98 protein-coding genes, 1 tRNA gene and 1 riboswitch (2 of these 100 cut by a window edge) are annotated in these 115343 nt (G+C 59.8%); of the genes, 64 read left to right on the forward strand and 35 right to left on the reverse strand.

The annotated features are described in order from the left end of the window. The 11 genes from mfd to MRX98_RS05310 all read left to right on the forward strand — a co-directional run. Nucleotides 1-1979, forward strand: partial view of a transcription-repair coupling factor gene (gene mfd, locus MRX98_RS05260; protein ID WP_246903679.1) — the 3' portion only. 1534 nt of this gene lie to the left of the window's left edge; 1979 of the gene's 3513 nt are visible here — the last part of the coding sequence; its start codon lies beyond the left edge, outside the window; its stop codon occupies nucleotides 1977-1979. A gap of 43 nt (nucleotides 1980-2022) precedes the next feature. Then, on the forward strand, nucleotides 2023-2727 hold the full coding sequence (locus MRX98_RS05265; protein ID WP_246903681.1) for a SurA N-terminal domain-containing protein: 705 nt from the start codon (nucleotides 2023-2025) through the stop codon (nucleotides 2725-2727). 63 nt (nucleotides 2728-2790) lie between these two features. Next, entirely contained in the window at nucleotides 2791-3786 is a 996-nt protein-coding gene (locus tag MRX98_RS05270; protein WP_246903683.1) for a SurA N-terminal domain-containing protein, read from the forward strand. Nucleotides 3787-3806: 20 nt separating this feature from the next. Further along, nucleotides 3807-4811, forward strand: coding sequence for a helix-turn-helix domain-containing protein (locus MRX98_RS05275; protein WP_246903685.1), 1005 nt, complete (start codon nucleotides 3807-3809; stop codon nucleotides 4809-4811). A gap of 119 nt (nucleotides 4812-4930) precedes the next feature. Continuing rightward, nucleotides 4931-5698 (forward strand): DNA repair protein RecO, encoded by a 768-nt coding sequence (recO, locus tag MRX98_RS05280; RefSeq protein ID WP_246903687.1) that lies wholly within the window; start codon nucleotides 4931-4933, stop codon nucleotides 5696-5698. 58 nt (nucleotides 5699-5756) lie between these two features. Beyond that, the gene (locus MRX98_RS05285) at nucleotides 5757-6803 is read left to right on the forward strand and encodes a GHMP family kinase ATP-binding protein (protein WP_246903689.1); all 1047 of its coding nucleotides are present in this window, start codon (nucleotides 5757-5759) and stop codon (nucleotides 6801-6803) included. Nucleotides 6804-6931: 128 nt separating this feature from the next. Further along, a complete protein-coding gene (gene glyQ, locus MRX98_RS05290; RefSeq protein WP_246903691.1) occupies nucleotides 6932-7804 on the forward strand; it encodes a glycine--tRNA ligase subunit alpha in 873 nt (290 codons plus the stop codon). A gap of 130 nt (nucleotides 7805-7934) precedes the next feature. After that, nucleotides 7935-10007 (forward strand): glycine--tRNA ligase subunit beta, encoded by a 2073-nt coding sequence (gene glyS / locus MRX98_RS05295; protein ID WP_246903693.1) that lies wholly within the window; start codon nucleotides 7935-7937, stop codon nucleotides 10005-10007. Nucleotides 10008-10075: 68 nt separating this feature from the next. Next, on the forward strand, nucleotides 10076-10330 hold the full coding sequence (locus MRX98_RS05300; protein WP_246903695.1) for a hypothetical protein: 255 nt from the start codon (nucleotides 10076-10078) through the stop codon (nucleotides 10328-10330). A gap of 5 nt (nucleotides 10331-10335) precedes the next feature. Beyond that, on the forward strand, nucleotides 10336-12210 hold the full coding sequence (locus tag MRX98_RS05305; protein WP_246903696.1) for a helix-hairpin-helix domain-containing protein: 1875 nt from the start codon (nucleotides 10336-10338) through the stop codon (nucleotides 12208-12210). Nucleotides 12211-12251: 41 nt separating this feature from the next. Then, nucleotides 12252-12536: an acylphosphatase gene (locus MRX98_RS05310; protein ID WP_246903697.1), complete on the forward strand. Its 285-nt coding sequence runs from the start codon at nucleotides 12252-12254 to the stop codon at nucleotides 12534-12536. A 75-nt stretch (nucleotides 12537-12611) separates the two neighbouring features. Here MRX98_RS05310 and MRX98_RS05315 read toward each other — a convergent pair whose 3' ends face one another. The 3 genes from MRX98_RS05315 to smc all read right to left on the reverse strand — a co-directional run bounded on the left by MRX98_RS05315 (nucleotide 12612) and on the right by smc (nucleotide 17741). Then, complete coding sequence (locus MRX98_RS05315) at nucleotides 12612-12884, reverse strand: HU family DNA-binding protein (RefSeq protein WP_246903938.1); 273 nt, start codon at nucleotides 12882-12884, stop codon at nucleotides 12612-12614. 122 nt (nucleotides 12885-13006) lie between these two features. Beyond that, nucleotides 13007-14125 (reverse strand): signal recognition particle-docking protein FtsY, encoded by a 1119-nt coding sequence (gene ftsY, locus MRX98_RS05320; protein WP_246903698.1) that lies wholly within the window; start codon nucleotides 14123-14125, stop codon nucleotides 13007-13009. 19 nt (nucleotides 14126-14144) lie between these two features. Then, complete coding sequence (smc, locus tag MRX98_RS05325; RefSeq protein ID WP_246903699.1) at nucleotides 14145-17741, reverse strand: chromosome segregation protein SMC; 3597 nt, start codon at nucleotides 17739-17741, stop codon at nucleotides 14145-14147. Nucleotides 17742-18166: 425 nt separating this feature from the next. Between smc and MRX98_RS05330 the strand changes: the two genes are divergently transcribed. From MRX98_RS05330 to MRX98_RS05395, 14 genes are all read left to right on the forward strand, one after another. Next, nucleotides 18167-20257: a 6-phosphofructokinase gene (locus tag MRX98_RS05330; RefSeq protein WP_246903700.1), complete on the forward strand. Its 2091-nt coding sequence runs from the start codon at nucleotides 18167-18169 to the stop codon at nucleotides 20255-20257. 173 nt (nucleotides 20258-20430) lie between these two features. Next, the gene (locus MRX98_RS05335) at nucleotides 20431-21519 is read left to right on the forward strand and encodes a DUF4388 domain-containing protein (RefSeq protein WP_246903701.1); all 1089 of its coding nucleotides are present in this window, start codon (nucleotides 20431-20433) and stop codon (nucleotides 21517-21519) included. Between the two features lie 303 nt (nucleotides 21520-21822). Continuing rightward, a complete protein-coding gene (locus MRX98_RS05340) occupies nucleotides 21823-23064 on the forward strand; it encodes a chemotaxis protein CheB (RefSeq protein ID WP_246903702.1) in 1242 nt (413 codons plus the stop codon). 65 nt (nucleotides 23065-23129) lie between these two features. After that, on the forward strand, nucleotides 23130-23684 hold the full coding sequence (locus MRX98_RS05345) for a chemotaxis protein CheW (RefSeq protein ID WP_246903704.1): 555 nt from the start codon (nucleotides 23130-23132) through the stop codon (nucleotides 23682-23684). Between the two features lie 63 nt (nucleotides 23685-23747). Further along, nucleotides 23748-24101, forward strand: coding sequence for a response regulator (locus MRX98_RS05350; RefSeq protein ID WP_246903706.1), 354 nt, complete (start codon nucleotides 23748-23750; stop codon nucleotides 24099-24101). An 11-nt stretch (nucleotides 24102-24112) separates the two neighbouring features. Beyond that, complete coding sequence (locus MRX98_RS05355) at nucleotides 24113-28765, forward strand: chemotaxis protein CheA (protein WP_246903708.1); 4653 nt, start codon at nucleotides 24113-24115, stop codon at nucleotides 28763-28765. After that, nucleotides 28762-30201, forward strand: a complete 1440-nt coding sequence (locus MRX98_RS05360) for a response regulator (protein ID WP_246903710.1) — start codon at nucleotides 28762-28764, stop codon at nucleotides 30199-30201. Before MRX98_RS05355 ends, MRX98_RS05360 begins: the two co-directional genes overlap by 4 nt. Nucleotides 30202-30238: 37 nt before the next feature. Then, the gene (locus tag MRX98_RS05365) at nucleotides 30239-31276 is read left to right on the forward strand and encodes a chemotaxis protein CheB (RefSeq protein ID WP_246903711.1); all 1038 of its coding nucleotides are present in this window, start codon (nucleotides 30239-30241) and stop codon (nucleotides 31274-31276) included. 25 nt (nucleotides 31277-31301) lie between these two features. Continuing rightward, nucleotides 31302-32267: an AAA family ATPase gene (locus MRX98_RS05370; RefSeq protein ID WP_246903712.1), complete on the forward strand. Its 966-nt coding sequence runs from the start codon at nucleotides 31302-31304 to the stop codon at nucleotides 32265-32267. After that, nucleotides 32264-32896, forward strand: a complete 633-nt coding sequence (locus MRX98_RS05375; protein WP_246903713.1) for a HAMP domain-containing protein — start codon at nucleotides 32264-32266, stop codon at nucleotides 32894-32896. Before MRX98_RS05370 ends, MRX98_RS05375 begins: the two co-directional genes overlap by 4 nt. Then, a complete protein-coding gene (locus MRX98_RS05380; protein ID WP_246903715.1) occupies nucleotides 32883-33644 on the forward strand; it encodes a sulfite exporter TauE/SafE family protein in 762 nt (253 codons plus the stop codon). The genes MRX98_RS05375 and MRX98_RS05380 overlap by 14 nt, the downstream gene beginning before the upstream one ends. Before the next feature lie 10 nt (nucleotides 33645-33654). Beyond that, complete coding sequence (locus MRX98_RS05385) at nucleotides 33655-34470, forward strand: ABC transporter permease (protein WP_246903717.1); 816 nt, start codon at nucleotides 33655-33657, stop codon at nucleotides 34468-34470. Between the two features lie 10 nt (nucleotides 34471-34480). Beyond that, nucleotides 34481-35278, forward strand: coding sequence for an ABC transporter ATP-binding protein (locus MRX98_RS05390; RefSeq protein WP_246903719.1), 798 nt, complete (start codon nucleotides 34481-34483; stop codon nucleotides 35276-35278). Next, nucleotides 35268-36314 (forward strand): ABC transporter substrate-binding protein, encoded by a 1047-nt coding sequence (locus MRX98_RS05395; protein ID WP_246903721.1) that lies wholly within the window; start codon nucleotides 35268-35270, stop codon nucleotides 36312-36314. Before MRX98_RS05390 ends, MRX98_RS05395 begins: the two co-directional genes overlap by 11 nt. Nucleotides 36315-36338: 24 nt before the next feature. Here the strand turns inward: MRX98_RS05395 and MRX98_RS05400 are convergent, their stop codons facing one another. From MRX98_RS05400 to MRX98_RS05410, 3 genes are all read right to left on the reverse strand, one after another. Then, on the reverse strand, nucleotides 36339-36971 hold the full coding sequence (locus tag MRX98_RS05400) for a hypothetical protein (RefSeq protein ID WP_246903723.1): 633 nt from the start codon (nucleotides 36969-36971) through the stop codon (nucleotides 36339-36341). Between the two features lie 10 nt (nucleotides 36972-36981). Beyond that, nucleotides 36982-37590 (reverse strand): GTP-binding protein, encoded by a 609-nt coding sequence (locus tag MRX98_RS05405; RefSeq protein ID WP_246903725.1) that lies wholly within the window; start codon nucleotides 37588-37590, stop codon nucleotides 36982-36984. 65 nt (nucleotides 37591-37655) lie between these two features. Continuing rightward, on the reverse strand, nucleotides 37656-38060 hold the full coding sequence (locus MRX98_RS05410) for a roadblock/LC7 domain-containing protein (RefSeq protein ID WP_246903727.1): 405 nt from the start codon (nucleotides 38058-38060) through the stop codon (nucleotides 37656-37658). Between the two features lie 402 nt (nucleotides 38061-38462). Between MRX98_RS05410 and MRX98_RS05415 the strand changes: the two genes are divergently transcribed. Further along, complete coding sequence (locus tag MRX98_RS05415; RefSeq protein ID WP_246903729.1) at nucleotides 38463-39056, forward strand: PilZ domain-containing protein; 594 nt, start codon at nucleotides 38463-38465, stop codon at nucleotides 39054-39056. Between the two features lie 59 nt (nucleotides 39057-39115). Here MRX98_RS05415 and MRX98_RS05420 read toward each other — a convergent pair whose 3' ends face one another. The 9 genes from MRX98_RS05420 to rpsU form a co-directional block, all read right to left on the reverse strand. Continuing rightward, a complete protein-coding gene (locus tag MRX98_RS05420; RefSeq protein ID WP_246903731.1) occupies nucleotides 39116-40255 on the reverse strand; it encodes a PilZ domain-containing protein in 1140 nt (379 codons plus the stop codon). A 31-nt stretch (nucleotides 40256-40286) separates the two neighbouring features. Further along, entirely contained in the window at nucleotides 40287-40889 is a 603-nt protein-coding gene (locus tag MRX98_RS05425; protein WP_246903733.1) for a CBS domain-containing protein, read from the reverse strand. Between the two features lie 106 nt (nucleotides 40890-40995). Further along, a complete protein-coding gene (ahbD, locus tag MRX98_RS05430) occupies nucleotides 40996-42093 on the reverse strand; it encodes a heme b synthase (protein WP_246903735.1) in 1098 nt (365 codons plus the stop codon). A 19-nt stretch (nucleotides 42094-42112) separates the two neighbouring features. After that, nucleotides 42113-43090 (reverse strand): porphobilinogen synthase, encoded by a 978-nt coding sequence (gene hemB, locus MRX98_RS05435; protein WP_246903736.1) that lies wholly within the window; start codon nucleotides 43088-43090, stop codon nucleotides 42113-42115. A 110-nt stretch (nucleotides 43091-43200) separates the two neighbouring features. Then, on the reverse strand, nucleotides 43201-44388 hold the full coding sequence (ahbC, locus tag MRX98_RS05440) for a 12,18-didecarboxysiroheme deacetylase (RefSeq protein WP_246903737.1): 1188 nt from the start codon (nucleotides 44386-44388) through the stop codon (nucleotides 43201-43203). After that, nucleotides 44385-46190 carry an AAA family ATPase gene (locus tag MRX98_RS05445; protein WP_246903738.1) on the reverse strand — a complete coding sequence of 602 codons (1806 nt, stop codon included), beginning with the start codon at nucleotides 46188-46190 and terminating at the stop codon, nucleotides 44385-44387. The genes ahbC and MRX98_RS05445 overlap by 4 nt, the downstream gene beginning before the upstream one ends. 135 nt (nucleotides 46191-46325) lie before the next feature. Continuing rightward, a tRNA-Arg gene (locus MRX98_RS05450) sits at nucleotides 46326-46401 on the reverse strand. Nucleotides 46402-46884: 483 nt separating this feature from the next. Continuing rightward, on the reverse strand, nucleotides 46885-48171 hold the full coding sequence (locus tag MRX98_RS05455) for a bifunctional folylpolyglutamate synthase/dihydrofolate synthase (protein WP_246903739.1): 1287 nt from the start codon (nucleotides 48169-48171) through the stop codon (nucleotides 46885-46887). A gap of 157 nt (nucleotides 48172-48328) precedes the next feature. After that, nucleotides 48329-48535, reverse strand: coding sequence for a 30S ribosomal protein S21 (gene rpsU / locus MRX98_RS05460; protein ID WP_246903740.1), 207 nt, complete (start codon nucleotides 48533-48535; stop codon nucleotides 48329-48331). Between the two features lie 435 nt (nucleotides 48536-48970). On the opposite strand from rpsU, the gene adk reads away from it, so the two are divergent. Next, on the forward strand, nucleotides 48971-49633 hold the full coding sequence (adk, locus tag MRX98_RS05465; protein WP_246903741.1) for an adenylate kinase: 663 nt from the start codon (nucleotides 48971-48973) through the stop codon (nucleotides 49631-49633). Nucleotides 49634-49820: 187 nt separating this feature from the next. On the opposite strand, the gene MRX98_RS05470 is transcribed toward adk, so the two are convergent. Continuing rightward, complete coding sequence (locus MRX98_RS05470; protein WP_246903743.1) at nucleotides 49821-51209, reverse strand: CCA tRNA nucleotidyltransferase; 1389 nt, start codon at nucleotides 51207-51209, stop codon at nucleotides 49821-49823. An 861-nt stretch (nucleotides 51210-52070) separates the two neighbouring features. Here MRX98_RS05470 and rho point away from each other — a divergent pair. The 18 genes from rho to MRX98_RS05560 all read left to right on the forward strand — a co-directional run bounded on the left by rho (nucleotide 52071) and on the right by MRX98_RS05560 (nucleotide 70666). Further along, nucleotides 52071-53318 (forward strand): transcription termination factor Rho, encoded by a 1248-nt coding sequence (gene rho, locus MRX98_RS05475; protein ID WP_246903744.1) that lies wholly within the window; start codon nucleotides 52071-52073, stop codon nucleotides 53316-53318. Nucleotides 53319-53341: 23 nt separating this feature from the next. Continuing rightward, complete coding sequence (gene rpmE / locus MRX98_RS05480) at nucleotides 53342-53557, forward strand: 50S ribosomal protein L31 (protein ID WP_246903745.1); 216 nt, start codon at nucleotides 53342-53344, stop codon at nucleotides 53555-53557. A gap of 173 nt (nucleotides 53558-53730) precedes the next feature. Then, on the forward strand, nucleotides 53731-54795 hold the full coding sequence (gene prfA / locus MRX98_RS05485; protein WP_246903746.1) for a peptide chain release factor 1: 1065 nt from the start codon (nucleotides 53731-53733) through the stop codon (nucleotides 54793-54795). Further along, nucleotides 54785-55684 (forward strand): peptide chain release factor N(5)-glutamine methyltransferase, encoded by a 900-nt coding sequence (prmC, locus tag MRX98_RS05490; RefSeq protein WP_246903747.1) that lies wholly within the window; start codon nucleotides 54785-54787, stop codon nucleotides 55682-55684. The genes prfA and prmC overlap by 11 nt, the downstream gene beginning before the upstream one ends. Nucleotides 55685-56066: 382 nt before the next feature. Further along, nucleotides 56067-56960, forward strand: a complete 894-nt coding sequence (rpsB, locus tag MRX98_RS05495) for a 30S ribosomal protein S2 (protein WP_246903748.1) — start codon at nucleotides 56067-56069, stop codon at nucleotides 56958-56960. 18 nt (nucleotides 56961-56978) lie between these two features. Then, complete coding sequence (gene tsf / locus MRX98_RS05500) at nucleotides 56979-57578, forward strand: translation elongation factor Ts (RefSeq protein ID WP_246903749.1); 600 nt, start codon at nucleotides 56979-56981, stop codon at nucleotides 57576-57578. Between the two features lies 1 nt (nucleotide 57579). Then, nucleotides 57580-58302 carry a UMP kinase gene (pyrH, locus tag MRX98_RS05505; RefSeq protein ID WP_281432208.1) on the forward strand — a complete coding sequence of 241 codons (723 nt, stop codon included), beginning with the start codon at nucleotides 57580-57582 and terminating at the stop codon, nucleotides 58300-58302. Between the two features lie 46 nt (nucleotides 58303-58348). Beyond that, entirely contained in the window at nucleotides 58349-58906 is a 558-nt protein-coding gene (gene frr / locus MRX98_RS05510; protein WP_246903751.1) for a ribosome recycling factor, read from the forward strand. Beyond that, nucleotides 58896-59651 carry an undecaprenyl pyrophosphate synthase gene (gene uppS, locus MRX98_RS05515; RefSeq protein ID WP_281432209.1) on the forward strand — a complete coding sequence of 252 codons (756 nt, stop codon included), beginning with the start codon at nucleotides 58896-58898 and terminating at the stop codon, nucleotides 59649-59651. Before frr ends, uppS begins: the two co-directional genes overlap by 11 nt. A gap of 76 nt (nucleotides 59652-59727) precedes the next feature. Continuing rightward, on the forward strand, nucleotides 59728-60540 hold the full coding sequence (locus tag MRX98_RS05520; protein WP_246903752.1) for a phosphatidate cytidylyltransferase: 813 nt from the start codon (nucleotides 59728-59730) through the stop codon (nucleotides 60538-60540). Continuing rightward, on the forward strand, nucleotides 60537-61691 hold the full coding sequence (locus MRX98_RS05525) for a 1-deoxy-D-xylulose-5-phosphate reductoisomerase (protein WP_281432210.1): 1155 nt from the start codon (nucleotides 60537-60539) through the stop codon (nucleotides 61689-61691). The genes MRX98_RS05520 and MRX98_RS05525 overlap by 4 nt, the downstream gene beginning before the upstream one ends. A 160-nt stretch (nucleotides 61692-61851) precedes the next feature. Next, the gene (gene rseP / locus MRX98_RS05530; protein WP_246903754.1) at nucleotides 61852-63213 is read left to right on the forward strand and encodes an RIP metalloprotease RseP; all 1362 of its coding nucleotides are present in this window, start codon (nucleotides 61852-61854) and stop codon (nucleotides 63211-63213) included. Between the two features lie 68 nt (nucleotides 63214-63281). Continuing rightward, nucleotides 63282-66281, forward strand: a complete 3000-nt coding sequence (locus MRX98_RS05535; protein WP_246903756.1) for an AIR synthase-related protein — start codon at nucleotides 63282-63284, stop codon at nucleotides 66279-66281. Continuing rightward, nucleotides 66278-67096, forward strand: coding sequence for a phosphoribosylformylglycinamidine synthase subunit PurQ (locus MRX98_RS05540; RefSeq protein ID WP_246903758.1), 819 nt, complete (start codon nucleotides 66278-66280; stop codon nucleotides 67094-67096). Before MRX98_RS05535 ends, MRX98_RS05540 begins: the two co-directional genes overlap by 4 nt. A gap of 306 nt (nucleotides 67097-67402) precedes the next feature. Next, entirely contained in the window at nucleotides 67403-68221 is an 819-nt protein-coding gene (locus MRX98_RS05545; protein WP_246903760.1) for an SDR family NAD(P)-dependent oxidoreductase, read from the forward strand. A 153-nt stretch (nucleotides 68222-68374) separates the two neighbouring features. Continuing rightward, a complete protein-coding gene (locus MRX98_RS05550) occupies nucleotides 68375-69004 on the forward strand; it encodes a DUF3786 domain-containing protein (protein ID WP_246903762.1) in 630 nt (209 codons plus the stop codon). Between the two features lie 90 nt (nucleotides 69005-69094). Next, the gene (locus MRX98_RS05555) at nucleotides 69095-69634 is read left to right on the forward strand and encodes a YtfJ family protein (RefSeq protein ID WP_246903764.1); all 540 of its coding nucleotides are present in this window, start codon (nucleotides 69095-69097) and stop codon (nucleotides 69632-69634) included. A gap of 63 nt (nucleotides 69635-69697) precedes the next feature. Continuing rightward, nucleotides 69698-70666, forward strand: a complete 969-nt coding sequence (locus MRX98_RS05560; protein WP_246903766.1) for an MBL fold metallo-hydrolase — start codon at nucleotides 69698-69700, stop codon at nucleotides 70664-70666. 82 nt (nucleotides 70667-70748) lie between these two features. Here MRX98_RS05560 and MRX98_RS05565 read toward each other — a convergent pair whose 3' ends face one another. The 4 genes from MRX98_RS05565 to MRX98_RS05580 all read right to left on the reverse strand — a co-directional run bounded on the left by MRX98_RS05565 (nucleotide 70749) and on the right by MRX98_RS05580 (nucleotide 74772). After that, complete coding sequence (locus MRX98_RS05565; RefSeq protein ID WP_246903768.1) at nucleotides 70749-71078, reverse strand: hypothetical protein; 330 nt, start codon at nucleotides 71076-71078, stop codon at nucleotides 70749-70751. Between the two features lie 112 nt (nucleotides 71079-71190). After that, the gene (locus MRX98_RS05570; RefSeq protein WP_246903770.1) at nucleotides 71191-72408 is read right to left on the reverse strand and encodes a DUF4382 domain-containing protein; all 1218 of its coding nucleotides are present in this window, start codon (nucleotides 72406-72408) and stop codon (nucleotides 71191-71193) included. A gap of 74 nt (nucleotides 72409-72482) precedes the next feature. Continuing rightward, nucleotides 72483-73964, reverse strand: a complete 1482-nt coding sequence (locus MRX98_RS05575) for a DUF5666 domain-containing protein (protein WP_246903772.1) — start codon at nucleotides 73962-73964, stop codon at nucleotides 72483-72485. Continuing rightward, on the reverse strand, nucleotides 73954-74772 hold the full coding sequence (locus MRX98_RS05580) for a DUF6502 family protein (RefSeq protein WP_246903774.1): 819 nt from the start codon (nucleotides 74770-74772) through the stop codon (nucleotides 73954-73956). The genes MRX98_RS05575 and MRX98_RS05580 overlap by 11 nt, the downstream gene beginning before the upstream one ends. A 791-nt stretch (nucleotides 74773-75563) precedes the next feature. Between MRX98_RS05580 and MRX98_RS05585 the strand changes: the two genes are divergently transcribed. Next, entirely contained in the window at nucleotides 75564-75770 is a 207-nt protein-coding gene (locus tag MRX98_RS05585; RefSeq protein WP_246903776.1) for a heavy-metal-associated domain-containing protein, read from the forward strand. A gap of 9 nt (nucleotides 75771-75779) precedes the next feature. Here the strand turns inward: MRX98_RS05585 and uvsE are convergent, their stop codons facing one another. From uvsE to MRX98_RS05600, 3 genes are read right to left on the reverse strand one after another with little or no spacing between them, the layout of a single operon-like run. Beyond that, on the reverse strand, nucleotides 75780-76694 hold the full coding sequence (uvsE, locus tag MRX98_RS05590) for a UV DNA damage repair endonuclease UvsE (RefSeq protein WP_246903778.1): 915 nt from the start codon (nucleotides 76692-76694) through the stop codon (nucleotides 75780-75782). 45 nt (nucleotides 76695-76739) lie between these two features. Next, nucleotides 76740-77807, reverse strand: coding sequence for a magnesium/cobalt transporter CorA (gene corA / locus MRX98_RS05595; RefSeq protein ID WP_246903780.1), 1068 nt, complete (start codon nucleotides 77805-77807; stop codon nucleotides 76740-76742). Nucleotides 77808-77818: 11 nt separating this feature from the next. Then, nucleotides 77819-78769 carry a YbgA family protein gene (locus MRX98_RS05600; RefSeq protein WP_246903782.1) on the reverse strand — a complete coding sequence of 317 codons (951 nt, stop codon included), beginning with the start codon at nucleotides 78767-78769 and terminating at the stop codon, nucleotides 77819-77821. A 263-nt stretch (nucleotides 78770-79032) separates the two neighbouring features. Here MRX98_RS05600 and MRX98_RS05605 point away from each other — a divergent pair, with 263 nt between their 5' ends. Then, nucleotides 79033-79470: a pyridoxamine 5'-phosphate oxidase family protein gene (locus MRX98_RS05605; protein WP_246903783.1), complete on the forward strand. Its 438-nt coding sequence runs from the start codon at nucleotides 79033-79035 to the stop codon at nucleotides 79468-79470. A gap of 71 nt (nucleotides 79471-79541) precedes the next feature. Here the strand turns inward: MRX98_RS05605 and MRX98_RS05610 are convergent, their stop codons facing one another. Both MRX98_RS05610 and MRX98_RS05615 read right to left on the reverse strand, forming a co-directional pair. Next, nucleotides 79542-79931: a pyridoxamine 5'-phosphate oxidase family protein gene (locus MRX98_RS05610; RefSeq protein WP_246903785.1), complete on the reverse strand. Its 390-nt coding sequence runs from the start codon at nucleotides 79929-79931 to the stop codon at nucleotides 79542-79544. Between the two features lie 38 nt (nucleotides 79932-79969). Continuing rightward, complete coding sequence (locus MRX98_RS05615; protein ID WP_246903787.1) at nucleotides 79970-81550, reverse strand: SDR family oxidoreductase; 1581 nt, start codon at nucleotides 81548-81550, stop codon at nucleotides 79970-79972. A gap of 172 nt (nucleotides 81551-81722) precedes the next feature. Between MRX98_RS05615 and ftsH the strand changes: the two genes are divergently transcribed. Next, nucleotides 81723-83537, forward strand: a complete 1815-nt coding sequence (gene ftsH / locus MRX98_RS05620; protein ID WP_246903789.1) for an ATP-dependent zinc metalloprotease FtsH — start codon at nucleotides 81723-81725, stop codon at nucleotides 83535-83537. A gap of 13 nt (nucleotides 83538-83550) precedes the next feature. On the opposite strand, the gene MRX98_RS05625 is transcribed toward ftsH, so the two are convergent. Next, nucleotides 83551-84756: a methyltransferase domain-containing protein gene (locus MRX98_RS05625; RefSeq protein ID WP_246903790.1), complete on the reverse strand. Its 1206-nt coding sequence runs from the start codon at nucleotides 84754-84756 to the stop codon at nucleotides 83551-83553. Between the two features lie 118 nt (nucleotides 84757-84874). Further along, nucleotides 84875-85786: a helix-turn-helix domain-containing protein gene (locus MRX98_RS05630; RefSeq protein WP_246903792.1), complete on the reverse strand. Its 912-nt coding sequence runs from the start codon at nucleotides 85784-85786 to the stop codon at nucleotides 84875-84877. A gap of 199 nt (nucleotides 85787-85985) precedes the next feature. Here MRX98_RS05630 and MRX98_RS05635 point away from each other — a divergent pair, with 199 nt between their 5' ends. After that, nucleotides 85986-86498 (forward strand): gamma carbonic anhydrase family protein, encoded by a 513-nt coding sequence (locus MRX98_RS05635; protein ID WP_246903794.1) that lies wholly within the window; start codon nucleotides 85986-85988, stop codon nucleotides 86496-86498. Nucleotides 86499-86531: 33 nt separating this feature from the next. On the opposite strand, the gene MRX98_RS05640 is transcribed toward MRX98_RS05635, so the two are convergent. The 6 genes from MRX98_RS05640 to MRX98_RS05665 all read right to left on the reverse strand — a co-directional run bounded on the left by MRX98_RS05640 (nucleotide 86532) and on the right by MRX98_RS05665 (nucleotide 93189). Then, nucleotides 86532-87338, reverse strand: coding sequence for an alpha/beta hydrolase (locus MRX98_RS05640; RefSeq protein ID WP_246903796.1), 807 nt, complete (start codon nucleotides 87336-87338; stop codon nucleotides 86532-86534). Between the two features lie 146 nt (nucleotides 87339-87484). Continuing rightward, complete coding sequence (locus tag MRX98_RS05645; RefSeq protein ID WP_246903797.1) at nucleotides 87485-88957, reverse strand: dynamin family protein; 1473 nt, start codon at nucleotides 88955-88957, stop codon at nucleotides 87485-87487. Nucleotides 88958-89019: 62 nt separating this feature from the next. Continuing rightward, complete coding sequence (locus tag MRX98_RS05650; protein ID WP_246903798.1) at nucleotides 89020-89409, reverse strand: peptidylprolyl isomerase; 390 nt, start codon at nucleotides 89407-89409, stop codon at nucleotides 89020-89022. A gap of 37 nt (nucleotides 89410-89446) precedes the next feature. Continuing rightward, a complete protein-coding gene (locus tag MRX98_RS05655; protein WP_246903799.1) occupies nucleotides 89447-90163 on the reverse strand; it encodes an AAA family ATPase in 717 nt (238 codons plus the stop codon). A gap of 141 nt (nucleotides 90164-90304) precedes the next feature. Further along, nucleotides 90305-92392 carry an elongation factor G gene (gene fusA, locus MRX98_RS05660; RefSeq protein WP_246903800.1) on the reverse strand — a complete coding sequence of 696 codons (2088 nt, stop codon included), beginning with the start codon at nucleotides 92390-92392 and terminating at the stop codon, nucleotides 90305-90307. A gap of 368 nt (nucleotides 92393-92760) precedes the next feature. Further along, nucleotides 92761-93189, reverse strand: coding sequence for an NUDIX domain-containing protein (locus MRX98_RS05665; RefSeq protein ID WP_246903801.1), 429 nt, complete (start codon nucleotides 93187-93189; stop codon nucleotides 92761-92763). 194 nt (nucleotides 93190-93383) lie between these two features. On the opposite strand from MRX98_RS05665, the gene MRX98_RS05670 reads away from it, so the two are divergent. The 13 genes from MRX98_RS05670 to argC all read left to right on the forward strand — a co-directional run bounded on the left by MRX98_RS05670 (nucleotide 93384) and on the right by argC (nucleotide 112771). Next, nucleotides 93384-95288 carry a bifunctional acetyl-CoA hydrolase/transferase family protein/GNAT family N-acetyltransferase gene (locus MRX98_RS05670; protein ID WP_246903802.1) on the forward strand — a complete coding sequence of 635 codons (1905 nt, stop codon included), beginning with the start codon at nucleotides 93384-93386 and terminating at the stop codon, nucleotides 95286-95288. Nucleotides 95289-95301: 13 nt separating this feature from the next. Continuing rightward, entirely contained in the window at nucleotides 95302-95997 is a 696-nt protein-coding gene (rsmG, locus tag MRX98_RS05675) for a 16S rRNA (guanine(527)-N(7))-methyltransferase RsmG (protein WP_246903803.1), read from the forward strand. 242 nt (nucleotides 95998-96239) lie between these two features. Further along, a riboswitch (cyclic di-GMP riboswitch) is annotated at nucleotides 96240-96332 on the forward strand. 69 nt (nucleotides 96333-96401) lie between these two features. Further along, nucleotides 96402-99374 (forward strand): PKD domain-containing protein, encoded by a 2973-nt coding sequence (locus MRX98_RS05680; protein WP_246903804.1) that lies wholly within the window; start codon nucleotides 96402-96404, stop codon nucleotides 99372-99374. Nucleotides 99375-100227: 853 nt separating this feature from the next. Next, a complete protein-coding gene (gene ileS / locus MRX98_RS05685; protein ID WP_246903806.1) occupies nucleotides 100228-103032 on the forward strand; it encodes an isoleucine--tRNA ligase in 2805 nt (934 codons plus the stop codon). 37 nt (nucleotides 103033-103069) lie between these two features. Further along, on the forward strand, nucleotides 103070-103552 hold the full coding sequence (lspA, locus tag MRX98_RS05690; protein ID WP_246903808.1) for a signal peptidase II: 483 nt from the start codon (nucleotides 103070-103072) through the stop codon (nucleotides 103550-103552). Between the two features lie 181 nt (nucleotides 103553-103733). Continuing rightward, nucleotides 103734-104978, forward strand: coding sequence for a DNA polymerase III subunit delta (gene holA, locus MRX98_RS05695; RefSeq protein WP_246903809.1), 1245 nt, complete (start codon nucleotides 103734-103736; stop codon nucleotides 104976-104978). Continuing rightward, nucleotides 104975-106384 carry a pyruvate kinase gene (gene pyk / locus MRX98_RS05700; RefSeq protein WP_246903811.1) on the forward strand — a complete coding sequence of 470 codons (1410 nt, stop codon included), beginning with the start codon at nucleotides 104975-104977 and terminating at the stop codon, nucleotides 106382-106384. The genes holA and pyk overlap by 4 nt, the downstream gene beginning before the upstream one ends. 69 nt (nucleotides 106385-106453) lie before the next feature. Next, a complete protein-coding gene (locus MRX98_RS05705; RefSeq protein ID WP_246903813.1) occupies nucleotides 106454-107632 on the forward strand; it encodes an ABC transporter substrate-binding protein in 1179 nt (392 codons plus the stop codon). 166 nt (nucleotides 107633-107798) lie between these two features. Continuing rightward, nucleotides 107799-108728 carry a branched-chain amino acid ABC transporter permease gene (locus MRX98_RS05710; RefSeq protein ID WP_246903815.1) on the forward strand — a complete coding sequence of 310 codons (930 nt, stop codon included), beginning with the start codon at nucleotides 107799-107801 and terminating at the stop codon, nucleotides 108726-108728. A gap of 128 nt (nucleotides 108729-108856) precedes the next feature. Then, nucleotides 108857-110176, forward strand: coding sequence for a branched-chain amino acid ABC transporter permease (locus MRX98_RS05715; protein WP_246903816.1), 1320 nt, complete (start codon nucleotides 108857-108859; stop codon nucleotides 110174-110176). A gap of 1 nt (nucleotide 110177) precedes the next feature. After that, the gene (locus tag MRX98_RS05720; RefSeq protein WP_246903817.1) at nucleotides 110178-110948 is read left to right on the forward strand and encodes an ABC transporter ATP-binding protein; all 771 of its coding nucleotides are present in this window, start codon (nucleotides 110178-110180) and stop codon (nucleotides 110946-110948) included. After that, on the forward strand, nucleotides 110948-111661 hold the full coding sequence (locus MRX98_RS05725) for an ABC transporter ATP-binding protein (RefSeq protein WP_246903819.1): 714 nt from the start codon (nucleotides 110948-110950) through the stop codon (nucleotides 111659-111661). The genes MRX98_RS05720 and MRX98_RS05725 overlap by 1 nt, the downstream gene beginning before the upstream one ends. A 75-nt stretch (nucleotides 111662-111736) precedes the next feature. Then, nucleotides 111737-112771 (forward strand): N-acetyl-gamma-glutamyl-phosphate reductase, encoded by a 1035-nt coding sequence (gene argC, locus MRX98_RS05730; RefSeq protein WP_246903821.1) that lies wholly within the window; start codon nucleotides 111737-111739, stop codon nucleotides 112769-112771. A gap of 25 nt (nucleotides 112772-112796) precedes the next feature. Here argC and MRX98_RS05735 read toward each other — a convergent pair whose 3' ends face one another. Then, nucleotides 112797-113261: a hypothetical protein gene (locus MRX98_RS05735; protein ID WP_246903823.1), complete on the reverse strand. Its 465-nt coding sequence runs from the start codon at nucleotides 113259-113261 to the stop codon at nucleotides 112797-112799. 404 nt (nucleotides 113262-113665) lie between these two features. Between MRX98_RS05735 and MRX98_RS05740 the strand changes: the two genes are divergently transcribed. Together MRX98_RS05740 and mazG are read left to right on the forward strand one after the other, a co-directional pair. Continuing rightward, nucleotides 113666-114199 (forward strand): CvpA family protein, encoded by a 534-nt coding sequence (locus tag MRX98_RS05740; protein ID WP_246903825.1) that lies wholly within the window; start codon nucleotides 113666-113668, stop codon nucleotides 114197-114199. Next, entirely contained in the window at nucleotides 114175-115053 is an 879-nt protein-coding gene (gene mazG / locus MRX98_RS05745) for a nucleoside triphosphate pyrophosphohydrolase (protein WP_246903827.1), read from the forward strand. The genes MRX98_RS05740 and mazG overlap by 25 nt, the downstream gene beginning before the upstream one ends. A gap of 112 nt (nucleotides 115054-115165) precedes the next feature. Here mazG and MRX98_RS05750 read toward each other — a convergent pair whose 3' ends face one another. Beyond that, nucleotides 115166-115343, reverse strand: partial view of a hypothetical protein gene (locus MRX98_RS05750; protein WP_246903829.1) — the 3' portion only. The gene runs 113 nt beyond the window's last position; only the last 178 of its 291 coding nucleotides appear in the window; its start codon lies off the right edge, out of view; the stop codon is at nucleotides 115166-115168.

A 115343-nucleotide genomic window follows, 5' to 3' on the forward strand; every position in this document is an offset into this window, starting at 1 on the left:
ACAGCGAGCACGGCATCGGGCGGTATGAGGGGTTGGTCAAGCTGGCCGTCGATCGTTCGGTCAACGACTACCTGCTGTTGGTCTACCGTGACGGCGACAAGCTTTATCTGCCAGTGGAGCGTATGGGGCTGGTACAAAAATACATGGGGGTCGACGAGGTTGCCCCGGTGCTGGACAAGATGGGCGGGGTGACCTGGGAGCGGGTCAAGGACAAGGTCAAACGTTCCACGGAGAAGATCGCCGGCGAGCTGCTGAAACTGTATGCGGAACGCAAGGTGCAGAAGGGGCATGCTTTCGGCGAGGTGGATACCTATTTTCGGGATTTTGAAGAGGGGTTTCCCTACGAGGAGACGGCCGATCAGCGTAAAACCATCGAGGATGTGCTCAACGACATGCGACAGCCCATGCCCATGGATCGACTGGTGTGCGGCGATGTGGGCTATGGCAAGACCGAGGTGGGCTTGCGGGCCGCCTTTCTGGCGGTCAGTGATGCCAAGCAGGTGGCGGTGCTGGTGCCCACCACCGTGCTGGCCGAACAGCACTATGCCACCTTCAGTCAGCGTTTCAAGCGCTACCCGGTGCGCGTCGCTTCCTTGAGCCGTTTCCGCTCCGCCAAGGAGCAGCGCCAAATCGTCGAGGGCATCCGCGAGGGCACCATCGACATCGTCATCGGCACCCATCGGCTGTTGCAAAAGGATGTGGTCTTCAAATCATTGGGGCTGCTGATCCTGGACGAGGAGCAGCGGTTCGGGGTGCGGCACAAGGAGAAGATCAAAAGCCTGCGCGCTTCGGTGGATGTGCTGACCCTGACCGCCACCCCCATTCCCCGTACATTGCACTTTTCATTGCTGGGTCTGCGGGACATCAGTTTGATCGCCACGCCGCCGGAGCAGCGTCGGGCCATCGTCACCTATGTGTGTGAATTCGACGAGGCCTTGGTGGCCGATGCAATCCGCAAGGAGCTGGCCCGCGACGGTCAGATTTTTTTCGTGCACAACCATATCGCCGGCCTGGAGCGTTTGGCCGATCATCTGCAGCGGCTGGTGCCCGAAGTGCGACTGGCGGTGGCCCATGGTCGGATGCCCGAAGACCAATTGGAAAAGGTGATGCTGGATTTCATGCAACACCGAATCCAGATGCTGGTGTGCACCACCATCATCGAATCGGGGTTGGACGTTTCCGGGGCCAACACCATTTTCATCAACCGTGCCGACTACTTCGGCCTGGCCCAGATTTACCAGCTGCGCGGGCGGGTGGGCAGGGGCGACGAGCAGGCCTACGCCTACCTTTTCATCCCGCCGGAAACCACGCTGACCAAGGATGCCCAGAAACGGCTCAAGGTGCTCATGGAGCACAGCGATCTGGGATCGGGCTTTCAGATCGCCATGAGCGATTTGAAGATCCGGGGCGGCGGCACCATCCTGGGGGCTTCCCAATCGGGCCATATCGCCGCCGTGGGGTACGACATGTTTTTGCGGCTCATGGAAAGCTCCATCGCCGAGCTCAAGGGCGAGCCGGTCCAGGAAAGCCTGGAGCCGGAAATCAATCTGCCTCTGGCCGCCTTTTTGCCCGAACACTATATCGCCGACATCGATCAGCGCCTCTCCATCTACCGCCGGCTGGCACGCATGACCGAAGTGAAGGCCGTCAGTGCCCTGAAAGCCGAAATGGAGGACCGTTTCGGTCGCCTGCCCGATGAGGCGGGCAACCTGCTGCTCAAGATCATGTTGAAAATTCTGGCGGTGCGGGCTGGATGCAAACGTTTGGATTTACAAGATCATCATCTGCAGCTGCAATTTTCCGAACTGCATCAGCAAAAACCGTTCGGGATCGTGGAGATGGTTGCAGCGGCCGGTCAACAGTACCGGATCACCCCCGACCACATCTTCAAAGCCACCCTGTCCCCCGGCCCACCCAAGGCCTTGGTGGCCCGCACGAAAAACCTCTTGATCGAAATCGCCCGCCATGTTAACGAATAAATTCCTAAATAATTAGATGGTTTGAGTGGTATGGAGGCAGAGTTTGAACCTCTTGTGCAAGACACTGTTCGAAACGGCCGGGCGGGCGTTGTGCCCGCTCGTCATTTTTGGGCTGATCCTCCTCGGCGGGTGTGCGCGGGAGCGGACACCGGAGGATGTGCTGCTCCAGGTCGGTGACCAGACCATCACCTTGAGTGAATACGACCAGTCGGTGCGGATGGCCAAGGAAGAGGCCTTTCCCGGAGAGCGACAGGTCGATCCCGAGATGTTGGCCGATTTGCATTTGCGGGTGTTCAACCAGTTGAGCGAAGAGCTGGTGCTGGCCTCCTACGCGGCGGATCGGGGCATCATGGTGAGCCCCGCCGAGCTGGAGGCGGCCGTGGACGCCATCAAGGCCGATTACCCGGACGATACCTTCGAGGAGACCTTGCTGGAGAACGCCGTCTCTTTTCCACTCTGGAAGCGGCGCCTGCAAGCGCGCCTGTTGGCGGAAAAGGTGATCCGAGAGACCCTCGTGGATGAGATGCGCATCACCCCGGAAGATGTGGCCGAATACCATGCCACCTACTACCCCCAAGGTGTGCCGGAAACAGAGGATCGAGACGCGGTCCACCAAAGGATTGTCACCCATCTGCGGCGCAACAAGGGCGAGGCGGGTTACGAGGCATGGATCGCCGATCTGGAAAAAAACTATCCGGTGGCGATCAATCAAACGGTATGGGAAAGCTATATGCAAGACACGCCCTGAGGAAATCGCAAAAGCGATGCTATTGTGCATTCAGGTGGATGCCTGGATTAAAGGAGAAGAGAAGTGTTGAAGCCAATGGACCAGATCCGCCGAATTTTGGCGGTGGTAATATTGACAGGGCTCCTGTCGGCCTTGTTCGTCGGCGGCCCGGTGCATGCCGAACTGGTGGACCGCATCGTGGCCGTTGTCAACGATGATATCATTTTACAGAGCGATTTGGAAAAGGCCATGGCCCCCATGCGCGCGCGACTCAAGCAGCAAGGCTATTCCGATGCGAGGGTCGACCTGGTGCTGCATTCGGAACGAGATGCCATTCTGGAACAAATGATCACCGACACTTTGACCGATCAACAGGCCCGGCGACATGGGATCACGGTCAGCGATGCCGAGGTGGACGAAACCATTGCCCGCATTCGGCAAATGAACAATGTGTCCGAAGAAGACATGACCCGCATGCTGCAATTGGAGGGCATGACCTATGAGATGTACCGCGACCATCTGAAAGAGCAACTGCTGCGGTCGCGCATCGTCAACCGGGAGGTCAAGTCCCGTATCGTGATCACCGATGAAGCGGTGCGGGCCTATTACGAAGCCAACCGGGACCGGTATGCCGGACAGACCGAATACCACTTGCGGCACATTCTGATGCGGGTGACCTCCCCCTCTCCGACCGAGCGGGAACAGGTGCGCCAGGAGATGGCGCGCCTCCATGAGCGTTTGCAGCAGGGCGAGGCCTTCGAGCGTTTGGCGCGACGCTACTCCCAGGCGGCCACGGCCCGCGAGGGCGGCGACTTGGGATTGTACGCCGGTCGCCTGTTGGCCGAGCCGGTGCGCGAAGCCTTGCAAGGGCTGCAGGCAGGACAGTTTACGCCGGTGGTGGAAACCGAGCAAGGCTACCAATTGTTCTACATTGAGGAAGTGGTTCATTCGGGCGGTAGAGATTTGGAGGAGATGAAACCGGAGATTCAAGAGAAACTCTACGCCGAACAGGTGGATGAACGTTTCGATGCCTGGCTGGCGGCTTTGCGCCGCAGGGCCCACATCCAGGTCGTCCAGTAGCGCATCGAAGAGGGACTTGCATGACTGAAAAAACCGACCAACCCATCGATTTCGGGCAATATTTGCAGAGCCGTCGGCGTGCCGAAGGGATCTCTCTGGAGGAGGTGGCGCGCCGGACCAAGGTCAGCATGACCTGTCTGCGGCAGATCGAAAGCGAAGATTGGGCCAACTTGCCTTCCCCCACCTTCGTCAAGGGGTTTGTCAAGGCCTATGCCGATGCGGTGGGCGCCGATCCCGGGGAAGCCTTGGATCGTTATGCAGCCTATTGCGCCGTGCAACAGGAACTGAGCGCACCGCAACCGCCCGTTACGGGAAGTACGGGGTTCGGCAAACGTCTGGCCCTGGCGCTGGTTTTATTGGTTCTGCTGATCGGCGGCACCATTCTCATCATGCAGCGCATTTCAACGGAGGCGGAGCCGGTAAATGCCGAGGATGCCCTCCCGGCTGCGCAAAGGTCCGCTTCGGATGGGGAGCGGGCGGCAGCAACGGCGACCGACGCGCCTTCGGCGCCAAAGCCGGCAGCGGAACCGCCACCGCCCGCAGCGGCGGGGGAAACGCCCGCGGCGCCCGAACCACCGGCGGTTGTTGCGCCACCGGCCACCGTCGCAACACCGCCCGATCCGGTGCAGCCGGTGTCCGAGGCGCCGCCCGCGACAACCGGATCGGCTGCCGAAACGTTGCCGTCGGCAGCGGCACCGGCCGCCGAAACAGTAGCGCCCCCTGCACCTGCGGCCGATATGCCTGCCGAACCAGAGGCCGCGGCAGCGGCGGCAGAGACGCCTTCGCCGACGAAGGTGCTGCGGATCAGCGTCGTGGAGACCAGCTGGCTCAGCGTCGCCGGCGACGGAAACCCGCCGCGGGAAGCGATCCTCGCACCGGGTGACAGCATCACCGTGGAAGCCCGCAACCATTTTGCGCTGGTCATCGGCAACGCCGGCGGCGTGCGCCTGGAACTGGACGGTCAACCGGTGCCGCTGTCCGGCCGCAGCGGTCAGGTGGTCCGACTGCGGTTGCCGCGGGAATAAATCGGCCTCGCGCCTCGCGCACGGATGATTTGCGGTGCATGCCGCCGGCCATCCGAAACGCTTCCGTCCTTCCGGCCGCACGCCTTGCTTTGAACCTTGGACGCCGAACTGATTTTTGCATGCCCCACATCCAGAACCCCGCCATTGTACTGCGCCGGCGCGACTACGGTGATTTCGACCTGATCCTGACGGTTTTGACCGAGGATCACGGCGTTTGCACCCTGATCGCCAAAGCGGCCAAAAAGAGCACCAAGCGGTTTCCCGGGATTTTGGAGCCTTTCGCGGGGTTGCGGATCGTCTACCGTCGAGGGCGCGGCAACGGTATGGCGGTGCTGGAGGAGGCCACTCTCGATCGCGCGTTGGGCGGTGTGCGCTCCGATGTGGTCAAGGCGGCCTATGCCGGCTACTGGTCGGAACTTGTCGCCCTGTGGTTGGAAGAGGGACAAGCGCGACCGGACATCTATCGGTTGTTGGCCTATGCCTTGGCCGCTTTGGGCGAAGGCCGCTTGCCCGATGCGGTGTTGAGCCTCCTGTTTCAGATGCGTTTCATCGGCCAGGAAGGCTTGCAGCCGGTCCTCGAGCGCTGTGCCTGCTGTCAAACCGCCGTGGCGGAGATATCCCAGCAACGCTTTTGTGTCGATTTGCGCAGGGGCGGCGTGGTGTGCGCGCATTGCCCCACCGAGCGCGAGCACCATCTGCAGGTGACCAAAGGCACCTTGAAGCAGTTGCTCTGGCTCGCCGGTGGCGATTTGCAACAGGCGGTTCGCTTGCGCTTCGCCCCGGGCGTGCTGGCGGAAGCCACCACCTTTTTGGAGGCTTTCGTGCCGTACCACATCGGTCGGATACCTAAAAGTTTGGCATTCTTGCGCCAGGTACGCGATCATTGACGGCTGTCCGGGGGCAACCGGCGGGCCTTGACCGGATGGCGCTGCAGGAGAGCACCATATGACATCGATTCACTCGTTGTTGGCCGCGGGGCCGGTTTCCGCCTCGGCGCCGTGCCGCATCGACATGGGCGGCACCCTGGATTTGAGCACCTTTCACTTGCCGCTGCAACCCCTGGGGCCTTGCACCTTCAACGCAGCCCTGAATCTGCGTACTACGGTGACATTGCGGCCCCACACCGCCGGTAAAATTCGACTGACAGCCACCGGGTTCGCGCCCATGGAGCTGGACGGCGACAAGGCCTCCTTCGATCATCCCCTGGGATTGATGGCCGCCGTGGCCGCTTTTTTCGGCGCCGACGGGGTCCATATCGACATCGACTCCGCATCCCCGCCGCGCAGCGCCTTGGGCGGCTCCTCGGTGGCCGCCGTGGCCCTCATCTGGGCTTTCAGCAAATTATGGGCCCGCCAAGGGCAGCCGATGCCCGACAAGCGATCCGTTGCTTTGCTGGCCCATGCCATCGAGCAGGGTGTGGCCGGATCGGTATGCGGGTTGCAGGATCAGCTGGCTGCCGTATACGGCGGCGTCAACGGCTGGTATTGGTCCGGCATGCTGACCGGCGAAGGGTTTCGACGCCGCGCGATATTGGCGCCCGGCCAGGAGAAGGCGTTTGCGCAGCAAGTGATGGTGGCCTATTGCGGCGTGCCCCATGTGTCCGCCGATGTGAACGGCACTTGGGTGCGCGATTTTCTGGCCGGCCGGCATCGCGACCTGTGGCGGGAGATCGTGGCTTGCAGCCGGACGTTCATCGATGCGTTGGCCGATGCACGCTTGGAAGCGGCCTGCGCGCAGATGAATCGAGAAACCGACCTGCGCTGTCGCATGACCCCCGAGGTGCTGGACGATATCGGTCGGATGTTGGTGGAAGAGGGGCGTCGGGCCGGATGCGGCGTCCGCTTCACCGGAGCCGGCGCCGGTGGCTGCATATGGGCCCTGGGCGCTGCGGAACGAATTCAGACCCTGCGGCCCGAATGGGAGCGGATCACGAGCCGCCGGGAGGGCGCAGCCATCCTGGAAGCCGCGGTGGATCCCGAAGGTCTCTTGTGATTCAGAGGCGATGATGGTAATAGGCCCGAGCAATCATGGACGGATGACCGCCCTTGCGTCGATCGCCGCCCTAGGGCCGGCCGAACGCCATGCCGGGCAACGGTCTAACAGCGTGTGAGGAAGCAAAGATGTACTTTCAGGATGTGATATTGGCGTTACACCATTTCTGGGCCCGCAAAGGGTGTGTCCTGGTGCAGCCCTACGACATGGAAGTGGGGGCCGGCACCTTTCACCCCACCACCTTGTTGCGGGCCTTGGGACCCGAGCCTTGGCGGGTGGCATATGTACAGCCCTCCCGCCGGCCCACCGACGGCCGCTACGGGGAAAACCCCAATCGGCTGCAGCACTACTACCAATACCAAGTGATTCTCAAGCCCTCGCCGCGCAATGTGCAGCAGCTCTATCTGGACAGCCTCAAGGCGCTGGGCATCGATCCGCTGGAGCACGACATCCGTTTCGTGGAGGATGACTGGGAATCCCCCACCCTGGGCGCTTCCGGCCTGGGCTGGGAGGTGTGGCTGGACGGCATGGAGATCACCCAGTTCACCTATTTTCAACACGCCGGCAGCATCGAGCTCTCTCCGGTCACGGCGGAGCTCACCTATGGCCTGGAGCGCATCACCATGTATCTGCAGGGCGTGGACAACGTGTATGACCTGCAATGGAACGAGCGCATCACCTACGGCATGGTGCACCATCAGCAGGAGGTGGAGCAGTCCACCTACAACTTCGAGCTGGCCGATGTGCCCATGCTGCTGGAGCTGTTCAACCGCTTCGAGGCGGAATCGCAACGTGTCGTGGCCGAAGGCATGGTACTGCCGGCCTACGAGTACTGCTTGAAGTGCTCCCATGCCTTCAACCTGCTGGATGCACGGGGGGCCATCAGCGTTACCGAGCGCACCGGCTACATCGGCCGCATCCGCAATCTGGCGCGGGCCTGTGCCGAAGCCTATTGCCGGCAGCGTGAAGCGATGGGGCATCCCTTGCTCGATCGTCCCTGATGAAAATCGCAACCGGCCCTCGAAAGCGGCGAACCCTATGCGTTTTCCGCTTCGTTGCTGCCATAGGCGCAGGTCGTTCGGCGGCAGTTGCCGTCCCCCGGCCGGGCGCCCCTTCTGTATAGAGGTGGTTATGCAATCCTTACTGCTTGAGATCGGCACCGAAGAGATTCCCGCCGGCTACATCGAACCGGCCCTGACGGCCCTGGCGGCCGATCTGGTCCGGAAACTGGGTCATGCGCGCATCGAACACGGCGCCGTGACCACTTGCGGCACACCGCGGCGTTTGGCGGTGATCATCGCCGATGTGGCGCCCCGTCAACGGTCCCTCACCGAGACGGTGACCGGCCCACCGGAACGGGTGGCGCTGGACGATCAAGGCAATTGGACCATGGCGGCGCGCAAGTTTGCCGAGAAGGTGGGGATGCCCGTCGAACGGCTGACAGTGGCCGATACCCCCAAGGGGCGCTACCTATGCGGCCGTTTGGTGGACAAAGGCACCACCACGGCCAGTGTGCTGCGTCAATTACTGCCCGATGCGATTTTCAACACCCCCTTTCCCAAAACCATGCGCTGGTCCGATCTGTCCATCGCCTTCGCCCGCCCCATTCAGTCGGTGGTGGCCCTCCTGGGCCAGAGGGTGATCGGCTTCACGCTGGGTGGCGCCATTAAATGCGGTCGCCACACCCGGGGGCACCTGTTCATGCATCCCAAACGGGTTAAAATCAATGATGCGACCAGCTACCACGAGACCCTGCGCGGGGCCTCCGTCATCGTGGATATCGCCGAGCGACGCCACATGGTGCAGGTGCGGATCGATCAGGCGGCCGCCGAGCTGGGCGGCACCATCGTCGCGGATGAGGCGCTGGTGGACACGGTGACCCACCTTGTGGAAGCGCCCTTTGCAACCGGCGGTCGGTTCGACGATGTGTTTCTCGAGTTGCCGCGGGAGATTTTGATTACTTCCATGCGGGAGCACCAGAAGTATTTTGCCGTCACCGATGCCGATGGTCGCCTGATGCCGTGCTTCGTGGCGGTCAATAATACCGCCACCAAGGACATGGCCCTGGTGGCCCGGGGCCACGAGCGGGTGCTGCGGGCACGGTTGTCCGATGCCCGGTTTTTCTACCGCAGCGATTTGCAGCAGCCCATGGAGAACTGGAACGAAAAGCTCAAAGGGGTGCTGTTCCAGGCCAAACTGGGCACCATGCACGCCAAAAGCCAACGCATCGAAGAGATGGCCGGCTGGCTGGCCGACGTCGCCGGGCCGGAATTTAAAACGGACCTGCTGCAGGCCGCCCGCTTGTGCAAGGCCGATCTGGTCAGCCAGGTGGTGTACGAGTTTCCCAACCTGCAGGGCATCATGGGGCGGGTCTACGCCGCGGCGGCCGGCGCACCCGAAGCGGTGGCGGCGGCCATCGAAGAGCATTACCGGCCCACATACTCGGGCGGCCCGCTGCCGCAACACCGCACCGGCGCCCTGCTGGCCGTTGCCGACAAGCTGGATACCATTTGCGGCTGCTTTTCCGTCGGCCTGACGCCCACCGGGGCTTCCGATCCCTATGCCTTGCGTCGCCTGGGTATCGGCATCGTGCAGATCATGCTGGCGCAACAATTGACCTTTTCGCTGCGGGCGGCCATCGAACAAGCCATGCAGCCCTTTGCCGGCGATACGACGGGTACGGCCGCCGCCGAGGCGGTGTACGGTTTTCTCCAACAGCGGATCGCCCATCTGCTGGCCGAGCAGGGGCATTACGACAAGGATTTGGTGGCGGCGGTGGTCACCGTTTCCGTAGATCATATCCCCAATGTGTGGCAACGGGCCGCCGCTTTGCAGGCCTTGAAGGGCGCCCCGGACTTCGAACCGCTGGCCGTGGCCTTCAAGCGGGCGGTCAATATTCTGCGCAAGGCCGAATCCTTGCCGGATCGGTCACCCGCGCCGACCTTGTTTACCGAATCGGCCGAACAGGCCTTGTACGATGCCTGCGGGCAGGTCAAAGGCCAAGTGGAAGCGCATCTGGCGGCCGGACGGCCGGACGATGCCCTGCGCATCATCGCCACCTTGCGCGAACCGGTGGATCGGTTTTTCGACGAAGTGATGGTCATGGATGAAGATCCGCGCCTGCGGGACAACCGACTCGCACTGTTGCAGGCCATCGCCGATCTGTTCGGACGCATCGCCGATTTCTCCAAAATCGCTACATGAGGAGAGGGGCGTTTGGCCGCGCCCCTTTCAACGGCAGCTACAAAGAACAAAGAGAGGGAGGGACTTGCATGCCTTACGATCCCAATAAAGACGAGATCCTGAAGCAGTGGCACTGCGAAGAGACCGGTCTGGCGGTGTCCATTCAACGTTATGACGGTGGCGAGGCCAAAGTGCAGATCGGCCCCCGCCTTTTGCGGCGCAAGGACGGCGGCCAGAGAGCGCCGGCCAAGGCCGGCCGTTTGACCATCGAGGATCTGCTGTGGTTGTATGAGATCATCGACGAAGTGAAAGATGAGTTGAGCCGCTTGTCCGGCCCGCAATAATCGCCATGGTCGACGTGGATATCGATCAGCTGGTCTCGCAACTGGAGGCTTGGAACGCCGCATACCGCGGTGGTGCGCCGCTGGTGGATGACGCCACCTATGATCGTATGGTGGAAACCCTGCGCGAGCTGGACCCGCAACATCCCTTCCTGCAGGGGGTGGAGCCGGAGAAATTCTCCGGCCGGACCCAAGTGCGCCATCCCCTGCCCATGCTTTCCATCGAAAAGGCCTATACCGGCGAACAATTGACCCGTTTCGTCCAGCGCGTCGCGAAAGAGGCGCAGAGCATGGGGATGGCCGAGGTGCGCTACGAGGTGACGCCCAAGCTCGATGGCCTGGCCGGTCGTGACGATGGAACGCTGTTGGCCAGTCGCGGCAACGGCCTGATGGGCTACGACATCAGCAGCGCCTGGGATAAGGGCGTGACACCGGTGGGCGGGCGCGGCCAGGGCCTGGGCGAAATCACCGTGGTGCACTCCTACTTCGACCAACATCTGGCCGGCATTTTCGAACACCCGCGCAACATGGTGGTCGGCATTGTCTCCTCGGACACCTTGAATGCGCATGCGCGCCAAGCCCTGGAGGCGGGCATGGTCCATTTCGTGCCTTACAGCCGGCTGCCCCACTGGGAAGGCACCGGCGATCAACTGCTTGACCGCATCGATCAGATCGTCCAGTCGTTGGCTGAGCAGACGGACTACCCAATGGACGGCGTGGTGGTGTCGGTATGCGATCATGCACTTCGGGCCCGGATGGGGGCCACCACCCACCACTACCGATGGCAGATTGCCGTCAAACGCAAAGGCGAGACCGCCGTCACCATCGTCGAAAACATCCAGTGGCAGGTGGGCCGTACCGGCAATGTGACGCCGGTGCTGGAGGTGACGCCGGTGGCCTTGTCCGGCGCCACCATACGGCGGGTCACCGCCCACCATGCGGGCATGGTGGAAAAGCTGGGCATCGGCCCAGGTGCGCGCATCGAAGTGATTCGCAGTGGTGAAGTCATTCCCAAGCTGGAGAAGGTGCTGATGCCGGTACCGCAGGTGAACCTGCCCGGGCAGTGTCCCTCCTGCGGTAGCGATCTGACCTACCTGAATACGGACGACAACGGCAAGGAACTGTTTCTCAACTGCAGTAATCCCGCCTGCCCCGCCCAGATCGAGCAGCGCATCAGTCACTGGTTCCGTGTGTTGGGCAATGCCGACTGGTTCGGCATCAAGACCATCCAGCGCCTGGTGGCGGCTGGGTTCGATACCCTGGAGAAAATCTATGCCATGAACGAGGCCGATTTCAACGAGCTCGGTTTCGGCCCCGTACAATCGCGCAATCTGGCCGATGCCTTGATGCTCAGCCGCACCCAGACGGTGGAGGATTGGCGTTTTCTGGCCGCCCTGGGGGTGCCCGACCTGGGGGTGGGCGACAGCCGCAAACTGCTGCAACACCATCGCCTTGAAGCACTCCCGGCGCTGGACGCGCAAACCATCGCGGCCATCCATGGCTTCGGCGCCAAGACCAGTCAACGCATTGTGGACGGTATCACCCGGATCGGCGAGACCCTTGCCCACCTGCTCGCATTGGGATTTGAAATGGAGCGCACGCCACTGCTTTCCGAGAAGACCGCGGCGCACAGCCCCATTGCCGGCAAACGCATTGTCTTCACCGGCAAGATGCAGCGCGGCAGCCGCGAGGAAATGCAAGCCGAGGCGCGTCGCCTGGGTGCCGATGTGCAGACCGCCGTCAATCGCAGCACCGACATGCTGGTGTGCGGTGACAAGGTGGGCGCCGCCAAGCGCAGCAAAGCCGAGGCCCTCGGGGTGACTTTGTTGAGCGAGGCGGATTACCTGCGATTGATCGATGGGGGCGGGCAGGATGCAACTTGACCCATTGGTGAAACTGCGACGACCGAAAGGAGGGTGGACCGATGGCGGATGTGAGTGCACACGTCATTGTCAGCGGCCGGGTGCAGGGCGTTTTCTTCCGTGAAGAGACCCGTCGCGCTGCTGAACGGCTGGGGGTATCGGGATGGGTCCGTAACCGCAGCGACGGCACGGTGGAAGCGGTATTTGAAGGTCCCCGGGCGACGGTGGAGGCGGCCATCGACTGGTGCCGCCAAGGCTCTCCCATGTCCCGGGTGGCCGACGTGCGGGTAACCTGGCAGGTCGAGGCCGGCGAGCCGCCGGGCTTCGTCATCCGGCCAAGCGCGTAAACGAAAAAACAATGGCGGTTCGACGACATTCGCCGCAACCGCCTTTGCTTTGGTGCCTTTCGAAACCGATACCGGCTAGATCGAATCCTTGAGTTTTTTGCCCGGACGGAACTTGACCACGTTGCCGGCCTTGATCTTGATGGCTTCACCGGTTTGCGGATTACGACCCTTCCGGGCTTTGCGGCGCAGCTTGGCGAAGGTGCCGAAACCCACCAGCGTAACCTTGCCGTCCTTTTTCTTCAAAGCTTTGGTCACTGAATCCACAAAGGAGTTCAGTGCGGCCGCGGCTGCGGTTTTGGAGATGCCCGCATCGGTTGCCATCTTTTCTACCAGTTCTGCTTTCGTCATTGACCCGTTCCCCCCTCGGTTTGTGTGGTTGCCAACCATTCGTCTCTCTTTTGGCACATACAGCAGGCTTGCGGGGTGTGTCAATACAAAAAAATCCTTGCGGGACAAAGGTTTCGGGAAGCTCAAAAGAGCGCATCGACGAACCGGGCGGCATCGAAGGGTTGTAGATCGTCAACGCCTTCACCGACACCGATGAAATGGAGCGGAAGCTGCAGCTGCTGACAAATGCTGATGACGATCCCGCCCTTGGCCGTGCCGTCCAGCTTGGTCAACACCAGGCCGGTGACGCCCAGTGATTCGTTGAACATCTTGGCCTGGGCGAGGGCGTTCTGACCGGTGGTGGCATCCAACACCAGCAGGATCTCATGGGGTGCGCCGGGCATCTTCTTGGTGATGGTGCGTTGGATCTTCTTGATCTCTTCCATCAGGTTGACTTTGGTGTGCAAGCGGCCGGCGGTGTCGACGTAGACCGTATCCATTCCCCTGGCCAAGGCGGCCTCTATGCCGTCATAGGCCACGGCAGCGGGATCGGCCTGCTCTTTGTGACGCACCAATTCCGCTCCGGCGCGCTCCGCCCAAATCGTCAACTGTTCCACGGCGGCCGCCCGGAAAGTGTCGGCGGCGGCGATCAACACTTTGCGGCCTTGATGGATCTCGCGGGCCGCCAGTTTGCCGATGGTGGTGGTTTTGCCGACGCCATTGACGCCGACCACCATGACCACATGGGGTTTTTCCTGCAAAGCGTCTGTCGGCGGTGCGGCATTCGCCAGCAGTGTTTGCAACTCCTGCTTGAGCAGTTGTTTCAGCGCATCGGGGGTTTGAATGCGGGACGCTTTGCGCGCAATGCCGTCCATCAGATCCATGGCCGTTTGGACGCCGATATCGGCGGTGATCAGCAATTCTTCGATCTCTTCGAGCATCTCGTCGTCGATTTGACGTTTGCCGCTGAACAACTGGTCGATGTCGGTGGTCAGAATGGTCCGGGTCTTGGTAAGGCCGCGCTTCAAACGGGCGAACAGCCCCTTACCGGTTGATGCCGGAGCGCTATCGCCGGGAGCGGGCGCGGACGCTGTTTGGGCGGGGAGGGGCTCGGGGACCGGGGGCTGGGGGGCGGTCGTGTCGTTCGGGGTCGCGGGCTGCGGCGCGCCGTCATCCTTTGCCGGGGCTTGCTCCTCCTGCTCTTCGGGAGTGGGCGTTGCCACTTCGGACTTTTTTTTGCCTTTAAACCATTTCAGTGCCATGGGAGGGGTGTCCTGTTTGTCAGGCGGCTTGGGCCTGAAGGTTGACCGATACGACTTTGGAAATACCTTTGTGCTCCATGGTGACGCCGAAGAGCGTTTCGGCGAACTCCATGCTCTTTTTGTTGTGAGTGATCATGATGATCTGGGATCTTTCGCCGATCATGCGCATCAGGTTGTTGAAACGGATCACGTTGGCTTCGTCCAAGGGTGCGTCGATTTCGTCCAGCAGACAGAAGGAGGTGGGTCGGATCAGAAAGATGGCGAAGATGAAGGCAATGGCCGACAGCGCCTTCTCGCCGCCGGAGAGCAGGCTCATGCGGGTCAATTTCTTGCCCGGCGGGTGCACCATGTATTCGACGCCGGTTTCCAAGGGCTTGCCGGGCTCGGTCAACTCCAGACGGGCCGAGCCGCCCTCGAACAACTTGGGAAAGACCTCCATCAGTTTGGCGTTGACCTGCTCGAAGGTGTCCATGAAGCGTTCCTGGGTGATGCGGTTGATTTTGCGGATCACCTTGTGCAGATCTTCGATGGCTTTGACCAGATCGTCCCGCTGGGTGCCGAGGAAATCGAATCGCTCTTTAAGCACTTCGTACTCCTTGATGGCGCCCAGGTTCACATCGCCGATGTTGGCGATCTTGGTGCGCAACCGGTCCAGCTCGTCGGACATTTCCGCGTCGCTCATTTGAGCGGTGTCGCTTGCGCTCTGTTGCGCTCTCAGAACGGCAATGGTGGCATGGTAGCGTTCCTGCGCCTTGCCGGCGATGTTGTCCCGTTTGATGCGCTTTTCCGAGAGGTCCACTTCCATGAAGCGCATTTTTTCGACTGTCTTTTCCCGCTCGGATTGGATGGCCGCCTGCTGTTCATCGCTTTCCCGGATGGTTTCGTCGATGGCGCTGTATTCGGTTTCGTTACCGGCCAGGGTCTGCTCCAGTTCCCGGAGGGTGGCGTACAGTTGTTGTAGTTTTGTCTCCTGGCTTTCCAGTTTGGCGGCCGTTGCGATGCGTTTCTCTTTTTTCTGATGGATTTCCAATCGCAACTGTTCCAACCGGGTTTGGCTGTCCCGTTCGAAGGCCTTGAGCCGCTGCAATGTGTTGCTGCCGTTTTCCAGTTTCGCCTGCAGGGAGGTGAGCTCCAGCTTCAGATCGACGACTTTCTGGTTGTGGGCTTCCAGTTGCGCCGTGAGGCGGTTGATTTCCTGGTTGGTATCCGTGGTGTGCTGCTGCACCTGTTGCACTTCCACGGCGATCTTTTCCAGGGCTTGGTTGTACTTGCCCATCTCTTCATCCAGGTCGCTTTCTTCACCCAGCATCTGTTCCTGTTCGAGGCGGTTGATTTCAAGCCGGCGGCGGGCATTCTTGAGATCCTCGCCCAGGCGGTACAGATTCTTCTCCACATCCAGGGCTTCATCGGCGGCACCGTTTTTTTCGGCAATGGCCGTTTGCAGGGCCGTCTCGATCCGCCGTACCTCGGCTTCGAGGTCCTGTTGCCGGTGTTGGGCTTCGGCCAACTCGCCTTCAATCGCTTCGTCGCGGGCCGCCAACTGTTTCAACTCCTGCTTTTTGGCCAAAATGCCGCTGAGCTGTTCCCGGCTGCCGCCGATGAGAACCCCTTGATGGGAGACCACGTCTCCTTGCCGGGTAACGATGGTTTGCACCCGCCCGTTGCGGTTGAAAAGCTGCAGCGCATCGTCCAGGGTGGTCACCACCGCGACATGGCCCAGCAGTGCTTCGGCGATGGTTTGACCCTCCGGCCGCACAACGACATGGTTCAGCAGGCGCAAGGACGGGTCCACCGTCGGTGCGTTGCCGTTGGCCAACGGCTTCAGTCCGGCCACCGGGAGAAAACCGCCCCGGCCGGCACCGCTGCTTTGCAGATAATCGATGGCGGCCGCCCCGGACTGCTGGTCCTGCACTATCACATATTGCAGGGCTTCACCCAATACCGCCTCCACGGCATTCTCGTAGCCGGGGGAGGGCTCTACCAGGTCGGCCATCAGGCCCAGGATGCCTTCCAAAGCCCCGCCGGGGGCATCGGCGGCCGCTTCATCGTCGCCGCGGCGGGCCTGCATGATCGCTTTGACGCCGTCGCGGTACCAGTCGAAGTTGGCTGCCATTTTCTTCAACGTAGCCAATTGGGAGCGCACCTTGTTGCGTTCCAGATCAAGGGTCTGGGTCTTCTTGACCTGCGCGCCCAGTTCGGTGGACGCTTGCGCCAGCGCCTCCTTCAGTTCCCGGATGCGCGTTTCGCAGCGGCCCATGGTCACCCGGATCTCTTCCATGGCGTTTTGTTCTTCGGCGCGGTTTTTCTCCAGATCGGCGACCTGCTTGTCGGCCAGGACCAACTCTTCATCGATTCGCTTGAGCCGCCGTTTCAGGCTTTCCTTGTTGTTGGTGGCGTTGAGGTAGGTGTTTTTGTAACGGGCCTCTTCGGCCACCAGGTGCATGAGGTCGTTTTTATGGGTTTCGGCGGCTTGATGGAGCCGTTGCATCCGCTCCTGCAAGCCCTGGGCGCTGCCCCGGTCCTGATCGAGGGTTTCCTTGGCGCAGGCGATCTCTTCCCGGACCTGTTGGTTGCGAGCGGTCACCTGCTCGACCTCCGATCCCATGGTGACCGTCTTGGCACGCAAATCGGCGTGGGCTTGTTCGAGGGCCGTGATTTCGCCGCCCAGGCGTTCCGCATCGCCATTTAAATGGCCCCGTTCGGTTTCGATGCGGTCAATGTTGCGTTGCAACTCGAAATGCTGCGATTTTTGAGTGGCGATCTCCTGATTCTTCTGCCACCGTTGCAACTTGATCGCCTCCACGGCGGCATCGATCTTCTTCAATTGGGTGACATGGGCCAGATCCGCATCCTTGAGCTCGGCCAGAAGGCTTTCGGCCTCGGCGATTTGACGGCTGTAATCGTCGTAGCTGTGGATCAACAGGCGGGTGTCGATGGCCTTGAAACGCTCTTGATACTGCTTGTAGCGTTCGGCGGTCTTGGCCTGGCGGCGCAGTCCGGCCATCTGGCGATTGACCTCGGCGACGATATCGTTTATGCGCAGCAGGTTCTGCTCCGTGGCTTTGACTTTGCGCAGCGCTTCGGTTTTGCGGAACTTGTAGCGTGTGACCCCGGCCGCCTCTTCAATGAACAGGCGCCGTTCATCGGGGCCGGCATCCACGATGGCCCCGATATTGCCTTGTTGAATGATGGCAAAGGTGCGGGTGCCGACTCCGCTGCCCATGAACAGATTGTAGATGTCCTTGAGACGGCAAGGCTGCTTGTTGATCAGGTAGGCGCTTTCGCCCGAGCGATACAAGCGCCGCGTCACGCTGATTTCGCTGTAATCGCGGAAGGCTTCCGGGGCGTGGCCGTTGTCGTTGGTCATGGTGAGGGTCACTTCGGCCATGTTCAACGGCGGACGCCCGTTGGCGCCGGCAAAGATGATGTCTTCCATGCTCTTGCCGCGCAACTGCTTCACGCTTTGCTCACCCATCACCCAGCGCAGCGCGTCGATCACATTGCTCTTGCCGCACCCATTGGGGCCAACGATGGCCGAGATGCCTTCGGGGAACTGAATGCTGGCTTTGTCCAAAAACGATTTGAAACCGACAATTTCCAGCTTTTTGATTTTCATGCCGACGGCCTCCGAACGGAACGTTGAACGGATTTGCACACAATTGGCTTCGCCTCGGTAACGGAACACAAGCAGCGCCCGGGATGGCCAAGGTGAATGATGGTCCAACTACCGGGGGCGCTGCCGAAAGGCCGGGGTGTGCCAAACTCAATGGCCTTTTCATATCAAGCCGGTTCCCGATTGTAAAGGGCAAAGCCCAAGGGAGGGTATAAAAATCAGTATAGGGATACAATATATGGTGTTGGATCGTGGTGGTTGCCACCTTTTCGCCCCACAGAAAACCGTGGGTCTCCAAAAATTCCGCTTTCCCCAAATCGCTTGACTTTCCTTTTGCAGAACTGGTATTAAAAACAAATTCTTATGCGTACAGCCCGTCGGTGTTGGGCGCCTTTTCGAACCGCCAAGCCATAAAGGGGGAGGTCGCCGTGTCGCAATCCACTCCGGATGATATTCGCCTGCTCTTGGAGAATGCCGAGGTACAACACGCCACATCGCCGATCAGCGAATCGGTCAAGGAACGGTTGGCATACCGCCCACCGACTTGCGGGGTTTTTCAGAACGACTGGACCGGGGTCGAGCCGGCGCAAGCGTATCGTTTCGAGATCGATGTGCAAGCGCGTCGGGAACTGCCGGACATTATCGGCAATCCGGTGCAGCGCATCGTCCCGCCAGACCAGGCCGTTGAAGATGGGCGGAAGGCATTTCAACGGGCACGCCGCATCGGCATCGTTTTTTCCGGAGGGCCCGCCCCCGGTGGGCACAATGTGATTGCAGGGCTTTACGATGCCGCCAAGCGGGCCAACCCCGACAGTCGCATTTTCGGTTTTCTGGTGGGGCCCGACGGCATCATCGAAGGGGATTATGTGGAATTGGACGACGCCCTGGTGGATGCATACCGCAACCTGGGGGGCTTCACCATGATCAGAACCGGCCGCACCAAGATCGATACGCCCAAAAAGATGGCATTGGCCAAGGATACGATTTTGGGATTGGGTCTGGATGCCGTGGTGGTGGTGGGCGGTGACGATTCCAATACCAATGCCGCTTTTCTGGCCCAGGAGCTGTTTGAAAGCAAGGTTCAGATCATCGGGGTGCCCAAGACCATCGACGGCGACATCCAGGTGCGCGATGCCGACGGCAAGATATTGTGCGCCATGTCCTTCGGTTTTCACTCCGCGGCCCGTGCCTTTGCCCAGGCGATCAGCAACTTGAGCAACGACAGCAGCTCGGATATCAAGTATTGGCATATTTGCCGGGTCATGGGGCGCGTGGCCAGCCATTTGGCGCTGGAGGTGGCCTTGCAGACCCACGCCAACCTGACCTTCATCGGTGAGGATTTGGCCGATTACGTCGACCGGCAACGTTTGGAAAAGGCACGGCAGGCGGGTACCGTGGACTACACCGCCTACGGCATGACCTTGCGTCACCTGTCGCGGGTTATCTGCGATGCCATCGTCCAACGGGCGGCGGTGGGAAAAAACTATGGTATATTGGTGATACCCGAGGGGTTGTTGGAATTCATCAACGAAATCGAGGTGTTCATTGTCAAGCTGAACACGATCATCGCAAATTACAACTTCACCCACGACCGGGATTTCCATGCCAGTTTCCCCCTGCTCTCCCAGAAACTGGATTATTTAGGGCGTTTGGTGCGGGATCCGGCGCCGGGATTGGCACCCAACATCTGGAACGCGCGGGACGACGAACTTTTCAACGACCTGCCCGACTTTTTTCAGGAGGGCTTGTTGACCGAACGGGACAGCCACGGCAATTTTCAGTTCTCCCAGATTCCCACGGAAAAGTTGGTCTTGGATCTGGTCAAGGATTATTTGCGGATTTTGCGGGACCAGGGAAAATACAGGATCGGGATTACCCATGATTACTATCGGAAAATACTGCACCGCGCCGGCCTGGACCCCGATTATTACGGCCCGGTGTTGTTCGCAAACTACGACCAGCCCGGGCATTTGCTGCTCAAAGAGAACATTATTTCGTTGCGCACGCTGAAGAATGCCTTGGTGTCGGCCGATATTCTGGATGCGGAAGAGGCGGTGCCGGAAGCCATCGAAAAAATCTACAAGGCCTCCGTGCCCCAGTTCAAAACGCAAACCCATTTTTACGGGTATGACGGTCGGGGAACCGATCCCACCTGGTTCGACTGCACCTATACCTATAACTTGGGGTTGACGGTTTTCAGCCTGATTGCCAATGGTGCCACCGGCCAGATGGCCACCATACGCAATTTGGAGCATGGGTTCGACCAGTGGGAGCCGTTGGGCGTGCCCATCGCCCCTTTGATGCGGCTCGAAGAGCGCAAGGGGCGGCTGACGCTGGTACTGGAAAAGAGTCTGGTGGATATCAAATCGCCGGCCTTCAAAGTGGTAAAGGCCTTCCGCGAGCCGTGGCTGGCAGCCGTGCCCGGGGGCGATCAATTTCGAAGGCCGGGTCCCATCCTGCTCCAAAGCGACAAGGAGGAGGATCGGCCCATCACCCTGCGGCTCAACGCCATTGCGTGACAGCCGGCGGTGCAACGGGATGGCGGTTTTCAACGCACGAGTGTCGGAACCCGTTAAGGGACACGAAGGGCTGTGGTCGAAAGCGATTGTCGATAACAGGTGATTCTTGGTGTTTGAAGGAAAACGGCCGGGTATTGAACAGGAGCGTTGGTGATGCTCCGACGGATGGCACGATGAGCTTTACAGAAGCGATTTTCAGAGTGGTGGACGTTTCCGGTTGCCCTTTTTACCAGGAGGGCGATGAGTTCAAGATCACCGGCAATGCCTTGCTGCTGGAACATAACAAGGGCAGTAAGTTCATATCGACGGTGATTATCGACATGCCCCCCAAGCGGCGGGAGTGCCGCACCCTGATCACGGCGTTGACCCGAATCCTGGTGGAGCATGAGCGGGTGGACCGCATTCCGGACCGGGTGGTCTCCTGCGGCAAATGCCAAGGAGAGATCAAGCTGGAGCACAAAAAAGGCGTGGCAATCGCCCTGGTTGAGGACATCAAGCAGCACGGCACCGACGTGGCCACGATCGCCGCCATTCTCAGCAATTTTTCCATTTTCAAGACGTTGGATGAGAGGAGCTTGCGCGATTTTGTCTCTTTGTTGCGTCTGAAAAAGTACCGTCCGGGCGAGACCATCATCAGCAAAGGCGATCTGGGCAAGAATCTTTATATCATCCTTTCCGGAGTGGTCAATGTGATGGATCAGGACGGCATCAGTATCACCAAGCTGCGCAACGGAGAGGTGTTCGGCGAGATGAGCCTGATCAGCGGCGATCCCGTCGGCGCCACCATCAAGGTGGTCGAGCCGACCACGGTGCTGTTCATCAAGGGGCAGGATTTCCTGAAGGTACTCAATCGCTTCCCATCACTGCAAATGTATTTCGCCCGGCTGCTGTCAAGGCGTTTGGCCAGGTCCAATGTGATGATCTCTAAGGAGTTTTCATCGGGCATGACCGGTACGCTGTCGCAAATGCCGCCGGTGGAGCTGTTTCAAACACTCAATTACAATCAGAAAACCGGTACGTTGCGGCTCAATTTACCCAAGGGGCCCGCCACCATCTTGTTCCGCGGTGGTGCCGTCGTCGAGGCCGCTTACGGCCGCCAAATCGACAAGGAAGCTTTCTTCGGCATTTTGAGCGAAAAGCAGGGCCGCTTTCAATTCGTGCCCGGTCTGACGGAGCAGCAGATGGCCTTGCCGGAACTGGGCATGTTCATGGAATTGCTGATGGAAGGGCTGCGCAAGTTGGACGAAGCGGTCCAAGCATAAAAGTCCAGGCTTTCATTAAAGATTTGTACAAGACGGACCGATAAAGGGAATGATGCGGTATCCTTCAAAGGGTGCCGGGGGATGAATTGCGTTGCCGCCCCAAGGACGACGCATGCCGGCTGTTCGGCGTGGGGCGGAACATGGTTCCGCGCAAAACGCCCCGTTCGCCGCAAGGAAGGCGTGCGGTGACCGAGGGTAGGCGAACCCGAAAGCAACTTCGAACCGCCGCCACAGGATCCGGTGGGTTGCGTCGGATGTTTCAAGAGTGCGAATTGCCGGTGGCGGAGGTGTTGGGCGGACAAGATGATTCTGTTTTGCGAAGAGTGCGGCACCCGGCTCAATGTCGATCCATCCCGGATTCGGGATGGCGATTGCCGCGTTGAGTGCCATGTGTGTCACGAAGTGCTCACGGTGACCGGCGGTCGCAAACCCGGCGGCAAGACGGCCCAGGCCAATTTAATCAGCGGCGGCAATCCACCCCGGACGGCGGGCAAACCGTTGTCGATTCTGGTGGTGGACGATTCCAAAATGATTCGCAGGGTTTTACGCGAAATCATCGAATCGGACAGTCGCAAAAAGGTGGTGGGCGAGGCCGAGGATGGTCGTAAGGCTTTGGAATTGCTTGGTTCCTTGAAGCCCGATGTGGTGACCCTGGACATCAATATGCCGGTCATGGATGGATTGACGACCCTCAAGCACATCATGATTCAGCATCCCGTACCCACGGTGATGATCAGTGCCTTGACACAGGAAGGGGCCACGGAAACCTTCGAGTCCCTCAAGTATGGGGCCATCGATTTCCTACCCAAGCCATCCCGCGCCCGGGGGGGCGATCTGCAGGCGCAGCGCTTGGAGATCATTCGCAAGATCGAAATGGCGGCGGCTGTCCAGATGGAATCGGTCCGCTATCTGCGGCGCCCATCACAGGAAAAGGCGCCGTTGTCGGACCCCTCCTCGCCCTTTCGATCCCTGGTGGTTATGGGCGTGGCGGAGGGGGGATACGGCGCCCTGCTCAACGTCATCCCGCGTCTCAACCCCCGCTTGCCGGCGGCCTATGTGGCGGTGATGCACCAGCCGGCACAACACCTGGACGGTTTTGCCCGCTACTTGGACCAATGCAGCCGATTGACCATCGAGCGCGCGGCGGACGGGGTGGCGATCCACCCGGGAAGATGCTATTTGGCGGCGGCCGGCGAACCCTTGACCTTTATACGGGAGGTCGGGCAGATTCGATTCAAGCGGTACCACGAGGCGAATTGCCGGCCGGACGGCGCCATCGACCGAGTTATGGGCGACGCGGCCCGTTTGATGGGCACCAACACCACCGGTATCATTTTAACCGGTGCCGGCGATGACGGTTTGGCGGGCTTGGGGACTGTGATCGGCGGCGGTGGGACCGTTTTCATTCAAGATCCCGGCAGCTGCCTGTTCAAGGAAACACCCATGAAGGCTGCCGATCAATACGATATGGCCAACCTGGTGAGCGACAAACGGATGGCCGGCGCCATCAACGCCCATTTGACGGCCCTTGGCAATGGGGGTTAGTGCCCGTTCGGCAATGGACCGGCAGCGGCCCGTTGTTGCGCGGCGACGGACGAGGAGAGCGATGCATGAACGAGTTGAATGAAATCCCGGTCATTTCCGATGAGGATCTGCTCGATATGGATGACGGGGCTTTCGCGGTCCAGGAAGAGCAGGACATGGTGCAGATGGTGGGCTTTTTCCTCGCCGAAGCACTTTTCGGGACGGACATCCTGGCGGTTCAAGAGATTTTAAAGGAGGTCGCCATTACCACCGTTCCGGACACACCCGATTTCATCGGTGGCGTGATCAACCTGCGGGGGCGTATCGTGCCGGTCTTTGATTTGCGGCGCCGCCTGGACTTGGCGGCCTCCGCCGGTGAGGGGGCGGAGGCATGGACCCTCATCCTGAATATCGGCGGACGGGTCACTGGGTTTCTCGTGGATCGTGTCACCCGCGTACTGAAAGTGCCGGCCGCCGCCATCGAGCCGCCGGCCGATACCATCCCCGGGGAGGTGAAGCGGGAATACGTCGCCGGGTTGGCGCCGGTGGCCGATCAGACCATGGTCATTCTCGACTTCAACCGGGTTTTGGCTGTGGACGAAATCAAGCGTTTGGCGGAACAGAAGCGGCAACAGGGGTAACCAAAGACAGAATACCGTTGACCGCCGTGGACCTGCGGCAATCATCCAGCAGGAATTATCAAAATGGGAAAAAGCATTTTAATCGTCGACGATTCTTCCATCATGCGCAAAATGATCCGGCAGACACTGATGGATGAAAACCATATCGTGGCCGGTGAAGCCAAGAGCGGCAAGGAGGCGATCGAACTGTACATCGTCCTTAAGCCCGATGTCGTCACCATGGACATCACCATGCGCGAAATGGATGGTTTCGAAGCGGCTCGCGAGATTCGCGCCATCGATCCGGAGGCACACATCATTTTCTTATCCAACCTGGATGAAGACAAATACAGCGAGGATGTCAAACGGCTTGGCGCCTTGGGATACGTCAACAAACACAATGCCCGGGCCATCATCGAGCTGATCGGGAAACTGTAAAGGAGAACGGCATGGCCGACCAGTCCCTGTTGCAGGATTTCATTGAAGAGACCGGCGAGCATCTGGAGGGCGCGGAGCGCAACCTGTTGCGTTTGGAACAGGAGCCGGGCAACGGGCAGGTGCTCAACGAGGTGTTTCGAGCGATTCACACCATCAAGGGATCTGCGGAATATTTGGGGTTGGTGCGGATTTCGGAGCTGACGCATCGGCTGGAGAGTTTTCTGGACCTGCTGCGGCGCGGAGAACGGGTGCTGGACGGCGCGGGGATCGATCTGCTGATCGGCGCCAATGATCGGTTGGGTCGTTTGGTGGACGATTTGACGCGCCATCATGCCGAGCGGACCGGCATCGACGATTTGGTGGCACGCATCGACGGTTTTTGCGGCGCTGAGGTGCCGGTGACGGCCGAGCAGGGCGCCGGTGACACGGAAGGTGAGGTGGACAGCGACCCATTCGGGGACGAGTACGATGAGGAGTTGTTCGGTATCTTCGCCGATCAGCTCAAGGAGGGCTTGTCGGCCCTGGTGGCCGAAAGCGGTTCGCTGGCCGCTGCGTCTGCGCCGGCGGAGGTACTGGGTCGTTACGCGGACCGGTTGCAGACGCTGCGGGCGTCGGCCAATTACATGGGGTACGACAAGCTTCGGCAGGTGTATGATCAGTGGGCCGGTGCGCTGACGGCGACCGAAGAGCGGTTGTCCGCGGGCCGATCGGTGGATTGGCCGGCTTTTGAACAGGAAGTGACCCGGCACTACATGGATCGTGTGCGCGGGATGTTCGCCAAGGTGCCGGCCCTGGCCGCCCTGGACGTGATCCCGCCGGCTGCGGCAGCGCCGGCCACCGATGCCGATGGATCGGAGGGGGCTGCCTCTGATCTTTGGGCCTTGGACGATATTGGATTGGAATTGGCGCCGGCGGATGCGCAGGCCGTTGGGGAGGATGACGCCGCGGCCGGCCCAGAACTGGCCTTGTTTTCCGACGGAGCCTTGCTCGAGGAGGACACCGAGCCGACGCCGGAAGACAGCGGGGGGATCGGGTTGGACCAAACGAATGGTTTGGACCGGTCCCTGTTGCAGGATTTCATTGAAGAGACCGGCGAGCATCTGGAGGGCGCGGAGCGCAACCTGTTGCGTTTGGAACAGGAGCCGGGCAACGGGCAGGTGCTCAACGAGGTGTTTCGAGCGATTCACACCATCAAGGGATCTGCGGAATATTTGGGGTTGGTGCGGATTTCGGAGCTGACGCATCGGCTGGAGAGTTTTCTGGACCTGCTGCGGCGCGGAGAACGGGTGCTGGACGGCGCGGGGATCGATCTGCTGATCGGCGCCAATGATCGGTTGGGTCGTTTGGTGGACGATTTGACGCGCCATCATGCCGAGCGGACCGGCATCGACGATTTGGTGGCACGCATCGACGGTTTTTGCGGCGCTGAGGTGCCGGTGACGGCCGAGCAGGGCGCCGGTGACACGGAAGGTGAGGTGGACAGCGACCCATTCGGGGACGAGTACGATGAGGAGTTGTTCGGTATCTTCGCCGATCAGCTCAAGGAGGGCTTGTCGGCCCTGGTGGCCGAAAGCGGTTCGCTGGCCGCTGCGTCTGCGCCGGCGGAGGTACTGGGTCGTTACGCGGACCGGTTGCAGACGCTGCGGGCGTCGGCCAATTACATGGGGTACGACAAGCTTCGGCAGGTGTATGATCAGTGGGCCGGTGCGCTGACGGCGACCGAAGAGCGGTTGTCCGCGGGCCGATCGGTGGATTGGCCGGCTTTTGAACAGGAAGTGACCCGGCACTACATGGATCGTGTGCGCGGGATGTTCGCCAAGGTGCCGGCCCTGGCCGCCCTGGACGTGATCCCGCCGGCCGAGGAAGCGCCGGCTACCGCAGCGCCGTCCGATGCCGGGACGGCTGACACCGGTACGGAAGACACCCCGCTGGTGGACGGCATTTTTTCGGAGGAGCGTGCGGCTTCGGAGGAGCGTGCGGCCGAAGCCACGGAAGTGTCGGCGGACGGCGGGTTGCTCAACGATTTTATCGAAGAGGCCACCGAGCATCTGGAGGCCGTAGAGGGCAACCTGTTGGGGCTGGCCCACCAGTCCGATCCTCGCGAGAGCCTCAATGATCTGTTTCGAGCGGTTCACACCATAAAAGGTGCATCGGAGTATCTGGGCATGGCCCGCATCGCCGATTTGGCCCACAAGCTGGAAAGCCTGCTGGACCTTTTGCGGCGCGGGGAGCGAACCATCGATGCCGCCGTCGGCGATCTGTTGATGGCCGGCCATGACCGGATGGGGGCATTGGTCGGCGATTTGATGCACCATGGCCAAGAACAGTCACCCATTGATGATCTGGTGGCGGGTATCGACAGTTGGTTGGCATCAACGCCGGTGGAAGCCCCTCCCTGCGAACCGCCGGCGGTCGCAGCACAGAGCGAGGTGTTCACCGAGCCACTCCCGGAAGCCCCTTCCGCGGTATCGCCACCGGAGCAAGCGGCTGTCTACGAGGAACCCCATGACGCGCCGTTGTTCGCCATATTCATGGCACAGCTCAACGAAGGTCTATCCGCCATGGCGGGTGCCACCGCGCAATGGGGCGCGGGAGCATCCGCAGGGCCGGTCATTGCTCTATCCCGGGAATGGCTTGCTCGGCTGCGCGCCGCCGCCAACTATATGGGGTATGATGACCTCATGGCGATTTATGATGCGTGGCACGAGGATCTGCAGAATTGGGAGCAGGGGGTTCCCGGGGCCGTGTCGCAGTCGGCAATGGCGGACTGGGACCGCCTGACACACTCCCGCGCGGCGCAGGTTCGCGCTTATTTCAGCGCTTCGCCCGAAACCGCTGCGTCGCCGGAGGTGTTGGAAGCACCCGGTACGGTTGTTACGGAAGTCGACGATGCAATCCAGGCGGCGTCGGTGCAAACGCCTGCACCCGAATCGTTGCCGTCACTGGAAGCCGAGGAACCGCCGGCGACACTGGCCCCCTTTGCGGTGGAAGACCCGGGCGATGAAGAACAGGCGTTGCTGGCACTGCTGGAAAACGCTTTCGATGCCAAGATCGCCGTGGACGACAACGAGGATGGGGATCGTTTGGCCGATATGGATGTGGCCAAGGAGTTGTTGTCCGAGGTGGAGGGGGTGTCGGACCATTTGCCACCGGTTGCGCGGTCGTTTGCCGCGACACCGCCACAGGCCGATCGCACCCCATCCGATGGAATCGACCTGGAATCGCTTCTGTTTTCCGATGGCCAAGGCAGCCGGATTCCGCGCAAACCCTTGACCCCCATGCCATTGGCCGAAATGCTGGGCACCGCCGAGATGGCCGCCTCATCTTCGCTGGAAGGGGACCGCCCCACCGGCGGTTACATGGCGGGGCGCCGCCGCAGCGATCGGTTGCATGATCGACTGGCCAGACAGAGCATTCGGGTGGATGCCGCCAAGATCGACACATTGATGAACCAGGTGGGGGAGTTGGTCGTCAACAGGGCCGGTTTCAACCAGCTTTTCATGGAGATGCGTGAGATGCAGCTGGATCTCAAGCAGTCCAAAAGGTTGAACAACGCTGAGTTGAAAATCATCCAATCGCTGACCAATCGCGTCAACGAGGCCACGGTCGCCCTGGGGCGTGTCACATCGGAGCTGCAGGAAAATGTCATGAAGGTGCGCATGTTGCCCATTGCACAGTTGTTCAGCAGATATCCGCGATTGGTGCACGACCTGGTGCGCAACACGGACAAAAAGGTGTCTTTGGAGATTCAAGGTGAAGAGACCGAGCTGGACCGCATGGTGATCGAACAGATTGCCGATCCGTTGGTGCATTTGATTCGCAATGCCGTCGACCATGGTATCGAACCGGTGTCCGAACGGACGCGCAAAGGCAAGCCGGAAACCGGTACACTGCGTCTGGAGGCGTATTACGAGGGCAACTACGTTGTGCTGGAGGCCGGTGACGACGGGCGCGGCATCGATGCCGAACAGATCAAGGCGCGTGCCTTGACCAAAGGATTCGTCTCTTCCGCCGAGTTGGCGGAGATGAGTGACGATCAGGTTCGCGCCCTGATCATGCAACCGGGCTTCTCCACCGCCGATGCGGTGACCCACACCTCGGGTCGCGGGGTCGGTATGGATGTGGTCAAGGACAATATCGAAAAACTCAACGGCACCATCGAAATCATCAGCACCCCCGGCCACAGCACAGTGTTCCGGGTCCGCATCCCCTTGACCCTGGCCATCATTCAGGCCCTGCTGGTCCGGGTGGCCGGGTCGACCTTCACCATCCCGCTGTCCGCCGTGGATGAGACGCTGCGCATCCACCAGAACGAAATCTCGACCCTGGAAGGCATGGAGATCTACTATTTACGGGAAACCACGCTGCCGCTGATCCGCGTCGCCCGGGTGTTTAAAATGGCCGAAACGGCTGCGGATACCCGGGAACTGTTCGTCGTGGTGGTCAATGTCGGTTCGCGACAGGTGGGGCTGGTGGTGGATGAGTTGCGTGGACGTCAGGAGGTGGTGATCAAGCCGCTTGAGGACTATTTGCAGGAGCGAAGTGGTTTTTCGGGCGCCACCATTTTGGGCGACGGCAGTATTTCCCTGATTTTGGATGTGGCGGAAGTGATCCATCTGGCCATCGCCCAACATACCCGTAGAACGAAAGCGGTTGCCTTATGATGAACTCCGTGAAGCGAACGGTCGAAGAAGAGCGCTCCGGCGGATTCGCCGGCACCCTGCGCAATATCCAATTGACCGATATCATACAGATGTGCTGCCTGGCTGGTGCCAGTCTCTGCATTCGTGTGCGTCAGGAGGATGAACAGGGCACCATATATGTGCGTGATGGGGAGTTGGTTCATGCCGAATACGGTTCGGTCACCGGCGTGGATGCCTTTTTCACCATTCTTGGATGGCAAAGCGGTCGGTTTGAAACCTTGGATGCCCCCTGGCAGAGCAGCGCCACGATCAAGGAACCTTATCAATTTTTACTGATGGAGGCCGCGCGACGGGCCGATGAGAAAGCGCAGGTTGACCGGACCGTTGACGCCCAAGCGGCGACGGCCGACGCAAAAGCCCCGATCCGGGTCCTGATTGTGGACGATTCGGCCATCATGTCCAAGATTTTGGGCAGCATGTTGGAAGCCGACGCCGGCATTCAGGTGGTGGGCAATGCCAAGAACGGGGAAGAGGCCTTGGCCATGATGAAGCGACTCGAACCCGATCTGATCACCATGGATGTCAACATGCCGGTGATGGACGGCAGCACGGCGTTGAAACATATCATGATCGAAAGCCCCTGCCCGGTCCTGATCATGAGCAACCTGGCCTCCTCGTCCTACGCCACGATTCTATCGTTCCTGAACCTCGGAGCGGTGGATTTTATGAGCAAGCCGGTGAAGAACCGCAACATCCTGCTCCAGCAACAACGCATCGTCGAAAGGGTCCATCTGGCCGTGGACACTCGGGTGGACCGGTTTCGGCGGTTGCGTATGCCGCGGTTGCGCCCCGAGGAGAAGATCCGTGTGGATGATACGGTGCCCGGCGACACCTTGCTGGTGACCCTTTCAGGGGTGGGCGGGTACTTGGAAATGGTCAACACCCTCACCTCCCTGCCGCGCCAGGCGCGGGCCGTCGTGGTTTCGTTGCAATCGGTTCCCCCTCAATTCGCGCCGACTTTGTCCGAATACCTCGACGCGCGCTCCCCGTACGATGTCAAGGTGTTGGCCGCCGGTTCGCCGCTGTGCGCCGGGCGTTGCTATGTGGGCACCACCGGGCAGGGATGGACGGTGCGGGATTTAGGCGGTCGCAGGATGTTGCAACCGCTTCTGGGCCCCCGACCGGAAGGCGATCATGACACCACCTTGGATCTCTTTTTGAGCAAGGCGGCCGAGATCTATGGACGGCGGACCGTCGTGTGCCTGCTGTCCGGCGGACCACCGGACGCCCTTGCAGGCCTGCGGGCGGTTCGTGATGCCGGGGGAAGGGTGTTGTCGCCCAAAGTCGAAAAGGCGATTTTGCCGGCCACAATGGCGCCGGCGATGGCCCACGATCTGATCACGGAGCTGTTCGACCCCAAGGATCTGGCCCACGTGCTGTCGCGCCATTGTACTTGAAGGGACGGCGTTCAATCCAAACAGAGAGTCTGATGCCATGCAAGAAGCGATCAAAGTTTTAGTTGTCGACGATGCCCTGTTCATGCGCAAGGCCATCACCGAGATCCTGCAATCGGATCCCGGCCTGAATGTGGTCGGCACCGCCCGTGACGGCCTCGACGGCCTGGAAAAGATCAAGGCCCTTGCACCCCATGTGATCACCCTGGACATCGATATGCCACGGATGGACGGATTGGAAGCCATCCGCCACATCATGATCGAATCGCCCGTGCCGGTGGTGGTGCTCAGCTCCCTTTTTAGCGACGGCGCGGTGACTTTCGAAGCGCTGCGCCTGGGGGTGGTCGATTTCGTGCCCAAGCCATCGGGCGGTATGTCCGATGATATGGACAAGGCCCGCCGCCAGATCATCGACCGCGTCAAGATCGCCAGCGGCGTCAATTTCGATAACATTCGCCGGGTGCGCATGCAGACCCAGCCGGACGGTTCGGCGTGGGATGAAAGCAACCCGCCGCCCGTCGCCCGGAACCTGGTGGCCTTGGGCACCAGTTTGACCGGCCCCAACACCGTCATCCGCCTGTTGACCCGTTTGGCACCCACCTTGCCGGCCGCCGTTGTGGTGGTCCAGGAAATCGCACCCCAAATATTGCCGGCCTTTGCCAAGCAGTTCGACCAGCACGTACCCTGGTGCATCGAACCTGCGGAGGATGGTCGTGTTTTGCGTCAGGGCTGTTGTTACATCGGTTCCAATCGCAGCGCTTTGCGCATCGGGAAAAACGAAGAGGGAATACCCTGCATACGTTTGGGAACCGCGGTGGATCGGCCTCTGGACCAGTTTTTCAGCTCGGCGGCCGATGTGTTCGCCCAACATGCCATCGGTGTTTTGTTGACCGGCATCGGCGACGACGGTGCGGTCGGCTTCGCCCATATCCGCTCGCGGGGCGGCCACACCATCGCCCAGGATGCCAGTTGCTGCGTCTACCCCAACTTGACCGAACACGCCATTGCCCAAGGCACGGTCAATACCATAGTGGACGAAGTCCAATTGCCCGGCACCATTGAAACCTGTTTGTCCTAACCCGATTTTCAAGGGGGAGCTGTCCATGATTGTCGTGTGCCCCAATTGCCAAACCCAATACGACCTGGAAGACCGACTCGTTCAGGAGCCTCGGTTCATTGCCCGCTGTACCAAATGCCGGCATCTTTTCTCCGCTTATCGCCCGGTGCGGGTCGAAGAGATTCGTTTTCTGGATCTGGCGGCCACCAAGCGGCGGACAGACATGGCCAACATCGTGGCGGTCAGCAATCAAAAGGGGGGCGTGGCCAAAACCTCCACCTGCCTCAACCTCGGGTTCTCTCTGGCACGCGAGGGCAAAAGGGTGCTGTTGGTCGATTTCGATGTTCAGGCCAACCTGACCATCTCCCTGGGGTACAAAGAGACCGTCTCCTTTTACGAAGTGCTCAGCGGTGGCGCCGAGAGTCTGGAAGAGTCCCTGGTGCAAACAAAGTACCAGAATTTATGGCTTTTTCCTTCAAATAAGAACATGGTCCTGCTCAACAAGAAGTATTTCGGCGCCCCCAACTTCGAATTCGTTCTCAAGGATCGGTTGTTGCCCATCAAGGAGCGGTTCGACTACATCGTCATCGATACGCCGCCTTCCATTGAGTTTCTGACCCTCAATGCGCTGACCACCGCCCATCAGGTGGTGATTCCCAGCCAGTGCGACTACCTGTCCACCCACGGCATCGACCAGATTTTGAAGTTGATCGGACTGATCAAGGCCAAAACCAATCCGGCCATCACCGCCAAGGTGTTGATCACCATGTTCGAGAAAGAGAACACGGCTTCCAAGATGATCTGTGCCAAACTCAACCGGATGTATGCGGACAGGACCTTCGAGACGATCATTGAACTGGATCCGCGTGTCCGGGAGGCCCAGATTATGGGTGCCCCGGTGTTGGCGTACAACGCTCAGAGCAAGGCCGGTTTGCAATATGGGCAACTGGCAAAGGAGATGATCAGGGCGTCCGATCCGTCACAGGAAGCGGCCCGACCCATTGCGCGATGAAAAAAAGATCCGGCTACAGCCTGCAGCGTACCATGATCATCTATTTTTTGTTGATCGGCTTTGCCGCCGCCATGGTCGGCGTGGAGTTCCTGGTCGATTTCCATCGCGGTGCGCTCAAAACCGAGATTTGGGACAACATCCGGCTTTATGGCCTGGAAGAGCAGCACCAGGAGGCCATCTTCGCCCCCATCGACCGCATGCGCAGCAAAGCATTGCTGATGGTGGTGATCATTCTGATGGTCAGCCTGATCGTGCTGATCATGTTCATCAAGTACATCACCGAACCATTGCAGCACATGATCGATTTGGCCCGTAAAATTTCCGGGGGCGATTTGAGCCGGACCATCCGCATCCATTCCGACAACGAGTTGGCGGAACTGGGCGGGGTCATCAATGAAATGGCCAGTAATCTGCAAGAGATCATTCTGTTGTCCCAGGGGACCTGTGCCAACGGGCGGGAACTGACCCGCCAGGCCCGGCAAGAACTGACCATGGCATCGGCGCAAGAGGATCGTTTGCGGCGACTCACCGAGTTGATCGACCGGCTGGAGCAGGAATTGGCCTTGCTGGAGGAAGTGATCACCTATTTTCGATTTTACAGCGTGGAGGGCCGGCATGCCGCTGGATAGTTGGTCGGCCTTTCCCGTGGGCATTCTCATTGCCACGGTCTCCTCCACCGTGGGCATCGGCGGCGGCATCTTCTGGATGCCGTTTCTGATGTTGGTGCTGCACATCAGCCCGGGCACTGCGGTGCTCACCAGTCTGCTCATCCAAACCGCCGGCATGGGTTCGGGCACCATCGCCTACTGGCGGAAAAGCAGCATCGATGGCCGACTGGTGCTGCTGCTGCTGGTTTTCACGCTGCCCGGTATCGCGGTCGGCGCCTGGTTGACAAGAAACATGTCGCCGCCCCACATCCAGTTGTTGCTCGGCCTGCTCACCCTGGTCACGGCCCTGGTGTTCGTGTCGGTGCATCAAGCTTATGACGATAGCGGGAAAGCACGGGCCGAGCCGAAACGCGCCGTGCGTTACGGCTGGGCGGTGTCCGGCATGGCGGTGGCCAGCGGCATGCTCAGTGTGAGTATCGGAGAATGGATCGTGCCCTTGATGCGCCACAAGCTGGGGATGCGCATGGCCGTGGCCGTCGCCACCAGTATCGCCACGATCTTGGGAACGTGCATTATCGGGGTTGGCTTTCACTTCGCCATGGGAGCGCGGGTGGATGGCGCCCTGCTGATGTGGGCGGTGCCCGGGGTGTTGATCGGCGGCCAGATCGGACCCAAAATCGCGTTACGGATCAATGAACGGGTGTTGAAGGAGATCTTTATCTTTTTACTGACCCTGATCGGCATCCATCTGATCTACAACTCTTATTGATGTTGCCACCATGGATGATGACGGTAAACCGACATTGAAGGAGACCCCGTTGTACGAACGGGAAACGGGCAACCGCTTTGTACGCTCGGGCTTGCTTTCGTTTTTGTCGATCGTGGTGATATGGGAATTGTTGGCGCGGGCCAGCGGTTGGAGCGTGCATGTTTTTCCGGACCCTTGGGCGGTCATCCTCAGCTTCATCGAGTTGTTGCGCGACGGCACGCTGGTGCGGCACACGGTCGCCAGCCTTTACCGGGTGACCGTCGGCTTCTATTTGGCGGTGCTGCTCGGCGTGCCTTTGGGGATTTGTCTCGGGCGCAATCTCACCGCTCGTTCGTTTCTCAATCCGGTGATCCATTTTCTGCGCCCGATTTCGCCCCTGGCGTGGATCCCACTGGCCATGCTCTGGTTCGGCATCGGCGATCCACCCGCTATTTTTCTGATTTTCCTTGCCAGCTTTTTTCCCATGGTGGTGGGCACCACCATCGCGGTGCAAAACATCAATCCCACCTTTTTCCAGGTGGCCGCCAACTTCCGTTTCAGTCGCCGGGAAACTTTGACGCGGCTGATTTTGCCCGCCATTATGCCCGAGGTGATCACCGCGCTACGCATGACGGTGACCATTGCCTGGCTGGTGGTGGTGGCCGCCGAAATGATCGCCGTGCAGTCCGGTTTGGGTTATCTGATTCTGGACGCCCGCAATGCCTTGCGAATGGATTTTGTGATGAACGGGATGATCGTCATCGGTTTGATCGGCTTGATGTTGGACGGCATCATGAAACGCCTGGGCCAAGTTGAGTCTTCCCAATGGGGGCGCCACGAAAGGTGACGGGGATGGTATGAGCCATATCCAAATCGATAATCTGACCAAGATCTATGTGGGACGCCGCACCCAACCGCGCACCATGCACGACCCCGAGGAGCATTCCGGTGACAACGTGCTGGTGCTCAACAATATCAACCTGGCCTTTGAAGAGGGCGAAATGGTTTGCATCCTGGGGCCTTCGGGTTGCGGTAAATCCACCTTGTTGCGCATCATTGCCGGCTTCGAAGCGCCTACCTACGGCACCGTGAAGGTGGGCGGGAGAAAAGTGCGCGGCCCTTCGGATCAATCGATCTTCGTTTTTCAACACAGCGGCCTCTATCCGTGGATGACGGTCTACGAGAACGTGGGGCTGGGACTGCGTCATATCGACGATGAGGAAGACAAACATTCCCGGATCCAGGAACATGTGGAGATGGTCGAATTGGAAGGGTTCGAACACTACTACCCTCACCAACTGTCCGGCGGCATGCAGCGACGGGCTGAGTTGGCCAGGGCCATCGCGGTCAATCCCGACCTGTTGATCATGGACGAACCGTTCAGCGGCCTGGACTTTCTGACCCACATGAAGATGCGTGAAGAGGTGGTCAACATGCACGAATTCTTACGCAAGACCACCCTGGTCGTGACCCATGACATCGATGACGCATTGATCATGGGGGACCGCATCGTGGTGCTCAGCGGCCGGCCATCGGCCATCAAGCTGGTGCATGTGCTTGATTTTCCGCGTCCGCGGAACTTTGAAAAAGACCCCGGATTAAGTCGTCTGCGCAGCGAAATCTTCCTGATGCTGGGAGTGCCGTATGCCGTTTAAAGGCCTTTCCATGCTGTCTCGTCTCAAAAAATCCCATCCCTGGCGGGTTTTCTGGATGGCCGTTGCCTGGGCCGTGGCGATCAGTGCCGCCCATTACGCCTTCAACACCGATCATGAGCAGCGGCCCACCGTTCGGATGGGGTACATGCCGGTCATCACCAATTTGGCCGCCCCCCTTTTGGACGCCGCCAGTGGCCCACAGACCGCCCCGGTGCGCTTTCGCGCGGTCAAGTTCTCCTCATTCGCCGAGATGGCCGAAGCATTGCGCGGCGGGAACATTCAAGCCGCCTTCATCATCGCCCCCCTGTCCATCGTGCTGCACCAGCAGGGGGCCGATGTGCGGGTGGTTTACATCGGCAACCGACATGAAAGCACCTTCGTGGTCCGCAAGGATTTGGCGGTGCGCACCCTCAATGACCTGGACGGTCGCAGTGTTGCCGTGCCGATGCGTTTTTCGGGCCATCACCTGGCCCTGTTGCGGATGATGCGCGATGCGGGAACCGCACCCGGGTTGCGCATTGTTGAGATGAACCCGCCCGACATGGCTTCCGCGCTGGCCGCCGGCGCCCTGGATGGCTACCTTGTGGGTGAACCGTTCGCCGCCCAAAGCATGAAGAGCGGCGACGGTGAGGTCCTGACCTATTTGGAGGATGTTTGGCCCGGCTTTATATGCAACCTGCTGCTGGTGAACCAGCGGTTCATCGACACACAGCCTGATCTGGTGCAAGCATTGGTGCAGGGGGCGGTGCGTTCCGGTTTGTGGGCCCGGGACCATTTGCAGGAGGCCGCCGGAATCGCCGCCCGTTACTGGGGACAACCTTTAGAGCTGGTTGAATTCGCTTTGACCACCCCTGCCGACCGTGTCGTGTTCGATCAATATCGGCCGCGGCAGGAGGAGATGCAAGAATTGGCCGATCTGATGACGGCCTTCGGCCTAGCGGGCAGTGCGCGGATCGAAGGGTTGGTGGAGGACCGTTTCGCCCGCGAGGTCGACCTTTCCGGTATCCGTCAGTTGCAGGATATTCTGATGCCTTAGGGCTCGCGAAACAATAAAGTCGCATTAATGCTTCAGCGTCTTGATCTCCTCTTGCAAAGAGGCCAATTCGGCCTTGAGGGCGGCGACTTGTGAACTGAGGCGGGCTTCAACGGCATTCACCGCATCTTGGAATTGCCGGTGCTCCAGGATGGCGTGCACATCGAGGGACGCTTTTTCTCCCGTCGCCGCGCCATCGGCCGCCGACGCGGCGACGCGCCGCTGCTCCACCTGCTCTTTGAGTTTTTTAAAGGCGATGATCTCTTTGCTCACCAATTGCCGCCGCCGGGATTCGTCCATCTGCGGGTTGTTCACCAGGGACTCGAGGCTGGCGAAAACCGACATCACCCGCTTGATGGCGTCCTGATGGGCTTGTGCTTTGCGTTTGCGAATATAGCCGCCCAGGGCGCGCAGCATGCGCAGCAGGGCGTGGGTCACCGGTTCCTTTTCATAATAGGGCAGCAGAGATTCGACTTCGCTTTTCAGATCGTTGAGACATGCATCGGTGATTTCCCAATCGATGGAGAGAACCGCCGATTTCAGTTTTTCCATTGATGGGCGCACCTCGGCAGTTGGTTCCGGATCGTCCTCGTCTCCGAAGAAGTCGTCCAAACGGTTTTCAATATCGTTCACCAGTTGGTCTTTCGCTGATTTGTCCAATGCCGACCTCCTATCCAAGGTGCTCTTGAATCGAAACGATCGTTGTGGATATGGCCTTTTTGGCAGTAGCAATCACATTGACCCCATTTACGGCGCTGGCTTCATAGAAGGGCGCTTGCAATCGGGCATTCAAGTCCTGCTGCAGGGTATCCACATCGAGTATATCAATACCGTTTTCCGCCAGGTCTCGCTTGTTGTATTGCAAGATGATCGGGAACCGATCATACAGGTCGATATCGTAGAAGGCCAGGTTTTCCTCGAGGTTTTTCAGGGCCACGATGTTCTTCTCGCGCATGGCGACCATCGAGTCGGCGACGAAGACCACGCCGTCCACCCCTTTGAGGACAAGCTTGCGGGTTGCGTTGTATTTTACCTGGCCCGGTACGGTGTAAAGCTGGGTCTTGATCTGATAACCCTGGATCTGGCCCAGTTCGAAGGGTAGGAAATCGAAGAACAGCGTCCGATCCCCCTGGGTTTTGATGCTGACCATGTCCGATTCGATGCGGTGCCGGATTTTGCTGAAGAGGTATTCCAGATTGGTGGTTTTGCCGCCTCGACCCGGTCCGACGTAAACGATCTTGATCTGCACTTCCTTTTTGCGAATATTAACAACCGCCACGCGGCCATCCTTGCGTTAGGGTTATGCGTCTTTCGCGAAGACACCACCGATGGGTGGCCGGGGGGTTACACTTGCCGGGTGGTTTCGAATATCTTACCCAGCTTGGTGATGGATTCGTCGACCTTCAGGCGCAGATACCCCAGGGAAACGTCGTTGCCGAAGATGGTTACCAGCAGGAAATCATCCATGACCTTGCTGAAGTGGATGTTTTCGCTCTTGCCCTTGTGGAACAGCAAGGCGAAGTCGTCCTCTCCGATGATGGCCGCCATGGCGCAAACCGCACCGAAATTGCCGGCGGCCAGGGCCGCCAGGGAATAGACGTCATGCCCGACTTGTCCGTTATCCAAATTGGCGATGATGTTGCCGGCCATGTCAATGAGAATCACGCACTTCAAGCCCAGGTCCATCAGGTCCTTTTGCAGGACCTCTTCGATGCCCTCCAACTGTTCTTGGTCAAGTATATAAGACAATGATCTTCCTCCTTTAGGAATGAATTGAATAACCTGTGTCGAGCCTAATCCTTTGCGTGCGGTGGCGCCAATCATTGCCTTCGGAGGGAGCGTATGCCCCTGAAAGGCTAGAATACGCTTTTAGTTCAGGCAAGTATAATGAAATGCGGCAATGGTGTCAAACAAAAACAAGGATTCGGCTTCGAATAGTGGACCAGGGGTGGGATGCGATGGTGTGTTGCCTGCCGATCTTTCGAAACCCAGCGACCGGACCAAGGGCGAAGGGCATGGCGATGCCTGTCGCAGGTCATTCAAGCGCCGCACCGACCATCTCAAGGAGCTGATGAGGCTTGCTTTTTTACTCAACTGTGCGATATGGATATAAAAAACCAGCAAACGCCCGGGAGGGCAAGGAGACGCGCCATGACCCATCCCGCTGAATCGATCGAGAAGCAGACCCTAATCACGCGCCTGGCGGTTTCCATTTACAAAATGGATGCAGAGCACTTGGCTCAACTTCTGGAGACGCTCCAGCCCCAAGAAGGGGCGGACGCCGGAAACCCGGAAAGCCGGGTGCCGCAACCCGCCGGCGGTGACAGTCCGCAGTTGCGGCGGCAGATGACCATCGCCAGGATCTTTGTTTTGCTGCAACAGATGGACAAGGCCACCTTGCTGCAGCGTTTGGGCAACATGGACGGTCCCCAATTCAATTGGGTGCGCCAATTTCCGCGTATTCCGTGTTATCTGCTGGTGGATTTTGCGACAGGGGGGCGGGCTTATCGCAGCACGATCCGGGACATCAGTGCCAACGGCGTCTTTATCGAGACCTCCCAGCCGTTCGAGAAGGGCCAGGAGGTGGCCCTTTGCTTCACGTTCTCGGAAGCCGGTGAAACCTTGCCTTTCAAAATCAAGGGGTACGTCTCACGTGTGTATGCCGATGGTATCGGCGTCCATTACGCGCAAATGACCCACTACCGACGGGACATCCTCAATACTTTGATTCACAAGATTTGCTGATAACGAAACGTGCCGCGGCCCACCGGGGCTGCGGCCTTCCTTTCATTCGCCACTCGACGTTATTCAAGGTTGTTTTTAATGTATTCGGCGATGCGGTCGCGGTCCGCGATGTTCAGGGTGTCGAAACGGATGCCGATCAGTGCTGCGGAACTTGCCGTACCGCCGGCTTTGCGCCCCTGCCATACGATCTTGCCGCTTAAATTGGACAGCAGCGCGTCGGGGAACTCCAGATTGAGTTTAGCGAGACGTCCTTTCAAATCGGGAAGTGCTTCGTCGTCGGTGGTATTCAGCTGAACACAGATGCCGCCGATGGAGATGTCTACCGCCATGCCATCGTGGTACCAGCTGCGGGTGTCCGCACGGTTGGGAGGGGAGGCGATATCCACCCGGGCGGGCAGTCGGCAGCGCGTGGCGCGGCGCACCGTCTGCCAGGAACGCTCGCAATGGGCGGACGGATCGGCCTTGTATAGCGCCTCCAGTAGGGTTTGGACCCGTTGATGAACGGCGCAGATGGCGGTCAGGGCCGTTTTGGGAATTTTTACCAACTCGACCTGGGAGACGGCCAGGATCTCATTGGCATTCTCCGTCGGTTGATCCAAGGGAAACACTTCACCGAAAATGTCGTTGGTGCCCAGCAGGGTCGGCTCCACCTCGACCCCGGTCCTTCGGGCTTCGCTTTGACACTCCGGCGACGGCATTTCGGCAACGGTGCCGTCCACCACGAAAAAGAGCGCATCCGCCGGCTGATCCGCTTGGACGATGCGGCGTCCCGGCGCAAACCGTTTGCGCACCAACCGCTGCATCAAAGCCACCAGTTCGGGGTAATCCAGGCCGGCCCAAAAACGTTGCAAGGGGGTGTGACGCCCGCCGGTGGCTTGCAGTTGCCCGTGGAAAGTCCGCCCTTGTTGGTGGTTCGGTTTGGTCAGTCGCCACTGCAAGATTTTGGCGACGATGGCCTGCAGGTTCATGCCGTGATCGATGAACAGATCCACCGTCCGTTGATAGGATTGAGCCGCTTCTCGCGCTCGTCCCAAACGGTTCAATAGATCCGCGTACCTGCGGTGCAAAAAAGGATCATCCGGGTAGATCTCCAGTATTTCGGCGAACTCATCCGGTGACTCGATGGCCAGCCGGCCGTCGAGAATACGTTGCATCACACTGAACTGATGCTCGTCGGGAGCGTTGATGGCGATTTTCATGGGCTGCGCCGCTTTCGGGTCACGGGTCGGTTCAATCCACCGCCGGCACCACGAAACCGCTGTGTTCCAGGGCGTGTTTGATCGACTGCGTGTTGCAGGGTGCCAGACGGAAATAGTAAGTGCGCTGGTCGGTTTTTTGGGTGGTCATGCCCACATTGATGATATCACCGCCCTGATCCTGGATGATTTGAATGGCTTTGTTCAATCCGGCCGGATCTTCGCCGGTGATGACATCCAACCGGGCGCAATTGAACAAGATACCCATCATATCGATGAAGGTGCGCAACAGATCCGATTCGGTGATGATGCCCACCAACCGCTGACCTTGCACCACCGGCAGGCCGCCGATTTTGTGTTTGTAAATCAACCGGGCGGCCGTTTCCACATCCTCTTCGGGAGAAACGGTGATGGGATGTTTGATCATCATGTCGGCCAGGGTGAAATCACTGATCATGGAAGGAATCAGTGCCTGCTTGAGATCGGCCAGGGTCAGGAGGCCTTGTAGATGCTGCTGATCGTCCACTACCGGTAGATGACGAATTCCGTTGACCTTCATCAGTTCAAGGGCTTCCTGCACCGTTTGGCGGGTACTTACGGTGATGGGCGCGGGCACCATCAAGGATCGAATTTTCATGGACCGGTCCTTTCCGTTGAAGGGCACACCTGTCTGTCAATCATATGTATTCATAACATCCGGGTTGAATGTCGAACAACAAGTTTTTGAAGGGCGTTCAGCAGTCTCACTTGGCGGCGACGGGTTCGTAGAGGCACAGCGGCTCTTCCGCCATGAAATCGCCCACCGCCTCGTAGGCCCTGGCACGACAGCCGCCGCAGACTTTGCGGAACGCGCACAGGCCGCATTTCCCCTTGAGCAGGTTGGGGTCGCGCAGGGTTTGGAAGTGCTCGGCGTTGCGCCAGATGTCTGCGAAATCCGCTTTGGTGACATCGCCGCAAGGCAAGTCAAGAAAGCCGCACGGTTGTACGATCCCCCGGTGGGAGACGAAACAGAAACCGCTGCCGGCCAGGCAGCCCCGGGTGACGGCATCCAAGCCGTGGGTCTGAAAGGTGACCGACTTTCCTTCTTCCTTGGCGCGTTGGCGCAGAATGCGGTGGTAGTGGGGGGCACAGGTGGCCTTGAGTTGCAGCGCAGTGCGGTCGCGTTGATCGTAGAACCAGTTGAGGGTTCGCTCATATTCCCGAGCATCGATGGCTTGGTCCACGATGTATTTGCCGCGGCCGGTGGGCACCAGCAGAAAAATATGGTGTGCCACCGCACCAAGCTGTTCGGCCAGGGCAAGGATCTTTGGGATTTGATCCAGGTTGGTTTTGGTGATAGTGGTGTTGATTTGAAATTCGATGCCGGCCGCCTTGGCATGGGTGATGCCGCGCAGGGCGCCGTCGAAGGCGCCGCTGACGCCGCGAAAGCGGTCGTGGCTTTCGGCCGTGGCGCCGTCCAGGCTGATGCTGATGCGCTTGATCCCGGATGCGGCCATTTTGGCGGCGATGTCGGGGGTGATCAAAGTGCCGTTGGGCGCCATCACCATGCGCAAACCCAACTGCGTGCCGTAGGCCGCGATGTCGAAGATATCTTCCCGCAGCAGCGGTTCGCCGCCGGTGAGAATGATAATGGGTTGCCCCACCCGGGCGATTTGGGACAGCAGGCGATGGGCCGCCGCGGTATCCAGCTCGCCGCTGTACGGGCCGCAAGTGGCCGAGGCGCGGCAGTGCACGCAGGACAAGTTGCAGTTGCGCGTGGTTTCCCAGGCGACCAGACGCAGCGGGGGAATGCCGTCGCCGGCATCGGTCGGATGCGTGTTTGCGGAGTGTGGATGTGGCATGGTAACGCTTCCTGTCGATTTAGCGATCATTGAGCACTTTGGCGGCTTCCACGGCGAAATAGGTCAGAATCAGATCGGCGCCGGCACGTTTGATGGCCGTCAGCGTCTCCATCATCACGCGCGGGCCGTCGAGCCACCCTTTTTCGGCGGCGGCCTTGATCATCGCATATTCGCCGCTGACATTATAGGCGGCCACGGGAAGATCGAACTCCTCCTTGATGCGGTAGACGATATCCAAATAGGGCAGGGCCGGCTTGACCATAACGATGTCGGCGCCTTCCTCCACGTCCATGGAGACTTCGCGAAGGGCCTCCCGGGCGTTGGCCGGATCCATCTGGTAGGTGCTCCGATCACCGAATCGGGGCGCCGACTCAGCCGCTTGGCGAAAAGGGCCGTAGTAAGCCGAGCAATATTTGGCGGCATAGGACATGATGGGCACGTGGCTCAGTTCGGCTTCGTCCAGCACGTTGCGGATCTCGGTGACACGGCCGTCCATCATGTCCGAAGGGGCCACCATGTCGGCGCCGGCCTTGGCATGGGAAAGCGCGGTCTGCGCGATCAGATCGAGGGACAGATCATTGTCGATGGTCTGCCCCTTGACCACACCGCAATGGCCGTGGTCGGTATATTCGCAAAGGCACACATCGGTGATCACCGTCAGCTCGGGTAGTTTGGATTTGATTGCCCGCACGGCCCGCTGCACGATGCCGTCCTTGGCATAGGCCTGGGTGCCCATGGGATCCTTTTTGGTCGGGATACCGAAGAGAATTACCGCCGGAACGCCCAGTTCGTGGGCCTCGCGCGCCACGGCGACCAGGTGGTCGAGGGAAAGCTGGAAGTGACCCGGCATGGAGGCGATGGCGTTCTTCACATCCTTGCCTTCGACGGCGAACAGCGGCAGTATCAGGTCTTGCACCTGTAACTGGGTTTCACGTACCATGCGGCGCAAGGACGCGCTTTGTCGCAGTCGACGGGGGCGGTAATCGGGAAAAAGCATCGGGTTCTCCTTTGTTTCCGGCCGCTCAGCCGGGATGCACGAACACGTTTCGTGACCGGTTGCGCCGGCAAGTCTTGAACATGCCGGATGCCGAATCAGGGCATGCCCTTTCAGACCGTTTGGGCGATCTCTTCATCGGTCAGGTAGCAGGCGGGGTCCGGGGCCCACACATTGCCGGTGACGGCTTCGGCGCGCACGCGGAAATTGCCGCCGCAAATGTCCAGCCAGCGGCAGGTGGCGCATCGGCCCTGAACATACTTTTTCTTTTCCTTGAGTTGGCGCAACAAGGGGTCTTCGGGGTCTGTCCAGATCTCGGAGAAGGGGCGCCGGCGCACATTGCCGAAACTGTGGTGGCGCCAGAACTGGTCGGCATAAACCTCACCGTCCCAACTGACGCAGCCGATGCCGCGGCCCGAATTGTTACCCTCGTTCATTTCGAGCAGTTCCAGAACCTCCGCCGCCCGTCTATGATCTTCTTTCAGCAGTCGCAGGTAGAGGTACGGGCCATCGGCGTGGTTGTCCACGGTCAGTACCTCCTTGGGCTTGCCGGCGGCGTGCAGACGTTGGGTGCGGTCGATGATCAGGTCCACGGCGGCGCGGGTTTCGGCATGGGTCAAATCGTCCACCTGCAGGGCCGATCCCCGGCCGGCATAGACCAGGTGATAGAAGCAGACCCGCGGGATCTCCATCTCCTCGAGCAGATCGAAAATGCCGTCGATCTCCTGCACATTGCGTTTGTTCATGGTAAAGCGCAGCCCCACCTTGATCCCTTCCGCCTGGCAATGTTCAATCGCGGCGATGGCCTTGTCGAATGCGCCGGGAACGCCCCGGAAGTGATCGTTGACCGTTTTCATGCCGTCCAGGCTGATGCCCACGTAGGAAAGCCCGATCTGCTTGAGGGTCTTTGCCATGTCGCGCGATATGAGGGTGCCGTTGGTGGAGATGACGGCGCGCATTCCCTTTTCCACCGCATAGGCCGCAAGATCGGGCAGATCCTTGCGCACCAGGGGCTCGCCGCCGGAAAAGAGCAGCACCGGGACGCCGAAGGCGGCCAGATCGTCGATCAGCCGGCGCCCTTCGGCATGGGACAACTCGTCGGCGGTCCCGTCGTCGGTGGCGTGGGCGTAGCAGTGCACGCATTTGAGATTGCAGGCACGGGTGACATTCCACACCACCACGGGGCGCTTGTCGGCGGAAAATTGAAGCAGGTGGCTCGGTAGTTGGGAAGAATGGCGGCCGTAGCGCAGGGCGTCGGAAGGTTCCACCGTGCCGCAGTAGAGCTTGGAGATCCCGATCATGGGGTGTCGTTCCTTTCCGGGTCCGCTGCCTTGGCCGCATCCGGCGCGGCCGTTTCCGGTTCGGCCCGGGTCTGTTTGAGCAGTTGCGCGATGAAGGCTTCGGGCGCTTCCAACGCCTGGCGGGTCAGAAAGAAACGGTTGCGCCCGGTCTTTTCGCGCACCAGTTTCAAGCCATACTCCAGATCGGCGCTGAGGCGTTTGTAGATGGCGTCCAGGTCCGGCGAGGCGTGCAGCCACTGCTCGATGAAAAAGTCGATCGCCTCCTCTTCAAAGACGATGTTGATACCATGCTTTTTCAAAAAATGCATCTCTATGGTTTTGATCTGTTCATAGAAATGGGTGAAGGCATCGAACACCCCGTTGATGTCGGTGGTGTGGCCGGCATAATACTCGGCGATCAAGGCCGTGCGCACATCGGTCAAGGGCAAACCGAACTTCTCGCTCAGATGGCGATGGTTTGCCTTGACGTAGCGTGCCAGGGCGCCGATTTCCTCGTTCCGGACGGCCTGGAATGTACTGTGCATCTCCGGATGGTCGGGTGCCGCTTCCAGCTTGGCCAACCACTTGTCGGGATGGATCAGTATCTCCCGCGAGACGGCGAAGTGTTGCACCTTGGTGGAAGGCAGGCGTTTCTCGAAACCCAACAGGAACCGCTCAACGGCACTGACCAGGCCACGGGCACCCGTATTTTCGTCAAAGGCCTGTTTGGCGATGAGCTGCAAGGCGCTGCGGGCGAATTTGGCGGTGATGCCGTAGGCGGCGAAATCCAGCTTTTTGCCCAGAATGATCGGGTTGTTGGGGTTTTCCAGAATCGTGAAAAGATCCTGCTCGGTCAGATGCTCGAAAACCGCACGCACCGGCAGACGACCCACGAATTCCGATTCGAACCCGTAGCTGATCAGATCCTCCGACTTGACGCGGGTCAGAATGTCCGCCTGATCTTCCGCGCGCGTGAAGGTGGCACCGAAACCGATGGCCTGATCGGTCAGCCGCTTCTTGATGATTTTGTCCAACTCGCTGAAGGCGCCGCTCATGATGAACAGGATGTTTTTGGTGTTGACAGTGGAACGGTCCCGCTGACCGGTTTTGCGGAAGCGTTCGATCTCCTGCAGCATAGCGATGGGGTCGTGGGGCACCTTCAAATCGACCTCGGTCTCCTCCATGGGCTTGAGCAGGGCCCGTTGAACGCCGGTCCGGGAGACATCGGCACCCACCAGGTTGTGGGACGAAGCGATCTTGTCGATTTCGTCGATATAGATGATGCCGTATTGGGCCTTTTCGATATCGCCGTCGGCTTCGCGCACCAGGTCGCGCACCAGGTCCTCCACATCGCCGCCCACGTAACCGGTTTCGCTGAACTTGGTGGCATCCCCTTTGATAAAGGGCACGCCGAGCTTGTGGGCGATCAGTCGGATCATGTAGGTCTTGCCCACGCCGGTGGGCCCCAACATCAGGATGTTGTTCTTGATGCCACCCACCATGGGGCTGAAACGATCCGGTGTCGCTTGCATGTGGCGGATGCGATTGAAATGGGTGCAGATCTTGGTGGCCAGGATCGCTTTGGCGCGCTCCTGCTTGATGATGTATTGGTCCAGATAGGCGACCAGCTCTTCCGGTTTGAGGTCGAAATGGATTTCCTTGTCCGGCGGCACCTGTCTCTCGACGGTGTCCGACGCCTCTGCCTGGGGCAATACGATGGGGGTCGCCAGCTTGACCGACCCGCCGTATCTCTTGGTCAGAAAATCGCCCAGTTCTTTTTCCAACTCTTTGGGGTCCGGGAATTTTTCGTTGTTTGTTTTCATAATGGCCGGACTATAATCACCGGTTTTTCGGTTTGCAAGACAGCAAAGGGGGACATCCATGGCGCTTGGATTTTCCCGTGACCGAGTTTTCAGGGAAAATCAAAAAGCGATGAAGGTCCCCCTACGCTTTTTGAATGGTACGCCCGGTTGGGATCGAACCAACGACTCCCAGCTCCGGAGGCTGGTGCTCTATCCACTGAGCTACGGGCGCGTTGCGTGACACCTTCTAAACGAAACAGGTGGTGAAGTCAAGCGATCAGTCGGTGCACCGTATATTGGGTATATTGCGTTATTTGGGTTTGTCGGGTTGGTTGGGTTTATTTTAAGATTTTGAAATTATAAGTTTTAAGTTTTAAGTGTTAAGTTAAGGTATTCTATCGCTTGTAGGGGCACGGTGCCGTGCCCGGACCGGCCCGATCATCATGGGTCGGAAGCATGCACTCTTTATCGGCAACCACCATCCACCATGGTTCGCGCTCTATCTATTCTGGGTGGAATCAATCCTTCAGGGCCTTGATGCGCTTCCTTCGTCAGCAAATCCTATGGTTCATGGTCGGAATATGGTTTCTTCGCTATTGGTTAGAAGGATCTATCCGCTCGTCCACGCCGCCACCCATTAAAATCGATAAAATTCATTGCTTTAAACTTTAGACTTAAACTTTAAACTATCTTTTTAAAAATTGCATAGGATGTTCTAAGACAAAGAAATATCGGCCAGCGCAGTTTTCGCTTCACCCACAACATAAAGAGAGCCGGCGACGCAGATGACATCCGTGGGGCGGCTGGTTCGGATGGCGTGGCGTGCTGCGTCGCCCACGTCGGGCACGATCTCCACGTTGCTGCTCAGGGTGCGCGCCGTCTCGGCCAGGCGGTCGGCGGGCATGGCGCGGTTGATTTTGGGCTGGGTGACGATGGTGCGGTGGCAGGGGGCCATCAGGTCTTTGAGTATGGAGCGGTAGGGCTTGTCATCCAGGATGCCGACCACCAGCGTGATGTTGCGCTGCTTGAAGGTCTCCCGCAGATAGCGGCCCAGCACGCGGGCGGCCATCAGGTTGTGGGCGCCGTCCAGCACGATGTAGGGCTCGGTGGAAACCACTTCCAGGCGGCCGGGCCAGCGGGTCTCGCGCAGGCCGCTGCGTACATCCGCCTCGGTCACGGCGACCGTGGCCGTGCGTTGCAGCAGTTCACAGGCGGCCAGGGCCAAGGGGGCGTTTTGCAGCTGATGTGCTCCGGGCAGACCGAGCAGAAGTTTTCGCCAAGTGTGGTCCAGGCCGTAGTAATCGAATTGATCGCCTTCCCTGCGGCGGGCGCGAAAATCGCGACCCAATTGAAAAAGGGGGGCTGTGCGGGTGACGGCCTGGGCATGAATGACCGCCTTGGCTGCCTTTTGCCGGACACCGCTGACCACGGGGGTGTTTTGCTTGATGATGCCCGCTTTCTCGGCGGCGATGGCCGCCAGCGTGTCGCCAAGATAGCTGCGGTGTTCCAGGGAGATGTTGGTGATGACCGAAAGGGCGGGCCGGAGGATGTTGGTGGCGTCCAGGCGTCCGCCCATGCCGGTTTCGATGACCGCCCACTGCACCTTTTGCCGGGCGAATTGATCCAAGGCCATGGCGGTGGTGAATTCAAAGAAGGTCGGCTGGCGGGGCAGATCGTCGATGGCGAACACCCGCTGACACGCTTCGACCACTTGTGCGTCGTCGATGGGCTGCTCGTTGACGCAAATGCGTTCGTTGAAGCGCTCCAAATGGGGGGATGTGTACCGGCCGACGGTGTAGCCGGCGGTGGTCAGAATGCGGGAAAGCATTGCGGCCACCGACCCTTTGCCGTTGGTGCCGGCGATGTGAATGCAGCGAAGGCGCATCTCCGGATGGCCAAGGGCGGCCAGCATGGCACCGATGGTCTCCAGGCCCAGTTTGATGCCGAAGCGTTGCAGGCGGAACATCCGCTCCAGGTAGCCGTTGTAGGTGTCGTCAGACACGCACACCTCCCGTGATGTCCTTCTCGAACGCCTGACCGAACGCATTACAAGGGATCGCCGCCGGGCGCGGGTGCGCTGCCGGCGCCGGTTCGCCATAGAAAAAACCCGGCAGCATCAACGCGGATGGCCGGGTTCATCAGGCATTCTAATGTCGTGTCTATCGGTAGCGTTTGCGGCGGGCCGCGGCGATGCGCTGGCGCCGGAGTGCTTCGCGCTGCTTGCGGCGACGGTACTCACTGGGCTTTTCATAGCTCTTTTTGAGTTTCAAGCGCTTGAAAAGACCGTCGTTTTGGATCTTTTTCTTCAAGATCCGCATGGCTTTTTCAAGATCGTTGTCTTGAACTTTAACCGTAATAGCCTTCAACCTAATTCGCCCCTTTCGTTCCATCCAGGTTGATCGTCAAGCATATCAAACATTAGGGATGGTTAGTCAAGATCCGTGATTCGGATAAAGAGGCACATATACACAGATGCGGGTGGAATTGCAAATATAAAATTTGGCGCTCGAAGGAAAAGCAGCAATCTCGGTTCAGCTGCATGCCTGATCGGGTAAGCATACCATCGAAAATGAAATATAAGCATGCCGTCGTGCTTTTTGGGTTGGAAGAAAACGATCCCGATCCCGATAGCGATTTCGATCTGAAGCAACCAAATGGGTTGACACGCATTTCGCTTTCGGTAATATTCTCCTTTTTTGGTAATCTTTTGGTGTCTTTTCGAAATTTTGACGGCAGTGTCCAGTGACGGACATCTTAATAATGGATCCATCCATGCACATTAAAACAAAGGAGGCGATTGTATGCGGTTGATACTGTTAGGCGGCCCCGGTGCCGGCAAGGGAACCCAAGCCAATTACATCAAGGAAAGGTACCAGATTCCGCAGATCTCCACCGGCGACATGCTTCGCGCGGCGGTGAAAGCGGGAACCGAACTGGGCAAACAAGCCAAGGCGGTGATGGATACCGGAGGGTTGGTGCCCGATGATGTGATCATCGGTTTGGTCAAGGAACGGATCAAAGAACCCGATTGTGAAAAGGGATTTCTGTTCGATGGCTTTCCCCGCACCATTCCGCAGGCCGATGCCATGAAAGCGGCCGGGGTGCCCATCGATGCGGTGGTGGAGATCGATGTGCCCGACGCGGAGATCATCAAACGCATGAGCGGCCGACGCGTGCATCTGGCCAGTGGCCGCACCTATCATATCACCTTCAATCCTCCCAAGGTGGAGGGCAAGGATGACGAGACCGGTGAACCGTTGATTCAGCGCGACGACGACAAGGAAGAGACCGTTCGCAAGCGCTTGGATGTGTACCATGCCCAGACCGAGCCCCTGGTCTCCTATTATAAGGATTGGGCCAAATCGGGTGCGGCGGGCGCCCCCCAACATATCCGTATCGAAGGGGTCGGCAAGGTGGACGAGATCCGCGACCAGATCTTCAAGGCCCTGGATGCCATCCAGTAGCTGTTTCTGAAGTCCGCCCGCAGGCGGATTTGAAAGTTGGATAAACGTCCCGCATGGTGCGACCATGCGGGACGTTTGCGTTTTTAAATGATCGGCCACCCGCTGGTGTATTCCTTTCGAGTTGTCGGCGGCCATTTCAAAGGTCCAATCCGCTGCCCTCCTGTTCTTTGACCGTTTCATCGCGCCTTCAATGCTGGTTGTTCAACAGCGCTTTCATCCATCGCAAGGCCGACGGCTTGTCACGCAATTGGCCGGCCAAACGGGCTTCCTCCACGGCATCGAGCAGTTGGGCGAAACGGGCGGAGGGCTTCAGACCGAAATGATCGATCAGGTCCCTGCCGGTCAACAGCGGCGGCTCCCGGCGCCTGTGCTGAATCTCGGTCACATAGTGGGTGAGGCGATCGGACAAAAAGGCCTGCAAGGGATCTTGCGCGGGGGTGGGCGGCGGCTTTTTGCCCATGGTGTCGGCGATGGCGTGCAACAGGATGGATGGGGTTTGCGCGCCGCACACACGGAAAAAACGGCCTTCCGCTCGGGTGGAATAGTTGAGGAAAAGGTGCAACGGCCTTTGATGGTGCCGGATCAAGAAACAGGCGGCATTGCGAATGCGGTTGGGTGCCCGCAGCCGGCGCAGCACCGAATCGGCCAATTGTGCACCTGATGCGGCGTGGCCGTGGTAGTGGTACGCGCCATCGGGGCCTTTGGCGCGGCTGTCCGGCTTGCCGATGTCGTGCAACAGCATGGCCAGTTGCAAGGCGTGGCGGGCGGGGGGCGCCAGACCGGCCACGAAGTCGGCCGCGGCCGGGGGCAACTGTTGCGCCGGCTTGAACAGTAGTTCTTCCAGTGCTTTGAAAGCCTTCAAGGTGTGGGTCAGTGCGTCGTAGGCATGGTGCCGGTCGGGTCCACAGTCCCGCAGGGGCGTCAATTCAGGCAACAGGGCCGTCAGCAGGCCGTCGTCGGCCATGGCGCGCACCCGGTCTGCGGCGGTCGGACAGTCGAGCATGGATTGCAATTCGGTCCAGATGCGTTCACCGGCGGCGTTCCGGATCAGGTGGGCGTATCGGTGGATGGCACGGTCGGTGGCCGGCGCGATCTGGAAGTCCAAAACCGCCGCCAAGCGGTGGGCCCGCAGCAAACGGACCGGATCGTTTTGCAGGTTGGCCGCCGATACCATTCGGACCATCCGCCTTTGCAGATCCTTCATTCCTGCGAGCGGATCGATGATTTCACCGCTGTCCAGGCGGCACGCCAGGGCGTTGATGGTAAAGTCCCTGGTGTGCAAATCGGTTTCCAAGTCGTTTTGTTGCAGCGGTGTGATGTCAATCCAAACGCCCGTGGCGGACACGACACGATACAGGGCGAACGCTTCCCGGCCCAGCTCCACCACCCGCCCACCACCCGCACGGTCTGCCAGGAAGCGGGCAAAACGTTGCGCATCACCGGGTACTGCCACATCGTAGTCCGCCGGCTGTCTGCCCAGCGCCAGATCGCGAACCGCGCCACCCACCAAATAGGCGTCGGGCGCGGGGGGCAACAGATGTCGGGGCAGTTTAAGATACTTATCAACGGGCTGCATGCCGGAGCCTTTTTATTGCGTGGTACCCAATTAATGGGCCGACGGTGCGCTGGATATCATAAAATGGTGACCCACAAAGCCTAAGTCGGGGCGTTCCCCGTTGGAAATCGGGATTGGTATCGCTATCGAAATCGATTCGAACTGAGGCGCAAAACGGAATTGAGCCGATTTCGATCCCGATCCCGATTTCGACGCTGCTTTCGCCCGCTTCTGATTTTGTTTGGGCTTTGTGCATTACCGCATATCATGAAAAGGGTGATTATGGGTGCATCTATTCCCCATGAAAACCGGCTGTGATGCTTGCAAAACAGGATGCGGTTATGCACAAAACCCAAGTTGGGGCTTGCCCCGTTGGCAATCGAAATCGCTATCGGGATCGCTGTCGAAATCGAAGCGAAACAAGGCGTAAAACGGACCTGAATCGATCCCGATCCCGATTTCGATTTCGATACGGCTTTTGCCCGCTTCTCATCGTATTTGGGCTTAGTGCATAACCGCAAATCTGGATGCCCGAAAATACTTGACACTCCATAAACCTTAAGATAAGCATCGTCGTTAAGGTTGAACCTGCCCGGTCGCGAGCAATGGGACACCGTTTGCTCACTGAACCCAAAAACAAAACATCATATTCCTCCATCGCTATCAACAGTTCCACCATCATCGGAAGGGTAAATCACCCGGAATCATATGCAGGTTGGGTCTTTACGGCGGTTTGGTACGGGATTTGGGCGTTGGACTCCCTTTTTGCGGTAATACCGGTTCGGTCGAACAAGAGCCATTTGCTATTCATCTGCTATTGCGGGTGTGGTGGGGACCATGCCCGGGAAGTGCATCAAGAGACCTTGTCATGGAGAGCGTTCAATGAATGTTTCTGAATTGAAAAACCTGAAAATCAACGAACTCACCCAAATGGCCAAGAAGTTGAAGATCGAAGGCTATGCCGGGATGCGCAAGCAGGAGCTGATCTTCGCGCTGCTTCAGGGACAGATCGAGAAAAACGGTCTGCTCTATGGAGAGGGCACGCTGGAAATTTTGCCGGACGGATTCGGCTTTTTGAGGGCGCCCAGTTCCAACTACCTGCCCGGTCCGGACGATATTTATGTGTCGCCTTCCCAGATTCGCCGATTCAATATTCGCACCGGCGACACGGTTTCCGGTCAGATCCGCCAACCCAAGGAGTCCGAACGCTACTTCGCCCTGCTCAAGGTTGAAGGCATCAACTACGAAGACCCCGAAGTCGCACGCGAAAAGATTCTGTTCGACAACCTGACCCCCCTTTACCCCGAATACAAAATCAATCTGGAGACCGACCCGGAGAACTATTCCGCGCGGATCATGGATCTTCTAACGCCCATCGGTTTCGGCCAACGCGGGCTGATTGTTTCGCCGCCCCGTTCGGGCAAGACCATGCTTTTGCAGTCCATCGCCAACAGCATCGCCCGCAATCACAAGGACATCATTTTGTTCGTCCTGCTCATCGATGAGCGGCCCGAGGAGGTGACGGACATGCAGCGGTCGGTCAAGGGTGAAGTGATCAGCTCCACCTTCGACGAGCCGGCCGAACGGCACGTGCAGGTGGCGGAGATGGTGATCGAGAAAGCCAAGCGATTGGTGGAACATAAAAAGGACGTGGTGATATTGCTGGACAGCATCACCCGCCTGGCCCGGGCGTACAACTCGGTCATGCCGCCCTCGGGTAAAATCTTGTCCGGTGGTGTGGATTCCAACGCCCTGCAGCGTCCCAAACGTTTCTTTGGCGCGGCCCGCAATATAGAGGATGGCGGCAGCCTCACCATCATCGCCACCGCTCTCATCGACACGGGCAGCCGCATGGACGAGGTGATATTCGAGGAGTTCAAAGGCACCGGCAATATGGAGATCCAATTGGATCGTCGCCTGGCCGACAAGCGCATTTTCCCGGCCATCGACATCAAAAAGTCGGGTACCCGCAAGGAGGAACTGTTGTTGGACGAGCACACCCTCAACCGGGTCTGGATCATTCGCAAGTTGCTCGCCTCTCTCAATCCGGCCGATGCCTTGGAATTTATACTTGAAAAAATGAAAGGAACCGGGAATAATAAAGAGTTTCTGGATTCCATGAATGCTTAATTACTCAGGGGGTTGAAATTATTATGAAAGCGGATATCCATCCCAAATATGAGGAAACGACCATCAAGTGCGCCTGCGGCAACACCATCGAAGTGGGCTCCACCAAGGAGGGTATTTCCGTCGAAATCTGTTCCGCGTGTCATCCTTTTTTTACAGGTAAACAGAAACTGGTCGACACAGCCGGTCGCATCGAGCGTTTCCGAAAAAAATACGCTGGATTTCAACAGAACAAAAAATAGCGTCGCCTGTTCCGGTCGCATATGACGACCACGGTCAAGCTGTCTCCCCCTTCGCGTGGTGGCAGCTTGAGCTGTTTTGGGGCGGCCGTCGGCTGAATCTCTTTTCAGCATGCGCTGCCGTCGGTCTTGAACCGGGATCGGAATGATCATGCGAGGGATTTTGCGTCGTGTCCATGTTTGAAAAACTCATCGGTGTCGAGGACCGTTTTAAAGAGTTGGAGGGGTTGTTGAGCGATCCCAAGATTCTGCAGGACCGGTCTGCCTACCAGCAATTGGCCCGGGAGCATGCCGAACTCAATCCCATCGTGGAGGCGTTCAGGGCCTACCGCCGGATCGATGGCGAGCTGGACGAGAGTTATGAGCTGCTCAAGGACAACGACCCGGAGATGAAGCACTTGGCCAAGGAAGAGGTCGAGCGGCTGGAAAACCGCAAGCAGGACCTGGAGCAGGAGCTCAAAAAGCTGCTGGTGCCCAAGGATCCGCTGGATGCCAAGAACGTGCTTTTGGAGATCCGGGCCGGCACCGGTGGGGACGAGGCCGGATTGTTTGCCGGCGATCTGTTCAAGATGTACAGCCGCTACGCCGAGGCGCGGGGTTGGCGGATCGAGATCATGGACCTGCACAGCACCGGGGTTGGGGGCATCAAGGAGGTTGTGGCGCTGGTCAAGGGCAAGGACGCTTACAGCCGGTTGAAATATGAAAGCGGCACCCACCGGGTGCAGCGGGTGCCCCAGACCGAAACCCAAGGGCGCATCCACACTTCGGCCGTCACCGTGGCCGTCCTGCCCGAAGCCGAGGAGGTGGAGGTGCAGGTGGATCCCAATGATTTGCGCATCGATGTCTTCCGTTCCTCGGGACCCGGCGGGCAGTCCGTGAACACCACCGACTCGGCGGTGCGCATCACCCATCTGCCCACAGGCCTGGTGGTCATCTGTCAGGATGAAAAATCCCAGCACAAAAACAAGGCCAAGGCCATGACCGTGCTGCGGGCGCGGCTCTTGGACAAAATCACCCAGGAACAGGACGCGGAACGTTCCCAGCAGCGCAAGAGCCAGGTGGGCAGCGGGGATCGCAGTGAACGGATCCGCACCTACAACTTTCCCCAGGGGCGGGTGACCGACCATCGCATCGGTTTGACCCTCTATCGACTGGAGTCGGTGCTGCAAGGCGATATGGACGAGATCGTCGATGGGTTGATCACCTTCCACCAGAGCCAGGCCCTGCAGCATGCCCACTGATCCACCGCCGGCCGGGCCGCCCTGGACGGTCATCGGGGTGCTGGAGTGGACCGCGGCCTATTTCAAGCGTCATCAACTGGATCATGCCCGCGGTGATGCCGATCTCTTGCTGGCCCACGTTCTGGGGTGCCGTCGCATCGATCTATACCTGCGTCACGATCAACCGTTGAATGAGGCGGAACTGGCGCGCTTTAAATTGCTCGTACAGCGCCGCGCCGGGCGTGAACCGGTGGCCTACATTTTGGGGGAAAAAGAGTTTTGGTCATTGCCCCTGACCGTTACCCACGATGTATTGATCCCGCGGCCCGACACCGAGTGTTTGGTGGAGCAGGCCCTGGCCTTTCTGCCGGAAGTGGCCGGCGACGCGCCCCATCGTGTGCTTGACCTGGGCGTCGGCTCCGGAGCCATTACCGTGGCCTTGGCCCATGAACGTCCAATACACCGCTTCTGGGCCTCCGATGCATCGTTGCGCGCCTTGCGGGTGGCCCGCGCAAATGCGCGACGCCACCATGTGGACCACTTGATTCACTTCTTTGCGGGCCGCTGGCTGGACCCGGTGGCGCCGGACGGGCAGGGGTTCGATCTCATCGTGTCCAACCCGCCCTATGTGCGCCGCGATGAGATAGCCCGCTTGGCGCCTGAAATTCGGGATTACGAGCCCATGGCCGCCTTGGACGGCGGTCCGCAGGGGGTGTCGGAGGTCGCCGACATCATCGCCGCCGCGCCGGCGCATATGCGGCCCGGCGCTCGGCTGCTGCTGGAAATCGGTTTCGATCAGCGTCCGGCGGTGGAAGCGTTGGCACAGAAGAGCGGCGCTTACGACCGGATCGATTTTCACAAGGATTATGCCGGGCATTACCGGGTGGCGCAGATGCGGCGGCGTGGGTAGGTGTGGATGTTGTTTTTTTCGGGCTTGCTCGGTTTGGTGTATCGGGTGGGTTGGGTTTTGGCGTAAGGATTCGAAATATATAGTTTTAAGTTTTAAGTGTTAAGTTTTAAGTTGAGGAATTCTATCGATTATTGAAGGTCGCTGTCGGAATTGAGTGGGTACACTGAAAAAGGTTGCATTCAAGTAATCGATTTGATACTAATCCACGGTTTTAGGGCAAGTCTGCGCAAGCGGGCTGCCTGCAACGGTTTCGGGGCGATGGGCCCTGGACCCGAAATTCAATTCGCACGCCCATGGACCCGGCGCTCCCGGTGCTTTCGCGAGAAAGTCGGAGCAGGGGATGAGATGGGCGCAGGCCGAACCAAAAAAGAAGGAGCGAACAATGGCGTATGTCACAATGAAAGAGTTGCTGGAAGCCGGTGTCCATTTCGGGCATCAGACCAAACGTTGGAACCCCAAGATGAAGCCCTACATCTTCGGCGCGCGCAACGGGATCTATATCATCGATCTGCAGAAAACGGTGCGCATGTTCAAAACCGCCTACGATTTCATCCAGGAAACCGCCTCCGCCGGGCGATCGGTGCTCTTCGTGGGGACCAAGAAGCAGGCGCGGGAGGCGATCTACGAAGAGGCCAACCGCTGTGAAATGTTCTACGTTCACAATCGCTGGCTGGGCGGCATGCTGACCAATTTCCAGACCATCAAAAAGAGCATCGACCGGCTCAACTACCTGAACAATATCGAACTGGACGGCTCCATCAACCTGTTTCCCAAAAAAGAGCGCCTCAAGATGGGCAAGGAGCGGGTGAAGCTGGACAACACCCTCGGCGGCATCCGTACCATGAGCCGTCTGCCGGGCGCCATCTTCGTCATCGATCCCAAGAACGAAGCCATCGCCGTAAAAGAAGGGCGGCGTTTGAACATTCCCATCGTCTCGATCGTCGACACCAACTGCGATCCCGATGAGGTGGATTACCTGATTCCGGGCAACGACGACGCCATCCGCGCCATCCGGCTCGTCACTTCCCGCATGGCCGATGCCTGCATCGAGGGGCAGAAACGGTTCGCGGAGAAGCAGCAGGCCCGCACCGACAAGGCCGAAGAAGAGCCTTCGGAGATCGAAACCGCGGCCGCCCATTTGAAGCCGGGCGAGCGCAAAGTCATTTCCGACGGTACCCAGGGGCCGATCGTGGAGATCATCCGTAAGACCGGCGAAGAAGAGACTGCGCCGGCGAACGAGGCAGCGAAAACCGATTCCCCGGCGACAGCCGAGTAGACAGGAGAAGAAGATAGCATGGCAGAGATCAGTGCAACAATGGTCAAGGCGCTCCGGGAGAAATCCGGAGCCGGGATTATGGATTGTAAAGAAGCGCTGGCCCAGTGTGACGGCGATATGGAAAAGGCCGTCGATTTTCTGCGCAAGAAAGGTCTGGCCACCGCCGCCAAGCGGGCCGGCCGGGCCACCAGCGAAGGCACCATTCAGTCCTATATCCACATGGGCGGCAAAATCGGTGTGATGGTGGAAGTGGACTGCGAAACCGACTTCGTGGCCAAAACCGACGATTTCGTCGAGTTTGCGCGCAATCTGGCGATGCACATCGCCGCCACCAATCCCGTGGCCATCACGCCGGAAGAAGTGCCCGAGGAAACCCTGGCCCGCGAGCGAGAGATTTATCGCGCCCAGGCCCTGGAGACCGGCAAGCCCGAGAAGATGCTGGACAAGATCGTCGAGGGCAAGATCAACAAGTTCTACAAGGAGAGCTGTCTGCTCAATCAGGCCTATGTGCGCGAGCCGGACAAGACCATCAGCGACTATTTGAACGAAGTGGTGGCCAAGACCGGCGAGAAGATCACCGTCAAGCGCTTTGCGCGATTCCAGGTGGGAGCCGAATAGTTTGCAAACAACTCCGCGACGATACAAGCGCATCCTGCTGAAACTCAGCGGCGAGGCGTTGATGGGCGACCAGCAGTTCGGCATCGGGGCGGACATGCTCCGCTACGTGGCCGACGAGATCAAAAGGACTCACGATCTGGGCGTGGAGATGGCCGTAGTGGTCGGCGGCGGCAATATTTTCCGTGGCGTCAAGGCCAGTTCTCTGGGCATGGAACGGACCTCCGCCGATCACATGGGCATGCTGGCCACGGTGATCAACAGCCTGGCTTTGCAGGATGCGCTGGAGAAAACGGGCATTCAGACCCGCGTGCAGAGCGCCATATCCATGCATGAAGTGGCCGAGCCGTATATCCTGCGACGCGCCCTGCGGCATTTGGAAAAGGGGCGCGTGGTCATCTTCGCCGCGGGCACGGGCAATCCCTATTTCACAACCGATACGGCCGCCGTGCTCCGGGCCCAGGAGATTCACGCCGAGGTACTGCTCAAGGCCACCAAGGTGGATGGCCTGTACGATGCCGATCCCGCCCTGCAAGCCGATGCCGAATTCATCGAATCCATCTCCTACATGGAGGTCCTCGAGCGGCAACTCAAAGTGATGGACATGACCGCCATCTCCCTTGCCATGGACAACGATTTGCCTCTGGTGGTGTTCAATCTCAAAGAGGCGGGCAATATCATCGGAGTGGCCCGCGGGGAGCGCATCGGTACCCTCATCGGCAATTGATCGGGCGCTGCCGCCCCTTTTCAACAACCGTAAAGAGGTGACACCCATGATTGAAGAGACCTACCAGGAGACCCGGGACCGGATGGCCAAGACCATCACCGCCCTGCAGGCCGAGCTCAAGCGCATTCGCACGGGGCGGGCCTCCACATCGGTTTTGGATGGCATCAAGGCGAACTACTACGGCACCTTGACCCCGTTGAACCAGATGGCCACCATCGCGGTGCCTGAAAGCCGTTTGATCACCGTGCAGCCTTGGGATGTGTCGGCCATCAAGGAGATCGAAAAGGCGATTCTAAAATCGGACCTCGGCCTGACTCCCTCCAATGACGGTAAGCTGATTCGCATCGCCATTCCTCCCCTTTCTGAGCAGCGGCGCAAGGAGATGGTCAAGCTGGTGCAAAAGACCGGCGAAGACCACAAAGTGGCCGTACGCAACATCCGGCGCGATGCCAATGAGTTGATCAAGGGATTTAAAAAGGACGGCGACGTCTCCGAAGACGACGCCTTCAAAGCCCAGGATCAAATCCAGAAATTCACCGACGAATTCATTCAGCGCATCGACGACATTTGCAAAGAAAAAGAGAAGGAAGTCCTTGAGTTCTGAAAGCGCTCAGGCCGGCCTCGACAGCGGTATGGTGCTGCCCCGTCACGTGGCGATCATCATGGACGGCAACGGACGCTGGGCCAAGAAGCGCCTGCTCAACCGTGTCATGGGTCACGAGAAGGGGGCCGACACGGTACGCACCGTGGTGCGCACCTGCCGAGAGCTGGGTATTTCCGTATTGACCTTGTACGCCTTTTCCACCGAGAATTGGCAGCGCCCGCCGGCGGAGGTCAATGCCCTGATGGCGTTGTTGAAGCGTTTTCTCAACAGCGAGGAGGCGGAACTCAAGGCCCGGAACATACGGTTGGGCGTGATCGGTCAACGCCATCGCCTGCCGGGGGATGTCAACAGTGTTATCGACCGGGTACAGGCCGCCACCGCCGCCAACAGCGGACTGCTGCTGAACCTGGCGCTCAGTTACGGTGGGCGCGCGGAGATCACCGAAATGGTGCAGGCCATTGCCACGAAAGCGGCCCAAGGGCAACTGGACCCCGCCCGGATCGACGCGCAGACGGTGGCGGACCACCTTTACACCCGGGGCATACCGGATCCGGATCTGTTGATCCGCACCAGCGGCGAAATGCGCATCAGCAACTTTCTGCTTTGGCAATTGGCCTATACCGAGATTTTCGTCACGCCGACCCTTTGGCCCGACTTCACCGCCGAAGAATTCATCCGTATCCTGCAGGATTTCTCCCAACGCGACCGCCGTTTCGGCGGGGTCGATCCACCGAACAACGGATGATTGGCGTGCCGACCCGTTGCTTCGTTGAACCCTGACCGGCGTTGCGAAAACCAACGCCGCACCCATCGGATGGCCCATGCACTGGAAACGTTGGATCACCGCCCTCGTCGGGCTGCCGCTGCTCATTCTCCTGGTCTTGAAAGGGGGCCCCACCCTTTTCGCCCTGGCCATTGCCGCCGTCGCCGTAATCGCCATGTGGGAGTACTTCCGCATCGTCTTAGCGGAACACAGCCCCCGCGTGCCCGGATATTTTCTTCTCTGGAGCTATATCGCAGGGGCCGCCGTGGTGCTGGTGGTGCCCTACCACGGTTTTCAAGCGGTCATGGCTCTCTTCGCCCTTCATCTGATCGGTGCCGCGGCCATGTCCATTCTGCGCTACAAACAGAGCACCGATGCCCCGGCGGTGGTGCTCAAGCAGGTCTTCGGCGTGCTGTACATCGCCGGTTTCCTCGCTTTCTTCGTGCTGCTCTATCACGATCCCCATGGCGTTCATTGGGTATTTTTCCTGTTCGTCGTGGTGGCCGCCGGCGACACCGGCGCCTATTACGCGGGGCGCACATTTGGACGCCGTAAACTCTGTCCGGCCGTCAGCCCCAAGAAGACCGTGGAGGGGGCCCTGGGCGGTTTGGTGGGCAGTTTGGTGCTGGCGGTGGCCTACAAGCTGGTGTTCATGCCGTTCCTGTCCCTGCCCGGCTGCGTACTTTTCGCCCTGCTGGTGGGCAGCGTGGGACAGATCGGCGACCTGTTCGAGTCGGAGTTCAAGCGCAGCGCCGGCGTCAAGGATTCCAGTAATCTGCTGCCCGGGCACGGCGGCTTTCTCGACCGCATCGACGCGCTACTGTTCGCCCTGCCGGTGGCCTATCTGCTCAAGGAATATCTGTTGACATGATACGCAACCTCGCCATTCTGGGATCCACCGGTTCCATCGGCCGCAGCACGCTCAAGGTGGTGGACCGATTTCCGGACCGATTCGCCGTCAAGGTCCTGGCTGCCAAACACAGCGTCGACCGTTTGGCCGATCAGGTGCAGCGGTTCGGTCCCGAAGCGGCCATCGTTTTCGATGCCGCAACTGCCCGCGCATTGCGGGACAAACTGCCGGGCGACTGTTCCGTCGAGATCCTGCACGGGGCGGAGGGCTATTGCGCGGCGGCCCGCTGGCCGACGACGGACATGGTGGTGGGCGCCATGGTGGGGGCGGCCGGACTGGCGCCGACCATGGCGGCCATCGAAGCCGGCAAGGATATCGCCCTGGCCAACAAGGAGACCCTGGTCATGGCCGGCGGTATCGTCACCGCCGCCGTGGCCCGCCGCGGCGTGCGGCTGCTGCCGGTGGACAGCGAACACAGCGCCATCTTCCAGTGCCTTCAGGGACAGCGGCGGCAAGACCTGGACCGAATTCTGCTGACCGCCTCGGGCGGTCCCTTCCGCACCACCCCGGCGGAGCAATTCGAGACCATCGAACCGGCCCGGGCACTCAGGCACCCCAACTGGCAGATGGGCGCCAAGATCACCATCGATTCGGCCACCTTGATGAACAAGGGGCTGGAGGTGATCGAGGCCAAGTGGCTCTTCGATCTTACCCCCGCACAGATCGAGGTGGTGGTTCATCCCCAGAGCATCGTGCACTCCATGGTCGCCTTTCGCGACGGCTCCCTTCTGGCCCAGATGGGCATTCCCGATATGCAGGGGGCCATCTCCTACGCCTTGTCTTGCCCCGAACGCCTGGCCTTGCATCAGCCCTTGCCCGACCTGACCCTTGCCGGCGGTTTGACCTTCGAACCGCCCGATCTGGAGCGTTTCCCATGCCTGGGGCTGGCCTTCGAAGCCTGTCGTGCGGGCGGCACCCTGCCGGCGGTGCTCAACGCCGCCAATGAGGTGGCGGTGGAAGCCTTCCTGGCCAAACGGCTGGGTTTCACAGGCATCCACAAGGTGATTCAGGCCACCATGGAAGCCCATGCCAACGCAACGGCACCGGATATGGAAACCATCATCGCGGCCGATCGATGGGCGCGGGGGGTGGCGGCGAACTTGATAAAATGATAAAGCGGTTTAGAATGTGGGGCAGCGGCGCTTCGTGCATCGCTTGAAGGGCTGGAACGGGTTCGGCCATCAACCGGAGCACCGCGGCGCCTGTGCCGACAGTTCACACAAATCGCGAATTCGCGCTTAAACAGAAATCCATCATGTTCAGCGGAGCATTATGAGCAGCGTTCTGATCTTCATCGTCGTCCTGGGCGTGCTGATCTTCTTTCACGAATTGGGACACTTCCTGGTGGCTCGTTTGTTCGGCGTGGGCGTCGAGCGGTTCTCCCTGGGTTTCGGCCCGCGCCTGTTCGGCGCCACCGTCGGGCGCACCGATTACCGGGTCTCCGCCGTTCCCCTGGGTGGCTATGTGAAAATGGTGGGCGAGGAGCCCGATGCGCCCTTGCCGCCGGAGGACCTGCCCCTCTCCTTCACCCACAAGCCGGTGGGCAAACGGGCCTTGATCGTTTTTGCCGGTCCCTTCTTCAACATCCTGCTGGCCGTCGCCATTTTCACCCTCGGGCTCTACATCGCCGGGCTGCCGAGCATCCGGCCCGTGGTGCGGGCCGTTGAAAGCGGCGGGCCGGCCGAGCAAGCCGGCATCCAGGAAGGGGACTTGATCCGGGCCATCGAAGGCCGGCCGGTGGTCTCCTGGCGCGACATCGATGCGGCGGCGGATGAGAGCGGCGGTCAACCCATGCGGGTGACCGTGCAACGCCATGACGATGTGCTGGAGGTGACACTGCGACCCGAACCGGCCAGCGCCAAGAATTTGCTGGGCGACACGGTGACCTACCATGAACTGGGGATCCGGGGCTACGCGGCGCCCCGTGCCATGGTGGACGGCGTGATGGAAGGCATGCCGGCCGCCGAGGCGGGCGTGCAAAAAGGGGATCGCATCGTGGCCATCGACGGCACGCCCATCGATGGCTGGGAGCAGATGCAGGAGATGGTGGCCGCATCGAAGGGGCGCCCCTTGAACTTCAGCATCGAGCGCGATCAAGCCCTTATCGAGCTTTCAATTGCGCCGGATGAAATCCAGGAAACCGATCTGCTGGGCATCAAGCAGAGTGTTTATCGCATCGGCATCCGCGGCTCGGGAGTGGTGATCCCCGAGCAGGACCGGGTGAACGTGCGCCTGGGGCCGGTGCAGGCCATCGGCATGGGATTGGGTGAAACGTGGCGCATCATTCGGATCACGGGCCACTTCTTCGTTAAGATGTTCCAGCGCCAAGTGGGCAGCGAGGCCATCGGCGGTCCCATCCGCATCGCCCAGATGGCCAATCAGCAGGCCCAGGAGGGGCTGCTCTCCCTGCTCTATTTCATCGCCATCATCAGCGTCAACCTGGCGGTGATCAATCTGCTGCCCATTCCGGTGCTGGACGGGGGCCATTTGCTTTTCTTCGCCATCGAGGCGGTCCAGGGCAAGCCGGTCAGCGTGCGTACGCGTGAAGCCGCCCAGCAGGTCGGGCTCTTTCTGCTGCTGCTGTTGATGGTCTTTGTGTTTTACAACGATATCGTGATTACCTGGTTCCGATAAGATGATCGGTTGCCACGGGTGAATGGCAATATCCCATTCATGGATGGATGCCGGAACGGATCGAGCAAATGGCAAGTCGCATTGAAATCACTCTGAAGCCGGAATTGATCGACGCCGAAGGCGAGTTGTTGCGCCGCAAGGCCGGGGACTATTTCGGTATTCAAATCGATGGTGTGCGCACCGTGCACATCGTCACCGTGGATGCCGACCTGGCGGTGGATCAGATCGAGCGGGCGCGCAACGAGATTTTCACCAATCCCGTCACCCAGATCTCCTCCCTGGCGCCGCTGCCCGTTGCGGCCGATTGGATCATCTGGGTGGGGTTTCGTCCCGGTGTGCGCGACAATCCCGGCGCCACGGCGGTGGAAGCCATGGCGGATTTGCTGGGCAAGCGCTTCGCCCAAGGCGAAGCCGTCTACACGTCCCGTCGCTACTGCCTGCAAGGCAAGCATTTGACCGCCGCGGACGTGGAGCGCATCGCCAACCAACTGCTGGCCAACGACATCATCCAGCAGTGGCGGATCTACAGCGCGGCGGACTGGGATCCAGCCCAAGGGGTGGGTCTGATCGTGCCCAAGGTGCGCCTGGACCACACCCCCACCTTGACCGTGCTGCCCATCGATAGTGACGCGACCTTGCAGCGCCTGAGCAAAGAGCGCAACCTGGCCCTCAATCCCAACGACATTCCGGTGATCCGGGCCTACTTCCTCGACCCACGGGTGCAGGCCGAGCGGGCGCAGGTGGGGCTCTCCGATCCCACCGACCTGGAGCTGGAGTATATTTCCCAGGCCCGCAGCGACCATTGCAATCACAACACCTTCCGCGGTCTGTTTCACTATACCGATGCGACCAGCGGGCAGCGGGAGACCATCGACAACCTGTTCAAGAGCTGCATCCAGACCCCCACACGGCAATTGCAGCAGCAAAAGCCGTGGGTGGTATCGGTGCTCTGGGACAATGCCGGCGTGGGCCGGTTCGACGATGCCCACTACTACACCATCACCGGCGAGACCCACAACTCTCCATCCAACATGGAAGCCTACGGCGGCGCCATCACCGGCATCGTCGGCATCTACCGCGACCCGCTGGGCACAGGGTTGGGATCCCGTCTGATCATGGGCAGCTACGGTTTTTGCGTGGGCCCGCGGGACTATGCCGGCGATCTCAAGCCGCGTCTGCATCCCCGCCGGCTGCTGGACGGGGTCATCGAAGGCGTGCGCGACGGCGGCAACAAAAGCGGCATTCCCACCCCTTTCGGCCAGGTGCTGTTCGATCACGGGTACATGGGCAAGTGCCTGGTCTATGTGACCGCTCTGGGCATCATGCCGGCCGAGGTGGCCGGTCGTCCTTCCGAGCAAAAGACCATCCTGCCTGGTGACGCGGTCATCATGTGCGGCGGTCGGGTGGGCAAGGACGGCATCCACGGCGTGACCGCCTCGTCGGAAACCTTTTCGGCCCACACGCCGGCCGGCCATGTACAGATCGGCGACCCCTACACCCAGAAGAAGATGCACGACTTCCTGCTGGAGGCCCGGGACCGGGGGTTGATTCGCTTCATCACCGACAACGGCGGCGGGGGGCTCTCCAGCTCGGTGGGCGAGACGGCCCGTTTCTCCAATGGGTGCGAGATTCAGTTGGAAAAGGTGCCGCTCAAATATGCCGGCCTGGACCAGTGGGAGATATGGGTGTCCGAATCCCAGGAGCGCATGACCGTGGCCGTGGCACCGGCGCATGTGGAAGCGTTTCTGGCCCTTTCGGCCCGCCACGGTGTGGAAAGCACGGTGATCGGAGAGTACACCGACAGCGGCAAGCTGCACATCACCTACGAAGGCCGTCCCTGCGCCTACGTGGATCTCGATCTGCTGACCGCCGGTTTTCCCCAATGGACCTTCGCGGCCGAATGGCGCGACCCCCAAGCGCGGGGCCTCATCGAGCCGGTGTTGGGTGTTCCCGGCGACCAGAACCGATTGTTGCTGGACATGCTGGCCCGTCCCAACATTTGCAGCAAGGAGTGGATCAGCCGCCAGTACGACCACGAGGTGCAAGGCACCAGCGTGATCAAACCCCTGGTGGGGGTGGGGCGCGATGTGGTCAGCGACGCCGCCGTGCTGCGGCCGGTGCTCGGTTCCCGTCGCGGCCTGGCCTTTTCCCAGGCTTTACTGCCGTTTTACTCGCGCATCGACGCCTACCACATGACCGCCTGCACCATCGACGAAGCGGTGCGCCGGCTGATCGCCGTGGGCGGCGACCCGGAGCACCTCGGCGGAGTGGACAACTTCTGCTGGCCCACCATCGAGTACGATCCGCTGACCAACCCCGACGGCCGGTTCAAAGCCGCCCAACTGGTGCGTTCCTGCCAGGCGCTGCGGGATATGTGCCTGGCCTATGAAATTCCCCTGCTGTCCGGCAAGGACAGCATGTATGTGGACGGCCATCTGCCGGGCCGCTATGGTGAAACGCACAAGGTGTCGGCCTTGGAGAGCCTGCAATTTTCGGCCACCAGCGTGATCCCGGACATCGAGCGCTGTGTCACGTTGGACCCCAAGGTCCCTGGTGACCGGGTTTACCTACTGGGCGATACACGCGACGAGCTCGGAGGGTCCGAATACTACGACCTGCTCGGGTACGTGGGCTGCCAAGTCCCCCGGGTGTGGCCCGAACCTTTCATGGCGCGCTACCGTGCCCTGGCCGAGGCCGTCGAACAAGGGTGGATCGCCTCGGCCCACGGTATTTTTCGCGGCGGCTTGGGCGTCCATCTGGCCATGAAGGCCATGGCGGGGCAAATGGGGTTGGCCGTGGATTTGGCCCGGGTGCCGGTGGAAGGCAATCCGACCAGGGACGACGTGCTGCTCTACGCCGAATCGGCCGGTCGCTTCATCCTCACCGTGGACCCGCGCCATGCCGAAGCCTTCGAGACCCTTTGCAAGGATCTGCCCCTGGCCTGCATCGGCCGGACCGTGGCCGAACCGCGGCTGACGGTTCAGGGATCGACCGGACAGACCATCATCGACCTTTCCGTCGCCGCCCTCAAGGAGGCCTGGCGCAAACCCTTTGGTGACTTGATATGAACCAGATCAACGCCCTCGTTCTGACCGGCTATGGACTCAACTGCGACCACGAAACCGCCTACGTTTTCGAACAGGCCGGCGCCCGTGCCGAAAGGGTGCACATCAACGCCCTGATCGACGGTTCGGTCTCCTTGGACCGTTTCCAGATTATGAGCTTCATCGGCGGTTTCAGCTGGGGTGACGATCACGGCGCCGGGGTGGTGCAGGCGGTGCGCATGCGCACCCGCATCGGCGATCAACTGCTGCGCTTCGTCGAACAGGGCAAGCTGGTCATCGGCATTTGCAACGGGTTTCAGTGCCTGGTCAACCTGGGGTTGCTGCCGGGGCTCGACGGCGACTACACCCGGCGCAGCGTGGCGCTGACCTTCAACGATTGCGGTAATTTTCGCGACGATTGGGTGCACCTGGCGGTGGATGCCGAGAGCCCGTGTGTTTTCACCCGGGGCATCGATCATTTGGAATTGCCCGTGCGCCATGGCGAGGGCAAGTTTGTCACCGACCGTGACACCCAACGGGCGCTGAACGCCAACCGCCAGATCGTGCTGCGTTACGCATTGCCCGACGGCCGACCGGCCAAGGGCGCCTTTCCGCACAATCCCAACGGCGCCATGGACGACGTGGCCGGCATCTGCGACCCCACCGGCCGGGTGTTCGGGCTCATGCCCCACCCCGAAGCCTTCAACCACTGGACCAACCATCCCGACTGGACCCGCACCAGGGAACTGGCCAAGCGGGGCCGAATCCCCATGCCCGCTGGCTTGACGCCCGGCGTTCGTGTTTTCAAGAATGCGGTGGACTATTTTGCGGCCGGATAGGCCGACAATGATAGGATTTCGAACCCGATCCCGATTTCGATTTCGATGAACCGCAATCCCGACAAGCGGCAGGCACGGGACGTGCTTGCTTCGGGCTTGTGATGCGGGGTGTCGGGCGTATTCTTCATTGACGAAGTGAATCGGGTTCTGTTAATGAATAACCGAAACCGGTTGCGGTCGATTGTCTCGCTCTGAATATTTTTCGTAATAACAGGATGTAAAGTTATTTCATGGCTTGTGTGTATTACGAGCGTTCGTTCGATTCGACCATTGGCGAAACCGCATAGCATACGGGAGGAAGTGTCCATGTTCGACCTGTCTTGGTTTTCGTTGGAAGGCAAAGTGGCCGTGGTGACCGGCGGCAGCCGCGGTATCGGCCAGGCCATTGCCCAGGGGTTCGCCAAAGCGGGCGCCACGGTGGTGGTCACCAGCCGCAAGATCGACGATCTGGAAGAGACCGCCTCCCGGATCAAGGCCGCCGGCGGCGAGGCCCTGGCGGTTCAGGCCCATTTGGGCAAAATGCCGGAAATCGCGCGGTTGGTCGATACCGTAATGGAACGTTACGGACGCATCGACATTCTGGTCAACAACGCCGGCGCCAGCCCGGCCATGGCCTCGGTGCTCGATGCCGAGGAACGGCTCTGGGACACCATCATGAACCTGAACATGAAGGGGCTTTACTTCCTCAGCCAGGCCGCCGCGCGGATCATGAAGGAGAAAGGGGGCGGCAAGATCATAAATGTCGCCTCCATCGACGGCTTCCATCCCGAACGTACGGTGAGCATATACTCCATTTCCAAGGCCGGGGTGCGCATGATCACCAAAGCCTTTGCCTCGGAGCTGGCATCATTCAATATCCAGGTCAACACCATCGCGCCGGGCCCCATCCGCACCAAGATGATGGACTCCCACTGGCACGACCTGAGCCCGGAAGAAAAAGAAAAGGCGGTCAAGGCGACGGACCGCCTGATCCCCATGGGCCGCATCGGCGTGCCGGACGACATCGTGGGGGCCGCCGTCTACCTGGCGTCCTCCGCCTCCAACTACACCACCGGCACCGAAATCGTCATCGATGGCGCGGTGCTGCTGGCGCCGCTGATCGACGCGCCGGGGGTGCCGATTTAGCCAGGACGGCCCTCTGATGAAATGGGTTGTGGCTTTCGTTGCTGTTTGGGTCTAAAGTGATCCGACAATCGGTTACAAGTTCCGTTCATCAAAGATGCATGCGGCAGAGATGCATTCGGGTTGATCGGATGGTGTGCGGGAGGGTGCGCGGATATGGTGGGTGATGGTCGAGAAAAGGATGACACGCTTTTCCGTTGGGCCGATCAACTGCCCGATCCTCTCTGGCAGGACGTGCGGTCCCGGGACGGGCAGGAGGCTGCCCAATGCGTTGGGGCTACCCTGACCCAAAGCGTGTTCCAGGTGCCCATGCTGGGGCGCATTTACCAGGTGGACCCGGTCGCCCAGCGGATCACCATCTCCGTCGATCCCGATTACCGGGTGGGCTTCCAGTCCGGCGTCGTGCTGCTGTATGCGCTTGCCCGTTCAATGGGGGTGCCTCCCAGCGGCCGCATGGTCAGCCCCATGGAGTTGACCGGGGGTAAACTTTTCTTTCAAGGCGCCCACACCTTGGCCACCAGGCCCCTGGCCGAATGCTTTGCCGCGGACCCAACGACGCTGGCGGACAGGGCGAACGCCATGGGGGCCGAAGCCATCGGCGGCGCCGATTTCGCCGTGCGGATTCCGGGCTTGCCCCTTTTGCCCCTCTATGTGCTGTGCTGGCGCGGCGATGGAGAGGACGGCGCGCGAGCCTTCATCGGCATCGATGACCGGGCGCTGTTTCACCTGGACCTGGGTGCCGTCTTCGCCCTGACCAACGTGCTGGTCGGCCGGTTGACGCATTGAAGATGGCGGCGCGGCCGAATCTTTTTTATTGGAATGAAAACCACTTTGACGGAGTTCGTTGTTGAACAACCACAAACGGGGGAGGGCATTATGAGGAAATGGGTTGTATTGATGTTGGCGGCGGCGGCTTTCATGGTTTCAACCGGCACCGGTTCGGCCGATCTTCAAATCGGACAAATCCCCGAAACCATTGTGCTGGAAGAGAAACAGGGGGGACGGGTCGACGGCACGCCATGGCGCAGCGATGAGATTCGCGGCAAGGTGTCGGCCTTCTTTTATGTCGATCCGGACGTGGCCGACCTCAACGACGCCGCCAGCGAAGCCATGAAGGCCGAGGGGTTCCCCCTGGAACAGTATCAGTCCTTTGCCGTGATCAACATGGCCGCCACTTGGATGCCCAACTTCGCCATCAACCGAAGTCTGAAGAAGAAGCAGGAACAGTACCCCAACACCATTTACGTCCGGGACAACGAGAAACGACTGGTGGCGGATTGGGGCCTTTCGGACGACAACAACTGCCTGCTGGTTTTCGACAAGCAGGGCCGGTTGGTCTTCAGAAAAGACGGGCAACTGGATGAAACGGAAATCCAAACCATGATCGGGATCATCAAAGAAAATCTGAACCAATGAAGCGAACCGCCAAGCGGCGGAGAAGATGACGGGCATCCGCCCGGGATTGGAAACAGAACAATAATGGTACAAGAGATCAGGCCGGACCTCTTTCGCATCGAGGTGCCGTTGCCCAAAAGCCCGTTGAAGAGTTTGAACGCCTACGTGGTGCGCTCCAAGGAACGCCATCTGGTGATCGATACCGGGCTGAACCGTTCGGAGTGTTACGACGCCTTGACCGGCGGCCTCAAATCCTTGGGTGTGGATCTGCGCCGCACCGACTTTTTCATCACCCACCTGCATGCCGACCACTTCGGCCTGGTGTCCAAGTTGAAGACCGATACCAGCCGCATTTACTTCAACCGTCCGGACGCCGAGATCATCGAAATGCGCGGCGGATGGGAACCCATGATCCAGGCGGCCGCGCACAACGGTTTTCCGGAACATCTGCTGCGCAGCGCCCTGGAGCAGCATCCAGGGTACAAATTCGGCTCGGAGTGGATACCGGAACTGAAGTTGCTGGCGGACGGCGACATGGTGGAAGTGGGCGATTATCGCTTTCAGTGCGTGCAGACCCCCGGCCACACCTTGGGGCACACCTGCCTGTACGAAGCCGAAAAGAAACTCTTCTTGGCCGGCGATCACATCCTCATCGACATCACGCCCAACATCCAATGCTGGTCCGATACCCAGGACCCCCTGGGCCGCTACATCGAGAGCCTGGACCGGGTCGATCAACTGGAAATCGATCTGGTGCTGCCCGGCCACCGCCGGCTGATCGAAGATGCGCGGGCGCGGATCGCCGCCTTGAAACAACACCACCAACAGCGCTGCGATGAGATTCTCAATATCTTGAACGGCGTGCCCATGAACGCCTACGATGTGGCCGCCCGCATGACCTGGGACATCCGCTGCGATACATGGGATGATTTTCCCGTTCCCCAGAAGTGGTTCGCCACCGGCGAGGCCATCGCCCACCTGCGCTATCTGCAAGAGCAGGGCAAGGTGCGCCATTTGCAGCAGGAACAAAACACCATGTACGCCAAGCCCTGACGAAAAAAGCACCCCGGGAACCGTTCCATGGCCGGTCCCGGGGTGCACCATTGAAGGGATCGTTTTGCTTGCGGGCCGCTTGCTAATTTTGCGGCGGCATGATCAGGACGACCGCCGCCGCGAAGGCGGCGTTTCCGTCCGGGCAGGTGGACAACCTATTGAACAGCAGTTGATCGCCCGCTTGGATGGCCGTCAGGTCTGCAACGCGCGGGCCAACGCTGTGCGAGACGTTTCGCATGTCCATGATGCACGCTTCCTTCACCACATAGACCCGACCGGCATCCGTGCCCAAATAGCGGGATTCGGCATGCACTTGAAGGGCCGTTGTCCGCAGCGGACCGGGCAGTTGTGTGACCGCGTCGGCATTTGGTATCTCGATGGCTGCAATACGTAAACTGTTCAACGGTTCCATTGATGCACTCCATCGTAAGGCGGTCGGTTTCATAAAAAGTGGCGCTCCTTCTTTTCGATACCACCTGATCTGGTTGAATAAACGGCAGGTGACATCCACCTCGTTCTAACGGCTATTGTTCAATCGATACGCTTGTTACAGCGCCGGCGTCCAAAACAACAGTGTCCTGATAAAGCTCCAATTGCGAATCCGGATCCCATGCCACGATATCATAGTCGCCTGCCGGCAGGAGGAATTCCGATACGCCGCCGTCGCTTATCCTATCCGCTGTGACTTCCACCTTGGCGCCGCAAGCCTCGGATCTGATGCTGATGGCCGCATATGCCGCAGTCTGCAGATCGACCTCGACAGTTAAAGTAGCATATGCGTTGGCGCCATTTTCTTCGAGGGCATTCAAAGAAAGATCTTCTATCAAAACCACTTCACCGGCCGATACAATGATGCTGCATTGAACAGCAGTGGTGTAGCCGGGTTTACCGGCGACAATATTGTATGTACCGGGTTGGACCAAAATTGAAAATTCGCCCCTGGACAATCCGTCCCCATCGGAAGATGCGCCATCATCGGTCGGACTCGCCGCTTCAATTAGGACTTCCCGGGAAGGAAATAACGAAGTTAAGTCGGAGATCTGGGAACTGACCAAGGCATTCCCAAGCGCGTCTCCATTGTCATCCACCACCAGCCCCTCGATGATACCCATTTCGATGGTGTCGAGAACCTTGATGGTGGGTTTGAGCAACCACTTGCTGTTGCCCGCATTGACAATCGAACGGGATGCGTCGAAGTCCAAAAACAACCTGGTCAGTTGACTGTCCTTGATGGTAAAGGGACGAACCAACTTGATGCCGGTCTTTTGGGCGCTCGGCGTTTCCAATTCAGGGGTGTCATTTGTGTCGGCCATGATCAGATAGTTGGCGGAAGGATGGGGTTGGCCCAATATGTTCATACCGCCATCCGGCGTATCACCGAGGATAAGTCGCATTTGCGTATAATGCCCGGATTCCAATTCACTCAGACCCAACTTTTGCGTTACGCCATTGACCAGTTCCAGCAAGTTGTAGGTGGCTGCAGGCGTCGCGACGGTCTTCCAAGTGTCGGTACCGCCGTTGAGATTATTCTCGCCCATATGGACATCCACCCGGTCAATGGTGACGTAAACGGCACGATAGTCCAATGTCGTTGCATCGGTCAGATGCAGCGAAAGCGTGCCGCTGCCGCCATCCGAGGAGGCACTCGCGCTGCCGCTATCACCGCCACCACCGCACCCAAACAGGATTATCGCCATAAAGGATAAAAGCAATGCCGGTAGTATATTTTTCTTGTGTCTCATGTTGTCCTCCTTAAATCGATTTCTGTTTGTAAGCATTTGTGTGCGCCGGCACATATTTTCTCATGGAGTTATAACTATCGCACACACACCATTGCCTCGATGATGAGCTGTCCCTGGTGCCACCGGCCTGTCACGCGCACCCGCATGCCGATGGTGAGATCAGCCAGGAAGACTTCCCGCGAGACGGTTTTTTCGTCGATATCGTAGAAGTGAATGCCGGTGTTGACGGTGGTGTCCACCGGCACCTCCAGAATGTCAAATCGGTCGCCCGCGATGGCCGTCACCGGTCCTTCCAACTGGTAGATTCGGGTCGGGAAATTGCCTGGTGCCGGATGGACAAGAATGATGGCGGCCAGAACGTCGCTTTGGCCGACGATGTGGGCGTGGACCCGCACACTGTCGTCAATTTCGATATTTTCCAGACGGTCGGCGCCGGCAAGCACCCGCGTGGCTTCATCGGTGCGGATCAGCAAAGGCGACATGTTGCGCAGAGTTAGGGTGCGGTTAACGGCGTCGACATCTTCGACCATCGAAACCAACTGGATGCGGTCCGCAGCCCGGATGGTGTCCACCTGCAGGATTCTGTTCTGCAGGCGTCCCCTTGCCTGGAGACGGACCCCGGGAACAAGGTCCTGTGGCTGCAGACCATCAAAGAAGGTTGCCTGTTCGTCAATATGGATTGTGTAGGCGCCCAGGCGGGCCCGATTGGACGAGAGCCCTTCAATCAGAAAACCTTCCAAGGCAAAGTCGGTGATGTGGTCGAAGTGTTCCGGTGCAAAAGGTGCCAACGTTTCGGCAAGCAATATGTCTTCCTGCAACTGGCCGGTGATCGCCACCGAGGCACCGTCGACCGGGAAGGTGTTTCCGGGATTGTCGACATCACTGTAATCGACCTGCTGCCCGTTGATGTAAAAAGTCATTGCTTCGGGATCCAACCCGGACACCGTGCCTTTCAATGAGACCGGGCGTGCGGGTGAAGGATCCGGCGTATGCACGGTGATGTGCCCGGCGTGCACCGCGCCATCACCATCCACCGGGCCGCTGACCTCCAGAATCGTGCCTTTTGGTAAGCCGACGACAGTTGTCGTGTCGGGATGCCAACGGGTTTGGGCGTCGAGAATGACGGTCTGACCAAGAACGTCCAATGTGGGGTAATCGGCGTCGGAGGATGTTGCAATGGATTGCAGCGGCCCCCGCACACGATGAAAGGTGTCCACCCGGTCGGCTTGCCCTTGGGTGGCCCCCGTGGTCCGACCGTACACCACCACCTCGCGGCCCACCGGCAAAAGGGCGCGGGCATCGGCGTCGCCTTGCCCTCTCGGAACGCCTTCAACAAGGATTTGGGCCTGTTGCGTGTCGAAGCGCACGCCGTTGACCATGATGCTGCCATGGTCGGTCACCGTGCCCATGGAGACACCCGTGCCGCCGATGCCGCCGCTGGCATGGTAGTCGGTTCCCCCGCCACAGCCAAAAACGATGGCCGCCATCAATAGCGCCACCGCAAGGCGCCGGCGCACCATGACAGCATTGTCGTTCAATGCATTTTCAGGATTCATGATCCACCTTCTCCTGGAAATAGTAGATGCCGACACCCGCGGCATATCGCCCCGTGCCGTGGACCGCCGGGTTGTTGTCACGGTCTTGGGCGGACAACATTTGATCGAGGGTTTCGAGCAGCGCTTGGGACTGCTCGGTGGCCAGGCGGCGGAACGGTTCCAGCGCCTCGCGGGGCAGATTGTCATAGGCCACCTTGCGTTGCAGGCACCTTTCGTCCGGATCGGCTTTCAGGTTGTGTTCGATGGTTTGGATCAAATGGGCGACATCCGTTCCCAGGATGTGCAGTTGCATGGCATCGTCCGATGCCGGGATGAAGGCACGCATGCGCAGGTGGATGCGGCCGTCATCAGAGCACCGCACCGCGTCGGTGCGCTCCAGCTCGTCCAGCACGGCCCGGGCCGGCACATCGCCGCTGTACTTTTTAACCAGATGGGTGAAACCATCGGCACCCTCGCCGAATTCCAAATCAGCGGGGTTGCCCTCCGCATCGTGGAAGGCGGGGTCCTTGCGCCATCCTGCGATGACCCGGGTGGCGCGGTTGTACGTTTCCCCAACCCCGTCGACCGCTTCGGGAGGCTGGTTCATGGCCGCTTTGACCGCCTTGCGCGTGAGCCCGGTGAGCACCGCCACCCTGGAAATCGATTGTTTGCGTCCCTGCAAGGTAAATTCCTGCATCGCCACTCGGGTGAAGACCGCCTTGGCCATGTCGGCAAAGGTGCCATAGGAAACGCCGTTGCGGATCAGGATGCGCACCAGTGGCGTGAGGATTCGAACAACGGCATGTCGCAATGCGGGATGAGGCATCATTTGGAAAATCGTCCGTCCTTTGTCGCCCCGGCGTCTCACAGAACGTGAAAGCGGAATAGGGCGATGCAAATCGATTCGAGGAAGCCAGTTAATTGGGAAAATATTCCCAAAACTAAAAGTTGTCAAGTCGGCTCGCAATAGTGACATCGCTTGTTCTCGTACGGAGTGGAGAACCCTGGGGGCAGTTTAAAGTTTAAAGTTTAAAGTTTAAAGCAAGGAATTCTGCCGGTTAGATGGGGTGGGGGTGTGTAGGGGCGGACCTGTGTGTCCGCCCTTGGTGGTGGGGGCCTGGGGGGTGGATTGGGAGGCGGTTTGGGCGGATGCCTGGGGGGAGCACGCGGGCAGACACATAGGTCTTTTTCCTACCATTAAAGTGACTTGGCCTGTTCTCGCACGGAGGCGGGTGGGTCGGGGGGCTGGGGGATGCAATGCGTGCAGGCGCATAGGGGCCGTTATGGGGTGGGCGTAAGGCGTTTGGCCCGCACTGTTTGAGCGCAGCGAGTTTGCGGGCCGCCTGGAGCCCACCCCATTACGGCCCCTTGGCGCCAAAACGCGCATCACCCAGGCCCCCGGCCCACCCGCCGGCGGTCGCTCAACGCTCCCTACGAACCCTACGAACCCTACGTACCATGAACCTTGCGAACCATGCCAACCATGTGAACCATGCGCACAGCAACCTTTGCCAGGGCTGGAACTTGACATTCCATTTCGACGGCTTAAGAGTAAGAGCTGTCTTGCTTAATGGGTTACGGCGCCATTGCAGCCATTTATCTGAATAAGGAGAAACACTCATGGAAGAACAGACCTTTAAGATTCCCAATATCACTTGCGGCCATTGCACCCACACCATCGAGAGTGAATTGAAAGAGGTGCCCGGCGTCGTGCGGGTGGCCGGTGACGTGGCGGCCAAATCGGTCACCGTCGCCTATGAGGCGCCGGCCACGCGGGATGCGATTGTCGCCACCTTGAAGGAGATCAACTATCCGGCGGCCGAGTAGACGCCCGCATCAGCCGCAACGCTGCTGCAATTCTCCCGGAAGCGTTCTCATCAGCCGCAGGATGGCCACTTCCTTGGCCTTGGCCTCGATTTCCACGGTGATGTCCAGATCACGCCATTCGCAGGGAAAATCGGCCGGATCAATGAATTCGTGGTGCGGGCCGCAGGGGCCGGTCGGCCCTCTGTGTTGCGGGCTGGAGAGATGAAACAGGGGTTCGCGCCGCCAGGTGGCCAGTGCGGCGCGGGTGGCGTCGACGACGGAGAGGCCGTCGCGGAGGCATCGGTGGTGATGCAGATCGTAGACCAGCGGGACCTCGGTTTGGCGGCACACGGGCAGCAGGTCGGCGGGAGTGAAGACACGGTCGTCGTTTTCCAGGGTGATCCGTCCGCGCACCTCCGCGGGCAGCTGTTCGATGGCCTGCACCAGCCGTTTCAGGGCAACGGGCTTGTCACGGTAAGCGCCGCCGCCGTGCAGATTGATCACATCGGCATTGACCCATTCGGCCACCTCGGCCTGGTAGATCAGTTCCGCCAGCGAGCGTTGCACCACGTCCGGGGAGGGAGAGTTGAGCACGATGAATTGATCGGGGTGGAAGGTGGTGCGGATGTCGTGCTTGCGGCTGAAGCGCCCGCAGCGGCGGAAGAGGTCTACGAGCGACTTCGCATCCGGCAAGTCTTCCATGACGTAGCCCGCATGGGGATGGGTTTTGAGGGGCAGAATCTGGCTGTTGATGCGAAAATCGCCGATGCCGTTGGCATGGCAAAAGGCCAGTGCTTGATAGAGGGCTTCCGCGTTGTGCCGGATGATCTCCGCCAGGAGGCGCAACTGTTCGGGCCGTGGATTGGTCGAGAGATGCTTGGCCGTTGTTCGGCGAAAGCGGATGGGGGCTTCACGGAAAATGCAGCATAGGCCGAAACGGATCATCGAAGGCTCCTGGTGATCACTTCCACGTTATGATGCCGACAAGGGCTAGAACCAGCCCTTTTTTTTGAAGTAGACGAGCAAGCCCAGTGCCGTCAGGCCCATGATCCCCAAGGCGAAACCGTATCCCCAGCGCCACTCCAGTTCGGGCATGACCCTGAAATTCATACCGTAGACACCGGCGATGAAGGTCAGGGGAATGAAAATGGTGGCGATGATGGTCAGGGTTTTCATCACTTCGCTCATGCGATTGCTGATGGTGGACAAGTGCAGTTCGAGCACGCCCGCCAGCAGATCCCGGTAGGACTCGATGGTGTCCATGACCTGGATGGTGTGGTCATGAACGTCACGGAAGAAAATAGCGGTTTCCCGGTGGATCAGGGTGCTGTCCTGGCGGGCCAGGGCGGCGATCACTTCCCGCAGCGGCCATATCCGCTTGCGCAGGCCGATCACTTCCCGTTTGAGCGCATGGAGGCGGTGCAGGATCTCGGGTTTCGGGTTGTCGATGGTTTGTTCTTCCAGCTCATCGATGCGGGTGCCGATCTGCTCCAGGATGACAAAATAGTGGTCCACCACGGCATCCACCAAGGCATAGGCCAGGTAGTCGCAACCGCTTCCGCGGATGCGGCCGCGGTTCTTTTGCAGGCGTTCGCGCACCGGTGTGAAAACATCCCCCGTGGACTCCTGGAAAGAGATCAGCACCCGATCAGTAAGAATCAAACTCACCTGTTCTGAAATCACCCGTGCCTCTTCGGGAAGATAACGCAGCATGGGCAGGACGATATAGAGATAGTGATCGAAGCTCTCCAACTTGGGCCGCTGAGCCGTGTGCAGGATATCCTCCTGGGTCAGGGGATGGATCTTGAAGTGTTCGCCGATGCGGGCGATGACGGCTGTGTCGTGGATGCCGTCCACGTTTAGCCAGGTGTTGCGTGGGCCGTCGCAACAGGTCAGGGCTGCGGCCATGTTGATGTCCTGATGCGGGGTGACGGCGTCGGCGTCGTAATCGATGACCGTCAAGAATACCCGTTCGAGCTTCTGCTCGCCGATGTGCACCAGGGTGCCGGGTGAAGCACCGGCCTTGGCGGCGGCGCTATGGCGATACCGTCCAGCCATGAGCCTCCCTTTCAAGTGTGGTTGCGCAGTTGCAGGTCGATAGGATGGGGGTTGAGATAGGTCTGTCCGGCAAGATAGCTTTGATCGTATTTGCGCACATAGTGGTTGATCAAAGTGATGGGCACGATCAGGGGCACATGCCCTTGCCGGTACCGGGAGATGATTTCCAGCATCTCTTGTTTCTCCGCCGCATCCAGCTGTTTCTTAAAATAGCCGAGCAGGTGCTGCAGCACGTTCACATTCTTGGCCGGCGTGGTTTTCAGGGACAGGGCCTCCAGAAAAAGCCCTTCATAGCCGTCATACAGAGCGTCCACGGGTTTTGCTTTACCCTCGGCCACCAGTTTGCCCAGTTGGCGATAGTGATTGGGGCTGTGGGCCATCAGCAGCAATTTTTCGCGGGTGTGAAAGGCCACCAAGTTCCCCTGACGCTTTCCCGAGGCCAGGGATGCCCGCCAGCGGCGCAAAGCGAAGATGTTTTCAATGAAGTTTTCCCGCAGCTTGGGGTCGTGCAAACGTCCCTCCTCCTCCACCGGAATGCGCGGGAAGCGCTTGCTGAAGGCCGCCGCGAAGAGGCCGCTGCCGGTTTTGGACGGCATGCCGCCGCTGTTGTACACTTTTACCCGCCACATGCCGCTGCTGGGGGAGTCTTTCTTGAATATGAAACCGCACAGATCCTCATCGGCCAGTAGATCCAGCCGTTGCCTCACCCATTGTTGCATCCGCTCCGTGTGGTCGATACCGCTGCGCGTGGTCACCAGGCGCGGGTTTTGCACATCACCGACCAGACGCATGCTTTCCCGCGGAACGGGCAAGCCGCACTCCACTTCGGGGCAGACCGGCACGAACTGCACATAGCGACCCAGGGTCTCCTTAATGAAGTGGTCCAGCTTGTGGCCGCCGTCGTAGCGTACTGGGTTGCCCAACAGGCAACTGCTGATGCCGAGTTTGATGGCTTCATTCATTTCCTGGCTCCTATTTTTGCAGTGGTGGTGACGGTGATGACCCGGAGAGAGATGATGAAGGACACCGGCCATGCGGCCGAAAAATTCGATCCAACATTCCAAAGACACCTATACCGCACCGCCGTTTCGGGGTATATAGCATACGGTGGTCGCGAATGGTTTTTCGATTTCCAATGGGCAAGCCCCGACTCGGACTTTGTGGATAACCGCATAACAAAGACCCATCGACCCGCATGGACCAAAAAGATAAAGGATGATCCGAAATGTTGGCGCAAATCGATACCTTGATTCGAGAGAACACCCTTTGTGTACTGGCCACCGCCGGTAAAGAGGGGCCGCACACCTCCTTGATGGCCTATGTCGCTTCGTCGGACGGCAAACAGATTTTCCTCGTCACGCCCAAGGACACCTTGAAGTACCGTAATTTGTGCCATCAGCCCAAGGTGAGCCTGATGGTGGACACCCGGGAGCGGGCGCCTCGCGGCCAAGTGCAGGCGCTGACCATCAACGGGCTGGCCGTGGAAATGACCGTTCCGGCCGAGCTGGTGTCGACACGCGCCCTCTTCGAGGAGCAGCATCCCCATCTGCGTCGACTGATGCAGAGCGAGCAACTCGCCTTTATGCGGGTCGCTATCACCTCGGTGCAACTGCTTGACGGTCCGCAAAAGGCCCATTTCGTGCAAATGCCGCCGCAGCCGTGATCGGCGGCAGGAGCGACGCCCCATCGGAGGTACCGCTCCGAGCCGCCGCCATCGGCCGTTAAAGAGCCGCCCTAATCGGTTTCCTCCCCGGGCCCGATCAACGGCAACTCCTTGTCGATCTTGAAAAAGACCAGAAATCGCGGCCCCTCGTGCGGCTTGTCCTTCGGGTAGACCCGCCGTTTGAGTTGATCCAGCAGCTCGCTGTCCTGCTCCTCGCGGATTTTGGTCAGGAAGAAGCGTTTGCCCTGGTACCCCTCCGATCCCTCCCGGAAGAGATAGGCGGCATGGGGATTGCTCTGCAGATATTGGTGGCTCAGGCGGTCGTTCATGATGAAGGCCAAGGTGCCGTCCGCCATGACGTGGGGCCGGCTGTAAACGGCCGCATCCACGTTTCCCTGTTGATCGGCGGTGGCCAGCACGCCGAAGCCGCGGTTGTTTTCAAAGTACGCTTTCAGCTCCATCGTTTTCTCCTTGTGTAGGTGGTGAATGTTGTTTGTTGTTAGTGGTCCGTTGTGTCGGATTGCGCTGTCGGCGCGTGTGCGTGGACCGACCGCGGCAACGCGCAGGCCATGACGCTGCGGCTATCCATGGGGCGCACGGGTCCTGTCTGTCGCGCACCGGCGCTCCGTGCCATGGCTTTCAGCATACCCTGGTAGAGCCAAACATGAAATGGGTAGAGCAAGATCCAGTAAAAGATGCCGGCCAAACCGTGGGGCCGGAAACGCGCCAGCAAGCTGAGTCGGCTGCGTCCGGGGCCGGCGGGTTGGGTTTGCATGTCCAGCAGCGCCTCGCCGGGCATGCGCATTTCCGGCAACAAGGTCATGCGGCGGCCTCGCTCCAGGACCAGCACCCGCCAAAAGTCCAGCGCGTCACCGACGCCGATGGTTTCGGGGTGACGCCGCCCCCGCCGCAGGCCCACGCCGCCGGCCCAACGATCCAGCCGTCCCCGCAAGCGCCAGAGCGGTTTGCCGAAATAGTAGCCGGTGTCACCACCGATGCGGGCCACCACGGGCCAAACCTTTTCGGGGGGTAGATCCAGATCGATATGGTAGCCCAATTGGAACAAGGTGCCGCCGGCATAGGCCGCATCGCCGCAATAGGCCCACTCCGGCGGTTGCAGGTGGCCCGCATCGCTCCAGCAAGTCTCCACCTGCTTTTCGAGAATGCGGTCCAGGGCGCGGCGCATGGCCTGGCGGCAGTCGATCAAATCGATGGGCACCAGATCCCGAATGCGATGATCGCTGCAGGTGGTCGGCACGCTCAACCCCTCGGTCAAGGGCAGGGCGATGGCGGCAGGCACCGGGGTGACCAGGTGGATCCAGCGGGCGCTGAGCCGGGGCGTGAGCAGCGGTACCGGGATGACCCGGCGCCGGGGCAAGCCCGCCTCCTCGGCATAGAGGCGGATCAGGTCGGCGTAGGCGAGCACATCCGGCCCACCGATATCGAAGGTGCCGCCTTGCGTGGCGGGGTTTTGCAGGCAGCCGACCAAGTAATCGAGCACATTGGCGATGGCGATGGGTTGAGTGGGGGTGTGCACCCAACGGGGGGTGATCATCACCGGCAGCCGCTCGACCAGGTAGCGCAAAATTTCAAAGGAGGCGCTGCCGGATCCGATAATCATGGCGGCTTGCAGCACCGTGGTCGGAACCGGCCCGGATTGCAGAATCCGGCCCACCTCGTGGCGCGAGGCCAGATGATGACTCAGTTTGGGATGGCTCGCATCGCCCAAGCCGCCCAGGTAAACGATCTGTTCCATTTGGTTGTGCTGTGCGGCGTCGCGCATATTGAGGGCCGCTTGCCGGTCGGCTTCGGCATAATGGTCGTGCTGGGCCACCATCCCATGGACCAGGTAGCAGGCCGCCCGGCATCCACGCCCGGCCGCGATCACCGAGGCGGCATCCAACATGTCCCCGGCCGCCAGCGAGACACCCGCTGCATGGGCCCAGGGGCGGCAGGACAGCTTGTCCAGGTTGCGGCCCATGGCGCGCACCCGGTAGCCGGCCGCCAACAATCTGGGAATCAAGCGGCCCCCCACATAACCGGTGGCGCCGGTAACAAGAATCGGCTGGTCCGTTTTCATAGGCCATCACTTTCGTTGAACTTGTCAATAAGGCATTTGATGGATGTCATCGCACAAAACAGTGCTGATAGGCATTGTGCAACACTGCATACCCGCACTTGCATATCCTCTGCAATGGTTTATCATAAAAGTGAAAATTCCTTCCGCCCAAAACAGCCGATGAGGAGCATGCATGGAAAAGCATCACAAGTTTTCCATTTGGTACGTCATAATGGCCATCTGGGGTATTTTGCTGATTCACAATTTGATGATTTCCGCCTTTGCCATCGAAACCATTCCTTACAGTCGCTTTTTGCGATTGGTGCAGGAACAACGTATCACTGAAGTCTCCATCACCGAGAACCAGATTCAGGGCCGCATGGTTCCCGAAGGGGGCGTTGACGGCCGTAGTGTCCCCTTTCGCACCGTGCGGGTCGATCCCGAAATCTCCAAGCTGCTGGACGAACACGATGTCACCTTCAAAGGGGAGATCGAGTCCACCTGGCTGCGTGACATCCTCTCCTGGGTGTTGCCGGTGGCCTTGTTCGTGGGAATCTGGCTTTACATGATCAAACGTATCCAGGGGCAACAGCAAGGGTTCATGACCCTTGGTAAGAACAAGGCCAAAATCTACGTGGAAGACGAGGTGGGGGTCACCTTTGAGGACGCGGCCGGCGTGGACGAAGCCAAGCAGGAGTTGGTGGAAGTGATCGATTTTCTCAAAAAACCGGAACGCTTCACCTCCATCGGCGGCAAAATGCCGCGCGGCATTCTGCTGGTGGGGCCGCCGGGCACCGGCAAGACGCTTCTGGCCAAAGCGGTGGCCGGCGAAAGCGGTGTACCCTTCTTCAGCATGAGCGGTTCGGAGTTCGTGGAGATGTTCGTGGGCATGGGAGCGGCCCGGGTACGCGATCTTTTCAATCAGGCCAAACAGAAGGCCCCCTGTATCATCTTCATCGATGAGTTGGACGCCCTGGGCAAGGCTCGCGGCTTTGGCGGCATGGGCGGCCATGACGAGCGGGAGCAGACCTTGAACCAGTTGCTTGTGGAGATGGACGGCTTCGATGCCCAGGTGGGGGTGATTCTCATGGCGGCCACCAACCGACCCGAAATTCTCGATCCGGCGCTGATGCGTCCCGGACGCTTTGATCGGCAGGTGCTGGTGGATCGGCCCGACAAGAACGGCCGCGAGGCCATCTTGAAGGTGCACCTCAAGAACGTGCATCTGGACGATGATATCGATGTAGAGAAGGTCGCCGCCATGACCCCCGGCATGGTGGGGGCCGACCTGGCCAACCTGGTCAATGAGGCGGCGCTTCTGGCGGTGCGGCGCGACCGGCGGAAGGTGCGCATGGAGGATTTCGAAGAGGCCGTGGAAAGGGTGGTGGCCGGCCTCGAGAAGAAAAACCGGTTGATCAATCCCGAGGAGAAAAAAATCGTCGCCTACCATGAAGTGGGTCACGCCCTCGTGGCCATGGCCTTGCCCGGAACCGACCCCGTGCAGAAGATCACCATCATCCCGCGGGGCATCGCCGCTTTGGGGTACACCATGCAGGTGCCTACCGAAGACCGGTTCCTGATGCGCAAGACCGAACTGCTCAACAAGATCGCCACCCTGCTGGGCGGCCGGGCGGCGGAGGCCATTGTTTTCGACGATATTTCCACCGGCGCCCACAACGACTTGTCCAAGGCCACCGATATCGCCCGCAGCATGGTCACCCAATACGGAATGAGCGAGGCCATCGGACAAGTTTATCATGCCGCCGACCAACGCTCCCAATTTCTTTACCCCGGCATGGAGCGTCACGGCGAGTACAGCCAAGGCACGGCCGAGCTGATCGACCAGGAGGTGCGCGAGATCATCAACCGGCAGTACGAGGTGGCCCGTGATATCCTGCAAGCGCGTCGTGAACTGCTGGAGCGCAGCACCCAACGGCTGTTGGAGCAGGAAACCATCGCCGGCGAAGAGCTCAAGGCGATCGCCGAAGAGATCCGGCGCAACCGGTGATGCAGCCATGGGGTCAAGCTTTCCGGCCCCAGACCGCATAGACGGGATCGGACAGCCAATACCGACCGTAGTACTTGTCGTGGCTGGGCCGCTCCAGGCCGCGAATTGAATAGGTTTGCAGGTCCTGAAAAGCCGGGGTCCGACGGAAGTACTCCAACACCAGGCCCATGCGCTCGAATTCATGCAGCCGGGACCAGAGCGCGATTGCCTTGGGCGGAAACCAGCGATTGGAGAAGGTGACAATGAACCGCCCTCCCGGTGCGAGCACCCGGGCCACTTCATTCATGACCGCCAGCGGCGAGGTCAAATATTCCACCGAAGCGGTGCAGATCGCCACATCGTAGGAATTATCCGGCAAAGCAAGGGTGCTATCCGCATTCAGATCGTTCACACGGAAGTCGGTCAGTGCCTTGTTGCGCGACAGCTCGTAATCATTGAGACCGATGCCCGTCACCTGTTTCAAGGCGACCTCCGGCGGCAGGTGAGAGTCCCAGGCGGCCATCAAATCCAGAACACGCATGCCCGGCCGGACAAAACGCCCATACAGTTCCCGAACCACCTCCAGGGCCTGATCGTCCAAATGCTGCACCATGCGTGGTTTTTGATAGAAAAGGGGGTCCGGGGTTTCATCCGCGCGCACAAAATCCGCGGGCTCGAAAAAATCGGTGGGTTGGTCGCGCCAGGGCGCTTGCATGCCCACGCCGTCGGTCAGCAGCGCCATCCAATCCTGCATGCCGCCGCCCTTTTCCGTTCTCTTGGGGCTCAGGCCGCCTACAGTGACCGTCAGGGAAAGCGGGCGATCCGCCAGGGGATGATCCATGTCCACCGTAATATGGCCATTGTTGCATGCAACACAGCGAAACGGCGTTATATTGGCCCGGAAGATGCCGGTCATGTCCTTGAGCAGGCCCTTGGGATAAAAGCGCCCCATGCGGGGTTGGAGCGCGGGCGCGCCGATCCTTTCCGGTGCGAACTGCCGACGCGAAAGATCGCGCAGTTCGGGTTTTCGCTTGTCGACGAAAATCTCACCCGGCGCGAAATCCATGGTGAAACCATCGCCGGGTTGCAGGCCTTCAAGCCGATCCTTCAGCCGGCGGGGTAGCAGATCCCGCCAAAAATTGACCTGGCGCGCGGCATATCCGTCGGTATGCCGGATTGCATCGCTCGTCCAATTGAGTTGAAAAAACACGTCCGATAGATTGTCGGGTCCGATACGCATTGTAACACTCCCTTCGTGTGCTTTGTTTGACACGTAAGGTGTTGTCGATATCCGGATGTGCAACCGGAGCAGATGAGGGGGGTAATGGTAGGCAGAACCTACCGAAGGGAAGCAGTCGTCACTGTATGGATGCCATGGCGATCAGGTGGGAGCGCAGGTTGGTGCCGGCATTTTGCAATCCCAATTTGCGGCGCAGGTTCTTGCGGTGAAAATGGACCGTGGTGTCGGAGACATTCAAGATTTCGGCAATCTCCTTGCTACTGCGGCCGTCTTTGACCAAGGTGGCCACCTGCAGCTCCTGGGGCGTGAGCACGATGTGGATATTGGACAGCCGTTGGAGCATGGGGGAAACGATGTTTTGCAGGTGGGATTCGATGATATCCACGGCGGTGCGGTCTTTTCCCCGCAAAGGGGCGCGTTTGAGCTTTTCGATGTAGGGGAAGATCAACTCCTTGATGTTGGCCAGCACTTTTTCTTCGAGCTCCTGCTTGTCCGATTCCCGTTGTCGGAGCAACACCTTCAGGGCGATGTTGGTCTCTTCCAGCTGTTGCTTTTGTACTTCAATGTCGATTTTTCCTTGTCTGAGCGCCTCTTCGGCCAGTTTGAGTTGTGTTATCTCTTCGTGGCTCACCACAACCAACGGCGGCGCGACCGACGTCACGCGGAGCACCCGCATGTAGTACCAATGTTGCGCCGTCGGCGAGTGGCATGGATAGTCGTAGAGAAACTCCTCTGTCTCGCCGCGGATGACCTCGCGGATGCCGGCGGCCGCCGCATGCGCGTGAGCCGCATCCTCGCCCGTGGCGGCATCGCACACGGCCAGGTAGTTGACGCCGATGAAATCGACGGTACTGTCCGCTTTTTCTTCGGCGGCAAAGGCTTGCCAAGCCCGGTTGGTTTCCAGAATCACCCCTTGTTCATCCAGTATGGCGATGTGGGCCGAAAGGGCGTTCAGCACGGCGGGACCCAACGGATCGGCGAAACTGCGAGGTGCCGGCCGTTTGGTGGCGTCGGGTGTCTCTGTTTTCATGTTCGCGTCATCCTGTTGTTGCGTGCGGTGCCGCAGGGCGGATGGGCGCCGCCGCCGAAGCCGCTTGCCGCCAATGCCCGGATGGGCTAAACATCGAACCAAGGGCATTGCCCGATTGGGTGGTGCCGGCAGCACAATGAGTAACACCAGAATAAACCAGAGGAACCGGGAATGCAAGCGGACGATGAAAGGAGTGGCCATGATCATTCCGTATAACGGTAAACATCCGGTGATCGGAAGGAATGTCTACATCGCACCCACCGCCGTGGTGATCGGGGATGTGGTGATCGAGGAGGGGGCCAGCATCTGGTTCGGTGCCGTGGTCCGGGGCGATACGGACCGCATCACCATCGGTGCCCGCACCAACATTCAGGACCAGTGCGTGCTGCACCTTGATCCGGGCTGCCCTTTGACCATTGGTGCCGATGTGACCGTCGGGCACAATGCGGTGGTGCACGGGTGCACCCTCGAAGACAAGGTGTTGATCGGCATCGGCGCCGTGGTGCTCAACAACGCGGTGGTTCGAACCGGTGCCGTGGTGGCCGCCGGCGCGCTGGTGCAGGAGGGACAGCAGATCGATGCTTGTCACTTGGCGGCCGGCGTGCCGGCCAAGATCAAGAAGGATTACGGTAAGGCGCGACTGGCCGTGAATGTGCACGAGGCCGAGGTGTACGTGGGGCTTTCCAAGGCTTATCGGCAGCACAAGTCCTGAACAGTGGTTGCGGACACGGGTTGGGCGGCGTGACTACCGAGAGGCGCCGGCCACCTCTTGCAGGAAATCGGCGATGGCCTGCAAATATTGGGTCATGCCCACGAAAAACAGGTCGTTGTGGTCGGCGCCGTCGATGCGCAGCAACCGTTTGCGGATGCCCGCGCTCGCTTCGTAAAGCGCCTTGCCGTCGGCATAGGGAATGATGTGGTCGTGCTGGGCATGGATGATCAGGGTGGGGCCGGCGTATTGAGCGATCTTGTCGATGTTGCGGAATCCCTGCTGCTCTTTGAATCCGATACGTTCCACATCGACCCCCAACAAGTGCAGCAGCGGCGCGGCGAAAGCAAACCCGCTTTCGATGATCAGGCCTGAGATGGCATCGGTACGGGATGCGGCCAGCTCCAGGGCCGGCGCACTGCCCAGGGAGCGTCCCATCACCACCAGGGGGCCGCTGTAGCCGTGACCGGCGAGCCAGTTGAGGGTGTAATCGAGGATCGGATGGCTGTCGGCGAGCATGGCGCTGACGGTGGGGGTGCCGTCGGAGCGACCATAGCCCCGGTAGTCCACGGCCAGCAGGTTGATGCCGATGCGATTGAACAGGGGGCCGATGTCGTCGTAGTCGGACACGATCTCCCCGTTGCCGTGGAAGAAGAGAATGTTGCACCCCTCAGGAGACAGCGTGTAAAACCGGCCGCCGACGGCGGTGTCGGTGGCGACGGGAATCAGGTGATCCTTTGCCGGATCGGCGGGCCGACCCCATTCGCTGCGCGGGTGAAAAATGGCGTTGCACACCTCTGGTCGGTCCAGGATGTTTACATCGTCAGGGGCGGTAGGCGACATTGGCAAGGCCTTTCGGGGCATGTCCAAGGATCGGAGCGGTGCGGTTCATGAAGGCGTCGGTCGGCGGTATCGCCACAGAAGCCGCGCGCCATATGCTATTGCCGACATCCGGGCTCCCGTGTCGACCGGGCCCGGGAACTATGCGATCAAGCGTTGGTCGCCGGATCCGGCGGGGTTTGCGCGGGTCCGGCGATGGCCGCCTGGACACGGTTCAGCCCCAGGGCGGCCTCTTCGTCTTCCGACAGATTGGCCAGTTCCCTGAGTGCTTCCCGGATCTCCTTGGATCCTTCTTGGTACAAGGCGGCGATGTTGGCGTGCTCGCGCCGCACTTCGCGCAAGGAGAATCTGCCGCCCGTGTTTTGCAGGTGCTTTGTGACGATGTCGCGGACCGCTTCCCAACTGTCCCGGCGGGTCTGGTTGAAAAGGGGGGTCAAACTGTCGATCTGCTTGATGGTTTTGCGATGAAAGCGTTTGTAGAAGAGGTGGCGCAGAAATGTGGCCCAGAGACCGAGGAACAGTAGCGCCGTGCCGCCGCCGATGGCGGCCTTGAGGTAGATGTCGGTACCCATCAGGGGCGGCACGACGAAGGTGAGGCCGATGGCGCCCCCGCCTGCGAGTATTCCGTACACCAGGGCTGTGAGAAACCCCTTGGCACTGAAGCGGCGGGTTTTCTTGCGATAAGCGATCAGTGCTTCCAACAGATGGGCGAGGCGCTGGCCATGGGTTTCCACGAAGGAGGCCAGGTTGTCCAGTCGATAGGTGGGCGCTTGTTGCACCGCCTTTTTCAGCTCCTCGCGCTGGTTCTCCAGGTAGCGCAAATAGCTCAGATCCCGGCTCTCCTTTTGTGCTTCGGCTTCCTGTTGGGCATAGGTCAGATGGATCATGGGGATGTCCTTGCGCCCGGTGATTTGGGAGAGGTTCCAACACAAGGTGCCGTAGACGCGCAGCAGATCGATCATGGAGGCGCATTCGTCGATGCGGTTGAGGACGAACAGCACCCGGTCTTCAAAGGTGCGCGAAGGCAGGGTTTCCCGCAGGCTGGTGTGTGCCTCGCGTACGGTGCCGGCCTTGTGGGGATCGAAGAGCACCAATACCAGATCGACGATCTGGGCCAGATCGCCGATCACTTCCTGGTAATCATAACCCCGGTCCCGCTCGGTGATGCTGTCGAGCATGCCCGGGGTGTCGATGATGGCCAGGTTTTTCAGGAAGGGGGCGTTGACCTTTTTCAGACGGAAGTGGGCGGCAAAGCGCTGGCCGTGCTTTTTCAACGATTCGAAGGGGTATTCCGAATCGTTGAGAAGGTACTTGCCGTCACGGGTTTCGGTTACCTGTGGCGGTGCGTCGGCCGGCAGGCTGTCGTCGTAGGTGATCACCGTAAAGGAGTCGTCGGTGGGCGCCTGGCCGGTGGCTTGGACCTTGAGGCCCAGAAAATCATTGATCAGGGTCGATTTGCCCGATGAATAGCTACCCAGTACCAAGACTTGGGGCCGCCATTTGATGGTGGTTTCCAAGGGTACATCGCTGTATCCGTAGCGCAGCGCCACCGGCGTCAGCTGCTCGGCCACCATCTCCAGCATTTCCGATCGAAGGGCTTTGATGTAGTTGTCCCGGTACATCCACTATTCCTCGCGTATTGATTTGATTTCCAATACACTTATAGGCAATGACCGGGAATAAATCAACCACAGCCGCAACCGCAATCGCAATCGCCGCCGCAGGCCGTCATGCGGGCCATGGTTTTGACCACTTCGCCGTTGTCCGCCTTCGTTGCGCTTAATACCCGCACACGCAGTTCGAAGGGGGGCGCTGCCGGCAGGTGGGGGGTCAGATCGCACTGCAAGTGGCCGAACAGGCGCATGGCGGCGCCGGGTTGCACTGCCACGGTTGCTTCCTCACCGGGTACTTTGCCCATCAGTTGCTGTTCAAAAGGGGTGAGCCCTTCGACGCCCAGGCCGACGATAATCGTCAAGGGCGTTTCCGATACGATATCGGATGGCGCATCGGGGTGCGGCGGACTGGCGTAAACCGCCAGTTGCACTTTGTCCAACGGTTGGATGGCGCGCGGCATTTCTCTTTTTCCTTTGCACCGGCGGTCAGCGGGTGTTTCAGGCAACCCCGCCTTCCACTTGGGTTCGTATCAACATCGTGGCCGGATCGAGGACCAGCGGTGGTTGGGCTTCCGGCAGCGTGCAGCCTTTGAGGGCTTCGATAAAAACCGTCTCCCCTTTGGGTTGCAGAGCGATGGCGACATCGAAGAGATCCTGCACCGGGGAGAGCTGGACGGGCAGTCCGTCCTCGGCAGGTGCCTCGTGGCGGTGGGTGGTGACGGTGAACCAGACCGGCACGGCCAGTTGGCCGGCCAGATCTTTTAGTGCTTCAAGCAAAGGGTGCGCCTCGGGATCGAAAGGGTAACCATCGATGATGATCATGTCGGGCTGGAAGATGTTCTGGGCTGTCAGGTCGGTCAAGCGTTCCTGCAACTTGGGAAGACTGAAACCCTCCACCTGAAAGGTCATGATCAGGCGGTGGGGTAGCATGGTGTCCCACAACTGTTGCATGTCATTGACCTGGTAATGCTGCGCCAGGCGGTGAACCACCTCCCGGTACCAGATGTCGACCTTGCCCACCGGTTCGTTGAGGCTGATGTGCAGCACCTTGCGGCCCCGCAACATGGTGTTCAGGGCGATTTGCACAATCAAGGCGGTTTTCCCCACTCCCGCCCGTGCCAGCACGGCACCGAAGCGGCCCGGACCGACGATGTCTTCGTTCTCCTGGCCCAACAGCCGCAGGGGATTGCGCAGTATCAAATCTTTGGTCAGCATTATCAGATTCCTTTCTTTGAGGCGAATCACACGACCGGTCGAGGTACCCGGCGCCGGCCGGTCGGGCCGGGAACGGCGACGGGCGAGACGATCCGCCGGAAGTGCCTCCGAATCCAGCTTGAGCATGGGCGATAGACTCCCTTAGGCCACTTTCTGCTTCTTTTCGGCGACCTTTTTGGCGATCTCCTCGGCGATGGATTGGGGCACCTGTTTGTAAGCGGCGAACTCCATCGTGAATTGCGCCTTGCCCTGGGTGAGGGAGCGCAAGATGGTGGCATAGCCGAACATTTCCGCCAGGGGTACCTGGGATTCGATGATGCACATGACCCCCTCGTCCTGGGCACCGAGAATCATACCGCGTCTTTGATTGAGAGAGCCCATGACCGCCCCTTGGTATTCGGCCGGCGTTTCCACCACCACCTTCATGATCGGCTCCTGGACGATGGGCTTGGCCTTGGGATAAACCTCGATGAAAGCACCGCGGGCCGCCGCCTGGAAAGCCATGTCCGATGAGTCCACGCTGTGGGAGGCACCGTCGTTGAGCACCACGCGAATACCGGTCACCGGGAATTCCAGCTTGGGCCCCTTGGCCATGCAGTTGCGAAAACCCTTTTCGCAGGCCGGGATGTATTGGGTCGGTACCGAACCGCCGGTGACCTGGTTGTCGAAAATGAAATCGGCTTCGCTGCAAGGTTCGATATAGCCTGCAACGCGGCCGTATTGGCCCGAACCGCCGGTCTGTTTCTTGTGGATGTAGTCGAATTCGGCCCTCTGGGTGATGGTTTCGCGATAAGCCACCTGGGGGGCGCCGGTGGTGACGATGGCGCTGTACTCACGGCGCATGCGCTCGATGTAAACATCCAGATGCAGCTCGCCCATACCCGAAATGATGGTTTCGCCGGTCTCGTCGTTGACATGGGTCTTGAAGGTGGGGTCCTCTTTGGAAAATCGGTTCAACGCCTTGGACATATTGATCTCCGACTTGTGGTCCTTGGGAGCGATGGCCAGGGAGATCACCGGTTCGGGTACGTACATGGAGGTCATGGTCAGGGTCACCCCCGGTGTCACGAAGGTGTCGCCCGAGGCGCAGTCGACGCCGAACATGGCGCCGATGGCGCCGCTGCCCAGGGCCGGAATGTCTTCCATCTGGTCGGCATGCATGCGCACCAGACGTCCGATCTTCAATTTCTTGCCGGTGCGCACGTTGATCACCGTGTCACCCTTTTCCAGTTTGCCCTGGTAGACGCGGATATAGGTCAATTGACCGTATTGGCCGTCTTCCAGCTTGAAGGCCAGCGAAACGGTGGGCAAGGCGTTGTCGGGTTGCAGGTTCACGGGAGCTTCTTCGGCATTCAGATCCAAAGCCTGGTTGATGACATCCTTGGGGCTGGGAAGTAAATCGATGACGGCATCCAGCAGGGGCTGCACCCCTTTGTTTTTGTAAGCGGAACCCATGAATACCGGTGTCAATTGGCGCTGCAATACACCGGCGCGGATGGCGCCGAGGAGCATCTCGGTGGTCACCGGCGCCTCTTCCAGAACCGCTTCGGTCAATTCGTCGGAGAACATGGTGGCCGCGTCGATGAGCTGTTCGCGGTATTCGTCGGCCATCTCCCGCAATTCGGCAGGAATCTCCAGCTCTTCGATGGTTTCGCCGTTGTCGCCACGGAAGTAGAGCGCCTTCATCCGCACAAGATCGACAACCCCCTGGTGGTCGGCCTCCAGGCCGATGGGGATCTGCATGGCCACCGCGTTGTGCGCCAACTTGTTCTTCAACTGTTCGATCACCCGGAAAGGGCTGGCGCCGCTGCGATCGCACTTGTTGACGAAGGCGATGCAGGGCACATTGTAGCGTTTCATCTGGTGATCCACGGTGATCGATTGGGACTGCACCCCGCCGACGGAACACAACACCAATATGGCGCCGTCCAACACCCGAAGGGACCGTTCCACCTCGATGGTGAAATCCACGTGGCCCGGTGTGTCGATAATGTTGATGTCGTGCCCTTTCCACTGGCAGTAGGTGGCGGCCGAGGCGATGGTGATGCCGCGTTCGCGCTCCAGCTCCATGGAGTCCATGGTGGCCCCGACGCCATCCTTGCCCTTGACGTCATGGATGGCGTGGATGCGTTGGGTGTAGAAAAGCACCCGTTCGGTCAAAGTGGTCTTGCCCGAATCGATGTGGGCGCTGATGCCGATGTTGCGCAGATGCCGGATGTTGGTTTTCATGTGCTACATTCCTTATCGTTTTACAAACAAAACAATCGTCCGGGGGTCGTTCCGCTGTCCGGCAGGCAACATGCCACGGCGGCAGGGGGCCGACCCCGTCCGAGGATCCATTTTGACGCGATCCTTTCGAAGTGTTGTCTCCGAAAGGGATTGTGCTGCTTTCCGCCCGCTATAAGTCGATGGTTACAAGGGGAGAAGGGTCAGCTGCCAGGTACCGACGGAGAAACAAAAACCCTCATCTGGTGAAATTGCCAAATGAGGGGCGTTCAATTCAACTTGATAAACGCATCTAATAGATAAGATGTGCGGGGTTTGTCAACAACAATTTTTCCCCGGCCCCAAAAAAACCGGCTACTGTTCGGCGACCATCACCGGAACGTGAACAGTTCTTGCCGTGACATCCCATTTTTGTAGTGAAAATAGTCTGATAGGATCTGTGCATGATCGAAGGCCAAGGGGGCCGGCAGTTGCCCTTCGCTGAAAACGGCGGCGGTGCGGGCATCGTCGGCGCCCCGGGGTTCACCCCGGGCCGTGGCGATGAAGACCGTCGATACCGTATGATGGCGCGGGTCGCGCCGTGGGTCGGAATAGGTGTGCAATTGTTCGATCAGTGTCACCGCCAACTTCGTTTCTTCCAACGCCTCCCTCACGGCGGCCTGCTCCAGGGTTTCGCCGTAATCCACAAACCCCCCCGGTAAGGCCCAGCCGGGCGGCGGATTCTTGCGCTCGATCAATACGATCCCGCCGTTGCACTCGATGATGATGTCCACTGTTAACAGTGGGTTGCGATGGGTCATGGTGGTTCCTTGTTTGCGTTCGGTTTAATGCAGATTTAAACATTCCACGGATGGCGATGTCAATAAGGAGAAGATAGTTTAAACTTTAAACTATTAATTAATGAAACGCTTGACTAAACAACATTTCTCGGTTCAAATAGAGAATTTATTGCACAGGGCCGCACCGGTGCGGGTTGCTGTAAAGGAGTGGGGGTATGGATATTCGTGAGCATTGTCCGGGCAAGGTGGTGACCGCCCAGGAGGCACTTTCCAAGATCAAGAACGGCAGCCGGATCTTCATCGGCACCGGATGCGGTGAGCCGCAGCATCTGATTCGGACCATGGTGAAAAATCCCATCATCCAGGATGCGGTGATCTACCAGATGCTCTCCTTCACCCTTTCAAAGTACGTGGACGATCCCGATTTCCTGAAACGGTTCGCCTTGAAGCTGTTCTTCATCAGCACCAGCATGCGCAAGGCCGCCTTCGAAGGCAAGATCGATTACCTTCCCGCTTACCTCTCCCAGATTCCCAATATGTTCAGCAGTCAGCGGATCGGCTTGGACGTGGCCCTGGTGCAAGTCAGCCCGCCTGACCGCTTTGGCTATTGCAGTCTGGGGGTGTCGGTGGACATCACCCGTGCCGGGTTGGACAACGCGCGCATGGTCATCGCCCAGGTCAACCCGCGCACGCCGCGAACCTGGGGCGATTGCATCGTCCACGTCGACGAGATCGACTACTTCGTGCCGTTCGAAGAACCCCTGGTGGAAGATCTGCCCCTGGTCAAGAATCAGGAGGTGGCATCGCGTATCGGTTACTATGTCAGCCAGCTGGTGGAAGATGGCGCCACCATCCAGATCGGTTTCGGCCATTTGCCCAACGCCATTCTTTCCCACCTGATGGATAAGAAGGACCTCGGGGTGCACACCCAGGTGATCACCGACGCCTTCATCCCCCTGTTGGAGAACAAGGTGATCACCAACCGCAAGAAGACCCTGCTGCCTGGACGAGTGGTGGCCTCCTTGTGCATGGGATCGGAAAATCTCTATCGTTTCATGGACGATAACCCCACCTTCTACTTGCGCTCGTCGGACTTTGTGAACGATCCCACCGTGATTGCCCGTAACGACAACCTGATCTCCATCTCATCGGCGCTGGAGGTGGATCTGACGGGTCAGGTCTGCACCGACTCCATGGGCTACCTCTTTTACAGCGGCATCGGCGACCAGGTCGATTTTCTGCGTGGCAGTTCCATGTCCAAGGGAGGTTTTTCCATCATCGCCATCCCCTCCACGGCCCAGAAAGGGCGCGTGTCGCGTATCGTGCCGAGCCTGAGTGAAGGCGCCGGCGTGGCCACCACTCGCGGCGACGTCAACTTCGTGGTGACCGAATACGGCATTGCCGAGCTCAAGGGGAAAAGCATCTACCAGCGGGTGATGGAGCTGGCCCAGATCGCCCACCCCAAGTTCCGTGAAGAGCTGATCGAAGTGGCCAAGAAACGGCACTATATCTTTGCCGATCAACTTCCTCCGGCCCAGGACGACCTGATTTTCCTGGAAGGGTACAAATCCCGGGTCACCCTGCCCAACGGCCGAACCATCGAGTTTCGGCCCCTGCTGCCCTCGGATGAGTTTGCCTATCGCAATTTCTTCTATTCACTGAAAGAAGAGACCATCTACCTGCGCTTCTTCTACAAAATGAAGCTCTTTTCCCATGAGCATGCGCAGCAGCAGTGGTCCAGCGTCGATTATCGCAAGAATATGTCGATCATTGGATTGGTGCAAAAGGGCGGCCACCAGGAGATCGTGGCCATCGGCACCTATGCCGACGACGGCAACGGCCGTGCCGAGGTGGCCTTCGTGGTGCGCGAGGATTTTCAAGGACAGGGCGTCACCTCCCATTTGCTGCCCCAGTTGGAGGCCATCGCCAAGGAGAACGGTTTCCGCGGTTTTGTCGCCACCGTGCTGCGTGAAAACCAAGCCATGCTGCACGTGTTCAAAAAGCGCTACCCCCACGCCACCATCGATATCGGCGGCGGTATCGATATCACCGTGATCATGGATTTCAAACCCGAGGCGGATGCCAAGGCGGCGAAAACCCAAGACGCCACCGCAGAATAAGGAACCGGATACGTTGCGCATCGGCAGCCCGGAATGGATCGCGCTTTTGGTCGAAGGCTGCGCGCAGCACGGCATCGCCATCACACCCCGGCAAGCCGCAAACATGGCCGACCATGGCCGTTTTCTGAGCGACTGGAACCGCAAATTCAATCTGACCGCCATCACCGAACCCCGGCAGATAGCGGTCAAACATTTTCTGGATGCCCTTTTGCCGGCCCCCTGGATTCCGTGCCAAGGACCGTTGTTGGACATCGGCACCGGCGGCGGCTTTCCAGGCATTCCATTGAAAATCATGCGGCCGGAGCAGCCCGTTACTCTACTCGATGCCTCCCGCAAGAAAATCAGTTTTCTAAAATACGTCATCAGAGCACTGGGGCTGCCGTCGGCGGATGCCGTCCAAGCCCGCGCCGAGGCCTTGGGCAACCATCCCGAACACCGTGGGCGGTACCATGTGGTGGTCACGCGGGCGGTGGCCGATTTTGCCACAGTGGTCCGCCTGTCACTGCCGCTGTTGGCCCCCGGGGGGTGGATCGTGCTGTATAAAGGTCCCGGCGAAAACCCCGAGCTGGACCCCGATCTGGTAAAGATCGCGACGGGTTCGGGCAGCCGACTGAATCCCGTGGCCGTTCATGCCTACACATTGCCTTTCACCGGCGATCCCCGGCGGTTGGTGATGGTACAGGTGACGCAACAATTGGATGGCAACTGATCCTTTTCGCAACCTTCCCGGTAGCCTCCTCCCGCTGTCTTATTCCGTATACACCCCATTGCACCAAGCCCTACGATCATGAACAGCGCATTCCATTGATCTTGCCGGCGATTATCGCGGAACCCCGAACCAGATGGATTGGACGTCCATGTTGCAAGAGATTGGAACGGCAAGTGTGATTTTGTAATGTTTTTGGCATCGAATGTGCAAACAGGTTGTTGCGGGAACAGTTCAAGCCGAACTGCCCGAAACGGCAAACCACCCGAAAGGGTGGGACGCAAAGCCACCGGCCTAAATCTTCCTTAGCCGGAAGACATGGCGGCAGGGCTACCGAAGGCAAACGGTCGCTTCCTCCGCGAACGCACCGGTTGTCCGAAATTCAATGCGCCACGGAGGTAGCACATATGTTCGCTAGACGTTCACTTTCCATCAAACGGTTGGGCCTTCCGTCATGGGCCCTGGTTCTTTTTCTCTGTTTTTGTCTCCCCCTGGCATCCCATGCAGTCCAGGTGACCCTGGCATGGGACGCCAATGATGCCGCTCCCGATGGTTATCGTTTGTTTCAACGCACGGAAGGCGGGACCTACAATTACAACGCGCCGGTATGGAATGGTGCCGGCACCAGCGCCACGGTCGACAACTTGGCCGAGAACACCACCTACCACTTCGTGGTGCGTGCTTTCATGGGCACGAACGAAAGCGGCGATTCCAACGAAGTGGAATATCGCTACGAACCGCCAACACCCGTGACCTACACCATCAGCGCCAGTGCAGGCGCCAACGGCGCCATATCGCCGTCGGGCAGCACGAGCGTTGCCCATGGCGGCAGCCAGAGCTACACGATCACGCCCGCCACGGGCTATCGCATTGCCTATGTAGTGGTCAACGGCAGCAGCGTGGGTGCGGTCTCCACTTACACCTTCGGTAACGTGACGGCCGACCAGAGCATCAGCGCCTATTTTACGCGTTTGAATTATACCATCAGCGCCAGTGCGGGCGCCAACGGTGCCATATCGCCGTCGGGCAGCACCAGCGTCGCCCATGGCGGCAGCCAGAGCTACACGATCACGCCGGCCACGGGTTATCGCATCGCCGATGTGCAGGTCAACGGCACCAGCGTGGGTGCCTTGTCCAGCTACACCTTCAGCAACGTGACGGCCGACCAGAGCATCAGTGCTTCTTTTACCCTTTTGAGCTATACCATCAGCGCGAGTGCGGGGGCCAACGGCGCCCTATCGCCGTCGGGCAGCACCAGCGTCGCCCATGGCGGCAGCCAGAGCTACACGATCACGCCGGCCACGGGTTATCGCATCGCCGATGTGCAGGTCAACGGCACCAGCGTGGGTGCCTTGTCCAGCTACACCTTCAGCAACGTGACGGCCGACCAGAGCATCAACGCGTCCTTCGCCCTAAACAGCTACACCATCTCGGCCGTCGCCGGTGAGAACGGCACGGTATCGCCGTCGGGCAGCACGAGCGTGTTGCATGGCTCGGGTCAGACCTATACCATCTCAGCCGACGAAGGCTATCGCATCGACGATGTGCGGGTCAACGGTTCCAGCGTGGGCGCCGTTTTCAGCTACACCTTCAGCAACGTGACGGCCCATCAGACCCTGGAAGCCTGGTTCTCCAGCAACAATTTGCCCCCCGTGGCCGATGCCGGGCCGGATCAGACCGTGGACGAAGCCGAGTGGGTGACCCTGAGCGGCTTGAATTCCCACGATCCGGATGACGGCATCGCCGATTTCCGGTGGCGCCAGATTCAAGGCCCGACGGTGGCATTGAGCGACCCCAACGATGCCGAACCCCATTTCCAATCGCCCGATGTGAGCGTGAACGGTGCGTCCCTGGTCTTCGAGCTGACGGTGACCGATCACAGCGGCGCCAAAGCAATGGATACCTGTATCGTCAATGTGATCTGGGTCAACGTCCCGCCCACCGCCCAAGCCGGCGCCGATCAGACGGTGTATACCGGTGATCGGGTGGTGCTGGACGGCACCAACTCGGTGGATCCGGACGACGGCATCGCCGGCTACTTTTGGACCCAAACCGGTGGCCCGACCGTGGCACTTTCCGACCCCCAGGCGGCCCAACCCTACTTCGACGCGCCGGACGCCGGTATGAACGGCACCTCCCTGCGCTTCGAACTGACGGTAGTGGACCATGGCGGCTTGCAGGCATCGGATGACTGTGTGGTAACGGTGGCCTGGGTCAACCAACGGCCGACGGCCGATGCCGGACCGGATCAGCAGGTGCCGGAGGGTGCCGAAGTGATCTTGGACGGCAGCAATTCCATTGACCCCGATGACGGCATCGCCACCTATCGCTGGCGCCAGGTCGGTGGTTCACCGGTCACCCTCACCAACGCCGGTGGGGCACGTGCCGCTTTTGTCGCGCCTTTTGTTGCGCCCGAGGGTGCCACCCTTGTCTTCCAACTGACGGTGACCGATCACGAGGGCTTGCAGCATGACGACCAATGCATGGTCAACGTGCTGTGGGAAAACCGCCCACCCGTGGCTTCGGCCGGCGGTGACCAAACCGTAGACGAGGGCAGCTGGGTGCAGCTGGACGGCTCCGGCTCCAGCGATCCGGACGACGGGATCGCCGCTTATCAGTGGTCTCAAGCCAGTGGCCCCAAGGTGGCTCTATCCGATGCCCGCGACGCCCGCCCCAGCTTCAAGGCGCCCGACGTGGGGCCGGAAGGCGCGAGCCTGGGCTTTACCCTCACGGTGACGGACTACAGTGGACTGAAGAACAGCGACACCTGCGTGGTCAACGTCTCCTGGCTGAACCAACCACCGCTGGCCGATGCGGGCGGGGACCACCTGGCCCTGGTCGGCGACACGGTCACCCTGGACGGCTCGGCCTCCAGGGACAACGACGACGGCATTGCCACCTACCGTTGGGGTCAGGTCAGCGGCCCGCCGGTGGCCTTGTCCGCCGGCAACCAGGCCGTGGCGACCTTCACCGTGCCGGAAACAGCGGCCGACAGCGTGTTGGTCTTCGAATTGACGGTTACCGATCACGGCGGGCTGCAGGGCACGGACCGGTCCACGGTGGATGTGCCGTACGCGGCCGGTGCCCCCGCGGACACCACGCCGCCCGAGGTCGCCATCACTTCACCGTCCAGCAGCTTCATCTTTGTGTCCCGTTCGACGGTCAGCCTGCAGGGCATCGCCAGTGACGACACGCAGGTACAGCGGGTGGAATGGCACAATGACCGGGGTGGCAGCGGCGCCGCCAAGGGCACCGATCAGTGGCGCATCGATAATATCCGATTGGCCCGCTGGTTCAACACCATCACGGTCACGGCCTACGATGCCGCGGGCAATCAATCCTCGACCCACTTGGTGATCTTCGCCAGTTACTGGTGGTAGTCACTCGAATATAAACAGCCGACGCGGGCCCCGGGAGCGATCCTAGGGCCCGCGTTTTTCATATGTAAAAGAGACATCGTTTGTTTTTGTACGGAGGTGGGGGGGCGGAGCCCTGGCGGGCAGTTTTAAGTTTTCAGTGTTAAGTTTTAAGTTAATGAATTCTGTCGTTTAGATGTGTTGTTACGTGGGAGGCAGGTACCGGGGGTGCCACCCGCCCCCGATCCAATCCGTAGGGGCACGGCACGCCGTGCCCAATAAGACCCGATCCACCCGTAGGGGCACGGCACGCCGTGCCCCTACGAACGCTATAATAACGCCGTGGTCCGGGACCGAAGGCAAAGACGATTTCGATCCCGATAGCGATTTCGATGAAACAGTATTCCCCCGGATAGGGAATAATGCCTGCCGCAACGGGATTTTCCCTCCGTAGAAGCGACATCGCCTGTTCTCGCACGGAGGCGGGGGGCCGGGGTGGCCGGGTGCTGCAATGCGTGCAGGCGCATAGGGGCCGTTATGGGGTGGGCACAGGGCGTTCGGCCCGCACCTGTTTGAGCGCAGCGAGTTTGCGGGCCGCCCGGAGCCCACCCCATTACGGCCCCTTGGCGCCAAAACGCGCAGCACCCGGCCACCCCGGCCCACCCGCCGGCGGTTGATTAAGGCTCCCTTCAATGACCATGCGGGTCCGTAATTCTCTGAAAAAATGATTCCGGCGGGTGAAATGCACAATCCAATAGTTTCCTCTGTTGGGGCGTAAATTCCGGACGGCGTAGCGCATCCCTTGACATCCGGCCTCTGTTTCCATTAGAAATGCCAGGCTATCGTATTGCGCCATCTCACGAACCCCGAGGACACCATGGATTATAAAAAAACGCTCAACCTTCCGGCGACCGCTTTTCCCATGAAAGCCAATCTGGCCCAGCGGGAACCCGAACAGCTCAAGCAATGGGAACAGGCGGGCCTTCACGAAAAGGTGCGTGCCGCATCCGAAGGCCGACCCCGCTTCATCCTGCACGATGGACCACCCTACGCCAACGGTCATATCCACATCGGCACCGCATTGAACAAAATATTGAAGGATTTCATCGTGCGTTCGCGCCAGATGGCCGGGTTCGACGCCGTCTACGTGCCGGGGTGGGATTGCCATGGGTTGCCCATCGAACACAACGTGGAAAAGGAACTCGGGGCGCGCAAGCAGCAGATGAGCCAGGCCGAAATCCGCCGTCACTGCCGGCGGTATGCCGAAAAATTCATCGACATCCAACGCGACGAGTTCAAGCGGTTGGGGGTGATGGGGGATTGGCAAGACCCCTACCTGACCATGAGCTACCCCTATGAGGCGGTCATTGCCCGGGAGTGCTGCCGATTCGCGCAGGACGGCAGCCTGTTTCGCAGCAAAAAGCCCATCTACTGGTGCTGCAGCTGCCAGACCGCCCTGGCCGAAGCCGAAATCGAATACAAGGATGAAACCTCCCCGTCCATTTATGTGAAATTCCCACTGCAGGACGACCTGTCCGATTTGCTGCCCGCCCTGACCGGCCGGAACGTCAGCGTCGTCATCTGGACCACCACCCCCTGGACCCTGCCGGCCAACCTGGCGGTGGCCTTGCATCCCGAGTTCAAATACGTGGCCGTCGGCATGGGCGCGGACCAGGCCCTCATCCTGGCCCGGGAGCGCATTGAACCTTGCATGGCGGCTTTCGGTATCACCGATTTCGAGGTGTTGGGCTCCCTGGATCCGCTTCGACTGGAACGGCGGCGCTGCCGCCATCCGCTCTATGACCGGGAATCGCTGATTGTGCTCGGCCGCCATGTCACCCTGGAAACCGGCACCGGTTGCGTGCACACCGCCCCCGGTCATGGCCGGGAAGACTACGAAGTGGGGTTGCAGTATGATCTGGAACCCTACTCTCCCGTGGACGACCAGGGCCGTTTCACCGAAGAAGTGGAGGGGTTTGCCGGCCAGTTCGTCTTCGCTGCCAACGACGCCATCAACCAGGCCCTGAAAGACAACGGCACGCTGCTGGCCCGCGAAGGGCTCAGTCACTCCTATCCCCACTGTTGGCGCTGTAAGGCGCCGGTGATTTTCAGGGCCACCCCCCAGTGGTTCATCTCCATGGAAAAGACGGGGTTGCGCAGTAAATCCCTGGCGGCCATCGACACGGTGCGCTGGATACCCCATTGGGGCCGCGAGCGGATTTACGGCATGATCGAGAATCGGCCCGACTGGTGCGTGTCCCGCCAACGGGCCTGGGGTGTGCCGATCACCGTTTTCTTCTGCAGCCAATGCGGCGCCACCCACATGACCCCGGCGCTGATGGAGGCTATCCACGATCTGTTTCAACGCAAGGGGGCCGATGCCTGGTTCGAAACATCGGCCGAGCAACTGTTGGCGCCGGACACCGTCTGCGCCCAGTGTGGCGGCACGGCATTCGAGAAAGAGGACGATATTCTGGATGTGTGGTTCGACTCGGGGGTGAGCCACGCGGCGGTGCTGGAGGCGCGGGACAATCTCCATTGGCCGGCCGATCTTTACCTGGAAGGCTCCGATCAACACCGGGGCTGGTTCCACAGTTCCCTGCTCACCGCCGTGGGAACCCGCCAGGCCGCACCTTATAAATCAGTACTGACGCACGGTTTCGTGGTGGATGCCGAAGGCAAGAAGATGTCCAAATCCCTGGGCAACGTGATTGCGCCCAAGGAGGTGATTGATCGCTACGGTGCCGAGATTCTGCGTTTGTGGGTATCGGCCTCCGATTATCGGGACGATATCCGTATCTCCGACAAGATCCTCAAGCAGTTGACCGACGCTTACCGGCGTATTCGCAACACCAGTCGCTTCTTGTTGGGCAATTTGAGTGATTTCGATCCCCGGCGCCATCTTGTGCCCCGGGAGCGGATGCTGCCCATCGACCGCTACGCCCTGCATATCTTGCAGGAGTTGGTCGCGCGCGCGCGCAAGGCGTATGACGCTTACGAATTCCATGTGATCTATCATGGCCTTTACAATTACTGCACGGTGGAGTTGTCGGCCTTTTACCTCGATATCCTCAAGGATCGCCTGTACACCTCGCCGGCCGATTCTCTCGCGCGGCGCAGCGCCCAGACGGCACTGTATCGGATCGCCGACGGCATGGCTCGCCTGATGGCTCCCATCATGGCCTTCACCGCCGAAGAGATCTGGCGTTATCTGCCCGGCGCCGCCGAAAACGTCGCCAGCATTCACCTGACCACCATGCCCGAGGTGGATGCCACCTTCCTTGACCCGGTTTTGGCCCAGCAGTGGCAAGTGATCAAACAGGTGCGCGCAGAGGTGACGCGGGCCTTGGAAGAGGCGCGGGCCGCCAAGCGGATCGGTCACTCCCTGGAAGCCCTGGTGACCATCGGCCTGGACGATGGGCGGTACGATCAAGTGGCGGCCTGTCAGGAAGAGCTGCGGGCCATCTTCATCGTCTCCGGCGTCGAACTGCACAAAGGTCCTTTGGCAGACGGCCTGAGCAGTGCGGAGCAGCCCGAGATCACGGTTCGGGTCGTGTCGGCGGCGGCCTCCAAATGCGAGCGCTGCTGGGTGCACGATGCCTCCGTCGGCAAACACAGCGACCACCCCGCCATTTGCGATCGCTGCCATGCGTCGCTCCTGGCAATGGAAGGAACGGATTGATGCCGGCCGTCCCGGCGGACCACAAAGGCACAGCAAAATGATCGCCAAATATCTTCGATTCGGTGTGGTGGCCGGACTGATCGTCCTGCTGGACCAGGTGACCAAGGCCCTGGTGCTGGCTCAGATGCCCCTGCACCGATCCATCGAGATCCTGCCGGGTTTTTTCAACTTGACCCACGTGCGCAATCCCGGTGGGGCTTTCGGTTTCCTGGCGCAGAACGAATCCCCCGTGCGCCACTGGTTCTTTTTGATCGCCGCCGCGTTGGCCCTGGCCATGATTCTCTACTTCCACCACCAAACCCCCCCATCGAAACGTTTTTTCAGCGGTTCTTTGGCGCTCATCTTCGGCGGGGCCGTCGGTAATATCATCGATCGATTGCGTTTCGGGGAAGTGGTCGATTTTCTCGATGTCTATGTGGGATCTTACCATTGGCCGACCTTCAACATCGCCGACAGCGCCGTCACGGTGGGGGTTGTCATTTTTTTACTGCACATTCTGTTTCGCAAAGTGCCGATATAGGGACCGGTTTGACTCATGGTGTCCATCCAGTAAGGCTGGCCGGCGGTCCGAGAAGAGGCCGTGTTGATGCCGAAACCGAAAGCGCGGTCCGGCCGTTTCGCTGCCGGCCTTCGAAAGGACCCCCCGGCAGCTGTTTTCGGATGAACACACCCAAACTTTCCAACTGCGCGAGTATGCCGCCATGCCGGAAGTCGTCCACAGTCAGCTCAGCGCGGCGCTGAAGAAGGGGTTCCCTTCGAAGCGGCCCAGTTTATACCTGATCCACGGTCAGGCGGCCCTCGTGGCGCAGGCCCGGGAGTTGCTGGTCGCGCACTTGCTGGCCGGCGCATCGAGGGATCTGTGTTGCGAAGGGATGGAGGGTTTGCTGGAAAATGTCCCCGAAGCGCTGGAGCGTATGAACACCTACGCCATGACGGCCGATCCCACCATCGTCCTCTTCAAGGACGCCAAGTTGTTCGAAAGCGAGGGGGACGATGCGGAGGCCCGATTGGATCACTTGATGCGGGCCATCGAGAAAGGGTTTCCCGGCGATCACTTCCTGGTCATTACGGTCAATGCCAAGGTGCCTAAAAACCGTAAATTCTATAAAGCCGTCAACAGCCATGGCTTGATCGTGGACTGCAATGTGCCCACGGGCGACCGTAAGGCGGACAAGGCTGTTCAGGAGACGGTTCTCAAGGGAATCTTGAACGAGGTCCTGGGGCAGGCGGGCAAACGCATGGCGCCGCGCCTGTTTGCCCGACTCCAAGAGCTGACGGGTTTCGATCCGGTGGTTTTTCGGGACAACCTGCGCAAGCTGGTGGACTATTCCGGTCGTCGCGAAGAGATCGTCGAGGATGACATCGCCGCTGTTTTGCGGCGCACCAAGGTCGATCCGCTCTACGCATTGACCAACGCCGTGGCCGAGCGCGATGTTGCCAACGCCCTTGTTTTGACCGATGGTTTGCTTGGGGGTGAGTGGCATCCGTTGCAAATTGTGACCGCCCTTGCCAACCAGGTGCGCAAGCTGCTGGTGGCCAAGGATTTCACCGTCAGCGCCGAAGGGCGGACGTGGCATGCAGGGATCCCTTACCCTCAATTTCAAAGCGGGGTGATGCCGGCCGTACAGGCTTATGACGGGCGCATTGCGCAACGGATCAAGGATTGGTCCGACACGCCGCCGTCAACGGAGGGCGAGGGCAAGAAAAAGGCCGGCGCCAAGCCCAACACCGATTTGGCGCTTGCAACAGGCTCCGCCAGCGCCTATCCTGTTTTTCAAACCTTGGCCAAGTCCGCAAAATATGGTCGTGGGGAGTTGATCCAAGCCCTTGAACGGCTCAGCGTGGCCGATATGTTGCTCAAATCCAGCGATCAGAACCCCGGCCTCGTGCTGCGCACCACCATCATGGCCATATGTGCCGGCCAGCAGGAGCAATCAACGCCATGAACCTTCCCAAGACCAAAATCGTCTGCACGGTGGGGCCTGCCAGCGACTCGCCGGAAGTGCTGACCACCATGATCGAAAACGGCATGAGCGTGGCGCGGCTGAACTTTTCCCATGGCACCCATAAGGAGCATGGCCGGGTCATCGGGCTGATTCGTGAGATCTCGGAACGCTTGGGGCGTCCCGTGGCCATCTTGCAAGATTTGGGGGGGCCGAAAATCCGGGTGGGCGCCATTGCCGGAGACGGGTTGCCGTTGCAACCCGGGCAGCAGTTGATTCTGACCAATCAGGCAGGAGAAGCGAAAGGCAATCGCGTGTCGGTCAGTTACGGCGACCTGCCGTCCCAGGTGAAGGCGGGGAATCGCATTCTTCTGGCCGACGGGCTCATGGAGCTGACCGTGGAATACGCTACGGCCAGTGACATCGTTTGCACGGTGGTCACCGGTGGCGTGCTCACTTCCTTTAAAGGTATCAATCTGCCCGCCAGCACCTTGGACGTCCCTTCTCTGACCGACAAGGATCAGCGGGACCTGGCTTTCGGGCTGGAGATGGAAGTGGATTTCGTGGCCCTCTCCTTTGTGCGCTCGGCCGCCGACATTCACGCCATCAAAAAGATGATCTTGCGGCGTCGAAAAGACACGCCGGTGATCGCCAAGATCGAGAAACACGAAGCGGTAGCCAAGGCCGGCGGCATCATCGAGGCGGCCGACGGCATCATGGTGGCCCGGGGCGACCTGGGCGTGGAGATCCCCCTGGAGGATGTGCCCAGCATCCAGAAAATGTTGGTGCACAAGGCCAATGACGCCGGCAAGCCGGTGATCATCGCCACCCAGATGCTGCGGTCCATGGTGGATGCGCCGCGCCCCACCCGCGCCGAAGCGGCCGATGTGGCCAACGGCGTGCTGGACGGTGCCGATGCCGTGATGCTGTCCGAAGAGACGGCCATGGGCAAACACCCCGTGGCGGCGGTGCGCTATATGGCGCTGATCGCCATGAGTGCCGAGCGAAACTTTCCCCATGACCGCTACTTGCAAATGACGCCGCGGAAGGCAACCGCCGAATCGGTGGCCCATGCCGCCTGCATGCTGGCGCGACACATCGATGCAGCGGCCATCGTCGCCACGACGCGCAGCGGTGCCACGGCGGCCCAGATCGCCCGCTACCGCCCCGCGCAACCCCTGCTGGCGTTGTCGCCCGATGCGGTCACCGTGCGGCGCCTGGCCCTTTACTGGGGGTGTCGGTCCACCTTTTTGGACACCATCGAGGACACCGACGAGATGGTGGAAGGGGCCGCCGCCGCCGTGTTGGCCAAGGGAGATGTGCAAAAAGGCGATAAAATGGTCATTACCGCCGGACGCCCCATATGGGAGGCGGGAACGACCAATATGTTGTGGGTTAAAACTCTGTGAGGCGGTACCGCGGCCCTCGGCCCGGCCCCTCCCATCATTCACCGTTTGCCGTTAGAGAAGGAGGATGCCATGCGAAAAATCACCACTGCTATCGTTCTTGTGCTTGCTGTTATGTTGGCCTTCACGTTCATCGCTTGTGGCAAAAAAGCCCAACCCACCATTAAAATCGGCATCAACGCCCCGATCACCGGCGATATCCCCAAGGTGGGGGAAGGGACCCGCTTCGCTGCTCAAATGTGGTTGGAGCAGATTCAGCAGCAGGGCGGTTTGCAGGTCGGCGACACCCTCTATCCGGTGCAGCTGGTGATCGAAGACAATGAATCCAAGGCCGAATCGGCGGTCAAGGCCAACACCAAAATGATCACCGAGGACGAGGTGCTGATCATCATCGGCCCCCAAGCCTCCAAGCAGGCCGTGCCGGCCGGCGGTGTGGCCAATGACTACCAGACCCCCATGATCAGCCCCTGGTCCACCAATCCCGACACCACCGAAGGGCGGCCTTTTGTCTTCCGCGGTTGCTTTCTCGATCCCTTTCAGGGTCCCGTGGTGGCCAAATTCGTGGACGAGGAGTTCGGCTTCACCAAGGCGGCCGTGCTTTACGACGTGGCCAGCGACTATCCCAAAGGTTTGGCGGAGTTCTTCCGTTCGGCCTGGGAAGAGCTGCACGGGCCGGGTTCGGTGGTGGCCTATGAAAGCTTCACCACCCGCGATGCCGATTTCAGCTCTCAGTTGACCAAGATCCGCAACAGCGGCGCCGAATTTCTTTTCACGCCCCAATACTACAACGAGGTGGCTTTGATCGTGAAACAGGCCCGCGAACTGGGCTTTGACAATCCCATCGTGGGCAGCGACAGCTGGGGTTCGGCGGAAACCGTGGCCTTGTGCGGCGAAAGCTGCTACGGCCAGTTTTTCAGCACCCACTATGCGGCGGCGGGTGCCGTGGGCGAGACCAAGGCGTTTATCGACCGTTATGCGGAGAAATACGGCTACGTGCCCGACGATGTGGCGGCGCTGACTTGGGATTCGATACGCCTGGCACAGCAGGCCATCCTCGCCACCGGCGGCCTGACCGGCGATATCAAGAAAGATCGCCAGGCGGTGCGGGATCAGTTGGCCAGGATCAGTGACTTCGAGGGCATCACCGGCAACATGACCTTCACGGAAGAGGGCGATCCCATCAAGTGCGCCGTCATCGTGCGCATCAGCGAAGCCGGTGAATTCGAATTCTACCGGCAGGTGTGTCCGTAAAACAATTCGACCTGCGGTGCGCTTCAAGGTTGAAGGGAAGCGCGGTTGTTCGATTGGAAGCGCAGGGTGCTTTTAAACGCCGCACGGGCCCCACTGAGGGGTACCCGTGCGGCGAACAGCGAGCAGAGACGCCGCATCAACAAGAAGGCGGCGCGGAGCATGGCCTATGAGCCTTGAGTTCTTGTTGCAGAATGTGATCAATGCGCTCCAGTGGGGGAGTTTTTATGCGCTGATCGCCCTGGGATACTCCATGGTGTACAGCATCCTGATGCTGTTCAACTTCACCCATGGCGACATCTTCATGACCGGCACCTACATCGGTCTGGGCGTGGCGACGGGCCTGCTGGCGCTCTCCGGTGCGATGGGGATTGTGCTGCCGGGGTGGTTGCTGCTGGCCATGACCATCGTCATCGCCATGTTCCTCACCTCGTTCGTGGGGGTGGCGGTGGAGCGGGTCGGGTATCGTCCCCTGCGCGACGCCCCGCGCGCTTCGGCGGCCATCACCGGGCTGATGATCGGCATCATGCTGGAGTACGGCAACTTGGCGATTCTGGGCACCCAGCGGCTGCTTTTCCCGCCCATCATCGAAACGGTGACCTACAATATCTTCGGCGTGTTTGTGACCAACAAGAAGATCGTCATCGTGGCCGTGGCGCTGTCCCTGATGCTGGCGTTGCACCTGTTCATCCAGAAGACCCGCTGGGGGATGGCCATGCGGGCCATGTCCTTCGATTTTCAGGTGGTGCCGTTGATGGGGGTTTCCATCAATCTGATCGCGCCGATGACTTTCGCCATCGGCTCGGCCCTGGCGGCCGCCGGTGGTATTTTGTACGCCCTGGCCTATCCGGTGCTCGATCCCTTCATGGGAATCTTGCTCGGCTGGAAGTCCTTCGTCGCCGCCATTCTGGGGGGGCGCGGATCGATTCTGGGAGCGGCCCTGGCCGGTTTTCTGCTCGGTTTCATCGAGGTGTTCGTGCCCATCGTCTTTCCGTCCACCTTCCGGGATCTGATCGCCTACAGCATCATATTGCTGATTCTGACCTTCAGGCCCTATGGTTTTTTCGGACAGGCCCACAGCACCCAGTTGCGGTTGTAGCGCCCTTATTGCGCTGGGGCGCGTGTGGTGGCAAGTGTCGCTTGTCACTTGCATCAGGTGGAAGCAATTCGGTATTCATCGGCGGGCAGCGCATTCGCGCCCGCATTTAATCGGCATAGTGTGGTGCTATGGTCACGGACGGCGTGGGACGACAGGGGATGTGGATGCGGCTGGCGGCATTATGGGGATGGGTGTGGCGCAGCGCGGCGGCGGTGCCGCCGTTGGGGTGGTTGATCGGGGCCTTCTGCGCCGCGGTGCTGGAATTGTTGATCGGTTATGAACTGGCCATCATGCTCTACCTGCCCAAGGTGCCGCCGCTGTTCGGGGCCACCCTGCTTTTTCAGAACCCTTTGCTGTTTCCGGCCACTTTGCTTTTCGACCTGCTGGTCTACATCCTGCCGGTGTGTGCGGTGGCTTTCGGCACGCAACGCCTGACCGACCGGGCGGCCGCTTTTCTCGAGCACCGTCCCACCTGGCTTGCGGCCCTGATGCACCTGGTGCTGATGTATGCGATTTTGCATGTGTGGACCGAGGCCAGCGCCTATCGCCTGCAGGTGTCCAAGCTGGTCATGATCGCCGTGATGCTGACCCTGAGCCTCAATGTGATCAATGGCTACATGGGCGAGTTTTCATGCTCCCACCCAGGCTTCATGGCATTGGGGGCCTATGCCGCCTCGGTCTTCACCCTGGTGCTGTTCACCCAGGACCGGCTGTTCGGCCCCGCGTTGCTGCCCGCCGCCCTGGGCCCTTTTTGCTACCCGTTGGCCCTTTTCATCGGCGGCATGACCGCCGCCCTGGGGGCGCTGGTGGTGGCCATCCCCTCGTTTCGCACGCGGGGCGACTATCTGGCCATCATCTCCCTGGCCTTCATGTTCATCGTCAAAAGCGCCATCGAGAACATCGAGCCTGTCGGCGGACCGCGCGGCATGGGGGGGCAACCCAACTGGTCGACCTTGCCGGTCGTCTTCACCGCCATGGCCCTATGCATCTGGATCATCAACAATTTCGTGCGCTCGACCCTGGGCAAGGCCCTCAATGCGGTGCGGGACAACGAGACCGCCGCGGATGCCATGACCATCAATACCCGCCGCACCAAAATGGTGGCCTTCATGTTCGGCGCCTTCTGGGCCGGTGTCGCGGGCGGGTTGTACGCCCACGAAGTACGGCACGTGACGCCGGGTGGGTTCGGCATTCAGATGCTGGCCGAACAGCTGGCCATGGTCTACTTCGGCGGGCTCAATTCCGTGGTGGGTTCGGTGGTGGGGGCCGTCAGCATCAGCATGGTCAGCGAGGTGCTCAAGCCGCTGGGGCTTTACAAATGGCTGGTGATTCCGCTGATTCTGATATTGGTGATGATTTTCCGGCCCACCGGGTTGATCGCCTTTCGGGATTTCGATATCAAACGCATCCTGGCTCCCCGAAAGGCGGCGCTGAAGCGGAGAGAGTAAAATGTCGTTGTTGCGCGTAACGGATATGACCCATTTTTTCGGCGGGCTGCGGGCGGTTTACCGCTACAACCTGACCCTGGCGCCGGGTGAGATTCGGGGCTTGATCGGCCCCAACGGCGCCGGCAAGACCACCATCTTCAACCTGATCACCGGCATTCACACGCCCTCGCGGGGAACGGTGGCGTTGGAGGGGCGCAACATCGTCGGCCTGCGACCCCACGAGATCGCCACCCGCGGTTTGGGGCGCACCTTCCAGAACATGCTCTTGTGGCGCCACATGACCGTTTTGGAGCATGTCCGGATGGCCCATTATGCCCAGTTGCAATATGGCCTGTTCGGTGCCTTTTTCGGATCCCCGCGCCGCTATGCGGAAGAGGAGCGGGTTGAAGCCAACAGCCTACGCCTGCTGCGGATATTCGATGTGGAGCGCTATGCCCGGCAGATCGTCACCAGCCTGCCTTACGGGGCCCAGCGGCGGGTGGAGATGGCGCGGGCCATGGCCACCCGGCCCAAGGTGCTGTTCCTGGACGAACCCACCGCCGGCATGACCCCCGAAGAGCTGACCCAGATGATCGGCATCATCCGCAAGATCCACCAGGAGTTCCAGGTGGCCATCCTGCTGATCGAGCACCGGCTCAAATTTGTCATGGAGTTGTGCCAACGCATTCAGACCCTGGTGTTCGGCGAAGTGATCGCCGAGGGCACGCCCGAGGAGATCAAGAACAACCCCGAGGTCATCGAGGCCTATCTGGGCAAGGAAGAGGTGGCCTGATGCAGCTGATGGTGGAAAACCTGCACGTTGCCTACGACCGCATCCGGGCTTTGCACGGCGTCACCTTCGGCATCGCCGAGGGCGAGATCGTCTGCATCATCGGCGCCAACGGGGCCGGTAAAAGCACCACCTTGCGGGCCATTTCGCGCATGGTGCCGGCCTTGCCGGGGTCCCGCATGGATTTCGAAGGCCGCAATCTGCTCGACTATCCCCCCGAAAAGGTGGTCAGCCAACTGGGCGTCTCCCACGTGCCCGAAGGGCGGCGGCTTTTCGGCAACCTGACCGTCATGGAGAACTTGAAGCTGGCCACCTTCGCCCGCAAGGATCGTCCGGCCATCAAGCGGGACCTGGACCTGGTCTTCTCCATCTTCCCGCGGCTCGCCGAGCGCGAGTCCCAACCGGCCGGCACGCTCAGCGGCGGGGAGCAGCAAATGGTGGCCGTGGGCCGGGCCTACATGACCGGCCGGCGCATGATGCTGCTGGACGAACCGTCCATGGGGCTGGCGCCTTTGATGATGCTCTCCATGTTCGAGGCGCTCAAGGAGATCAACCAGGCCGGTACCACCATTCTGCTGGTGGAGCAGAATGCCCGGTTGGCCCTCAAGTTCGCGCGCCGCGGCTATGTGATTGAAAACGGGCGCATCGTCATCGAGGGCGATTCGGGCGCGCTGCTCAACGATCCCGGTGTGAAGAAAGCTTACCTGGGGGGGTAGGGCAGGGGTTGCCCATTTGCCGTTCGGGATTTACCATTCGGATGGTGCGACCATCCATCTTCAAGGAGAGAACCAATGGTACGTGCAGGGATTGTGGGTGCATCGGGGTATGCGGGCGCGGAGCTGGTGCGGCTGCTGGCCGGCCATCCCGAGGTGGAATTGACGGCGCTGACCTGCCGCCAGGACGCGGGCGAACCCTTTGATCGCATCTATCCGGCTTTGACCGGCTGGGTGGACCTGGTTTGCGACGCCTATGACGCCGGGCGCTTGGCGGACCAGACGGATGTGGTGTTCACCGCGCTGCCTCACCAGTTGCCCATGACCCTGGTGCCGGATTTGTTGGCGCGAGGGCTGAAGGTGATCGATCTGTCGGCCGATTTCCGTTTTCAGGATGCGGCTGTTTACGAGGCGCACTATCAACCCCACACGGCTGCCGAATTACTGCAGAGGGCGGTTTACGGGCTCAGTGAAGTGTTCGCCGAGCAGATTCGCAATGCCGATCTGATCGGTAATCCCGGCTGTTATCCCACCAGTGTATTGCTTCCCCTGGTGCCCCTGATCGAAGCCGATTTGATCGACACCGATCTGTTGATCGCCGACGCCAAGTCGGGTGTCAGCGGTGCCGGCCGCGGCGCTTCCCTGGGCACCCATTATTGTTCGGTCAACGAATCTTTCAAGGCCTACAAGGTGGCGGGCCATCGCCACACTCCCGAAATGGAGGCGATCATGAGCCGGGTGGCGGGCCGACCGGTGCAGCTCAACTTTGTGCCCCACCTGGTGCCCATGACCCGCGGGATGGAGACCACGATCTACACCCGCCCGCGCGAGGGCGTCACCCTCGAGCGCATCGCGGCCTGCCTGGCCGATTCCTATCGCGGCAAATCCTTCATCCGTCTCCGCGGCGCTCAACCCCCGGACACCTTACATGTGCGGGGCACCAACTGCTGCGACATCGGCTACCATCTCGATGGGCGCACCGGGCGACTGGTGCTCATGTCGGCCATCGACAACCTGGTCAAGGGCGCTGCCGGCCAAGCGGTGCAGAACATGAACATCATGCTGGGGTTGCCGGAAACGGAGGGGCTGCAGGCCTTGCCCTGTCCGCTTTAGGCGATCACCTGCATGCGCGCCGTTCCTAGGGCCGGAAGTCGGAAACCTCCACCAGTTTGAACGCCTTTATCCTGAAATCATTACTTTCCCGGAAAAAACGATTCAGTGCGATGCGTTCCGTTTTGTAGACCACCCTGGCGTTGAAAGTGAAGTCCGCGCTTCGGATCTTGTATTCTTGCTCGAGTTTTTTCTGAAAGGCCCTTTCCAGTTTGAGCACGGTGCTGGTTTGAAAAACGTACTCTTCATCGTTGAAACTGGTTTCGGGGGCCCGCTGGGAAATGATCGGGGTGAAATAGACAATCTTGTCCCTGTAGGAGTAGGCGATCATGTAGCCGAAGGCGGTCGGCCCCTCCGATGAGTTGCTCCAATCGAAAATGGAGCTTCGTTTGTCCGCCAGCGCGCTGCCGACGGCGAATGGCGAACAGACCAATGCACCGACCGCCAGCAGTGCGGGCAACAGGCACAGAATGCGGTGAATCGCGACCTTCATGAAAACACCTCCAAAAAATGTCAAACTTCGGACAATCCTCGACCCTGCAGGATGCCTACGGGCCTCATGGTTGGATGCTTCACCCTCGTCGAATACAGCTGAAGGTCCGCCGGTCTTGGTTCCAGCGCGAACGGTGCAGGAATCGGTGAATTGCATACAACGCCTGAATTATGATTCAAAATAGATATGCAATTTGTGTGCCATAATATTTACGGCATCCATTGCCCTTCGACCCACTGCTGCCCCTTCATCTTCGCCGCACGCCGTTCCGTCGGCGCCGCGGTTCCGATTTTTCCGTTGATTGATATTTCTTCCCGTCCGTGTTAGCGTCGGGACCGTTTTGCACAGCTTATCCACCTCTTGAAGCCTCGCGCCCCATGGCGGCCGCGGCAAACAGGTGCGCAATGACACCGTTGGATTACATTCTGGTCACCATCTTGGGATTCTGCCTGGTCCGCGGCATTTTCCGGGGCCTCGTCAAGGAGGTGTCCGGCATCGTTGGGGTGCTTGCCGGTTTCTACTTCGCGTACACGTACCATGGCCCTCTGTCCGAACTGTTGGCCGGCTGGCTGCCGAACGGCGGGTATGCCGGCATTGTCGGCTTTCTGATCCTTTTCGTGGGTGTTTACCTGGCCATTAATCTTTTGGCGGCGTTGCTCAAATACCTGTTGAACATCGCCTCGATGGGTTGGTCGGATCGCATCGGCGGTCTGCTCGTCGGCGGGGTCAAGGGGGTCCTGATTTTGGCGGTGCTGGTGGCCATGCTGACCACCTTCCTGCCCAAGGACACGAAGGTGCTCAAGGATTCCATCACGGTGCAACATGTAATGCCGGTCAGTACGGTGTTGATGGGGGTGGTCTCCACGGATCTGAAAGCGATGTTCGACAACCATTTGAAGGAATTGAAAACGACATGGCAACAACGCCGGAATCCATAGCGCCGCCGCCCACCTTCGCGGCGGTGCTGGCGTTGATTGAAACCCTGCGCGGCGAGCAGGGCTGCCCCTGGGATCGCAAGCAGACGCCGGCTTCCGCCATCACCTATCTGGTGGAGGAGGCTTTCGAATTGATGGAGGCGGTCATCGCCGACGATACGGATGCCATCCTGGAGGAGATGGGGGATGTCCTGTTTCAGGTGCTTTTCCTGATGGTACTGTATCGGCAGGCGGGACGCTTCAAACCCACCGAGGTGCTGGCGTGCAACCTGCGTAAAATGATTCATCGCCATCCCCACGTGTTCGGGGGCGATACGCTGGACGATGCCGATCAGGTCAAGCGGCGCTGGCGGGAGATCAAACAGCAGGAAAAGGGCAAAGATCGACCGTCGGTGCTTGACGCCGTTCCATCGGGGCTGCCGGCGCTGCTGCGTGCCTATCGGGTCAGCGAGCGGGCGGCGGGTATCGGATTCGATTGGGATGACCTGGCGGGTGTAACGGTGCAGGCGGAGTCGGAATGGGCGGAATTCAATGCCGAGCGAAACCGCATGCCGGAGGGCGACGGGACAACGCGCAAAGACCGAATGGCCGAGGAGTTGGGGGATGTCCTGTTCACCCTGGTCAATGTGGCCCGCCTGGCCGGGATCCATCCCGAGACGGCCCTTACCGCCGCCACGGAGAAGTTTGTGGGTCGATTCAAGCAGATGGAACGAATGGCCGCCGACCAGGGGAAACGCCTGGACGAGGTGCCGCGGCAGGGGTTGGATGCCTTCTGGGAACGGGTCAAGGCGCGGGAACAGGACGCCGGGCAGGCGACAAGCCCGTCCGATGCCCCTCCGGGATCTGACGACCGCTGACATACATGAACGCTTCGGGAGTCGGCTACACACCGGGGGGGGCTGGAAGGAGTAACCGGGCCGCGGGGGTGGCCCGTTCTCTGTTGCTGTCAAGGCAGGGAAACGATAAGGGTCAAACCCGTTCGTCGATGGGCGTTTCCGATGGCGGCAAGCGGTAAATGACATCACCCGCCTTGTTGTATTTTTCGAAAACCACCTTGCTGCCTTCCTCCAGATACTTTGATTCCGGTTTGTTTTCGGTCTGCCGTGAACCGGCAGCGTCGCTTTGCGAGGAAGACTCGACCGCCCTG

The sequence above is a fragment of the Desulfatitalea alkaliphila genome (genome assembly GCF_022968795.1).
Classification (GTDB): Bacteria; Desulfobacterota; Desulfobacteria; order Desulfobacterales; family Desulfosarcinaceae; genus Desulfatitalea; species Desulfatitalea alkaliphila.

Excerpts from the sequence above, each read along its gene's own strand:
- MRX98_RS05665 (WP_246903801.1), bottom strand. The coding sequence starts at position 93,189 with ATGACCCATCGCAACCCACTGTTAACAGTGGACATCATCATCGAGTGC.
- corA (WP_246903780.1), bottom strand. The coding sequence starts at position 77,807 with ATGGCTGGACGGTATCGCCATAGCGCCGCCGCCAAGGCCGGTGCTTCA.
- ahbD (WP_246903735.1), bottom strand. The coding sequence starts at position 42,093 with ATGCCACATCCACACTCCGCAAACACGCATCCGACCGATGCCGGCGAC.
- ftsY (WP_246903698.1), bottom strand. The coding sequence starts at position 14,125 with ATGGCACTGAAATGGTTTAAAGGCAAAAAAAAGTCCGAAGTGGCAACG.
- MRX98_RS05635 (WP_246903794.1), top strand. The coding sequence starts at position 85,986 with ATGATCATTCCGTATAACGGTAAACATCCGGTGATCGGAAGGAATGTC.
- MRX98_RS05305 (WP_246903696.1), top strand. The coding sequence starts at position 10,336 with ATGGTCGACGTGGATATCGATCAGCTGGTCTCGCAACTGGAGGCTTGG.
- MRX98_RS05670 (WP_246903802.1), top strand. The coding sequence starts at position 93,384 with ATGGATATTCGTGAGCATTGTCCGGGCAAGGTGGTGACCGCCCAGGAG.
- MRX98_RS05585 (WP_246903776.1), top strand. The coding sequence starts at position 75,564 with ATGGAAGAACAGACCTTTAAGATTCCCAATATCACTTGCGGCCATTGC.
- MRX98_RS05385 (WP_246903717.1), top strand. The coding sequence starts at position 33,655 with ATGGATGATGACGGTAAACCGACATTGAAGGAGACCCCGTTGTACGAA.
- rho (WP_246903744.1), top strand. The coding sequence starts at position 52,071 with ATGAATGTTTCTGAATTGAAAAACCTGAAAATCAACGAACTCACCCAA.
- MRX98_RS05350 (WP_246903706.1), top strand. The coding sequence starts at position 23,748 with ATGGGAAAAAGCATTTTAATCGTCGACGATTCTTCCATCATGCGCAAA.
- MRX98_RS05680 (WP_246903804.1), top strand. The coding sequence starts at position 96,402 with ATGTTCGCTAGACGTTCACTTTCCATCAAACGGTTGGGCCTTCCGTCA.
- MRX98_RS05725 (WP_246903819.1), top strand. The coding sequence starts at position 110,948 with ATGCAGCTGATGGTGGAAAACCTGCACGTTGCCTACGACCGCATCCGG.
- MRX98_RS05580 (WP_246903774.1), bottom strand. The coding sequence starts at position 74,772 with ATGATGCCTCATCCCGCATTGCGACATGCCGTTGTTCGAATCCTCACG.
- MRX98_RS05285 (WP_246903689.1), top strand. The coding sequence starts at position 5,757 with ATGACATCGATTCACTCGTTGTTGGCCGCGGGGCCGGTTTCCGCCTCG.
- MRX98_RS05540 (WP_246903758.1), top strand. The coding sequence starts at position 66,278 with ATGAACCAGATCAACGCCCTCGTTCTGACCGGCTATGGACTCAACTGC.
- MRX98_RS05655 (WP_246903799.1), bottom strand. The coding sequence starts at position 90,163 with ATGCTGACCAAAGATTTGATACTGCGCAATCCCCTGCGGCTGTTGGGC.
- MRX98_RS05710 (WP_246903815.1), top strand. The coding sequence starts at position 107,799 with ATGAGCCTTGAGTTCTTGTTGCAGAATGTGATCAATGCGCTCCAGTGG.
- rpsB (WP_246903748.1), top strand. The coding sequence starts at position 56,067 with ATGGCGTATGTCACAATGAAAGAGTTGCTGGAAGCCGGTGTCCATTTC.
- smc (WP_246903699.1), bottom strand. The coding sequence starts at position 17,741 with ATGAAAATCAAAAAGCTGGAAATTGTCGGTTTCAAATCGTTTTTGGAC.
- MRX98_RS05570 (WP_246903770.1), bottom strand. The coding sequence starts at position 72,408 with ATGAGACACAAGAAAAATATACTACCGGCATTGCTTTTATCCTTTATG.
- MRX98_RS05420 (WP_246903731.1), bottom strand. The coding sequence starts at position 40,255 with ATGAAAATCGCCATCAACGCTCCCGACGAGCATCAGTTCAGTGTGATG.
- MRX98_RS05610 (WP_246903785.1), bottom strand. The coding sequence starts at position 79,931 with ATGGAGCTGAAAGCGTACTTTGAAAACAACCGCGGCTTCGGCGTGCTG.
- MRX98_RS05390 (WP_246903719.1), top strand. The coding sequence starts at position 34,481 with ATGAGCCATATCCAAATCGATAATCTGACCAAGATCTATGTGGGACGC.
- lspA (WP_246903808.1), top strand. The coding sequence starts at position 103,070 with ATGATCGCCAAATATCTTCGATTCGGTGTGGTGGCCGGACTGATCGTC.
- glyQ (WP_246903691.1), top strand. The coding sequence starts at position 6,932 with ATGTACTTTCAGGATGTGATATTGGCGTTACACCATTTCTGGGCCCGC.
- uvsE (WP_246903778.1), bottom strand. The coding sequence starts at position 76,694 with ATGATCCGTTTCGGCCTATGCTGCATTTTCCGTGAAGCCCCCATCCGC.
- prfA (WP_246903746.1), top strand. The coding sequence starts at position 53,731 with ATGTTTGAAAAACTCATCGGTGTCGAGGACCGTTTTAAAGAGTTGGAG.
- mazG (WP_246903827.1), top strand. The coding sequence starts at position 114,175 with ATGGCAACAACGCCGGAATCCATAGCGCCGCCGCCCACCTTCGCGGCG.
- MRX98_RS05555 (WP_246903764.1), top strand. The coding sequence starts at position 69,095 with ATGAGGAAATGGGTTGTATTGATGTTGGCGGCGGCGGCTTTCATGGTT.
- MRX98_RS05715 (WP_246903816.1), top strand. The coding sequence starts at position 108,857 with ATGGTCACGGACGGCGTGGGACGACAGGGGATGTGGATGCGGCTGGCG.
- ahbC (WP_246903737.1), bottom strand. The coding sequence starts at position 44,388 with ATGATCGGGATCTCCAAGCTCTACTGCGGCACGGTGGAACCTTCCGAC.
- MRX98_RS05545 (WP_246903760.1), top strand. The coding sequence starts at position 67,403 with ATGTTCGACCTGTCTTGGTTTTCGTTGGAAGGCAAAGTGGCCGTGGTG.
- MRX98_RS05740 (WP_246903825.1), top strand. The coding sequence starts at position 113,666 with ATGACACCGTTGGATTACATTCTGGTCACCATCTTGGGATTCTGCCTG.
- MRX98_RS05355 (WP_246903708.1), top strand. The coding sequence starts at position 24,113 with ATGGCCGACCAGTCCCTGTTGCAGGATTTCATTGAAGAGACCGGCGAG.
- MRX98_RS05550 (WP_246903762.1), top strand. The coding sequence starts at position 68,375 with ATGGTGGGTGATGGTCGAGAAAAGGATGACACGCTTTTCCGTTGGGCC.
- MRX98_RS05415 (WP_246903729.1), top strand. The coding sequence starts at position 38,463 with ATGACCCATCCCGCTGAATCGATCGAGAAGCAGACCCTAATCACGCGC.
- adk (WP_246903741.1), top strand. The coding sequence starts at position 48,971 with ATGCGGTTGATACTGTTAGGCGGCCCCGGTGCCGGCAAGGGAACCCAA.
- tsf (WP_246903749.1), top strand. The coding sequence starts at position 56,979 with ATGGCAGAGATCAGTGCAACAATGGTCAAGGCGCTCCGGGAGAAATCC.
- fusA (WP_246903800.1), bottom strand. The coding sequence starts at position 92,392 with ATGAAAACCAACATCCGGCATCTGCGCAACATCGGCATCAGCGCCCAC.
- MRX98_RS05535 (WP_246903756.1), top strand. The coding sequence starts at position 63,282 with ATGGCAAGTCGCATTGAAATCACTCTGAAGCCGGAATTGATCGACGCC.
- MRX98_RS05395 (WP_246903721.1), top strand. The coding sequence starts at position 35,268 with ATGCCGTTTAAAGGCCTTTCCATGCTGTCTCGTCTCAAAAAATCCCAT.
- MRX98_RS05650 (WP_246903798.1), bottom strand. The coding sequence starts at position 89,409 with ATGCCGCGCGCCATCCAACCGTTGGACAAAGTGCAACTGGCGGTTTAC.
- MRX98_RS05720 (WP_246903817.1), top strand. The coding sequence starts at position 110,178 with ATGTCGTTGTTGCGCGTAACGGATATGACCCATTTTTTCGGCGGGCTG.
- MRX98_RS05645 (WP_246903797.1), bottom strand. The coding sequence starts at position 88,957 with ATGTACCGGGACAACTACATCAAAGCCCTTCGATCGGAAATGCTGGAG.
- rpmE (WP_246903745.1), top strand. The coding sequence starts at position 53,342 with ATGAAAGCGGATATCCATCCCAAATATGAGGAAACGACCATCAAGTGC.
- MRX98_RS05310 (WP_246903697.1), top strand. The coding sequence starts at position 12,252 with ATGGCGGATGTGAGTGCACACGTCATTGTCAGCGGCCGGGTGCAGGGC.
- MRX98_RS05370 (WP_246903712.1), top strand. The coding sequence starts at position 31,302 with ATGATTGTCGTGTGCCCCAATTGCCAAACCCAATACGACCTGGAAGAC.
- MRX98_RS05630 (WP_246903792.1), bottom strand. The coding sequence starts at position 85,786 with ATGAAAACAGAGACACCCGACGCCACCAAACGGCCGGCACCTCGCAGT.
- MRX98_RS05315 (WP_246903938.1), bottom strand. The coding sequence starts at position 12,884 with ATGACGAAAGCAGAACTGGTAGAAAAGATGGCAACCGATGCGGGCATC.
- MRX98_RS05445 (WP_246903738.1), bottom strand. The coding sequence starts at position 46,190 with ATGAAAACAAACAACGAAAAATTCCCGGACCCCAAAGAGTTGGAAAAA.
- recO (WP_246903687.1), top strand. The coding sequence starts at position 4,931 with ATGCCCCACATCCAGAACCCCGCCATTGTACTGCGCCGGCGCGACTAC.
- ftsH (WP_246903789.1), top strand. The coding sequence starts at position 81,723 with ATGGAAAAGCATCACAAGTTTTCCATTTGGTACGTCATAATGGCCATC.
- MRX98_RS05640 (WP_246903796.1), bottom strand. The coding sequence starts at position 87,338 with ATGTCGCCTACCGCCCCTGACGATGTAAACATCCTGGACCGACCAGAG.
- MRX98_RS05380 (WP_246903715.1), top strand. The coding sequence starts at position 32,883 with ATGCCGCTGGATAGTTGGTCGGCCTTTCCCGTGGGCATTCTCATTGCC.
- hemB (WP_246903736.1), bottom strand. The coding sequence starts at position 43,090 with ATGCTTTTTCCCGATTACCGCCCCCGTCGACTGCGACAAAGCGCGTCC.
- MRX98_RS05520 (WP_246903752.1), top strand. The coding sequence starts at position 59,728 with ATGCACTGGAAACGTTGGATCACCGCCCTCGTCGGGCTGCCGCTGCTC.
- MRX98_RS05560 (WP_246903766.1), top strand. The coding sequence starts at position 69,698 with ATGGTACAAGAGATCAGGCCGGACCTCTTTCGCATCGAGGTGCCGTTG.
- argC (WP_246903821.1), top strand. The coding sequence starts at position 111,737 with ATGGTACGTGCAGGGATTGTGGGTGCATCGGGGTATGCGGGCGCGGAG.
- MRX98_RS05300 (WP_246903695.1), top strand. The coding sequence starts at position 10,076 with ATGCCTTACGATCCCAATAAAGACGAGATCCTGAAGCAGTGGCACTGC.
- MRX98_RS05335 (WP_246903701.1), top strand. The coding sequence starts at position 20,431 with ATGAGCTTTACAGAAGCGATTTTCAGAGTGGTGGACGTTTCCGGTTGC.
- ileS (WP_246903806.1), top strand. The coding sequence starts at position 100,228 with ATGGATTATAAAAAAACGCTCAACCTTCCGGCGACCGCTTTTCCCATG.
- rseP (WP_246903754.1), top strand. The coding sequence starts at position 61,852 with ATGAGCAGCGTTCTGATCTTCATCGTCGTCCTGGGCGTGCTGATCTTC.
- MRX98_RS05605 (WP_246903783.1), top strand. The coding sequence starts at position 79,033 with ATGTTGGCGCAAATCGATACCTTGATTCGAGAGAACACCCTTTGTGTA.
- MRX98_RS05600 (WP_246903782.1), bottom strand. The coding sequence starts at position 78,769 with ATGAATGAAGCCATCAAACTCGGCATCAGCAGTTGCCTGTTGGGCAAC.
- MRX98_RS05470 (WP_246903743.1), bottom strand. The coding sequence starts at position 51,209 with ATGCAGCCCGTTGATAAGTATCTTAAACTGCCCCGACATCTGTTGCCC.
- pyk (WP_246903811.1), top strand. The coding sequence starts at position 104,975 with ATGAACCTTCCCAAGACCAAAATCGTCTGCACGGTGGGGCCTGCCAGC.
- MRX98_RS05525 (WP_281432210.1), top strand. The coding sequence starts at position 60,537 with ATGATACGCAACCTCGCCATTCTGGGATCCACCGGTTCCATCGGCCGC.
- frr (WP_246903751.1), top strand. The coding sequence starts at position 58,349 with ATGATTGAAGAGACCTACCAGGAGACCCGGGACCGGATGGCCAAGACC.
- MRX98_RS05375 (WP_246903713.1), top strand. The coding sequence starts at position 32,264 with ATGAAAAAAAGATCCGGCTACAGCCTGCAGCGTACCATGATCATCTAT.
- MRX98_RS05365 (WP_246903711.1), top strand. The coding sequence starts at position 30,239 with ATGCAAGAAGCGATCAAAGTTTTAGTTGTCGACGATGCCCTGTTCATG.
- MRX98_RS05425 (WP_246903733.1), bottom strand. The coding sequence starts at position 40,889 with ATGAAAATTCGATCCTTGATGGTGCCCGCGCCCATCACCGTAAGTACC.
- MRX98_RS05340 (WP_246903702.1), top strand. The coding sequence starts at position 21,823 with ATGATTCTGTTTTGCGAAGAGTGCGGCACCCGGCTCAATGTCGATCCA.
- MRX98_RS05345 (WP_246903704.1), top strand. The coding sequence starts at position 23,130 with ATGAACGAGTTGAATGAAATCCCGGTCATTTCCGATGAGGATCTGCTC.
- glyS (WP_246903693.1), top strand. The coding sequence starts at position 7,935 with ATGCAATCCTTACTGCTTGAGATCGGCACCGAAGAGATTCCCGCCGGC.
- holA (WP_246903809.1), top strand. The coding sequence starts at position 103,734 with ATGCCGGAAGTCGTCCACAGTCAGCTCAGCGCGGCGCTGAAGAAGGGG.
- MRX98_RS05615 (WP_246903787.1), bottom strand. The coding sequence starts at position 81,550 with ATGAAAACGGACCAGCCGATTCTTGTTACCGGCGCCACCGGTTATGTG.
- MRX98_RS05360 (WP_246903710.1), top strand. The coding sequence starts at position 28,762 with ATGATGAACTCCGTGAAGCGAACGGTCGAAGAAGAGCGCTCCGGCGGA.
- MRX98_RS05625 (WP_246903790.1), bottom strand. The coding sequence starts at position 84,756 with ATGCGTATCGGACCCGACAATCTATCGGACGTGTTTTTTCAACTCAAT.
- MRX98_RS05275 (WP_246903685.1), top strand. The coding sequence starts at position 3,807 with ATGACTGAAAAAACCGACCAACCCATCGATTTCGGGCAATATTTGCAG.
- MRX98_RS05565 (WP_246903768.1), bottom strand. The coding sequence starts at position 71,078 with ATGGAACCGTTGAACAGTTTACGTATTGCAGCCATCGAGATACCAAAT.
- MRX98_RS05735 (WP_246903823.1), bottom strand. The coding sequence starts at position 113,261 with ATGAAGGTCGCGATTCACCGCATTCTGTGCCTGTTGCCCGCACTGCTG.
- prmC (WP_246903747.1), top strand. The coding sequence starts at position 54,785 with ATGCCCACTGATCCACCGCCGGCCGGGCCGCCCTGGACGGTCATCGGG.
- MRX98_RS05705 (WP_246903813.1), top strand. The coding sequence starts at position 106,454 with ATGCGAAAAATCACCACTGCTATCGTTCTTGTGCTTGCTGTTATGTTG.
- MRX98_RS05575 (WP_246903772.1), bottom strand. The coding sequence starts at position 73,964 with ATGAATCCTGAAAATGCATTGAACGACAATGCTGTCATGGTGCGCCGG.